71 protein-coding genes, 1 tRNA gene and 1 pseudogene (1 of these 73 only partly in view) are annotated in these 80,747 nt (G+C 67.0%); 38 read left to right on the top strand and 35 right to left on the bottom strand.

Annotated elements, in window-relative coordinates:
- Positions 1–193 (top strand): integrase core domain-containing protein (locus tag B7G54_RS23270; protein WP_085041208.1); only part of this gene is annotated, 193 nt, incomplete at its 5' end.
- A 224-nt stretch (positions 194–417) separates the two neighbouring features.
- A pseudogene (locus B7G54_RS39810) lies at positions 418–1,484 on the top strand (transposase).
- Positions 1,485–1,651: 167 nt separating this feature from the next.
- On the opposite strand, the gene B7G54_RS23260 reads toward B7G54_RS39810, so the two are convergent.
- The 3 genes from B7G54_RS23260 to B7G54_RS23250 form a co-directional block, all read right to left on the bottom strand.
- Positions 1,652–3,040, bottom strand: coding sequence for a hypothetical protein (locus B7G54_RS23260; protein WP_165765606.1), 1,389 nt, complete (start codon positions 3,038–3,040; stop codon positions 1,652–1,654).
- Positions 3,041–3,221: 181 nt separating this feature from the next.
- Entirely contained in the window at positions 3,222–4,316 is a 1,095-nt protein-coding gene (locus tag B7G54_RS23255) for a protein kinase domain-containing protein (RefSeq protein ID WP_085041206.1), read from the bottom strand.
- Positions 4,317–4,432: 116 nt separating this feature from the next.
- Positions 4,433–6,907: a metallophosphoesterase family protein gene (locus B7G54_RS23250; protein WP_085041205.1), complete on the bottom strand. Its 2,475-nt coding sequence runs from the start codon at positions 6,905–6,907 to the stop codon at positions 4,433–4,435.
- Positions 6,908–7,993: 1,086 nt separating this feature from the next.
- On the opposite strand from B7G54_RS23250, the gene B7G54_RS23245 reads away from it, so the two are divergent.
- Positions 7,994–8,070, top strand: a tRNA-Met gene (locus B7G54_RS23245).
- 212 nt (positions 8,071–8,282) lie between these two features.
- A complete protein-coding gene (locus B7G54_RS23240; protein ID WP_085041204.1) occupies positions 8,283–8,615 on the top strand; it encodes a hypothetical protein in 333 nt (110 codons plus the stop codon).
- 43 nt (positions 8,616–8,658) lie between these two features.
- On the opposite strand, the gene B7G54_RS23235 is transcribed toward B7G54_RS23240, so the two are convergent.
- Positions 8,659–9,399 carry an SDR family NAD(P)-dependent oxidoreductase gene (locus B7G54_RS23235; RefSeq protein WP_085041203.1) on the bottom strand — a complete coding sequence of 247 codons (741 nt, stop codon included), beginning with the start codon at positions 9,397–9,399 and terminating at the stop codon, positions 8,659–8,661.
- 115 nt (positions 9,400–9,514) lie between these two features.
- Between B7G54_RS23235 and B7G54_RS23230 the strand changes: the two genes are divergently transcribed.
- Positions 9,515–10,129 carry a TetR/AcrR family transcriptional regulator gene (locus tag B7G54_RS23230; protein ID WP_085041202.1) on the top strand — a complete coding sequence of 205 codons (615 nt, stop codon included), beginning with the start codon at positions 9,515–9,517 and terminating at the stop codon, positions 10,127–10,129.
- A gap of 39 nt (positions 10,130–10,168) precedes the next feature.
- On the opposite strand, the gene eco is transcribed toward B7G54_RS23230, so the two are convergent.
- The gene (gene eco, locus B7G54_RS23225) at positions 10,169–10,669 is read right to left on the bottom strand and encodes a serine protease inhibitor ecotin (RefSeq protein ID WP_085041201.1); all 501 of its coding nucleotides are present in this window, start codon (positions 10,667–10,669) and stop codon (positions 10,169–10,171) included.
- Positions 10,670–10,812: 143 nt separating this feature from the next.
- Between eco and B7G54_RS23220 the strand changes: the two genes are divergently transcribed.
- Entirely contained in the window at positions 10,813–11,130 is a 318-nt protein-coding gene (locus B7G54_RS23220) for a hypothetical protein (protein WP_085041200.1), read from the top strand.
- 166 nt (positions 11,131–11,296) lie between these two features.
- On the opposite strand, the gene B7G54_RS23215 is transcribed toward B7G54_RS23220, so the two are convergent.
- The gene (locus B7G54_RS23215) at positions 11,297–11,659 is read right to left on the bottom strand and encodes a hypothetical protein (RefSeq protein ID WP_085041219.1); all 363 of its coding nucleotides are present in this window, start codon (positions 11,657–11,659) and stop codon (positions 11,297–11,299) included.
- A gap of 156 nt (positions 11,660–11,815) precedes the next feature.
- Here B7G54_RS23215 and B7G54_RS23210 point away from each other — a divergent pair, with 156 nt between their 5' ends.
- Together B7G54_RS23210 and B7G54_RS23205 are read left to right on the top strand one after the other, a co-directional pair.
- Positions 11,816–12,196, top strand: a complete 381-nt coding sequence (locus B7G54_RS23210) for a DUF5594 family protein (RefSeq protein ID WP_085041199.1) — start codon at positions 11,816–11,818, stop codon at positions 12,194–12,196.
- A gap of 165 nt (positions 12,197–12,361) precedes the next feature.
- Complete coding sequence (locus tag B7G54_RS23205) at positions 12,362–13,729, top strand: MFS transporter (protein ID WP_085041198.1); 1,368 nt, start codon at positions 12,362–12,364, stop codon at positions 13,727–13,729.
- Between the two features lie 31 nt (positions 13,730–13,760).
- Here the strand turns inward: B7G54_RS23205 and B7G54_RS23200 are convergent, their stop codons facing one another.
- From B7G54_RS23200 to B7G54_RS23190, 3 genes are all read right to left on the bottom strand, one after another.
- Positions 13,761–14,354, bottom strand: coding sequence for an AAA family ATPase (locus B7G54_RS23200; RefSeq protein ID WP_085041218.1), 594 nt, complete (start codon positions 14,352–14,354; stop codon positions 13,761–13,763).
- Positions 14,347–15,768 carry an alpha,alpha-trehalose-phosphate synthase (UDP-forming) gene (gene otsA, locus B7G54_RS23195; protein ID WP_085041197.1) on the bottom strand — a complete coding sequence of 474 codons (1,422 nt, stop codon included), beginning with the start codon at positions 15,766–15,768 and terminating at the stop codon, positions 14,347–14,349. Before otsA ends, B7G54_RS23200 begins: the two co-directional genes overlap by 8 nt.
- 141 nt (positions 15,769–15,909) lie before the next feature.
- A complete protein-coding gene (locus tag B7G54_RS23190) occupies positions 15,910–16,107 on the bottom strand; it encodes a hypothetical protein (protein WP_085041196.1) in 198 nt (65 codons plus the stop codon).
- Between the two features lie 286 nt (positions 16,108–16,393).
- Here B7G54_RS23190 and B7G54_RS23185 point away from each other — a divergent pair, with 286 nt between their 5' ends.
- Together B7G54_RS23185 and B7G54_RS23180 are read left to right on the top strand one after the other, a co-directional pair.
- Positions 16,394–16,945 carry a hypothetical protein gene (locus B7G54_RS23185; protein ID WP_085041195.1) on the top strand — a complete coding sequence of 184 codons (552 nt, stop codon included), beginning with the start codon at positions 16,394–16,396 and terminating at the stop codon, positions 16,943–16,945.
- A complete protein-coding gene (locus tag B7G54_RS23180) occupies positions 16,942–17,436 on the top strand; it encodes a hypothetical protein (protein ID WP_085041194.1) in 495 nt (164 codons plus the stop codon). The genes B7G54_RS23185 and B7G54_RS23180 overlap by 4 nt, the downstream gene beginning before the upstream one ends.
- A gap of 51 nt (positions 17,437–17,487) precedes the next feature.
- Here B7G54_RS23180 and B7G54_RS23175 read toward each other — a convergent pair whose 3' ends face one another.
- The 3 genes from B7G54_RS23175 to B7G54_RS23165 are packed head-to-tail and all read right to left on the bottom strand — an operon-like array spanning position 17,488 to position 21,125.
- Positions 17,488–17,970, bottom strand: coding sequence for a tetratricopeptide repeat protein (locus B7G54_RS23175; RefSeq protein ID WP_085041193.1), 483 nt, complete (start codon positions 17,968–17,970; stop codon positions 17,488–17,490).
- Positions 17,971–18,007: 37 nt separating this feature from the next.
- Positions 18,008–19,345 (bottom strand): ABC transporter ATP-binding protein, encoded by a 1,338-nt coding sequence (locus B7G54_RS23170; protein WP_085041192.1) that lies wholly within the window; start codon positions 19,343–19,345, stop codon positions 18,008–18,010.
- Between the two features lie 22 nt (positions 19,346–19,367).
- On the bottom strand, positions 19,368–21,125 hold the full coding sequence (locus B7G54_RS23165; RefSeq protein WP_085041191.1) for an ABC transporter permease: 1,758 nt from the start codon (positions 21,123–21,125) through the stop codon (positions 19,368–19,370).
- Between the two features lie 507 nt (positions 21,126–21,632).
- On the opposite strand from B7G54_RS23165, the gene B7G54_RS23160 reads away from it, so the two are divergent.
- Positions 21,633–21,899, top strand: a complete 267-nt coding sequence (locus tag B7G54_RS23160; RefSeq protein WP_027786765.1) for a double-stranded DNA-specific endonuclease — start codon at positions 21,633–21,635, stop codon at positions 21,897–21,899.
- 42 nt (positions 21,900–21,941) lie between these two features.
- Here B7G54_RS23160 and B7G54_RS23155 read toward each other — a convergent pair whose 3' ends face one another.
- On the bottom strand, positions 21,942–23,258 hold the full coding sequence (locus B7G54_RS23155; protein ID WP_085041190.1) for an ATP-binding protein: 1,317 nt from the start codon (positions 23,256–23,258) through the stop codon (positions 21,942–21,944).
- On the bottom strand, positions 23,242–23,967 hold the full coding sequence (locus B7G54_RS23150) for a response regulator (protein WP_009693256.1): 726 nt from the start codon (positions 23,965–23,967) through the stop codon (positions 23,242–23,244). The genes B7G54_RS23155 and B7G54_RS23150 overlap by 17 nt, the downstream gene beginning before the upstream one ends.
- A 224-nt stretch (positions 23,968–24,191) precedes the next feature.
- On the opposite strand from B7G54_RS23150, the gene B7G54_RS23145 reads away from it, so the two are divergent.
- Positions 24,192–24,743 (top strand): Spy/CpxP family protein refolding chaperone, encoded by a 552-nt coding sequence (locus tag B7G54_RS23145; RefSeq protein ID WP_085041189.1) that lies wholly within the window; start codon positions 24,192–24,194, stop codon positions 24,741–24,743.
- 70 nt (positions 24,744–24,813) lie between these two features.
- On the opposite strand, the gene B7G54_RS23140 is transcribed toward B7G54_RS23145, so the two are convergent.
- Positions 24,814–25,509, bottom strand: a complete 696-nt coding sequence (locus B7G54_RS23140) for a pirin family protein (RefSeq protein WP_085041188.1) — start codon at positions 25,507–25,509, stop codon at positions 24,814–24,816.
- Between the two features lie 369 nt (positions 25,510–25,878).
- On the opposite strand from B7G54_RS23140, the gene B7G54_RS23135 reads away from it, so the two are divergent.
- From B7G54_RS23135 to B7G54_RS23120, 4 genes are all read left to right on the top strand, one after another.
- Positions 25,879–26,661, top strand: a complete 783-nt coding sequence (locus tag B7G54_RS23135) for an ABC transporter substrate-binding protein (RefSeq protein ID WP_165765605.1) — start codon at positions 25,879–25,881, stop codon at positions 26,659–26,661.
- Between the two features lie 235 nt (positions 26,662–26,896).
- Complete coding sequence (locus tag B7G54_RS23130; protein ID WP_021158491.1) at positions 26,897–27,586, top strand: ABC transporter permease; 690 nt, start codon at positions 26,897–26,899, stop codon at positions 27,584–27,586.
- Entirely contained in the window at positions 27,583–28,296 is a 714-nt protein-coding gene (locus B7G54_RS23125) for an ABC transporter permease (protein WP_059576621.1), read from the top strand. The genes B7G54_RS23130 and B7G54_RS23125 overlap by 4 nt, the downstream gene beginning before the upstream one ends.
- A gap of 16 nt (positions 28,297–28,312) precedes the next feature.
- On the top strand, positions 28,313–29,092 hold the full coding sequence (locus tag B7G54_RS23120) for an ABC transporter ATP-binding protein (RefSeq protein ID WP_085041186.1): 780 nt from the start codon (positions 28,313–28,315) through the stop codon (positions 29,090–29,092).
- 54 nt (positions 29,093–29,146) lie between these two features.
- Here the strand turns inward: B7G54_RS23120 and B7G54_RS23115 are convergent, their stop codons facing one another.
- A complete protein-coding gene (locus tag B7G54_RS23115) occupies positions 29,147–29,644 on the bottom strand; it encodes a GNAT family N-acetyltransferase (protein WP_085041185.1) in 498 nt (165 codons plus the stop codon).
- A 133-nt stretch (positions 29,645–29,777) separates the two neighbouring features.
- Between B7G54_RS23115 and B7G54_RS23110 the strand changes: the two genes are divergently transcribed.
- Complete coding sequence (locus tag B7G54_RS23110) at positions 29,778–30,704, top strand: LysR family transcriptional regulator (RefSeq protein WP_085041217.1); 927 nt, start codon at positions 29,778–29,780, stop codon at positions 30,702–30,704.
- A 567-nt stretch (positions 30,705–31,271) separates the two neighbouring features.
- A complete protein-coding gene (locus tag B7G54_RS23105) occupies positions 31,272–32,348 on the top strand; it encodes a porin (RefSeq protein ID WP_085041216.1) in 1,077 nt (358 codons plus the stop codon).
- Positions 32,349–32,490: 142 nt separating this feature from the next.
- Here the strand turns inward: B7G54_RS23105 and B7G54_RS23100 are convergent, their stop codons facing one another.
- Both B7G54_RS23100 and B7G54_RS23095 read right to left on the bottom strand, forming a co-directional pair.
- Complete coding sequence (locus B7G54_RS23100) at positions 32,491–32,829, bottom strand: P-II family nitrogen regulator (RefSeq protein WP_006398637.1); 339 nt, start codon at positions 32,827–32,829, stop codon at positions 32,491–32,493.
- An 83-nt stretch (positions 32,830–32,912) separates the two neighbouring features.
- Positions 32,913–34,619 carry an NAD+ synthase gene (locus tag B7G54_RS23095; protein ID WP_085041184.1) on the bottom strand — a complete coding sequence of 569 codons (1,707 nt, stop codon included), beginning with the start codon at positions 34,617–34,619 and terminating at the stop codon, positions 32,913–32,915.
- A gap of 110 nt (positions 34,620–34,729) precedes the next feature.
- Here B7G54_RS23095 and B7G54_RS23090 point away from each other — a divergent pair, with 110 nt between their 5' ends.
- Positions 34,730–35,908: a GNAT family N-acetyltransferase gene (locus B7G54_RS23090; RefSeq protein ID WP_085041183.1), complete on the top strand. Its 1,179-nt coding sequence runs from the start codon at positions 34,730–34,732 to the stop codon at positions 35,906–35,908.
- A gap of 65 nt (positions 35,909–35,973) precedes the next feature.
- Here the strand turns inward: B7G54_RS23090 and B7G54_RS23085 are convergent, their stop codons facing one another.
- Entirely contained in the window at positions 35,974–38,232 is a 2,259-nt protein-coding gene (locus B7G54_RS23085; protein WP_085041182.1) for a glycoside hydrolase family 3 C-terminal domain-containing protein, read from the bottom strand.
- Between the two features lie 142 nt (positions 38,233–38,374).
- Here B7G54_RS23085 and B7G54_RS23080 point away from each other — a divergent pair, with 142 nt between their 5' ends.
- Together B7G54_RS23080 and B7G54_RS40245 are read left to right on the top strand one after the other, a co-directional pair.
- Positions 38,375–39,409: a helix-turn-helix transcriptional regulator gene (locus B7G54_RS23080; RefSeq protein ID WP_085041181.1), complete on the top strand. Its 1,035-nt coding sequence runs from the start codon at positions 38,375–38,377 to the stop codon at positions 39,407–39,409.
- A gap of 49 nt (positions 39,410–39,458) precedes the next feature.
- Positions 39,459–40,346, top strand: a complete 888-nt coding sequence (locus B7G54_RS40245; protein WP_085041180.1) for a GIY-YIG nuclease family protein — start codon at positions 39,459–39,461, stop codon at positions 40,344–40,346.
- 54 nt (positions 40,347–40,400) lie between these two features.
- On the opposite strand, the gene ppa is transcribed toward B7G54_RS40245, so the two are convergent.
- Complete coding sequence (gene ppa, locus B7G54_RS23070) at positions 40,401–40,928, bottom strand: inorganic diphosphatase (protein ID WP_085041179.1); 528 nt, start codon at positions 40,926–40,928, stop codon at positions 40,401–40,403.
- Between the two features lie 372 nt (positions 40,929–41,300).
- Between ppa and B7G54_RS23065 the strand changes: the two genes are divergently transcribed.
- The 4 genes from B7G54_RS23065 (at position 41,301) to B7G54_RS23050 (ending at position 45,409) form a co-directional block, all read left to right on the top strand.
- Positions 41,301–42,740 carry an aldehyde dehydrogenase family protein gene (locus B7G54_RS23065; protein ID WP_085041178.1) on the top strand — a complete coding sequence of 480 codons (1,440 nt, stop codon included), beginning with the start codon at positions 41,301–41,303 and terminating at the stop codon, positions 42,738–42,740.
- 92 nt (positions 42,741–42,832) lie between these two features.
- Positions 42,833–43,591 (top strand): SDR family oxidoreductase, encoded by a 759-nt coding sequence (locus B7G54_RS23060; protein WP_085041177.1) that lies wholly within the window; start codon positions 42,833–42,835, stop codon positions 43,589–43,591.
- A gap of 98 nt (positions 43,592–43,689) precedes the next feature.
- Positions 43,690–44,994, top strand: a complete 1,305-nt coding sequence (locus tag B7G54_RS23055; RefSeq protein WP_085041176.1) for an MFS transporter — start codon at positions 43,690–43,692, stop codon at positions 44,992–44,994.
- A gap of 49 nt (positions 44,995–45,043) precedes the next feature.
- On the top strand, positions 45,044–45,409 hold the full coding sequence (locus B7G54_RS23050; RefSeq protein WP_085041175.1) for a DUF4180 domain-containing protein: 366 nt from the start codon (positions 45,044–45,046) through the stop codon (positions 45,407–45,409).
- A 114-nt stretch (positions 45,410–45,523) separates the two neighbouring features.
- Here B7G54_RS23050 and B7G54_RS23045 read toward each other — a convergent pair whose 3' ends face one another.
- Genes B7G54_RS23045 through hemC form a run of 3 tightly spaced genes read right to left on the bottom strand, consistent with a single transcriptional unit; the run spans position 45,524 to position 49,694 of the window.
- Positions 45,524–46,711 (bottom strand): heme biosynthesis protein HemY, encoded by a 1,188-nt coding sequence (locus tag B7G54_RS23045; RefSeq protein ID WP_085041174.1) that lies wholly within the window; start codon positions 46,709–46,711, stop codon positions 45,524–45,526.
- Between the two features lie 2 nt (positions 46,712–46,713).
- The gene (hemDX, locus tag B7G54_RS23040) at positions 46,714–48,693 is read right to left on the bottom strand and encodes a fused uroporphyrinogen-III synthase HemD/membrane protein HemX (RefSeq protein WP_085041173.1); all 1,980 of its coding nucleotides are present in this window, start codon (positions 48,691–48,693) and stop codon (positions 46,714–46,716) included.
- Entirely contained in the window at positions 48,693–49,694 is a 1,002-nt protein-coding gene (gene hemC / locus B7G54_RS23035; RefSeq protein WP_085041172.1) for a hydroxymethylbilane synthase, read from the bottom strand. Before hemC ends, hemDX begins: the two co-directional genes overlap by 1 nt.
- A gap of 207 nt (positions 49,695–49,901) precedes the next feature.
- Here hemC and ppc point away from each other — a divergent pair, with 207 nt between their 5' ends.
- A complete protein-coding gene (gene ppc / locus B7G54_RS23030; RefSeq protein ID WP_085041171.1) occupies positions 49,902–52,931 on the top strand; it encodes a phosphoenolpyruvate carboxylase in 3,030 nt (1,009 codons plus the stop codon).
- 129 nt (positions 52,932–53,060) lie between these two features.
- Here ppc and B7G54_RS23025 read toward each other — a convergent pair whose 3' ends face one another.
- Positions 53,061–53,813 carry a class I SAM-dependent methyltransferase gene (locus tag B7G54_RS23025; RefSeq protein ID WP_085041170.1) on the bottom strand — a complete coding sequence of 251 codons (753 nt, stop codon included), beginning with the start codon at positions 53,811–53,813 and terminating at the stop codon, positions 53,061–53,063.
- A gap of 266 nt (positions 53,814–54,079) precedes the next feature.
- Here B7G54_RS23025 and B7G54_RS23020 point away from each other — a divergent pair, with 266 nt between their 5' ends.
- The 3 genes from B7G54_RS23020 (at position 54,080) to B7G54_RS23010 (ending at position 57,201) form a co-directional block, all read left to right on the top strand.
- Positions 54,080–54,889 carry a helix-turn-helix transcriptional regulator gene (locus B7G54_RS23020; protein ID WP_085041169.1) on the top strand — a complete coding sequence of 270 codons (810 nt, stop codon included), beginning with the start codon at positions 54,080–54,082 and terminating at the stop codon, positions 54,887–54,889.
- A 136-nt stretch (positions 54,890–55,025) separates the two neighbouring features.
- Positions 55,026–56,435, top strand: coding sequence for an argininosuccinate lyase (gene argH, locus B7G54_RS23015; RefSeq protein WP_085041168.1), 1,410 nt, complete (start codon positions 55,026–55,028; stop codon positions 56,433–56,435).
- Between the two features lie 94 nt (positions 56,436–56,529).
- A complete protein-coding gene (locus B7G54_RS23010; protein WP_085041215.1) occupies positions 56,530–57,201 on the top strand; it encodes an HAD family hydrolase in 672 nt (223 codons plus the stop codon).
- A 97-nt stretch (positions 57,202–57,298) separates the two neighbouring features.
- On the opposite strand, the gene B7G54_RS23005 is transcribed toward B7G54_RS23010, so the two are convergent.
- The 5 genes from B7G54_RS23005 to apbC form a co-directional block, all read right to left on the bottom strand.
- The gene (locus tag B7G54_RS23005; RefSeq protein ID WP_085041167.1) at positions 57,299–58,126 is read right to left on the bottom strand and encodes a lysozyme inhibitor LprI family protein; all 828 of its coding nucleotides are present in this window, start codon (positions 58,124–58,126) and stop codon (positions 57,299–57,301) included.
- Positions 58,126–60,405 carry an arginine/lysine/ornithine decarboxylase gene (locus B7G54_RS23000; protein WP_085041166.1) on the bottom strand — a complete coding sequence of 760 codons (2,280 nt, stop codon included), beginning with the start codon at positions 60,403–60,405 and terminating at the stop codon, positions 58,126–58,128. Before B7G54_RS23000 ends, B7G54_RS23005 begins: the two co-directional genes overlap by 1 nt.
- 81 nt (positions 60,406–60,486) lie before the next feature.
- Positions 60,487–61,056: a dCTP deaminase gene (dcd, locus tag B7G54_RS22995; protein WP_006398615.1), complete on the bottom strand. Its 570-nt coding sequence runs from the start codon at positions 61,054–61,056 to the stop codon at positions 60,487–60,489.
- Positions 61,057–61,253: 197 nt separating this feature from the next.
- Positions 61,254–61,790 (bottom strand): superoxide dismutase [Cu-Zn], encoded by a 537-nt coding sequence (gene sodC, locus B7G54_RS22990; protein ID WP_085041165.1) that lies wholly within the window; start codon positions 61,788–61,790, stop codon positions 61,254–61,256.
- 133 nt (positions 61,791–61,923) lie between these two features.
- A complete protein-coding gene (gene apbC / locus B7G54_RS22985; protein WP_085041164.1) occupies positions 61,924–63,015 on the bottom strand; it encodes an iron-sulfur cluster carrier protein ApbC in 1,092 nt (363 codons plus the stop codon).
- Positions 63,016–63,366: 351 nt separating this feature from the next.
- Here apbC and B7G54_RS22980 point away from each other — a divergent pair, with 351 nt between their 5' ends.
- Positions 63,367–64,011, top strand: coding sequence for a YiaD family glycine zipper/OmpA-like lipoprotein (locus B7G54_RS22980; RefSeq protein WP_085041163.1), 645 nt, complete (start codon positions 63,367–63,369; stop codon positions 64,009–64,011).
- A gap of 377 nt (positions 64,012–64,388) precedes the next feature.
- Positions 64,389–66,545 (top strand): methionine--tRNA ligase, encoded by a 2,157-nt coding sequence (metG, locus tag B7G54_RS22970; RefSeq protein WP_085041162.1) that lies wholly within the window; start codon positions 64,389–64,391, stop codon positions 66,543–66,545.
- A 57-nt stretch (positions 66,546–66,602) separates the two neighbouring features.
- Here metG and B7G54_RS22965 read toward each other — a convergent pair whose 3' ends face one another.
- Together B7G54_RS22965 and B7G54_RS22960 are read right to left on the bottom strand one after the other, a co-directional pair.
- A complete protein-coding gene (locus B7G54_RS22965) occupies positions 66,603–70,685 on the bottom strand; it encodes a translocation/assembly module TamB domain-containing protein (protein WP_085041161.1) in 4,083 nt (1,360 codons plus the stop codon).
- 25 nt (positions 70,686–70,710) lie between these two features.
- Complete coding sequence (locus B7G54_RS22960) at positions 70,711–72,525, bottom strand: autotransporter assembly complex protein TamA (RefSeq protein ID WP_085041160.1); 1,815 nt, start codon at positions 72,523–72,525, stop codon at positions 70,711–70,713.
- Between the two features lie 266 nt (positions 72,526–72,791).
- Here B7G54_RS22960 and B7G54_RS22955 point away from each other — a divergent pair, with 266 nt between their 5' ends.
- The 4 genes from B7G54_RS22955 to panD all read left to right on the top strand — a co-directional run bounded on the left by B7G54_RS22955 (position 72,792) and on the right by panD (position 75,393).
- The gene (locus B7G54_RS22955) at positions 72,792–72,980 is read left to right on the top strand and encodes a DUF3460 family protein (RefSeq protein ID WP_034178757.1); all 189 of its coding nucleotides are present in this window, start codon (positions 72,792–72,794) and stop codon (positions 72,978–72,980) included.
- A 4-nt stretch (positions 72,981–72,984) separates the two neighbouring features.
- Positions 72,985–73,857: a segregation and condensation protein A gene (locus B7G54_RS22950; RefSeq protein WP_085041159.1), complete on the top strand. Its 873-nt coding sequence runs from the start codon at positions 72,985–72,987 to the stop codon at positions 73,855–73,857.
- Positions 73,858–74,122: 265 nt separating this feature from the next.
- Complete coding sequence (gene panC / locus B7G54_RS22945) at positions 74,123–74,962, top strand: pantoate--beta-alanine ligase (RefSeq protein ID WP_085041158.1); 840 nt, start codon at positions 74,123–74,125, stop codon at positions 74,960–74,962.
- A 44-nt stretch (positions 74,963–75,006) separates the two neighbouring features.
- Complete coding sequence (panD, locus tag B7G54_RS22940) at positions 75,007–75,393, top strand: aspartate 1-decarboxylase (RefSeq protein ID WP_039368025.1); 387 nt, start codon at positions 75,007–75,009, stop codon at positions 75,391–75,393.
- Positions 75,394–75,524: 131 nt separating this feature from the next.
- Here panD and B7G54_RS22935 read toward each other — a convergent pair whose 3' ends face one another.
- From B7G54_RS22935 to B7G54_RS22925, 4 genes are all read right to left on the bottom strand, one after another.
- Positions 75,525–76,175, bottom strand: a complete 651-nt coding sequence (locus tag B7G54_RS22935; RefSeq protein ID WP_085041157.1) for a ParA family protein — start codon at positions 76,173–76,175, stop codon at positions 75,525–75,527.
- Between the two features lie 136 nt (positions 76,176–76,311).
- A complete protein-coding gene (locus tag B7G54_RS22930) occupies positions 76,312–76,725 on the bottom strand; it encodes a DoxX family protein (protein ID WP_027786730.1) in 414 nt (137 codons plus the stop codon).
- Between the two features lie 149 nt (positions 76,726–76,874).
- Positions 76,875–77,021 carry a hypothetical protein gene (locus tag B7G54_RS39130; RefSeq protein WP_165765604.1) on the bottom strand — a complete coding sequence of 49 codons (147 nt, stop codon included), beginning with the start codon at positions 77,019–77,021 and terminating at the stop codon, positions 76,875–76,877.
- Positions 77,022–77,103: 82 nt separating this feature from the next.
- Positions 77,104–78,606 (bottom strand): cobyric acid synthase, encoded by a 1,503-nt coding sequence (locus B7G54_RS22925; RefSeq protein ID WP_085041214.1) that lies wholly within the window; start codon positions 78,604–78,606, stop codon positions 77,104–77,106.
- A gap of 74 nt (positions 78,607–78,680) precedes the next feature.
- Here B7G54_RS22925 and cobU point away from each other — a divergent pair, with 74 nt between their 5' ends.
- The 3 genes in view from cobU to cobD are tightly spaced (each overlapping or abutting the next) and all read left to right on the top strand, a layout consistent with a single transcriptional unit that may run on beyond the window.
- Entirely contained in the window at positions 78,681–79,235 is a 555-nt protein-coding gene (gene cobU / locus B7G54_RS22920; RefSeq protein WP_085041156.1) for a bifunctional adenosylcobinamide kinase/adenosylcobinamide-phosphate guanylyltransferase, read from the top strand.
- Positions 79,229–80,173 carry an adenosylcobinamide-phosphate synthase CbiB gene (gene cbiB / locus B7G54_RS22915; protein WP_085041155.1) on the top strand — a complete coding sequence of 315 codons (945 nt, stop codon included), beginning with the start codon at positions 79,229–79,231 and terminating at the stop codon, positions 80,171–80,173. The genes cobU and cbiB overlap by 7 nt, the downstream gene beginning before the upstream one ends.
- Positions 80,166–80,747, top strand: partial view of a threonine-phosphate decarboxylase CobD gene (gene cobD, locus B7G54_RS22910; RefSeq protein ID WP_085041154.1) — the 5' portion only. Its footprint extends 438 nt past the window's final position; 582 of the gene's 1,020 nt are visible here — the first part of the coding sequence; it begins with the start codon at positions 80,166–80,168; its stop codon lies beyond the right edge, outside the window. Before cbiB ends, cobD begins: the two co-directional genes overlap by 8 nt.

The raw sequence follows: 80,747 nt of genomic DNA, 5'->3' as shown, positions 1-80,747 counted from the left end.
CGGCAAGCTGCGCGACGAATTGCTGAATCGCGAATGGTTCCGCAGCCGGGCCGAGGCCAAGGTACTCATCGAACGCTGGCGACAGTTTTACAACGAGCGTCGGCCCCATAGCGCTCATCGCTATCAACCTCCTGCCACGGTCCGTCGAGCCTGGCTGGATTCCGATAATATCGACGCGAGACTCACTGCCTGATTGGTCACAAAATTCCGCCTCAGGTCACAGGGAGGATCGTCGGGGTTCGACCGTGAAGCGACGTTCGCTCTCGCGGTTCCCGGGAGGGCAAAGTGCGGCTCCGCACACGAGGCCGGCGTTCGATTACCAAGGATGAATGTTCGTTTCTCGACCATCGCGTACGGACCTATCCGTGATTTCGTGGGCGAGGCATATCATGACGTGTAAAAGCCATGGATATGCCGATGAAGAAGAAAAGGCAAAATGTAGCGCGTCAGGCAGCGGCCCGCCGGCCGCTGCCTGAACTGCCCAAGGAACTGCTGGATCAACTGGCCAAGGGGCCGATGACGCCGGCCGAAGTGCCGGACCTGATACTAGATTCAACAAGGCGGTCATCGAACGCGCGATGGGCGCGGAGATGAATCTTCTTCTGAGCCACTCGGCGGGCCGGTCCAAATCGCTCCGTCAGGCCAACGAGCGCAACGGCGCCGGCAGCAAGACGGTCATCACCGATCGCAGCTCGGTCCAGCTCGACATCCCCCGGGACCGTGACGACAGCTTCGAGCCGATCCCGACTCCTAAGCACGAGCGCCGCTTCACCGGCTTCGACGAACGCATCATCGCGATGTACGTGCGCGGCATGAGCGTGGGCGAGATTCAAGGGTTTCTGACCGAGCCCGACGGCACCGAAGTGTCGCCCGACTTCATCAGCTCGGTCACCGACGAGGTCATGGCCGCGGCACTGCGCTGGCAGAGCCGCCCGCTCGAAACGATGTATCCGGCGACGTTCTTCGATTCCCGATGCAAGTTCTTTGAGTTGCATGCCAATCACACCAGCCAGATTGCCGGACAGGCCCTGTCGTTCGTTACCGTGCTCTACGATATCGAACGCGAGGCTGCGGCATGGAATGTGACGATCGGCAGCGGCTTCGCCAACGCCAGGCCAAACCGGTATGCGACGCGCTCCGTGAATGGCTGGTGACGTAGCGCAAACCCGTTGCGGAGAGCTCGGCGATTGCGAAGGCGCTGGACGATAGGCTGAAACGTTGGGAAGCACTCGCGCGCTATCTCTATGACGGGAACGTACCGAGCGACAACAACTGGGGCGAAAACCAGATCCGTCCTTGGGCAGTCGTACGCTCCAATTGGCTGTTCGCGGGGTTGTTGCGCGCGAATCAGCGCGCGGCCGCTATCATGAACTGGATCCGCTCAACTGAACGCGCTCGATCCGCCAGCCTATCTGAAAGACGTCCTGACACGCCTGCCGACACACAATGCCAGCAACATCGACGCACTGCTGTCGCATCGCTGACAACCTCGCACTACCGCCGCCTAAACTTGCTCGTCAAGGTGAGTTGGCCGCTTACCGTCTTTCTCGAGGTCCGAAATCACCTTTTGGCACTTCATATAATCGGACCACCGATCAGGGCGACACCCGTAATGCGAGCGACGTTGGCGTAACGTACGCTCGAATGCGACCTATTCCTTAAACGCCTTTAGACTTTCGACAATAAGAATGTTATTCGCGGCGTCATGACGCCAAGTACGCGCGTTGAGGACCAGCGGAGTTTTCTCATAGGCTGGCTTGGGCAGCTGCCCCGGCTCAACCTTCTTGATGCTATCCAAGACGAGCCGTGCGTCCGGATAATGATATTTTTTCAGAATGCTCTCCGCCTCAGTCACTAGCACAACGGCATTAGGGGCACCGGCTCGCGTTGCCTCGACCGCCATATGACATAAAGCAAGTGCAGCAGTGTCACCCCCGCCTCGCACTTGCGCATACTCATTGGAAGCGGTGCGATACCAGCGTTCCCCCGCTTCAAACTCGCCATGTCGATAGCAGAGCATCCCAACGTTTGCTTTCGTATGAGGAGAGATACGCTTCTCCTGCTGCTCAACGCGAATTGCCTTCTTGAGCTCGCGCTCGCCCTCTTCGAGCTCGCCCGAAGCCATCAGCACGAACGCAAGATTGTTCCGCAGCCCGCTGTCGCTTCCTCTGAGACGCAGGCCTTCGGTGGCCCAGCGCTTACCTTCCTCGTAACGCCCGAGGATGCCGAGCAGGTAAGACGCTGCTTGCAGGGGACGCGTCGAGAAAGGCTCATCGCGATACCATGCCAATGCTTCATCGACGGCAGAATCGAAATCGCTGGTGCTGCTCCGTTCATAGTAGCGCGCCTCCGCAGCGAAGTCGTTTCGTAACCAAGCTTCCTCGGCACGGATCTCGGTTCTGGTTGTATCCATGAACCAGAGCGCCTGAGCCACAGCGTTATCGTTTGGGACTCTCAATCCCTTGTTCAGAAGTTTTCGAGATTCTCTCCAGGCTCCCTGCTTATATTCGACAACGCTCAATGCGCACGCAAGCTCGGTGGTATCAGCGGGAGCGAATCGCTCATCCTTAAGCATCTTCAACGCACGACCAGTGGACCTGCTGTCGTCCATGATCGTTTCGAACGTCACCAGCGACGCCATCAACCACGGATCGCGGGCAGTCTTCGGAGAGTTTGCCAGAAGATGCCGCGCCCGCTCCGGCTCAGAGCGATGCGCATAGAATCTCGCCGTGGAACGGAGCACGAATCGGTTGTGGGGTAGTAGGTACGAAGCAATCCGGAGGTGTTTTGCAGCCGAATCGTCGTCGCCTGAAATGGTAAACGCGCGAGCGAGGTCTACGTGACTGATACCGTCACGCGGATTCATACGCAGGCGATCCCTCAGGAAGCGGATATCTTCACCTGCGGTACGTGCCAAGACGGAAGCCTTCGCGCCAATCACGACCTCAGCAGCGCGTCGCAGAGGTGGCGGCGCCTCGCTCATCGGGAGCTCATTGATAAATTGGGCAGCGCCTGTCAACTCGCTTCGAAGCGCTTTCATAGGGCTATATGCGAGCAAGTCTGCGGCTAGGCCTACGCACCGGTTTGCTTCGAAGCGCATAGCCTTTTCTCGTACGGCGTGAAGCACCTCCGAGGGAAGTGGTTTCATCCTAGCGTCCGACTTCGGAAAGTCAGCGGCCAGGGTGTTCGAGGATGTCCTCCAGCGAGGCACAACCCGGCGCTCAGATGGTTTCGGCATTCCGCACCCTAGCTTGTCGGCGGCTCACCGTACAAATGTAACGAAGTCGATCGAAAAGCGATACGTACCGGTCAATGCCAAGCGCTCGTCCTGCTGAACGACGCGCGTCCGGATGCCCCCGGACGGTGGGATCCGGGTGGGTAAGTTCTGCGTATGCTTTGGCAAGTCTCTGAGACACTTCGGGTGGCAGTTGCTGAGCGACGTCAACCAGCACGAGCCCATGTGCGGTGATCAAATGCGGCAATGCGTCGGTGAAACGCGGGCTCGGATAGTCAAACGGGCTAATCTCAGCCGGGATGGTGTTGAGCAGCATCTCCGTCGCACCAGAGCCGCAGAAGAGCATGCCGATGAGGCTTCCAAGCAGGTATGCGTCGGCGCCCTCGCGCTGGTCGACGCTATCCTGCGGCGTGTGCTCGTACAGATATTCCGGAGGCGCGTAACACAGCTCACCCAAGAAAGGAATTTGCGCCGTATGCGGAAAGTCGTGTGTCCGCGAAAAGGCTCGGCCGAAATCCGTCAGCTTGAACATCTTGCTGTCGAAATCCAGGATATTTCCCGGTTTCACGTCTTGATGACAGATGCGCTTGCGGTGAAGCTGCGCGAGCGCCAGGGCAGTATGATGCAGGACCGAGAGCTTCCATTCAGGCATCTGCGCCTCGCCAAATGTCAACGAGTGTCGTACATCGCGTGCTGCTCGTTCTAGCGCGAAGAAGTACACGGTATGCTTACCACCGGGTATCTGGACATCGCACTGGCCAGAGTCGTACATGCGAACCACGTTCGACATGCGCGCATCCATACATGCTGCCAAGACCTGCTGCTCGAACTGATGCGCATGAACGAGGTGCGTAATTTGTTCGAGGGAGAGGCCGCGCAGCGCAGCTCCCTGCAGATCGAGGACCTTCACGAACGCCTCGACGCCGTCTTTCCTCGCCAAGAAACCGCGAGAGAAGTGACCATCCTTGACGTCCGTCGAAGTGCTTTGCAACTCGCTTGCGATCAGCCAGCCGTTGAGAGATGCGCCAATCAGGTTGTCCAGCGCCAAGTTCGGGCGCGTGGTCGACTCCAAACCGCTCATACTTTTTTCTTTGTAGTGTTGATGGCGAAAAAAAGCCGCCTATCGGCGGCTCGCAGCGACCTAGCGCGAAGGACGCCGCCTGTCGGTATTTTTTACCGATCCGCGATTTGCTTCCTTCACCGCTTTGTAAAAATCCTGTCGAAGTTGCTCGACGCCTTCCTTGGTCGGCGTGCTCGTCTTCGGGAGGAAGTACGGTGTCTTGGCTTTATCCATGGATGTTCCCCAGTTGCGTCTGGAATTATAGCGCTTTCCAGCAGTTTCAATATCTCCTGCGACGCAAAGCTCGACAGCTGGCCCAGCAGAGGATTCTCAGGCTCACCGGCCGGCGCCTCGAGCTTCGCCAGTTGGCCGCCCCAACCATCCACGCTCACGAGCAATACGCCGAACGGCTCGTTCGACTGGCGCCCATCACCGTCTTCCATTCGTAGCGGAAAGGCGTACGCCCCTCCCTCGAGCACGTCGCTGGCACACGACGCTACCATTCCGTCTCCACGTAGGTAGTGGGTAAAGCCATAATCGTCGCATGACGTTTTGTCGAAACCGGCGATCTGGTTCAACTTGAATGTCGCGCCCACCAGACCACGACCGTACCCGAATGACCATCGACGGCGCAGGTCCTCCCCTGCATAGGTACTTGCCACAATTTGCAGCTTTTTTTCCATGCCCTCGTACGAGAACACCGCCGCATGCACGACCGCATTTTGCTGTGTGTCAAAGACCTGACTGCCCGCAAAATCAGCGAGAAACGGCAGCCACTCTCGGATTCGGGCTTTTTGCTCGTCTGTTGCGTAGAGCAATCTCTCGCGCGCGGCACGTGACCGTCCCCGTAGGATTTCTGACGCTTCAGGCGGCGGTTCTGGCGGACGCCACGTGAGGCGATACCTGCCGTTCGGCTGGGGATGTAGGATCGTAACTGTCGCGGAGCTATCGCCTTGCACGAACGAGATATGCTCGTCGCATGGTCGCCAAGGCTGCCCCTTATCGATAGCGCGCGATAGCCGGATTTGCGACGGGTGGACGCCTCTCGAAAGGAACTTCAGGTGAAGCTGCAACTCACGCATCGCAAGCCCTTCCGGCACTGTCCAGATCATCTCCTCAACAGTTGCGTTGGGATCGTTATATAGTTCCTCGAACTGCCGCATATCCAACGCGAAGAGATTGCTACCCTGTACCTCCAGCTCCAAGTCCACAGGCATACGTGGTGCCAGAAGACTACCCTCGAAATCTATTGAGCAAACTACCTTCGATACCGAGCGCTCTCCTTCGCGGACCGTCATATGAGGCACCACCTCGGACAATGGCTCCACGGTCACTTCGCCTACGTGTCCCTCGTGGCACGACAGTTCGAACGTGCCCGGCACCTGAGACAGCGGCGCGTGCATGCTCTCCAGCCCATAAAAGCGGCGCTTTATAACGGCGCCGCCGAAGTCATCAATGACGGTCGTGAAGACCGCCCGCTGACAAACAACACCTTTGCGCCCGAGGTAGCTCTCAAAGCGCCGCCTCGCCATCTCCGATGACTCCGCAATGCAAAAGTTCTTCTTAAGCGCGAAGGTCTCCCCAGTCGGCTGCGCCGAATAGACAGAAACCGTTGCCTGATGCTCTTCGTTCACATGGATTACGTTGAACCCATGTCTGAATGCGCCAGCGCCGTTGCTCTCGGTCGGCGTGCTCGCCGATAGAATCGCGATCTGCGACTGGGTGCTGTAAGGTGTTTGAAACGACAGCTTCGAGAAATGCTGGTGATGCTTGTGACCGTGCAGCACGAGCGGAACGCCGTAAGATGCCAGCTCATGAAGGAATTTTCCCGCGTTGGTCATGATCATCATCGTTTCGTTGCCAGCATCGTATGGCAACGGAACCGGATGGTGGTGAACGGCCGCGATCCAGAAAACACCGAGCGACTCATCCGCTGCCTCAAAACGCCCCGCAACGTCGCGGAAAGCGCCGAGAGCACCACGCTTCACTTTCCCCGCAGCCCATCGAATGCCTTCGGACGCCGAGTCGAACGGGATCACACCAACGTTAAAGCCATCAAGAACCCGCGCGTGACTGATGAAAAGCTGCTCGCGCTCGCCCCGGCCAAGCTTGCTCGTGGTCACAAGGCGCAGGCACATCCCAATGGCGGCAACGCCCCATAACGCGGACTCAACGATCTTCGCAAGGAGCGGTGCGTTCGGAAAAGGAAACCACCACTGCGTTGCGACGGCGGCGAGCGCGAGCAACACCGTCGTAGGCAGCAGCCATTGAATCGGGAAAAGCCCTGAAATTCGCGTGTCGTGGTTGCCAGGCACGACAAAAATCTCAAGATGGTGCTTCCCCGTCTCCAGGCGTAAGCGGTCGCGAAGTTCGATGAGTCTTTCGCCGGCGCGCTTCACCGCAAGACGCCAAGGCGTGTTCACAACGTCGCCGGTTACGATGATGAGGTCGGGCCTGATGGAGACGGCCCGCCGTACAACGTCTTTCCAGAGAATATTGTCAAATCGATAACCGAAATGCAGGTCGGACACGTGCATCACGGTGGTCGGCACGTCGCCCGGCTTCTTGCCGTCGTTAGCGTTCGTGATCTTGTTTCGGTGCCAGGCGAACATGTGGATTTTTTCGGACCGTCCTGAAAATGATAGGCGAGATTCTGGCAAAGTCGGGCGAACTTTGGTAGTGGGCCGAACGTTGCGGAAACGTCTCGCATTCGACTGTGCAGGAAACCCACAAGCCAGTCTTCTCGCGGCAGCGCTGCCCTAGCCCAATACTCATCGCCTCTTGCGGTCCCGCGATAGCAGTCCGACATGTCGTCAATCTCAACTGACGCACCCACGCTCAATGGCTGGACGCCACATCGATATGCGCGTGGGATCTGCTGACGCCTGGCATGCGTCGCTCAGTCGTCAGAAGGTGTCGTTATGCTGGTCGAATGCCGCAAACGGCACACGGTGTTCTATGTATGGAGTGGGCAAGCGACATCCACGGAAATCCACGAAGAACCTTTGTCCGCCGTGAAGGGGAGCGGCGAGGGGAGTCTTTGCGCGCAACGTGCCAAAAAGGGCGATTCCGACAAAGGAGCGCTGAACGCGCCGCACAACTTCTTGGACGTATCTCCAACAATCTCTCCAAAATATTATGTGCTTTGGAGATACGCCTGGAGATATGTGCACCCTTGTAATATATGGCTGACAGGCCGAAATCGGAGCGTATCTCCAACTCTCCAGCCAATTTTTGCTCCGGTAACTCGGGGCGCGCCGTCGCGGCCGGACAGCATTCAAGTGCCAAGTGACGAATATGAGCGACCTTGTTCCCTTAGCGTACATTCGGCAAAGAGCCTCGGCATACTGACCAACAAGAGACGGAGCTGCCCTCCCTGGGCCAACGAAGTCAATGGCCCATATCGTGTTGGTACTTTTGTTGGTACAACTTTTACCCGCAAGCGCCATTTGCATACTCAGCATTGAGATATGGGTTCTGTCGGGGACCAGCCAAGCCTCATGGCTTCATCCACTTTCCCACGATCAAGTACCGCAACGACGGCGATGAAAAGCGCCTGACGTCAAGGCAGATCGGGAAGCATCAGCAGTCAACCCACACGCCAGATCGTCGCGCTCACCGAAGGTGAACCGCAGATTTCGTTCGACGCAAATCACTGATCGATTGACTCCCCGCACCAGCCCGAGTACACTACGCGCCGCGGGGTGGAGCAGTCTGGCAGCTCGTCGGGCTCATAACCCGAAGGTCGTAGGTTCAAATCCTACCCCCGCAACCAATACCGAAGCCCGCTCTGCGAAAGCAAGCGGGCTTTTTGCTTTCCGCCTGCGCTGCTGCGCGCGTACTGCCTGGCAGCATCGCATGCGGACCAAGGAACATTCAGCCTCCGGCATCGCCTGCGACACACGATCGCATCCTGTCCGATCACCGCGGCTCTGCACCAGACATTGCGTAGAATTCCGAACCTTTATCAGCATCCGGACTCCCGCAATGATTCGAGCGATCGCGGCACTCGTCGCGCTTTCAACGATGACCGGCACGGCAAACGCCGCCGATACCCTCACCGCGCCCGCGAAGCTTCGCTACGTCAGCCCCGGCATCGCCAACATCGCGAACGCAGCAGCACCGCGCCCGGAAAACCCCTCCCCCGACTCACGCTGCCGTGAACTGGCCGCCGGCATCGACGCCGTCACGCACGCCCCCGACCGAGGCCAGAAGGTCGTGCGCGGGATGGGCCCGGACGGCAAGCCGCGCAACGAACTGCGCGCTTACGACAAACGGGCCGACCTCGAAGCCGAGCATCAACGGCTCGGCTGCCGATAACACACGCACCACCGCCCGGTCGAATCACGCCGGGCGTGCGCATTCACGCGTTCGCACCGCCATCGATCGTCAACCCGGTCCCGTTGATCGACCGCCCTTCCGGTCCGACCACGAACGCGACGAGCGCCGCCACGTCGTCGGCCTTGCCGTACTGCGGAATCGCCATCCGCGAACGCTGCGCACTCGCATGTTCGCCGTCGGCCGGATTCATGTCGGTATCCGTCGACCCCGGATGCACGATATTGACCGTGATGCCGCGTGGGCCCAGATCGCGCGCGAGCCCCTGCGTCCAGCCGATCAGCGCAGCCTTGCTCGCCGCATAGAGGCTCATCCCCGCATCGGGCACGCGCGTGGCGAGACAGCTGCCGGTCGACACGATACGCCCGCCCTCCCCGAGATGCCGCGCCGCCGCCTGCGATGCGACGATCACCGCGCGCACGTTCACGTTCAGCGTCGCATCGATATCGTCGAGCGTGAGGTCGTCCAGCGCGCCGGCCCGGAAAATCCCCGCGTTGTTGACGAGGATGTCGAGACCACCGAACGCCTCGGCGGCACGATCGACCGCGTCGCGCACGGCGACCGGATCGGCGCTGTCGGCCTGGATCGCGACGGCGCGGCGGCCCAGCACCTCGATGCCCGCGACGACGGCCTGCGCCCGCTCGGCCGATTTCTCGTAGGTAATCGCGACGTCCGCGCCATCGGCCGCCAGCCGTTTCGCGATCGCCGCACCGATGCCGCGGCTGCCGCCCGTGACGAGTGCACGCTTGCCCTGAAGTCGGTTCATGTCGGTTCCTTTCCTCATTTATGTAACGACCAACACAGAATGTGGCAGGTTGCGCAGCACAGTCAATTGATTTAATTTATCGATCGATACAGATATCGACGAAGGAACGGAACCAATGGCTGAACGAGGCCGACCGAGGAGCTTCGACAAGGAAGCGGCGCTGGGCCGTGCGATGGAGGTGTTCTGGCGCCTCGGCTACGAAGGCGCATCGATGACCGACCTGACGGCCGCGATGGGCATCGCGTCGCCGAGCCTGTATGCGGCGTTCGGCAGCAAGGAAGCGTTGTTCCGGCAGGCGCTCGAGCACTACCGCGCAACGGAAGGACGGGAAATCTGGGGAGGCGTCGAGCAGGCCGGCAGCGCGCACGACGCCGTGCGGAACTACCTGATGGATACCGCACGCGTGTTCACGCGGCGGTCGAAGCCGGCCGGCTGCCTGGTCGTGCTGTCGGCGCTGCACCCGGCCGAGCGTTCCGATACGGTTCGGCAAACGCTGATCGCGATGCGCGAGCGCACGGTGGAGAATCTGCGCGAGCGCCTCAAACAAGGTGTCGCGACCGGCGAGATCGCGGCGCAAGCGAACCTCGACACGATCGCGCGGTATTACGTGACGGTCCAGCAGGGGATGTCGATCCAGGCGCGCGACGGTGCGAGCCGTCGCGATCTGGAGGCCGTCGCGCAAGCCGCACTGGCCGCGTGGCCGGCACTCGTCGGCACGGGCGGCGCGTAGCGGCAGGACGCCGCCGCCGCGCGCAGCCGCGCCCGCACGTTACTGCTTTGCCGCGTGCTGCACGTCCTTCGACGCATGCCACACGCGATAGCGCACCTCGAAGCCGTCCGGCACATAGACGACGAGCGGCAGGCGGCTGTTGTAGCGCAGCAGCTGGCCGTCGCCGCGCACCTGCACAAACCGTTGCTGCGGCGCCTGGCCCGGGCACGCCATCAGCGTCGATGCCGGCCCCTTCACGTCGGTGAGCTGGTAGTACGTATAGCCCCAGCCCTTCACGTCCTCGGCGGTCAGCTCGCCGCCGAACCACTGCTGGTTGCAGTCGGTCTGCAGCGTCTTGCCGATCATCAGCTCGACGCGCGCATCGCCTTCGTTCTCGAGCGCGGGCAGCGCGATCACGACACGCTGCTGGCCGGCCGCTGCCTGCGGAAACATCTTGATCGATTCGGCCGTCACGGCGGGCGCCGATGCAGGCGCGGCCACGCAGGCGGCGGCAGTCGTCACGCAGAAGGCGGCCAGCGCGGCCCGGATCGCGAATTTCATCGATGTACTCCTGAAAAACAAATGAGCCCCGGATGCTAACACTTTCGTCGCATGACCTTACGGTGCTGTAATTTGACGACACAATTGCAAACAGCTGGCAATCCCCTTGCGCGGTACTTATAGGGGAATCAACGGAGAACATCATGCTGAAGCTCATTGCTGCCGCCGGCGTCGCCACCCTGCTGGCCGGCTGCGTCGTAGCCCCGGACGCCGGATACGGCTACGGCCAGCCCTACTATTCCGATCCTGGCTACGCGTACGCCCCGTCGCCCGTGTACGGCACGGTCAATATCTGGGGCGGTGGCGGCGGACGCGACTGGGATCGCGGCCGGCGCGACTATCATCGCTGGGACGGCGACCGTGGCGATCGAGGCAATCGCGGCAACGGCTGGGGTCGCGGCGGCGGACACCGCGGCGACTGGAACGACGGCGGCGGAAACGGCGGCGGCCATCGCCACTGACGCGTATTTGCAACCGTTTGTATCCGCGCACGGCCCGCCGACGGCCGCACAAATGACAAAGGCCCTCGCATGAAGCGAGGGCCTTTTGTCGTCCGGTGCGGCGAAGCGGAAGTCGGCGGCGCGGGCCGTCCGGCACCGACCGCTCACGCGTCGCGCGTCCGCCCGCTTACCAACCGGCCGGCTGCGCGTAGCCGCCCGACACGGGTGCGCCGCACACATACGCACGCCGGTAGCGGTCGTAGCAATAGTTCGGGCCATCGTCCTGGTACTGCGCCTGCTGGTAGGTCGGATACGCAGGCTGCTGGTAAGCCGGCGCCTGGTAGTACGTCGGCGGCTGATAGGCCGGTGCCTGGTATACGGGCGCCTGATACGCGACGGGCGGATTCATCGCGGACGTCACGATCGCGCCCAGCACCGCGCCGCCGATCAATGCGCCGATGACGGCGCCACCGTCGCGGCCATGCGCGGACGCCGGGCCTGCCACGGCAAGCGAACCGGCGAGGACACACACTGCAGCAATTCTTTTCATGATGGACTCCCACGCGAAGTGGAACTGGATGCAATGCATTGTGGCGGCTTGCGGCCGTAATAGATGCAGCAAGTGGTAACGCGCGATTACCGCCATCACGCACACCGAAACGCGCCGTCGCCATGCTACGATTTTCGGCACACAGGAGACGCCGTCATGCAGCCCGAAACCGCCCGCCGTTTCGATACCGAATTCGCCCCGCGCATCGCGCAGGCGATCGCCGCCTTCTTCGCCGAACACGTGCTGACCGACGTCGTCCCGTATGGCGGCCACGGGCACCCGACGCGCGTGCAGATCCGCAGCGCGCCGCACGAGCATGTCAGCGGCTTCGAACATCCGCTGAACCTCGAGCTGACCTGGGACACCGACGAAATCGAGCGGCTGATGGAGCCGGACGGCCCGCAGCGCTTCGAGCACTACCTGGCCGCCCTGCCGAAAAAACTGGGCGCATGGCAGAGCGCGCGCGACATCGATCTCCTGTCGCGCACGCAGGCCGACCCGCTCGTGCGGCTCGGCGGCCTCGACTTCGAAGGCTGAGCGCCGGCGTCGCGCCATGCGGCCCGGTGATACACTCGACCGGCCCCGCGCCGGTGTCAATGCAGTCGCGCCGGCCGGGCCGCTCATCGCCGCCTCCACCCTTCCGCATGGTTGCGCACGCAACCGGCAACCGGGCGCGCGGACAACCACGCATTTGCTCCCGCCATGAACGCCGATACCGGCCTGCCGCTTCCGCAACGCTACTGGGCGATCGTCTGCGTCGCACTGGGCATCACGCTCGCCGTGCTCGACGGCGCCATCGCGAACGTCGCGCTGCCGACGATCGCGCGCGACCTGCATGCGTCCGACGCCGCGTCGATCTGGATCGTCAATGCATACCAGCTCGCGGTCACGATCACGCTGCTGCCGCTCGCGTCGCTCGGCGAGCGCATCGGCTATCGCCGCGTCTACATCGCGGGGCTCGCGCTGTTCACCGCGGCGTCGCTCGGCTGCGCGCTCGCCGGCTCGCTGCCGATGCTGGCCGTGATGCGCGTGATCCAGGGGTTCGGCGCGGCCGGCATCATGAGCGTCAACGCGGCGCTCGTGCGGATGATCTACCCGTCGTCGATGCTCGGGCGCGGGCTGTCGATCAACGCGATGGTGGTGGCGCTGTCGTCGGCGATCGGGCCGACGGTCGCGTCCGCGATCCTGTCGTTCGCATCGTGGCCGTGGCTGTTCGCGGTCAACGTGCCGATCGGCATCGCGGCGGTATTCGGCAGCCTGCGCGCGCTGCCGTCCAACCCGCTGCACGATGCGCCGTACGATTTCCCGAGCGCGCTGATGAACGCGTGCGTGTTCGGGCTGCTGATCACGGCCGTGGACGGGCTTGGCCACGGCGAAAGCCATGCGTACGTCGCGGCCGAGCTGGCCGTCGCGTTCGTCGTCGGCTACTTCTTCGTGAAGCGCCAGCTGTCGCAGCCGGCGCCGCTCTTGCCCGTCGACCTGATGCGCATCCCGATGTTCGCACTGTCGATCTATACGTCGATGGCGTCGTTCACGTCGCAGATGCTCGCGTTCGTCGCGCTGCCGTTCTGGCTGCAGAACTCGCTCGGCTTCTCGCAGGTCGAGACGGGCCTGTACATGACGCCGTGGCCGCTCGTGATCGTGTTCGCCGCGCCGCTCGCGGGCGTGCTGTCGGATCGCTATTCGGCCGGCATCCTCGGCGGGATCGGGCTCGCGCTGTTCGCGGCCGGGCTGCTGTCGCTCGCGACGATCGGCGCGCACCCGGGCACCGTCGACATCGTGTGGCGGATGGCGCTGTGCGGTGCGGGCTTCGGGTTGTTCCAGTCGCCGAACAACCGCGCGATGCTGTCTTCCGCGCCGCGCGAACGCAGCGGTGGCGCGGGCGGCATGCTGAGCACCGCACGGCTGACCGGGCAGACGCTTGGGGCCGCGCTCGTCGCATTGATTTTCGGGCTCGCGCCCGATCGCGGGCCGACGATTGCGCTCTATGTCGCCGCGGCATTCGCGGCGGTGGCTGCGGTCGTCAGCATGCTGCGCATCGCATCGCCGCGGCCGGACACGGCGACCTGACACGGCCGCTCGCCGCCCACAGATCCGCGCATCATGCCGCGTCGAGCGCGTCCATCACGAAGCGTACGCGCGCCTTCACGCTCTCGCGCGGCAGTTCGATCAGCCGGTAGCCATATGATGTGTAGCAATCGACCATCGCGTCGTAGGTCCGCACGGCTTCCGCGAAATCCTGCCGGCGTTCAGTGTCCTGCGCATAGATCTCGGGCCACGGCGGCGCGATGAACACGCGCCGGTGATAGCGGAAACGGCGGGCCGCCGCTTCGGCGTGCGCGGGGACCGGCAGGCCCGTCAGCCGCAGGTAGCCGACCACGTCCGGCACACCGCGGTCGAAAAACACCGGCCCGCGCGCATGCCGCGCGAGATGGTACGAACGCATCTCCCAGCTCAGCATCAACTCGGCGAACGCCGCCGGGTCGCGCCACGGCAGTGCGAGGCCGTCGATGGCCATCTGGTCGCGGATCACGCCGCGCCCGGCTTCCTGCGAGCGCGCAAAGCCGGCGCGTTCCAGCGCATCGAGCAGCGTGCTCTTGCCCGAACCCGGGCCGCCCGTCACGACGAAGAAGCGGCCGGCGGCGGCGTCCGTCTCTTCGTCCTCGGCACCGGTGCCCGGTGCGAACTCACGCATGCGCAACCCGCCGGCCGGCACGCTGCGTGACCGACGCAGCCGCCGCGACACTGCGCAAATCGGCGACGAACGTATCGCGCCAGACCGAAAGGTCGTTTTCACGGAGCCGCGCGAGGTTTTCCTCATGACGCGCCTGCCGCTCCGCGAGCGGCATCGACAGCGCACGTTCGAGCGCCTCGGCCATCTGCGACAGATCGTACGGATTGACGAGCAACGCGCCGGTCAGCTCGGCCGCCGCGCCCGCGAACTCCGACAGCACGAGCACGCCCGGATCGGCCGGATCCTGCGACGCGACGTATTCCTTCGCGACCAGATTCATCCCGTCGCGCAGCGGCGTCACGTAGCCGACCTGCGACATCCGGAAGAACGCCATCAGCAGGTTGCGCTCGTACTTGCGGTTCAGGTACTGGATCGGCGTCCAGTCGAGCTGCGAGAAGCGGCCGTTGATGCGGCCGGCCTCACCTTCGAGCGTTTCGCGGATCTGCTGATAGGTCTGCACGTCCGAACGCGTCGGCGGCGCGATCTGCAGCAACGACACGCGCCCCTGCCAGCCCGGCGCATTCGCGAGCATCCGCTCGAACGACTGGAAGCGCTCGACGAGCCCCTTCGAGTAATCGAGGCGGTCGACGCTCATCACCAGCTTGCGGTCGCCGAGCGCCTCGCGCAGCATCTTCACCGGCTTGCGCGTGCCGTACTGGACGGCCGCCTGCGCGATCGCGTCGGGATGCACGCCGATCGGATAGGCGGCGACCTTCACGACGCGACCGTGCGCATGCAGCATCCCGTCGTCGCTCGCCGCGCCGATTCCGCGCCGCTCGATGTAGTCGGTAAACGCCTGCTTGTCGGCCTCGGTCTGGAAGCCCGCCACGTCGTACGCGCACATGAACTTCACGAGCTCCTCGTGCGGCGGCACGAGGCGCAGCATGTCGGGCGACGGAAACGGAATGTGCAGGAAGAAGCCGATCGGATTCTTCACGCCGAGCTCGCGCAGGTAATGCGCGAACGGCAACAGGTGATAGTCGTGTACCCAGATCAGGTCGTCGGGGCGTAGCAACGCGGCGAGTTGCTTCGCGAGCATTGCGTTCACGCGCAGATAGCCCGCGTACTCCTGGCGATCGAAGCGCGCGAGATCGCCGCGGTAATGGAACACCGGCCACAGCGTCGCGTTCGAGAAGCCGCGGTAATACTGGTCGTAGTCGCGCCGGGTCAGCCCGACCGTCGCATAGGTGACGTTGCCGTCCCGCTGGATCGCGGGTTCGGTGTCGGGAGCGCCGACGATCTCGCCGTTCCAGCCGAACCAGACACCGCCGGTTTCCTTCAGCGCGTCCATCACGCCGACTGCCAGGCCGCCCGCGCTCGGGCGCGTGTCCTCGCCGGCGGCGACACGGTTCGATACCACGATCAATCTGCTCATGCGGCTTCCCCTCCTCGATTCGATTGGCTGGCGCGCGGCGCGCGCCAAGGCAGACACGGCTGCCCGAAGGCGGCCGTGCGGCGATTCAGACGTGAGCAATGCAGGTGTGAAAGACAGTGGCGGAATACGGCGGCAACGACATCAGGCGTCCTGCTCCTGGCCGAGATCCCGCTGATAGTCGAGCCCTTCCGGGCGGGCGCCGCCCTGATTGTGATCGCCGTCGGACGGCGTCTCGCCGGGCGAGCCGGCAGGCGGTGCCGACGGCACGTCGGTCTGCGGACGCGGGCGGTCTGCACCAGCGTCGGGCGGCCTGGGCGAAAACCGTTTCGAACGGCGCAAGGCTGGGTGTCTCATGTGCGGCGCGGCCCGAGGCCGTCGAAGAAACATTCCATAACTGAACAGTCTAGGTCGCTTCCTTGCACGCCAGAGTAACAATTACCTTCAATTTGTAACGTTTCGACCCCTCACCATTCATCTATCCGACAATATCGCCGCACGCGCGCGCGGCCTGCCGTCCGGCGATTTGTCAAAGCTTTGCATTTTTCCTATGACAATTGCGAAACAATGACGCGGCATGAGGGCGTGCACGCGTTGCCGCTCACCCAGACAGGACTTGCACTCAGGGATGAACATTCGTTTCGAATCGCCGCGTCGGGCCATGCCGGCGCGCATCGTGCTGGCCGCGATCGCCACGGCCGCACTGCTGTCCGGCTGCAACTCGCTGTACAGCGAGGGCGCGACAGCCGGCGCCGGTATCGCGGGCGCCGCGATCGCCTCCAAGGTCACCAACAACGCTGCCGTCGCGACGGGCATCGGCCTCGGCGCCGTGGCCGGCGCGCGTGCGGGTGTCCAGTACACGCAGCGCGTCGCACACCGTTACACACAGGAACAGATCGCGAAGGCCGCCGGCTCGCTCGACGTGGGCGGCGTCGCGCCGTGGTCGACGCACCACTCGTTCCCGATCGAGGACGACGAGCAGGGCCGCGTGACGGTCAGCCGGATGATCAGCATCGGCCCGCTCGACTGCAAGGAGATCGTGTTCGCGGTCGACACGCCCGCCAAGGCCGACAAGCCCGCGCAATCGGCGTTCTACGTCGCTACGATCTGCCGCGACGGCCCCGTGTGGAAATGGGCATCGGCCGAACCGGCAACCGAACGCTGGGGCGCGCTGCAATGAGCATCGCGCTCCGTATCGCGGCGATCGGCGCGCTGTGCGCGGCGACGGCCACGCTGTCCGGCTGCGGGTCGGTCGGCGCGGCGAGCGGCGCACTCGCCGGTGCGGCGACGGGCCTCGTCACCGCGAACCCGGCGGTCGGCGTCGGCGTCGGGATTGCCGTGCAGGCCGCGACCGACGAAGCCGTCAACCGCACGATGAAGCAACTCCATCAGAACCAGCAGGACGCGATCGCGAAGACGGCCGGCAGCCTCGCCGTCGGCGAAGTGAAGCCGTGGAAGGTAAAGAACACGCTGCCGCTGGAAAACGGCGAAGGCGAAGTGCGCGTCACGCGCGCGTACGCGTCCGCGCTCGCGATGTGCAAGGAATTCGCGTTCTCGGTGAAGGACGGCGACAAGGCCGACTGGTATTTCGCGAATGCGTGCCAGCAAGGTACGCACTGGAAGTGGGCGTCGGCGGAACCGGCGGTCGACCGGTGGGGGAATTTGCAGTAACGGCGCGATGCGCGGCGCCCTCGCCGTTCCGGGCGCTCGCGCCGGCAGTCGTTACATGCGTGCGCGGAGCTGCGCCACCCTGTCCTTGATCCTCGCGGACAACGCATCGTCCGGGGTGTAGGTCAGGCATCGCTCCAGATCGGCGATCGCGGCCCGGATATCGCCCAGTGTCTCGTAGGCACGGGCGCGGTTGAAATAGACGAAGGGCTGGTCGGGATTGAGCTTCAGCGCCTTGTCAAAGTAATCCAGCGACTGCTGGTAGCTGCCGGCTTCGAGGCAAATCGTCGCAAGCGTGCAATACGCCGACGGGTCCGTGTGCCCCAGCTCGATCGCCCGGTTCAGATCGCTCAACGCAAGATCCGTCTTCTTGACCATCGCGAAGGTTGTACCGCGATCGGCATACGTCGCCGCGTCTTCCGGTGCAATCTTCAGGATGTCGCCGTACAGCCCGAGCGCATCCTCGATGCGCCCCTGCGACACGAATCCACGTGCCTTCATGCGAATCGGTGAAAAATCGGGATGTTTGTCGGTCATTCGAATCCGCTCCGGAAACCTCGCGGCCCCATCGATTTCAGGACTCGACGTCCTCGAGACTGAAGATCTCGGTCTGGTCGTTGTACGAAAAGATCTCGCCGTAACGGCCCCAGTCGATCACCGCGTCGAGCGTCTCCTCGGCGGCACCGTCCGACAGGGAATCCTCCAGCTCCTGCTCGAAGCGCACGCGCGGCGCGCGATGGCCTGGGCGCTCGTTCAGCACCTTCTTGATCCGCGCAGCCAGCGGCACATGCTTCAGCAGATGATCCGCGAACATCAGCTTGCGCTCCTGCGTGCCGAATTCCGCGAACACGCGGCCCGGCGGCGTCAGGAACACGTCGCCTTCCCGCACGTCCGCGAAGCCGAGGTACTGCAGCACTTCGGCAATCGGGAACAGGTCGTCGACCTCGAGATGCAGCGAGCGCGCGATTTCCGGCATGTCCGCGCGGCCGTGGTACGGCGCCATCGCGAGCGTCTCGATCAGGCCGGCCATCAGGTTGGTCGACACCTGCGGCAGCCAGCTGCCGAGTTCGAGCCCCTTCTTCGTCGCCTCGCCGGTCTGGCGGGCCGTCATCTTCGCGTAGATGTCGTCGACGAGCTTGCGGAACGCCGGGTCGAGACGGTTGCGCGGATGCTTGAACGGCACCTTGATCTCGGCGATCACGCGGCCCGGGTTCGACGACAGCACGAGGATCCGGTCGCACATGAACACGGCTTCCTCGATGTTGTGCGTGACGATCAGCACCGACTTGATCGGCATGCGGCCCTGCGTCCACAGGTCGAGCAGGTCGGTACGCAGCGTCTCGGCCGTCAGCACGTCGAGCGCGGAGAACGGCTCATCCATCAGCAGGATCGTCGGATCGACGACGAGCGCGCGCGCAAAGCCGACGCGCTGGCGCATGCCGCCCGACAGCTCGCGCGGATACGCGTTTTCGAAGCCGTCGAGACCGATCAGGTCGATCGCGGCGAGCGCACGCTCGCGCCGCTCGCGCGCAGCGACACCGAGCGCCTCGAGGCCGGCTTCCACGTTCTGCAGCACGGTAAGCCACGGGAACAGCGCGAAGGTCTGGAACACCATCGCGACGCCTTCAGCCGGGCCGCGCAGCGGCTGGCCGAGGTAGGTCACTTCGCCGCCGGTCGGCTCGATCAGCCCGGCGATGATGCGCAGCAGCGTCGACTTGCCCGAGCCTGAACGGCCGAGCAGCCCGACGATCTCGCCTTCGCGCAGCGCCAGGTTCGCATCGTCGAGCACGAGCAGCTCGCCCTGCGTCTTGTTGAAGCCGCGGCAGACGTGATCGACGCGCAGGATTTCCTCACCGAGGCGCGGCGGCTGGTTCGTCTGGACGGGGGCGTTTACAGCATTCGGATTGTGCATCGCGTTTCGCTCTCAATCGGTCTCAGTCGAGCCGCAGCTTCGCTTCGGCGAAGGCATACAGCGGCCGCCACAGCAGGCGGTTGAACAGGGTGACGAACAGGGACATCACGGCGATGCCCAGGATGATCTTCGGAAAATCGCCGGCGGCGGTGGTCTGCGCGATATAGGCACCGAGGCCGTGCGCCTCGATCTTGGTATTGCCCCACTGCACCGCTTCCGACACGATGCTCGCGTTCCACGCGCCGCCCGATGCGGTGATCGCACCGGTCACGTAGTACGGGAAGATGCCGGGCAGGATCGCCTGCCGCCACCACTGCCAGCCGCGAATGCGGAAGTTCGTCGCCGCTTCGCGATAGTCGTTCGGGTAGGACGTTGCGCCGGCGATCACGTTGAAGAGGATATACCACTGCGTGCCGAGCACGATCAGCGGCGACAGCCAGATATCGGCGTTCAGGTGGAAGCGCGCGATCACGATCACGAACGCCGGGAACAGCAGGTTGGCCGGGAACGCGGCGAGGAACTGCGCGAGCGGCTGCAGCTTCTCGGCGAGCCGCGGGCGCAACCCGATCCACACGCCGACCGGCACCCAGATCACGGACGCGATCGCGATCAGCACGACCACGCGCAGCAGCGTGATGAGCCCGAGCACGAGCACGTGGCCAACCTCGGCCATCGTCACGCCGGTCGACACGAAGCTGACGACGCGCCACACGATATAAGCCGTGCCGACCAGCACCAGCGCCGACCACGCGATATCGACCGTGCGCGACGCCTTCTTCTCGACTTTCGGCAGCGTGAAGCGCATCGCGCCCGACAGCGGCAGGCGCAGCGGAATCCGCGCGGCCTTCGCGAAGAACCAGCCGGCCGGCACGAGCAGTTGATGAATCAGGCGGGTGCGGCGCACGAGGTCGAGCAGCCAGGACTGCGGCGCATCGCCCGATGCGGTGTTTTCCATCCGGAACTTGTCGGCCCACGCGATGAGCGGGCGGAACAGGAACTGGTCGTACGCGAGGATCACGACGGTCATCGTGAGGATCACCCAGCCGATCGCACCGAAGTTCTTGTCCGCGATCGCCTGCGCGAGATACGCACCGATCCCCGGCAGCGTGATGGTCTGGTTGCCGACGGTGATGGCCTCCGATGCGACGACGAAGAACCAGCCGCCCGACATCGACATCATCATGTTCCAGATCAGGCCCGGCATCGAGAACGGCACCTCGAGCTTCCAGAAGCGCTGCCACGACGTCAGGTGGAAACCGCGCGACACTTCGTCGAGGTCGCGCGGCACCGTGCGCAGCGACTGGTAGAAGCTGAACGTCATGTTCCACGCCTGGCTCGTGAAGATCGCGAAGATCGCCGCGAGCTCGGCGCCGAGCACACGGCTCGGGAACAGCGCGAGAAAGAACGTGACGGTAAACGAGATGAAGCCGAGCACCGGCACCGACTGCAGGATGTCGAGGATCGGAATCAGCACCATGCCCGCGCGGCGGCTCTTGGCCGCGAACGTGCCGTAGATCAGCGTGAACGCCAGCGATGCGACCATCGCGGCGAGCATCCGCAGCGTGGTGCGCAACGCGTATTCGGGCAGGTTCGACGGGTCGAGCGAGATCTTCTGCGTCTGCAGCACGCCGATCGGCGCCATCGTTTCGTGGAAACCGACGACCGCCATCGCGATCAGGCAGATGATCAGCGGAAACGCGATGAAATCCCACCGGTTCGGCAGGACGCGCCACGCGGACGCATTGGCGATCCGGTTCGGATTGAAGAATCCGACGTTCATCAGGCGCCCTCCCCGGTAAGGCCGAACGAAGCCGGCAGTCGATGTTGATTCATGGCAAAGCGCACGGGTGCGGTAATTCGATTGACTGACGATCGCGCGCGAGCGCGATGCGCCGTGCGTGCATGCGCTGCCGCGCCCGGACGAGTCGGCCCGCGACGGCACGACACTACACCAACCTGTATTTCAGGTACAACCGTCCGGGAACGGCGCAGGCGGCGCACGGATCGTGCCTGGCGCGTAGGCGGATGGCGGGTGCGCGGGTCAGCCGCCCGGCCGCAGTCCTTCGGCCGGCATGCAGGCCCGAATTATGCCGTGATCCGGGCCGCCCGGGAACCCGCAAGCCGCACGCTCGCGCAAACCATGTCGGGCGTCACCAGCCGGATACGACTAACCGGGTATGATCAGGGCTGGCCCTTGGGGTCTGTTGCGGCCGGTTCGATGGCGACGCAAGCGCGTTCCCGATGTCAACAGGCCCTGGGGATCGATCGACGAGCGGGAGGAAAGGGAATGGCAGGAAACTTGGTGATCGTCTGCCGCGATCAGGATGCCGACGCGTTCTACGAACTGATGCAGGAGTACGGGTCGTTCCAGACGCGGCTGTCGTCGACTGCGTGGTACCTGAACATGAACGTCGTGCCTGAATCGCTGCAGGAGGAAATCCTGGAGCGCCTCGGCCGGTATACGACCGTCTACATCTTCGAGGCCACCAGCGTGACCTACAACACCATCGACAGCAACGCGGCCGAGACGCTCGGCACGCTGTTCGGCGAATGACGTCGCGCGGCGCCAGCCCGGCCGGGCTGGCGCCGCAGCCGCTTATGCAGCCTGTGCGTGGGGTTCGTCCTTCGGTACGACCTCGAACGGGAACGTCATCGCGACGCGCAGGCCGCCTTCGGGGCGGTTGCCGATGTCGCACGCCCCGCCCAGCCTGAGTACGAGCCGCTCGACGATCGCGAGCCCGAGCCCGCTGTGGCCGTTCCCGCCGCGCGCGGGGTCGAGCCGCACGAACGGCCGCGTGGCCGCCGCGAGATCGCGCGGTGCGATCCCGCCGCCGCTGTCGCTGACCGACAGCACGTAGCCGGTCGGGGCGCGCGCCGTCTCGATGAGCACGGGCGGCGCACCGTACGCATGCGCGTTGTCCAGCAGGTTCGACAGGATGCGGTCGAGCGTCGCCGCCGGCAGCCGGAAACCCGGATCGGCGTCGAGCCGGGTCTGGACTGCCGGCGCGTTCGGCGCGACCGCGCGATAGCTGCGTGCGATCCGCTCGCACGCCTGATCGACCGGCACCGGCTCGCTGCGATCGGAGCCGCCGTGTGCAAACACCAGGAATTGATCGACGATGTGCGACATCGAATCGACGTCACGCACGACGCCGTCGCGCAACCGGACGTCGTCCATCATTTCCGCCCGCAGCCGCATCCGCGCAAGCGGCGTGCGCAGGTCATGCGCCACGCCCGCCAGCATCACCGCCCGGTCGCTCTCGGCCTGCGACACCTGTTCCACCATCTGATTGAAGCCATGCGTGAGCTGGCGCAGCTCGCGCGGGCCGCGCTCGCGCAGCGGCGGCACCGGCTGGCCGCGGCCGAAGCGCGCAACCGCGCGTGCCAGCGAACGCAGCGGCTGCTGCAGCTGCCAGGCCGCGAACAGTGCGGCGATCACGCCGGCCGAGAAGATCGTGCCGAGCCACAGCAGCATCCGGTCGAGCGAGCGCGGCGGCCGCAGCGGCTGCACCGGCACCACGATCCAGTTGCGGTCGGTCGGCTCCTTCACCCACAGCACCGGCGGATGGCCGGGTGCGCCAACCTCGACGCGCGTGCCGGGCGGCATGCGCTCGCTCACGTCGTCGCGGAACCGCTTGAGCGCTGCCGGCAGGTTCGACGGGTCGCTGTTCGGCACGTCGGCGCTGTCCGGCGTCACGAGCCGCACGCGCGACGGCAACGGCTGGTCGGGCGTGCGCTCGACGTGCTGGCGCACCGCGTCGACCAGGAACGCGGCCTCTTCCACCGCGTAGCGCGTCTGCATCTGGCTGCGCTCGAGCCGCATCGCGAAAAACCACGCGAAGTGCGACAGGAGCAGGACACCGACGACGAGCAGCGCGAGCCGCCCGAACAGCGAATCAATGGGTTTGCGCATGGGCCTCGCCGTCGGGCACGAACACATAGCCGCGCCCGCGGACCGTCTGGATGAAGCGCGGCGTCGACGGATCCGTTTCGAGGATGCGGCGCAGGCGCCACACCTGGACGTCGATGCCGCGGTCGGTACCGTCGTACTCGGGCCCGTGCAGCAGCTCGAGCAACCGCTCGCGCGTGAGCGTGCGCAGCGCATGGTTCACGAAGATCTTCAGCAGCGCGAATTCACTGCTCGACAGCGTGGCCGGCTTGCCGTCGACCGACAGCGTGCGCGCCTGGAAGTCGAGCACGAAGCGGCCGAACGCAAACGGCTCGCGCTGTTCGGGCGCCGCCGCCGACGGCGTCGCGCGGCGGCGGCGCAGCACGGCCTGCACGCGCGCGAGCAGCTCGCGCGGGTTGAACGGCTTGCCGAGGTAGTCGTCCGCGCCGAGCTCGAGCCCGACGATGCGGTCGACGTCGTCCGCACGCGCGGTCAGCATGATCACGGGGATGTCGTCGCCGGCCGCGCGCAACTGGCGCAGCGCGGTCAGGCCGTCGACGCCCGGCATCATCAGGTCCAGCACGATCAGGTCGGGCCGCTCGCGCTCAAGGCGCTTCTCGAGCGTCGCCGCGTCGTGCAGCACGGACACTTCCATCCCCTGGCGCACGAGATAGTCGCGCAGCAGGTCTCGGAGTTCTTGGTCGTCGTCGACGATGAGGATCTGGGTAGTCATGGCTCGAAGTTTACCGCGCGAGGGCGGAGTCAAAGAACGAAACAAAGGGACGAAAGGGTTACTGCGGGTTACCGCGCAAGGGAACTGTAATGCGCGGTAACCCGGCCACCACCCCACGTAACACCGGCCGGGGCCTGCATCGCTAACCTGCGTCTTACCGGATGCGGTACTCGGCTTTCCCGGTACCGCATCGCCGGACCCTTTGGATACAAGGAGTTTCTGAAATGTATAAGAAGACTTCCCGCGTGGCCATCGCGGCCGCCACCGTGCTCGCTCTCGCATTCGGCACCGCGCACGCCGCGCAGCCCAACGACATGCCGCCGGCGGGCGGCCCCGGCGCCCACCAGATGCACGGCGGGCACGACGGCGGCCCGTTCGGCGTGATCATGAAACTGCACGACCAGCTGAAGCTCAACGCGTCGCAGGAACAGCAATGGCAGGCGGCCGTCAACACGATGAAGCAGAATCATGATGCGATGCGCAAGAGCCACGAGCAGATGCGCGAGCAGTTCAAGGCGCAGCAGAACCAGCCGATCCTCGACCTGAGCGCGATGCATTCGGCACGCCAGCAGGCCGAGGCGCAGAACGCGCAACTGCGCGAGCAGACGTCCGCCGCGTGGCTCACGTTCTACAACGGGCTGAACGACCAGCAGAAGACCACGGTCAGCACGGCGCTCAAGCAGCAGTTCGCGAAGATGGAACAGCGCCACGAGAAGATGAAGGAGCGCTGGGAACAGCATCGCGCGGCCAAGGCCGCGTCGGCGCCGGCGCAGTAAGCCGGCGGGCCGCTCCGCGGAGCGGCGCCGAAGGGGACGCGGGCACCGGCCCGCGTCCCCTTTTTGCGTTTCAGGCGACGTCGAACAGCAGCACCTCGGCCGCCCGGCCGCGCGCGAACGCCACCGCGTCCACGCCGCCGATCCGCGCGCCGTCGCCCGCGGCCAGCGCGCAGCCGTTCACCTCGAGGTCGCCGCGCACCACGTGCACGTACGCGCGGCGCCCGGCCGGCAGGTCGAACGACGCCGCCTCGTCGCCGTCGATCAGCCCCGCGAAGATGCGTGCGTCCGCACGCATCGGCAGCGCACCGCCGCCACCGTCCGGCGCCGCGACGAGCCGCAGCCGCCCGCGTTTCTCGTCGTCGGCGAAGCGCGTCTGCACGTAGCCGGGCCGGCCGCCCGCCCCGGCCGGCACGAGCCAGATCCGCAGCAGGCGCAACGGCTGGTCGCACGACGCGTTGGTTTCGCTCAGCATGACGCCGGTGCCGGCGCTCACGCGCTGCACGCCGCCCGCACGCACGATCGCCCCGTTGCCGAGGCTGTCGCGGTGCGCGAGTGCGCCGTCGAGCACGTAGGTGACGATTTCCGCGTCGCGGTACGGCCGCATCCCGTAGCCGCGGGTTGGCGCGATGCATTCCTCGTTCAGTTCGCGCAACGCGCCGAAGACCGGCGGCCCGCTCCGGCCGGACGCGCCAGGAAAGCTGTGAAGGAATTCGTGCCAACCATGGCTGCGCTGGTCGCGATCGGCGGCGCGGCGGATCTGGAACATGGGACGGACACTCCACGAGATGCGTTGTTCTGGCATGCCGTCACTGTATGAGTGTGCCAATCGCGCCACAATCCACCGCCTGCGCACCGCATCGTTGCACCCGCAGATGCAATCAATGCAATGCCCATTGCGAATACGATGATTATCGCAACAGCCGGATCAATGCGTCGAAGAATCGACCGGTCGGCCCGGATTGCCGGTTTCCGGGTATCGCGTTCGGGTAAAATACCGCCCTTTTGGCGTTCGCCGTTCCGGCGGCCGCCATCGCCAGAGCGCCGATCGGCGAATTTTGGCCGTCTAGAATACGCCGCGGCGCCCGGCCCGACCGGCCGCGAGCGCTCCCGGAAAGTCAGCAACAGAAGGATGGAAATGAAGAAGGCCGCCCTGTGCGCCGCCCTCGCCCTCGTGGCGGGCAGCGCCTTCGCGAAGGAGTGGAAGACCGTGCGGATCGGCGTCGACGCCAGCTACCCGCCGTTCGAGTCGACCGCGCCGAGCGGCGAGATCGTCGGTTTCGACGTCGATCTCACCAAGGAAATCTGCAAGCGCATCAACGTGAAATGCGTATGGGTGGCGCAGGATCTCGACGGGATCATCCCGGCGCTGAAGGCGAAGAAGTACGACGTCATCGTGTCGTCGCTGACCGTCACGGACAAGCGCCGCGAACAGATCGACTTCTCCGACAAGGTATATGACGCGCCGGCGCGGATGATCGCGAAGACCGGCTCGCCGCTGCTGCCGACCGTCGCGTCGCTGAAGGGCAAGCGCGTGGGCGTCGAGCAGGGCTCGACGCAGGAAACCTACGCGAAGGCGTACTGGGAGCCGCAGGGCGTGACGATCATCCCTTACCAGAACCAGGACCAGGTCTACACCGATCTCGGCTCGGGCCGCCTCGACGCAACGCTGCAGGACGAGCTGCAGGCCGACTACGGCTTCCTGCGCACGCCGCGCGGCAAAGGCTTCGCGTTCGCCGGGCCGGAAGTGAAGGATCCGAAGACGATCGGCGACGGCACCGCGATCGGCCTGCGCAAGGACGATACCGACCTGAAGCTCAAGATCAACCAGGCGCTGGCCGACATGCACAAGGACGGCACGTACGACCGGCTGTCGCACAAGTATTTCGCGTTCAGCGTCTATTCGGCTTCGGCCCGCTGAGCGCCGACAAGAAGAAGCAGAAGCAACGGATGCGGGGGCGGCCCCGTGTCCGGGCAGTACAGGCAGTCGACCACGCGCCGCCCGCCCCCTCGCCCGCCGCTCACGCGACGGGCTGGCCCGGCACCGATGCCGGGGCGGACGGTCATGATACGCACCGGGCGTTCCGCGCAGCTTGGCGGGCGCGTCTTTCGCGGCGCACCGCGTGCGCCCTAAGGGACCACACCAGGGACCACATATGTTTCTACAAGGTTACGGCCCGCTGATCCTCGCTGGCACCTGGCAAACCGTCAAACTGGCGGTGCTTTCGCTTGCGCTGTCGTTCCTGCTCGGGCTGCTCGGCGCGGGCGCGAAGCTGTCGCGCAACCGCTTCACGAACGGCGTCGGCACCGTCTACACGACGCTGATCCGCGGCGTGCCCGACCTCGTGCTGATGCTGCTGCTGTTCTACAGCCTGCAGATCTGGCTGAACATGGCGACCGACGCGCTCGGCTGGGACCAGATCGACATCGACCCGTTCCTCGCCGGCGTGCTCGTGCTCGGCTTCATCTACGGCGCGTACTTCACCGAGACGTTCCGCGGCGCATTTCTGTCGGTGCCGCGCGGCCAGCTCGAGGCCGGCAGTGCGTACGGGATGACGAACTGGCAGGTGTTCACGCGGATCATGTTCCCGCAGATGATGCGTTTCGCGCTGCCGGGCATCGGCAACAACTGGCAGGTGCTCGTGAAGTCGACCGCGCTCGTGTCGATCATCGGCCTGGCTGACGTCGTGAAAGCATCGCAGGACGCCGGCAAGGGCACGCTGCGGTTCTTCTTCTTCACGCTGATCGCGGGCGCCGTCTACCTCGCGATCACGACGATCTCGAACTTCGTGCTGATGTGGCTCGAAAAGCGCTACTCGACCGGCGTCCGCAAGGCTGACCTATGATCGAACTCATCCAAGAATACTGGCGCAACTACCTCTACACCGACGGCTACCGCATCACCGGTGTCGCGATCACGCTGTGGCTGCTGGTCGTGTCGATCGGCCTCGGCTTCTGCCTGTCGGTGCCGCTCGCGGTTGCGCGCGTGTCGAAGAAGAAGTGGCTGTCGGGCGCCGTGTGGCTCTACACGTACGTGTTCCGCGGCACGCCGCTCTATGTGCAGCTGCTGCTCTGCTACACGGGCCTCTACAGCCTGCAGGCCGTGCGCGGCACGCCGATGCTCGACGCGTTCTTCCGCGACGGGATGCACTGCACGCTGCTTGCGTTCACGCTGAACACCTGCGCGTACACCACCGAGATCTTCGCGGGCGCGATCAAGGCGACGTCGTACGGCGAGATCGAAGCCGCACGCGCGTACGGGATGTCGCCGTTCACGATGTACCGCCGCGTGATCCTGCCGTCGGCGCTGCGCCGCGCGCTGCCGCTGTACAGCAACGAGGTGATCCTGATGCTGCACGCGACGACGGTCGCGTTCACGGCGACCGTGCCGGACATCCTGAAGATCGCCCGCGACGTGAACTCGGCGACCTACATGTCGTTCCATGCGTTCGGCATCGCCGCGCTGCTCTATCTCGTGATCTCGTTCACGCTCGTGTGGCTGTTCCGCCAGGCCGAGCGCCGCTGGCTCGCGTATCTGCGCCCGCAAGGCAAGTAAGTTTTCGCAGGACTATATGAATTCCCAGACTCAGAAGCTTTTCGTCGACGATCTGCACAAGCGGTACGGCGACAACGAGGTGCTCAAGGGCGTGTCGCTGAAGGCGAACTCGGGCGACGTGATCAGCGTGATCGGCTCGTCCGGCTCCGGCAAGAGCACGATGCTCCGCTGCATCAACTTCCTCGAGCAGCCGAATGCGGGCCGCATCGTCGTCGACGGCGAGGAAGTGCGCACGACGCCCGACAAGACGGGCGCGCTGCGCGCGGCCGATACGAAGCAGTTGCAGCGCGTGCGTACCAAGCTGTCGATGGTGTTCCAGCACTTCAATCTCTGGTCGCACATGAACGTGATCGAGAACGTGATGGAAGCGCCCGTGAACGTGCTCGGCATCCCGAAGAAGGAAGCCGAGGATCGTGCGCGCGCGTATCTCGAGAAAGTCGGTCTCGCGCCGCGCGTCGAGAAGCAGTATCCGTCGCACCTGTCGGGCGGCCAGCAGCAGCGCGTGGCGATTGCACGGGCGCTCGCGATGCATCCGGACGTGATGCTGTTCGACGAGCCGACGTCGGCGCTCGACCCGGAGCTGGTGGGCGAAGTGCTGAAGGTGATGCAGAAGCTTGCCGAGGAAGGCCGCACGATGATCGTCGTCACGCACGAGATGGGTTTCGCGCGCAACGTGTCGAACCACGTGATGTTCCTGCACCAGGGCCGCGTCGAGGAAGAAGGCGTGCCGTCCGAGGTGTTCGCCAACCCGAAGAGCGAACGCCTGCGCGGGTTCCTGTCCGGCAGCCTCAAGTAACGCTCGCCGCACGAACGGGCGCCCGCGGTTCGCCGCGCGGCGCCCGTTTTGCGTTTACGCGGCGCTCACCGGCACGCTGTCGGCGAACGCGCGCAATTCGTCGCCGGCGAGCCGGTAACGCACCCATTCGCTCTGCGGCGCCGCGCCGACGCTCTCGTAGAAGCGGATCGCCGGCTCGTTCCAGTCGAGCACGCTCCACTCGAAACGCCCGCACCCCGACTCGACCGCGATCCGCGCGAGCGCCTTCAGCAACCGCAGCCCGGCGCCCGCGCCGCGAAAACGCGGCGACACGTACAGATCCTCGAGATACAGCCCCTGCCGGGCGAGCCACGTCGAATACGAGAAGAAATACACGGCAAAGCCGGCCGGCTCGCCGTCGACCTCGCACATCAGCGCACGCGCCGGCGACTCCTCGCCGAACAGGCTGCGCTCGAGCGACGCGGGCGTCGCGACCACTTCGTGTTCCGCCTTCTCGTAGATGGCCAGTTCGGTAATGAAACGCAGGATCTGCGGCACGTCGGCGACGGTGGCGGAACGGATGTCGATTTGCACGGTATGAGCCCTCCTCCGGCCCGGACTTGAAACGGAAAACGGCGCCGCGCAGCCGCGCTGGCGCCGATCAGATCGTCATGCTACGTTCACGCAGCGCCTGCAGGAAGTGCAGTTTTTTCATCCGGACCTGAACATGATGCATCCCGATCTGCGCCGTCTCGACCTGAACCTGCTGCTCGTGTTCGACGCGCTGTACCGCCACCGGTCCGTCGCAGCGGCCGCGCACGAGCTCGCATTGAGCCCGTCCGCGCTGAGCCACGCGCTCGCGCGGCTGCGCGACGCGATCGGCGATGCACTGTTCGTACGCCTCGGCAACGAGATGCAGCCGACCGTGCGCGCCGACGATATCGCCACCTGGGCCGGCGATGCGCTCGACACAATGTCGAAGGGCCTCGCCCGCGCGCGCCGCTTCGATCCCGCGCAAAGCGACCGGACGTTCGTTTTCGCGGCGACCGACTACACGGCATTCGCCGTGCTGCCGGCGTTTCTCGCGCGCATCCAGCATGTCGCGCCACGGTTGCGGATCCGCGTCGTGCATTCCGACCGGAAGATCTCCGTCGACGAACTCGCGGCCGGCCGCATCGATTTCGCACTCGGCTACCACGAGGAATCGGCGGCCGACGCGCCGGGCATCGAGGACTTCGACTGGTTCTCCGACGACTACGTCGTGATCGCGAGCGCCACGCATCCGGACATCCGCCGGCGGCTGACGCTCGACCAGTACCTGGCGGCACGCCATGTGGTCGTCACGCCGTGGAACGAGTCGCGCGGCGTCGTCGACCATGTGCTCGACAAGCTCGGCCTCGCGCGGCAGGTCGCCGTGCAGTTGCCGACCGTGCTGGCCGCGCCGTTCGTGATCGCAGAATCCGCGCTGTTGATGACCGTGCCGAACCGCGCCGCGCAGGCGCTGCGGCACGCGGCGCCGATCCGCCTCTTTCCGGCGCCGTTCGGGATCCCGCGCTACACCGTGAAGGTCTACTCGCACGCGAAACATGCGCGCACCGATGCGCATCGCTGGATTCGCGCGCAGTTGCTCGACGCAAGGCCGGCCCCTGCCTGACCGAAGCGCGCCGGCACACCGCGCTGCACGTTGCCGGGCCGGCGCGACAGGCACCGGCCGGCGACGTCCGTGGGTCACTCAATCATTACGAAATACTTACCAATTTCTCCTGTTTGACGCTTACGCCCGCGTCTCCACAACGTCAATAGTGGCAATCCTTTATCCCTGTTTGCGAAAGCCGTGCCCCCCTTGTGTGACAAGGGTTTTCCGTTAATTGCAAACCCTTGGCGCACCGGTTGCGCACCGTGTTGCATGGCAATTTGGCTACAGGTGTTAGTCAAACAACGATTTCCATCGCCACAAAATTGTATTTTTGCTAAATTAGTAACCAAAGTAGCAAAACGAAGTTCGTGAAATGTAGTTTAGCTTCACGACACTACAAGGAGACCCGCAGGCCGATCCGGCTGCGCGGGACCGCTCAACGGTCTTTCCGTCCGCTTGCCCGCGTGCTGCGCTTACCGGCTCTGCATGAGGTCTCCCTGGTTATCCCGCTTTTGCCCGGCGCTCGTCGCTCCGGGCATCTCGTGCAGTTCTGGGTTGACTTTTTGACAGGGTATGGAGGAGACGATGAAGAAAGCTTTGGTCGCGGCCGCGCTGATGGCTGCTGGGGTGGTGACGGCGCACGCGCAGAGCAGCGTCACGCTGTATGGCCGCCTGGATGCCGGCCTCGAGTACATGAACGGCCTGCAAAACGGCCACCAAGTGCGCGCGGAAAGCGGCGACTGGGGCACGAGCCTGTGGGGCTTGAAGGGCAGCGAGGACATCGGCGGCGGCAACAAGATCCTGTTCCACCTCGAAGGCGCGTTCAACACGATGACCGGCGGCTTCAGCGGCTCGATCTGGGATCGTTTCGCGACGGTCGGTATCTCGAACGACCGCTACGGTACGCTGCTGTTGGGTCGCGAGCTCGCGATCGCCAACGGCGTGTGGGACTTCGACCCGTTCGGCCAGTCGGCCTGGTCGACGGCATCGCTGGTGCGCGGCCGCAACTGGAACAAGACCAGCAACAACGTGTCGTACCAGTCGCCGCAGTTCTACGGCCTCGACTTCTACGGCCAGTTCTCGTTCTCGAACTCGACCAGCTTCAACGGCAACACGACGGCCGGCCAGCCGGGCCGTGCGGCCGGCGCACAGGTCACCTATACGAATTCGCTGTTCCAGTTGCGCGGCATCTACGACGAAACGCGCGACAGCAACGGCCGCTTCTCGGACGTGTTCAACTACTCGCGTGAATACTTCGCGGGCGTGAACGTGTTCCTTGGCCAGTTCAAGGTTCAGGCCGCATACCAGGCTTCGCGCGCGGACGGCAGCGGCGGCCCGGCAGTGAACGCCGGCGTGACGGGCACCCAGCAGGTCTGGGGCGGCGTGACGTGGCAGGCAACGCCGGCAGCGGCACTGATCGCAGCCGTGTATCACGTGAACGCGAACCACGGCGGCGGCAACGCGAACATCTACACGGTCGGCGGCTCGTACAACATCTCGAAGCGCACGCTGTTCGACCTGCAGGTCGCCACGGTGCGCAACAGCAAGAACGCCAACTTCGGCCTGAACGCGAACGGCGCCGGTACGGCCGTGTCGACGGGCAACCCGAATCCGGGCGGCAGCCAGACCGGCGTCTACGCCGGTATCCAGCACCTGTTCTGATCGGGCGCCGTCAAAGAACGATTCGACAACACTTTCCACGCTGCTGCGAGAGGCGCGTATCGGTGCGGTACCCAACCGGGTATCCGCACCGTTTTTTATTTGGCGGGGCCGACTTGGCGCGGCCCTGTGACGAATGCGGCGCTCAGACGGCCGCTTCGTTCTCTTCGCCGGTGCGGATGCGGATCACGCGTTCGACGTCCGACACGAAGATCTTGCCGTCGCCGATCTTGCCGGTGCGTGCCGCACCGATCACCGCGTCGATCACCTGGTCGACCTGCGCTTCCGCGACGACCACCTCGATCTTCATCTTCGGCAGGAAGTCGACGACGTATTCGGCGCCGCGATACAGCTCGGTATGGCCCTTCTGGCGGCCAAAGCCCTTCACTTCCGTCACGGTCAGGCCCGTGAGACCCACTTCGGCGAGCGCTTCGCGGACTTCGTCCAGCTTGAACGGCTTGATGATGGCAGTGATGCGTTTCATGGTGGTTGTCCCCCAATGCTCGTTTGGATGAAAAATCGCGACCCCGATTGTAAGCCTGCGAGCCGCACGCGGCCCAGCACGGCTCAATCGAGACGTTCGGTAAAACGCGACGTGATCGGGTAGCGCCAGTCGCGCCCGAATGCGCGATGCGTGACGCGAATGCCGATCGGCGCCTGGCGGCGCTTGTATTCGTTGATCTTGATGAGCCGCGTCACGCGTTCGACGTCGGCCTGCGCATAACCGGCCGCGACGATCTCGGCGAGCGGGCGGTCTTCTTCCATGTACATCCGCATGATCGAGTCGAGCACATCGTACGGCGGCAGGCTGTCCTGGTCGGTCTGGTCCTCGCGCAGCTCGGCCGACGGCGCGCGCGTGAGGATCCGCTCGGGGATCACGTCGCGCAGCGCGTAGTCGGCCGTCTCGTTGCGATAGCGGCAGAGCCGGTACACGAGCGTCTTCGCGATGTCCTTGATCACCGCGAACCCGCCGGCCATGTCGCCGTACAGCGTGCAGTAGCCGACCGCCATCTCGCTCTTGTTGCCGGTCGTCAGCACGATCGAGCCGAACTTGTTCGACAGCGCCATCAGCAGCGTGCCGCGGATGCGCGCCTGGATGTTCTCCTCCGTCGCGTCTTCCGCACAGCCCGCGAACTCGCCCGCGAGCGATGCGCGGAAGGCATCGAACATCGGCGCAATCGCGATCTCGTCGTAGCGCACGCCGACGCGCCGCGCCATCTCCGCCGCGTCGGTGGTCGAGATGTCGGCGGTGTAGCGCGACGGCATCATCACCGCGCGCACGCGCTCGGGCCCGAGCGCGTCGCAGGCGACCGCGAGCACCAGCGCCGAATCGACGCCGCCCGACAGCCCGATCAGCACGCCGGGAAACCCGTTCTTGCCGATGTAGTCGCGCACGCCGGTCACGAGCGCGCGGTACACCTGCGCGTCCGTCGACAGTTCGGGCGCGATCGCGCCCGGCAGCGGCCGCGCGCCGTCGAATTCGACGATCGCGTGCCCTTCGTCGAACTGCGGCATCTTCGCGACGAGCGCGCCCTCGCCGTCGAGCACGAACGAACCGCCGTCGAACACGAGCTCGTCCTGGCCGCCGACGAGGTTCACGTACACCATCGGCAGCCCGGTCTCGCGGATCCGCGCGCGCAGGATGTCGAAGCGCACCGCTTCCTTGTTCATGTGGTACGGCGAGCCGTTCGGGATCAGCAGCACCTGCGCGCCGGCCGCCTTCGCGATCTGCGCGGCCGATGCATGCCACGCATCCTCGCAGATGATCACACCGTATCTCACGCCGTTCAGCTCGAACACGAACGGCTCGGCGTCCGTCGCGAAGTAGCGCTTCTCGTCGAACACCTCGGTGTTGGGCAGGTCCTGCTTGCGGTAGGTGCCGACGATCTCGCCGCCGACGATCAGCGACACCGCGTTGTAGGTATCGGTGGGCGGCACGCCGCGCTCGATCGGGCGGTTTGCATTACCATCGACGGCTGGCGCGTGCGCACCTTCGGCCGCGCCGCGCAGCGGATGGCCGACCAGCACCGCGAGCCCGTCGAACGCCTTCAACGCGTCGGCGAGCGCGCGGAGCGCGGCAGCCGCCGCCGCGTAGAACGCGGGCCGCAGCAGCAGGTCTTCCGGCGGATAGCCGGACAGCGCGAGTTCAGGCGCGACCATCAGCTGCGCACCATCGTTGTGCGCGGCACGTGCGGCCGCGACGATCCGTGCGACGTTGCCGGCGAAGTCGCCGACGGTTACGTTGATCTGGGCGAGAGCGAGTCGGGTCTTCATGGCGGGATCGGCGCAGCCCGGCGGCGCGCCCTGAACGGCTGACGAAATCGTCCCGGTGCGGGCCGCGCAGGCCCTCGCATCCGGCGACACTGAACGGTACGGATTCACGCTTGAAACACGAACGCATCGATTATCGCACGGGCATCCTGTCGTCCCCCACGGAGGTGCCGGCCGACGAATGGAACGCGCTGCTCGCCCGCGACGCGCAGCCGACGCCCTTCCTGCGCCACGAATTCCTCGACGCGCTGCACGTCGCGCGCTGCGCCGTCGACGATACCGGCTGGTCGCCGCACTTCGTCACGCTGACCGACCCGCGCACCGGCCGGCTCGCGGCCGCCGCGCCCGTCTATGCGAAGCAGCATTCGTACGGCGAATACGTGTTCGACTGGGCGTGGGCCGACGCGTACCAGCGCAACGACCTGCCCTACTACCCGAAGCTGCTGTGCGCGGTACCGTTCACGCCCGTGCAGGGCACTCGCCTGCTCGCGGCCGACGAAGACGCGCGCCGCCGGCTCGCGGCAACGCTGCTGGCCTTCGCCGAGCAAAGCGACGTGTCGTCGCTGCATGTGCTGTTCCCGACCGGCGACGAAGCGGCGCTCCTCGAATCGATGGGCATGATGCTGCGCGAAGGCGTGCAGTTCCACTGGCTCAACGACGGCTACCGCCACTTCGACGATTTCCTCGCCACGCTCGAGCAGAAGAAGCGCAAGAACATCCGCGCGGAGCGGCGCAAGGTGCACGATGCGGGCGTGACGTTCCGGCGGCTCACGGGCGACCAGATCACCGACGCCGACTGGCGCTTCTTCTCGCGCTGCTACCGGCAGACCTATCGCGAACACTATTCGAGCCCGTACCTGAACCTCGACTTCTTCCGCACGATCGGCGCGACGATGCCCGAGAACCTGCTGCTCGTGATCGCGGAAGCCGACGGCCGGCCGATCGCGAGTGCGCTCGCCGTCTACCGGCGCGGCGAAAACGGCGGCGGCACGCTGTACGGCCGCTACTGGGGCGCGGTCGAACACGTGCCCTGCCTGCATTTCGAAACGGCCTACTACCAGTTGCTCGAGTTCTGCATCGAGGCCGGGCTCGACACGTTCGAAGGCGGCGCGCAGGGCGAACACAAGCTCGCGCGCGGCTTCCTGCCGACCGTCACGCACTCCGCGCACTGGCTCGCGCACCCGGCGTTCTCGGACGCCGTCGCGCGCTTTCTCGAACGCGAGACCGAGCATATCCACGCGTACGTCGACGAACTGCGCGAACACGATCCGTTCCGGCGCAGCGCCGAGTAACGACAGCGCGCCGGCACGCGGCGAGCCCATGACCGGCCTCGCCGCGTGCCGCATGGCGTCCCGGCTCAGTGCGCGGCGAGCGTCACCGTCGTCGACAGCGCCTGCGGGTCGCGCGACGAAGCCGCCGCCGACAGCCCGTAGCTGCCCGCGCCGATCCGCCACGCATGCGCATTCGCATCCCAGATCGCGAAGCGCTGCGCCGGCACCGCAACGCTGACGGACCGCGCCTCGCCCGGCTGCAGCGCGACCTTGGTCCAGCCGACGAGCCGCTTCGGCGGCTCGCCGAGCGACGCGGGCAGTGCCGCGTAGATCTGCACCGTCTGCGCACCGGCCCGCGCGCCGGTGTTCTTCACCGTCACGCCGACCGTCACGTTGCCTGCTGCGTCGGCCTGCGCGGACATCGCCGACAACCCATACGTCGTGTACGACAGCCCGTAGCCGAACGGGAACAGCGGCTCGATCGCCTTCGCGTCGAACCAGCGATAGCCGTACGCGAGCCCTTCCGCGTAGACGACCTGCGACTTCGCCGGATCGATCGCCGGCTGCGGCAGGTCGGCCTCCTGCTTCGGGAACGTCAGCGGCAGACGGCCCGACGGGTTCGCATCGCCGAACAGCAGGTCGGCGATCGCCTGGCCGCCCTGCGCGCCCGGATACCACGCTTCGAGCACGCCATGCACGTTCGCGAGCCACGGCATCAGCACGGGGCTGCCGTTCTCGAGCACGACGATCACGCGCTTCGCCTTCGCCGCGACCGCGGCAATCAGCGCGTTCTGGTCGTATTGCTGGTTGTACGGATCGGCCTTCGCATCGGGCAGCGACAGGCTCGCGAGGTCGAGCCCTTCCGTCTGCCACTGCGTCGCGAACACGATCGCGACATCGGCCTGCGCGGCCGCGCTCGCCGCGGCATTCGCATCGGTCCCGTCGAGATAGCTGACCGACGCGTTCGGCGCCTTCGCGCGAATCGCCGCGAGCGGCGCGGACTTGTACCAGGTCGCACAGCCGCCGAACAGCGTGTCGGCCGGTTGCTGGCAGGTCGTCACCGCATTGCCGTCGATCGCCGGCACCGCGCCCGAGCCGCCGCCCGACAACACGCCCGCGTCCGCATGCCCGCCGATCACGACGACCGATTTCAGCGCGCCGGCCGCCAGCGGCAGCACGGGCTGCGCATCGCCGGGCGCGGCCGCGTTCTTCAGCAGCACTGCGGATTGCCGCGCGATCGCGAGCGCATCGGCATTGCCGGCCGCTTCGTCGATCGCGCCGCCCGGCTTCGGCGGCGCGTCCATCACGCCGATGCGGATCAGTGTGCGCAGCTTGCGCTGCACCATGTCGTTCAGCCGCGCGGCCGACACGCTGCCGGCCTGCAGCGCCGCGCGCAGCTTCGTGTTGAAGAACGAGCCGAGCGGCGCGTTGTTGTCGTCCGCCGCGCCCGGCTCCTCCTCGTCGAGCCCCGCCTGCACGGCCGCGACCGTCGAATGCGTGGCGCCCCAGTCCGACTGCACGACGCCCTTGAAGCCCCACTCGTTCTTCAGCACCGTCGTCAACAGATACGGGTTCTCGCACGCATACACGCCGTTCAGCTTGTTGTACGAGCACATCACGTTGCCCGGCTGGCCGTCCTTCACGCCGATCTCGAACGCGAGCAGTTCGGCCTCGCGCATGGTCCGCTCGTCGACGACCGAATCGATCGTCATCCGGTTGGTTTCCTGGTCGTTGAACGCGAAATGCTTGATCGTCGCGATCACCTTCTGCGCCTGCGTCGCCTGCGTGCGCGCAGCGCTCAGCGTGCCCGCCAGCACCGGATCCTCGCCCATGTATTCGAACGTGCGGCCGTTGCGCGGCTCGCGCGCAAGGTTCACGCCGCCGCCGAGCCCCTCCGCGAAGCCGAGCGCGCGCAATTCGAGCGCGATGCGCGTGCCGTAGGTGCCGGCGAGTGCCGGATCCCACGTCGCCGCGAGCGCAACCGGCGCGGGCAGCGCGGTCACGCGCGCGTTCTTCACGTTCACGCCGCCCGCCGAATCGGCGCTGCTGACGGCCGGAATGCCGAGCCGCGGCACGCCCGGGATGTAGCTCGCGCCATTCAGCGCGTCGGCCGGGAACGGGCCGCCCAGGTCGAGCGCCGGCATGCCCGTGCCGTGCACGAGCTGCAGCTTCTCGTCGGTCGTCAGTTGCGCGACGAGCGCGGCCGCGCGCTGGTCGGCCGCGGCATCGGGGTCGGCCGGCGCGGTCGGGCCCGTGTGGATGTCGTCGCCGCCGCACGATGCAAGCAGCACCGTGAGCGCGCACGCGGACGCAATCGTCGAACACCGGAACAGCGAAGTTTTCATTGATCCTCCTGAATCGATCTGTTGTACTTGTCGCCACACCTAGCGTCCGAGTCTAAAAATCGACCGGTCACCATGCTTGACCGGCAGGAGCAGCACTTGACCTCTCGCAGCGGGGACAAACCCGAAGGTCATGGAGAGAGACATGGAGCTACGACAGAAATCGGTATCCGTCCGGATCTACCGTCAGGCGCTCGACGACATGCGCCGCAACGGCTTCGACGTCGCGCCGCTGTATGCGACGCTCGGCATCGGCGCGGCCGATCTTGCCGACGACGCGCGCCGCATCCCCGGCGACCGGCACGTCGCCGCGATGCGGCTGATGAGCGAATGGCCGATGTCCTGGCATCGGCCGCCACCGCAGGTCGTGCCGTGGCTCGCGCCGTTCCCGGAGCTCGCGGGCATCACCTGCAACGCCGCGACGCTGCGCGATGCACTGCACGGCTACCTGCGCTACCGCGAACTGATCGGCAACGTCGACTGGGTATTCGCGCACGAAACCGGCGGCGCGATCGCACTCGAGTACGTGAACGAGGGCGACGGCCGGCCCGCCAGCAGCGCGTTCGCGAATTTCGCGATCCTCGCCGCGCTTGCGCGCCTGTACGATCCGCACGTGCAGGTCGACGAAGCCGCGTTCGAGGGGCGCGCGTTCGCGCCGGCGGCCGCGCTGCGCGACCTCCTCGGCGCGACGGTGTCGTTCGATGCAGCGCACAACCGCGTCGTGCTGCGCTCCGCGCGCTTCGACACGCCGTTCGAGCGCTACAACGCGCCGCTCGCGGACATCCAGCGTCATGCGGCCGACACCGCGCGCGAACGCGTGCGCGCTCGCTCGACGTTCGGCTCGTCGGTCGAGCAATGCGTGCGCGACTGGCTGCGCACCGCCGACGACGCCGACGTGCCGTCCGACACGCTGATGGAGCACGTCTGCGCGCGCTTCGCAATGTCGCGCTGGACGCTGCGCCGGCGGCTGCATCGCGAGGCCGTCGGGTTTCACGCGCTCGTCGCGCAGGCACGGCTCGGTGAAGCGCGCGACCTGCTGCTGAACACGCAACTGCCGATCGGCGAGATCGGCGTACGGGTCGGCTTCCGTTCGACCAGCGCGTTCACGCGCTTCTTCACGCGCGAACTCGGCGCGGCGCCGAGCCGCTTCCGCGACGGGCACGGCGATCGGTGGCGTTGACGTGCGCTTTTTCTGAGACACTGGCGGCTTCGCATCCCGCCGCCCTGCCATGTCCTGGTTTCTGTATCTGATCGAATGCGCCGACGACAGCGTCTACACGGGCATCACGACCGACGTTGCCGCGCGCTTCGACGAGCACGCATCCGGCAAGGGCGCGCGCTACACGCGCTCGCGCAAGCCGCGTGCGGTGCTCGCGTCGTTTCCGTTGCCCGACCGTTCGAGTGCGTCGCGCGCCGAATACTGGGTGAAGCGGCTCACGGCAGTGCAGAAGCGTGAACTGGCAGCCGGGTTGCGGACGCTGGAATCGGTGTTGCCCGCCGGCGTGACGATCGACGGGGCCGGCGATGCGGCGCAGCCGCCTGCACACGAACCAAGGAAGCCGAAGCCAGGGAAAACCGCCAACGCGCCGAAGGCGGTTGACGACACAAAGGCGGGAAAAACAACGAAGGGCGTGAAGGCTGCGACGCCGGCGAAGGCCGGGGAAGCCGTGCCAGTCGCGAAATCCGTCAGGAAACCGAAGGTCGGAAAAACCGCTCCGGGCGAGAAATCCGCAAACTCCGCCAGGTCCGCGAACAAGGCGAAAGCCGCACCGGATGCAAAGCACGCGAAGGTCGACGACGCGACGACCGCGAAGCCCCCATCGTCGCGCCGCGCATCGACGCAAAAGAACAAGCCCGCGATCCGCACGCTACCGAAACGAAAAGCACCGGCTGCCGACGGCAAACCCGGCCAGCGCGAGCGAAACGATAGCGCTCCCGCACCGGCACGTCGCCGCACATCGACCACGAAGGCCGCCGAATCCGGCCCGACCGCCCCGGCCCCCCGCCGCGGCGCGGCAGGCGCAGCTCGCGCGAAAGCCGCACCCAAGCCCGCCGCCCCGCCCGCGTCCCCCCGCACGAAAAAACCGCGCACAAGACAAAACCGCGCGGCCTCCTGAGGAGACACGCGCGGTTTGCGTTTCGCATGAACCGGCCGTTGGCCGGTACGCTGCTTACTTCTTGTAGTTCGCTGCGCCTTCGGTGATTTCCTTGTGCGCGGCTTCGATGCCGGCCCAGCCTTCGACCTTCACCCACTTGCCCTTCTCGAGCGCCTTGTATTGCTCGAAGAAGTGCTTGATCTGGTCCTTCAGGTACTCGGGCACGTCGTCGATCGACTTCAGGTTTGCCGTCATCGGGCAGACCTTGTCGTGCGGCACCGCGACCAGCTTCGCGTCGACGCCCGACTCGTCGGTCATCTGCAGCATGCCGAGCACGCGCGAACGCACGATCGAGCCGGCCAGCAGCGGGAACGGCGTGATCACCAGCACGTCGACCGGATCGCCGTCGCCCGACAGCGTCTGCGGGATGTAGCCGTAGTTCACCGGATAGCGCATGCCCGTGCCGATGAAACGGTCGACGACGAGAAGGCCCAGTTCCTTGTCCGCCTCGTACTTCACCGGATCGCTTTGCGCGGGAATCTCGATGATCACGTTGAAATCTTGCGGCAGGTCCTTGCCGGCCGGAACATGATTGAAGCTCATGAGCACTCTCTGTAGGTCGATGGGAATTCGGGACAGGGCGCCGCGGCCGATGCATCGCCGCAGGCGCCCCGCAAGGCAATGCGCCATTATAGCCAATCGACCGGTGGCGTCCGGATGACGATCGGCGCGATAATCGTTCCGGATGCCCGGGCGTGGAACCACCGGGCGCGTTACACGGAATCGGCGTCGGCGCTGAAGCGCCGGTACCGGTTGGCTGCGAAGCATGGGGCCTGGGTAAGCGCTGAAGCGCTAACTCGGGTCGACCGCGAAGCATGGGGCCTGGGTAAGCGCTGAAGCGCTAACTCGGGTCGACCGCGAAGCATGGGACCCGAGTAAGCGCTGAAGCGCTAACTCGGGTCGACAGGAGCTGGCATGGAAGAGGCGAAGCACTTCATCGCGGGCGAATGGACGTTGCCCGCGCAACTGGAAACCATCGCAGTCGTCGATCCGTCCGACGGCCAGCCGTTCGCAACGATCGCCCGCGGCACGGCGCCCGACATCGAACGCGCAGTCGCCGCGGCCCGCGACGCATTCGCGGGCCCGTGGGGCGCCGCGAGCGCCGCCGAGCGCGGCCGCGTGCTGATGCGGCTGTCGGCACGCGTGGCCGATTCCCTCGAGGAACTCGCCGCGATCGAGGCGCGCGACACCGGCAAGCCGATGAAGCAGGCACGTGCCGACGCAGCCGCGCTCGCGCGCTACTTCGAGTTCTACGCAGGCGCCGCCGACAAACTGCACGGCGAAACCCTCCCCTATCAAGCGGGCTACACGGTGCTGACGGTGCGCGAACCGCACGGCGTCACGGGCCACATCGTGCCGTGGAACTACCCGACGCAGATCTTCGGGCGCAGCGTCGGCGCCGCGCTCGCGGCCGGCAACGCATGCGTGGTGAAGCCGGCCGAAGATGCGTGCCTGTCGTTGCTGCGCGTCGCCGAACTGGCCGCCGAGGCCGGCTTGCCGGCCGGCGCGCTCAACATCGTCACCGGCTACGGCCATGAAGCCGGTGCCGCGCTGGCACGCCATTCCGGCATCGACCACATCTCGTTCACCGGTTCGCCGGCCACCGGCAAGCTGGTCACGCAGATGGCGGCCGAAAACCACGTACCCGTCACGCTCGAACTCGGCGGCAAGTCGCCGCAGATCGTGTTCGCCGACGCCGATCTCGAGGCGGCGCTGCCCGTGCTCGTGTCCGCGATCGTGCAGAACGGCGGGCAGACCTGCTCGGCCGGCAGCCGCGTGCTGATCGAGCGCGCGGTGTACGAGCCGCTCGTCGAGCGGCTCGCCACCGCGTTCAACGGGCTGCGCGTCGGCCCGAGCCGCGCCGACCTCGATTGCGGCCCGCTGATCAACGCGAAGCAGCAGCAGCGCGTGTGGGATTTCCTGTCCGATGCGCAGCACGACGGCATTCCGATGGCCGCGCATGGGCAGGTCGTCGCCGACGCGCCCGAAAGCGGCTTCTACCAGGCGCCCGCGCTGTTGCGCGACGTGCCGCCGTCGCACCGGCTCGCGCAGGAGGAAGTGTTCGGCCCCGTGCTCGCCGCGATGCGTTTCGTCGACGAAGACGAAGCCGTCGCGCTGGCGAACGGCACGCCGTACGGCCTCGTTGCGGGCATCTGGACGCGCGACGGCGCACGCCAGATGCGTCTCGCACGGCGCCTGCGGGCAGGCCAGGTGTTCATCAACAACTATGGTGCGGGCGGCGGCGTCGAGCTGCCGTTCGGCGGCGTCGGCCACTCGGGGCATGGCCGCGAGAAGGGCTTCGAGGCACTGTACGGCTTCACCACGCTGAAAACGATCGCGATCCGGCACGGCTGAACGCGCGGCAAGCGGCACTCGGCACGCGGCAGGCAGCGCCCGGCCGCGTGCCGAAGCACGACGACACTCATATCCAGCACAGGAGACACACCATGCGGTTGAGCGGCAAGACGGCAATCGTCACGGGCGCCGGCTCGGGGTTCGGCGAAGGCATCGCGAAGACGTATGCGCGCGAAGGCGCGAACGTCGTCGTCAACGACCTGAACGGCGCGGCGGCCGAGCGCGTCGCGAGCGAGATCGCGCTCGCGGGCGGCAAGGCAATCGCGGTGGCCGGCGACGTGTCGAAGCAGGATGACTGGCACGCGCTGCTGCAGGCCGCGCTCGACGATTTCCACGCGGTGCAGATCGTCGTGAACAACGCGGGCACCACGCACCGCAACAAGCCGGTGCTCGACGTGACGGAAGCCGAATTCGACCGCGTGTACGCGGTCAACATGAAGAGCCTGTTCTGGTGCGTTCAGACCTTCGTTCCGTACTTCCGCGAACAGGGCGGCGGCGTGTTCGTGAACGTCGCGTCGACGGCCGGCGTGCGGCCTCGCCCGGGCCTCGTCTGGTACAACAGCACGAAGGGCGCGATGATCACCGCAAGCAAGTCGCTCGCGGCCGAGCTCGGCGCCGATCGGATCCGCGTGAACTGCATCAACCCCGTGCTCGGCGAGACAGCGCTGATGACCGAGTTCATGGGCTGCGAAGATACGCCCGAGAACCGCAGCCGCTTCCTCGCGACAATCCCGCTCGGCCGCTTCTCGACGCCGCAGGACATCGCGAACGCGGCGCTGTACCTTGCATCCGACGAGGCCGAGTTCATCACGGGCGTCTGTCTCGAAGTCGACGGCGGGCGCTGCATCTGACCGCACCCGGCCGGCACGATAACCACGCATTGCTTCGCACGAAACCGGACCGGGCGCTGCTGCGTCTGCTCCGGCCAACTATAAGGACTGGAGACAACATGGCAACATCGACGCAGTCGCTGCCGGGCTCGTCCGGCGCATTCGAGGAAGCAACCTACCGCAAGGTGTCGTGGCGGCTCGTGCCGCTCCTGCTGCTGTGCTACGTGGTCGCGTATCTCGACCGCGTGAACGTCGGGTTCGCGAAGCTGCAGATGGCGAGCGACCTGAACCTCAGCGACACCGTCTACGGGCTCGGCGCCGGGATCTTCTTCTTCGGCTATTTCCTCTTCGAAGTGCCGAGCAATATCATCCTGCACAAGGTCGGCGCGCGCGTATGGATCGCGCGCATCATGGCGACGTGGGGCGTGATCTCGATCCTGACGATGTTCGTCACGACGCCCACGATGTTCTACGTGATGCGCTTCCTGCTCGGCGTCGCCGAAGCGGGCTTCTTCCCCGGCGTGATCCTCTACCTCACCTACTGGTATCCCGCGCACCGGCGCGGCCGGATGACGACGTTCTTCATGACGGCCGTCGCACTGTCCGGCGTGATCGGCGGGCCGCTCTCGGGCTTCATCCTGAAGGCGTTCGACGGCATGAGCGGGTGGCACGGCTGGCAATGGCTGTTCCTGCTCGAAGGTATCCCGTCGGTGCTGGTCGGCGTGGTCGTGTTCCTCAAGCTGGACGAGCGGATCGCGAAGGCGAACTGGCTGACCGACGACGAAAAGGCACTGCTCACGCGCAACGTCGATGCTGAAGAGGCAACCAAGGAAGACCTGCCGCTCGGCGCCGTGATGTCGAGCCCGCGCGTATGGCTGATGGCGCTGATCTATTTCTCGTTCGTGATGGGGCTCTACGGCGTCGGCTTCTGGCTGCCGACGATCATCAAGGCCACCGGCGTGACCGACACGTTCATGATCGGCCTGCTGTCGGCGATTCCGTATGCAGCGGCGGTAGTTGCGATGATCCTGATCGCGCGCAGTGCGGACAAGCACCGCGAACGCCGCTGGCACGTCGCGATTCCGGCCGCGATCGGCGCACTCGGGCTCGTGCTGTCGGTGATCTGGGCGCACCAGACCGCGCTCGCGATGCTCGGCCTCACGCTCGCGACGATCGGCATCCTGACGACGCTGCCGCTGTTCTGGAGCCTGCCGACCGCATTCCTCGGCGGCACGGCGGCCGCGGCCGGCATCGCGATGATCAACTCGATCGGCAACCTTGCCGGCTTCCTGAGCCCGTACATGATGGGCTGGCTCAAGCAGGCAACGGGCGCCAACGATTCAGGCATGTACATGCTCGCCGGGTTCCTCGTGCTCGGCGGACTGCTCGCGCTGTCGGTGCCGAAACGGCTGGTCGACAAGTAAGGCGCGGCAACGGATGAGCGTCATTCCCCCTTCGCAGGAGCAGACCTCGATGGATCATCGCGTCGTCCAGGCAGCCGGCAACTGCGTGCTCGTCCGTGCCCCTTCCGCCACCGTTGTGCATCGGGAAAGCGACGCGCTCGACCTCGTCGCGCTCGCGCACGAGCATGAAGCCGACTGGATCGCCGTCCCCGCCGATGCGCTGCACGACGACTTCTACCGGCTCGAAAGCGGCCTCGCGGGCGCCGTCCTGCAGAAGCTCGTCAACTACGGCGTCAGGCTGGGCGTCGTCGGCGACATCGAGCGCTGGCTCGCGCGCAGCGAAGCGTTCCGCGCACTCGTACGCGAATCCAATCGCGGGCAATCGGTGTGGTTCGTCGCCAGCGAGGACGACCTGCTGCGCAAGCTCGGCGCATGACGTGTCGTCCAGGCCCATCCTGGACGAAAAAAAGCCCCGAAGGCCTTCCGGCATTCGGGGCTTTTTTGCGCGGGTTGCGCGCGCCGCCTGCGGCAGGCGGCCACACCGCCCGCATCAGACCACGGTGATCGCGAGCGCGCTTTCGCGGTAGTGCTTCGCGGCCTTGTCGGTTTCGCCGAGATGCTCGAACAGGCGCGCGAGCGCGCGATGCGCACGCACTTTCAGCGCCTCGTTGTCGGCGAGCTTCAGTGCCGATTCGAGGAACGACTGCGCCTTGCCCCACAGTTGCTGCTGCTGGCACAGGCGGCCGAGCGCGAACAGCAGGTCGGCATCCTCCGGGTGATCCTTCTTCCACCCTTCCGCCTTCTGGATCAGCGGCAGCGCATCGGCGCCGGCCGTGTCCGGGTAACGGCGCAGCAGGCGGGCATCCCAGTTGTGCGCGAGCGCGTCCTCGACGATGCGGCGCGCTTCGTTGCGGCGCTCGAGCGAGACGAGCAGATCGGCCGCAAGATCGGCGAGACGCGGCGACTGGCGCTCGACCGGCGACAGCGACTGCCACACCTCGAGCAGCGCGTCCGGGTCGTGCCGGCGTTCGCGCAGCAGGTTTTCCGCAGCCTGCTGGCGCAACCGCACGGCCGCGGCCGGATGCAGCGCCTCGCGCTTCTCGAGCGCCTTCGCAAGCTTCAGCACCTCGGCCCAGTTCTTCAACTGCTGCTGCGCGCGCAGCGCGACCTGCTGCGCGTGGATACGCTTGCCGCCCGCCTGCAGGTCGGCCAGCGCGGCGAGCGCGCCGTCGGCATCGCGCGCGTCGGCGCGCATGTCGGCCGCGGCGAGCAGCCGTGCGTCCTGCCATTCCGGCGCGTCGACCTTCGACAGCCAGTCGTCGCGGCGCGTGTATTCGTGCATCCGGTGCGCAGCGGTAGCCGCGACAAGGCTCGCCGCGCCCTGGTTCGCATCGACCGACAGCGCTTCACGCGCGGCCTTCTCGGCGCGCGAGAAGCGGCCCGCGTACAGGTTCGCGATCGCGTCGCGCAACGACGCCTGCGCCTTCTCGTTGCGCGAACGCGCCCGATACGCGGCGACCCGCTGCGGCATGCGCCAGATGTTGCGCACGATGCGCAGCAGCGCATACACGACGATGAACAGCACGACGACGGCAATCACGAACAGGTTCAGCGACACGTCGACCCGGTACGGCGGATAGACGAGCAGCACCTGCCCCGCGTCGAAACGGCCGACGGTGGCGAGTGCAGCGGCGATCGCGAACAGGATCGCGAGCCAGACGATTCCTCGAAGCGTCATCGTTACCCCCGGCTCTTGAACTGCTGAACGGCGTTCAGGCTCGTGTTCAGGTTCGGCACCGCGACCGTCAGCGATGCGCCATCAACCTGCTTGAGCAGATCCTCGACGGTCTGCGTGTCCTTCGATGCCTGGTCGAAATACTTCCCGAGCGACGCCTGCGCAGCGTGCAGGTCGGCCTTCATCGCGCTGTCGTTGCGCGCGAGCAGCGACAGGCGCGCGGTCAGCAGGCGCAGCTTCACGTTCTCGCGCACGAAGTAGCCCTGGTCGGGCGACGCAAGCATCGCGTCCGCGTTGTCGATCCGGCGCACCTGCACGAGCCCCTTCAACTGCTGGCCGAGACCGGCCGAGAAGTCATGCCACCACACCTTCCAGCGCGGCTCGCCGGCCACGGCCACGGCCGAGGCCGACGACGCGGCGGCCGGCGCGGCCTTCGGCGCTTCGTGCGAGACGATCGCCTCGCCGGACAGCGGCAGCGCGTCGATCTTCGCGATCGCGTCGTCGAGCTTGATCGCGAGGCCCGTGAGATCGGCGGCCGGCGCGGCCTTCAGCTTCTCGATGTCCAGCGCGAGCGCCTTGCGCACCGTGACGGCCTGCGCGCTCTGCGAGGTCGCGAGGCGCGCGTCGGCGTTCTGCAGCGCGATCAGCGCGAGCTGCGTGTTGCCGGTCAGTTGAAGCTGCTGGCTCGCGCTCGACAGCATCTGGTCGACTTCCTCGAGCATCCACGCATCGCGGTTGCGCGACAGGTCCTGGTATTGCTGCTGCAGCGCCTGCTGCGCGCTCTGCGCGTCGGCAAGCTTGCCGTCGAGCTGCGCGAGCTGCGTGTCGACCTGGTGCGTGCTTGCGAGCGCCTGCTCGGTCTTCATGCGCGTTTCGGCCGTCTGCGCATCGAGCGCCTTCTGGCGCGCGACGAACGTGCCGTCGAGCCGGTCGATCTTGCGGTTCAGCGCGTAGCCGCCGACGCCCGCCGCGCAGCCGAGCACGACGACGACGAACCACAGCACCGCGCTGCCGCCGCGGCGCGCGGGCGGTTCGGGCGCCATGTAGGCGGGACGGGACGGCGGTGCGGATGCAGCGGCCGGCTGGGAAGCGACGCTTTTGGAATCGTTGGTATCTGTCATGCGTTTAGTCACCGGTGCGGCTGTCGCCGGTTGGACGGCCTCGTCGGCCATCGTTCGAAACGCGCGGACGATGCGCTCATCGCCCGCGCCGGTCAGCGTAATCCTATCAAAACCCAATGCACGCGCGGTCTGCTCGATCCGCGGATGCGGCGTCACGAGCGGCGCATGCTTCAGCGCGACGATCTCGGCATCGTTCAGGTGCGCCCGCGCGAGTTCGTGCAGGTTGCGCACGCCTTCCGAGCTCGTGACGAGCCACGCATGCGGTTCGCCGTCGAGCAGCGCATGCACGCGCTCCCACGCGCCGACGCGCGGCTCGGGCACGACGCGCCGGTACGCGGCGACGAGCGTGACGTCCGCGCCGGCCTCGCGCAGCCGGTCGGCGAGCCATTCGCGCCCGCCGTCGCCACGCACGATCAGCACGCGCTTGGCCGCGAGCGCCTGCGCGCCGCCGAACGCGGCCTCGATGCACGCAAACAGGCTTTCCGAATCGTAATGGGGCACGCCACCGTCGGCCGGCGCCTGCGGCGCGATCACGCGATATGCGGGCGTCGCGATGCCGTGACGCTCGAGCGCCGCGACGCTGCCGGGCCCGACCACGCCGACCGGCAGCGCGTTCGGCCAGATCGCGCCGTACTGCGCAAGCGCGCGGTCGATCGCGTTCGGCGACACGAAAATCACCAGCGCGTAGTCGGCAAGCGCCGCGAACGCCGCGTCGAGCGGCGCCGGATCGTCGACCGGCGCAATGTCGATCAGCGGGAATTCGAGCACGTCGCAGCCGGCCTCGGCCAGTTGCGACGCGAGCGCATCGGACTGGCCGTCCGGACGCGTCAGGACAGCGGTGAACGCGCGCGCGCCGCCCGCCATCAGGCGTCGCCCTTGCCGGCCTGCGAGCTCGCGAGCAGTGCCTGGACGATGTCGAGCGCGCCTTGCGCCTCGAGCTCGTCGGATACCGCGCGGCCGAGCGCGAGCGCATCGGCGACGGTCATCACGGCGCCGCACTCCTCGGCCGTCAGCACGCGCTTGCCGTCGGTCGTCGACACGCGGCCCGTCAGGTACAGTTCGCCCGCGCGCCACACCGCGTGCGCGGCGAGCGGCACCTCGCAGCTGCCGCCGAGCGCGCGCGACACCATCCGCTCGGCCTCGACCGCGAGCGCGGTCTGCGGGTCGTGCAGCGGCGCGAGCCACGCGGCGACGTCGTCGCGGTGCGATGCGATCTCGATGCCGAGCGCGCCCTGGCCGGCCGCGGGCGGGCTGGCTTCGACGTCGAGCAGCGTGCGAATGCGCGCTTCGAGGCCGAGGCGTTTCAGGCCGGCGGCCGCGAGAATGATCGCCGCGTAATCGCCGCGGTCGAGCTTCGACAGGCGCGTATCGAGGTTGCCGCGCAGCGGCAGCACGTCCAGATGCGGGTAACGCGAGCGCAGCATCGCCTCGCGGCGCAGGCTCGACGTGCCGACCACGGCGCCGGCCGGCAGCGCGTCGAGCGACGCGTAGTCGTTCGACACGAATGCATCGCGCGGATCCTCGCGCTCCATGATCGCGGCGAGCGAGAAGCCGTCGGGCAGCGCCATCGGCACGTCCTTCAGCGAATGCACGGCAAGATCGGCGCGGCCGTCGGCCAGCGCGGCCTCCAGTTCCTTCACGAACAAGCCCTTGCCGCCGACCTTCGACAGCGTGCGATCGAGAATCTGGTCGCCGCGGGTCGTCATCCCGAGGATTTTCACGTCACAAGCTGGATATAATTTGCGCAGCGCATCACGCACATGTTCGGCTTGCCACATCGCCAGGCGGCTCTCGCGCGAAGCAATCGTCAACGTCGCGGGCGGCTGTGCCTGTTGCGGCCCGGCCGCAGGGGTCTCGGAATTCATTGCTGGAACATCGAAGGACGGGATTGAAGATCGAACAATGGTAGCACGCACGCCCCGGCCCGCCCGGGCCTGGAGCCAGCGTCCGGCCTGCCGCCGAGCGGGCCGCGGCGCCGATGTGCGGATGTGCCGCACGTAGCTGGTTGCTTGACCGCAGTTTCGCAGTTTCCGCAGTTCCTTTTGACTCGAGCTTTCCCAAGGAAACCCATCGTGAAGTCTTCCGGATCGGCGCGTACGGCGCGCCGCAATGCTGCCCTGTCCTCCTCCGACGCCTCGACGGACACCGTCGCCACCGCCGCCGCGAACGGCCGTGCGAAAACGGCAACGAAACCGAAAGACCCGATACGTCAGACAAAACGCGCGACGAAAGCCGCCGGTTCGGCTACCCGCACCGCGGCCCGTCCGGCGGGCGCGCCGAAGTCCGGCACACGCACGCGCGAAGACAAGGACGGCCCGCTGTTCGACGACATCCGCTTCCTCGGCCGCCTGCTCGGCGACGTCGTGCGCGAGCAGGAAGGCGACACCGTGTTCGACGTCGTCGAGACGATTCGCCAGACCGCGGTCAAGTTCCGCCGCGAGGACGACAGCGAAGCCGCGCTGACGCTCGAGAAGAAGCTGCGCAAGCTGACGCCGGAGCAGACGGTGAGCGTCGTGCGCGCGTTCAGCTATTTCTCGCATCTCGCGAACATCGCGGAAGACCGCCACCACAACCGCCGCCGCCGCATCCACGCGCTGGCCGGCTCGGCATCGCAGCCCGGCACGGTCGCGTACGCGCTGGAACAGCTGAAGACGACCGGCAACGCGTCGAAGCGACTGCTGCAGCGCTTCTTCGACGATGCGCTGATCGTGCCGGTGCTGACCGCACACCCGACCGAAGTGCAGCGCAAGAGCATCCTCGACGCGCAGCACGACATCGCGCGCCTGCTCGCCGAACGCGACCAGGAGCTGACGAGCCGTGAGCGCCAGTACAACGAATCGATGCTGCGCGCCCGCGTGACCGCGCTGTGGCAAACCCGCATGCTGCGCGACTCGCGCCTGACGGTCGGCGACGAGATCGAGAACGCGCTGTCGTACTACCGCGCGACGTTCCTCGACGAGCTGCCCGCGCTGTACGGCGACATCGAGGCGGCGCTCGCCGAGCACGGCCTGTCCGCGCGCGTACCCGCGTTCTTCCAGATGGGCAGCTGGATCGGCGGCGACCGCGACGGCAACCCGAACGTAACCGCGTCGACGCTCGACGAGGCGATCAACCGCCAGGCCGCGGTGATCCTCGAGCACTATCTGGAACAGGTGCACAAGCTCGGCGCCGAACTGTCGGTGTCGAACCTGCTCGTCGGCGCGAACGACGCCGTGAAGGCGCTCGCGGCAGCCTCCCCCGACCAGTCGCCGCACCGCGTCGACGAGCCGTATCGCCGCGCGCTGATCGGCATCTACACGCGCCTCGCCGCAAGCGCGCGCGTGCGCCTCGGCGAAGGCACGGTGCCGGTGCGCAGCGCGGGCCGCGGCGCGCCGCCCGTGCGCGCGATCCCGTATGCGGATTCCGAAGCGTTCGTCGCGGATCTCAAGGTGCTGACCGCGTCGCTCGACGAACACCACGGCACGTCGCTCGCCGCGCCGCGCCTCGCACCGCTCGTGCGCGCGGCCGAAGTGTTCGGCTTCCATCTCGCGAGCATCGACCTGCGCCAGAGCTCCGACATCCACGAAGCCGTGGTCGCCGAACTGTTCGCACGCGCGGGCGTCGAGGCCGACTACGCGGCGCTCGCCGAGGAAGACAAGCTGCGCGTGCTGCTCGCCGCCCTTGCCGACCCGCGTCCGCTGCGCTTGCCGTACTTCGAATACTCGGCGCTCGCGCAGAGCGAGCTCGGCGTGTTCGAGAAGGCGCGCGAAGTCCGCGCGCAATTCGGCGCACGCGCGGTGCGCAACTACATCATTTCGCATACGGAAACCGTCAGCGACCTCGTCGAGGTACTGCTGCTGCAGAAGGAGACGGGCCTGCTCGAAGGCGCGCTCGGCGTGCCCGGCGGCGATGCGCGGAACAGCCTGATGGTGATCCCGCTGTTCGAGACGATCCCCGACCTGCGCGACGCCGCGCGCATCATGCGCGAATACTTCTCACTGCCGGGCATCGACGCGCTGATCGCGCACCAGGGCGCCGAGCAGGAAGTGATGCTCGGCTATTCGGACAGCAACAAGGACGGTGGTTTCCTCACGTCGAACTGGGAGCTGTATCGCGCGGAACTCGCGCTGGTCGACCTGTTCCGCGACCGCAAGATCACGCTGCGGCTGTTTCACGGCCGCGGCGGCACGGTCGGCCGCGGCGGCGGCCCGACCTACCAGGCAATCCTGTCGCAGCCGCCGGGCACCGTGAACGGCCAGATTCGCCTGACCGAACAGGGCGAGGTGATCGCGAGCAAGTTCGCGAACCCGGAGATTGGCCGCCGCAACCTCGAAACGGTCGTTGCCGCCACGCTCGAGGCGACGCTCCTGCCGCAGAACAACGCGCCCGCGCAGCTGCCGGCGTTCGAGGCGGCGATGCAGACGCTGTCCGATTCGGCGATGGCCGCGTACCGTGCGCTCGTCTATGAAACCCCGGGCTTCACCGACTATTTCTTCTCGTCGACGCCGATCACCGAGATCGCCGAGCTGAACATCGGCAGCCGCCCGGCTTCGCGCAAGCTGCAGGATCCGAAGCAGCGCAAGATCGAGGACCTGCGCGCAATTCCGTGGGGCTTCTCGTGGGGCCAGTGCCGGCTGCTGCTGACGGGCTGGTACGGTTTCGGCAGTGCGGTGAGTGCGTATCTCGACGGCGCGCAGGACGACGCCGAACGCACGAAGCGCGTCGCGCTGCTGAAAAAGATGAACAAGACCTGGCCGTTCTTCGCGAACCTGCTGTCGAACATGGACATGGTGCTCGCGAAGACCGACCTCGCGGTCGCGTCGCGCTATGCGCAGCTCGTCGCCGACCGCAAGCTGCGCAAGCACGTGTTCGAGCGGATCGTCGCGGAATGGGAGCGTACGTCGCAGGCGCTGGCGGAAATCACCGGGCACGAAGGCCGCCTCGCGACCAACCCGCTGCTCGCACGCTCGATCACGAACCGCTTCCCGTATCTCGATCCGCTGAACCACCTGCAGGTCGAGCTGATCAAGCGCCACCGTGCGGGTGACACGAACGCGCGGCTGCGCCGCGGGATTCACCTGACGATCAACGGGATCGCGGCCGGCCTGCGCAACACGGGCTGATCCGCATGCGGCGCGGGGTGATTCCGCGCCGGCCGGCATCGTGAAAGCCGCGATACGCCACCGTGCCCACGGTGCGTATCGCGGCTTTTTTTTCATGCGCGGGCAAAACCGTGCCGGCGCGCCGCGCGTTCAGTGCGCGTCGATCAGCAGCGCGTCGTGTTCGAACGAGCCGTCGTGCTGCACCGCGTAGTAGCCGCGCACTTCGTCCGGCGCATGCGCCCACAGCGCACGAATGCCGGTGACGCTGTCGGCCGGCGTGCGGATGCGCGCGACCCACGTATCGAAGTCGATCGACAGCCGCCAGCGGCTGTGCACGTGCGCGTCGAAGCCGGCTTCGCGGAACATCGCGAGCCATTCGTCCGCACGGTAGTCGCGCACGTGGGACGCGTCGCGCAGCACTTCCGCGGCCTGCAGGTACGTATCGAGGAGCGGATGGTCGTTGCCGGCGATGTCGATCATCAGCACGCGGCCGCCCGGTTTCAGCACGCGGCGCACCTCCGCGAGCGCCGCGCGCATGTCGTGCCAGTGGTGCGCACTCATCCGGCTCACGACCCAGTCGAACGTCGCCGTGTCGAACGGCAGGTGCTCGGCCGGGCCCTGTTGCGTACGGATATTTGCGAGCCCGCGCTCGCGCGCGGCGGCGTCGACGGTCGCGAGCATCTGCGCGGCGAGATCGTAGGCGACCACGTCGCGCACGTGCGGTGCGACCGCGAAGCTCGCATGCCCGGCGCCGCAGCCGAGATCGAGCACCGCGGCATCGGGCGTCGGGCGCACCGCGTCGGCGAGCGTCTGCAGATCGGCCCCCGTCGCGTGAACCGTGCTCGTCAGATAGGCGGCGGCCGTCGTGCCGAATGCGTCGGCGACCTGGTCGTGGTGTTTCATCGTTCGCTCCTTTATGCGATCGACCGCAGTTGGCGCTTTGGCGCTTACTGCGGCCCCATGCCTTGCGTAGCCGACCAGTGCAACAAGCACCTCGCACCTGTTCCGGCTTCTTGCAATGCGTTTTGTGGGACGCCCGCTGCCCTGCCAGCGCGCGAGCCGCTACAATAGGCCTGCGTTTGTACCAGTACAAGTTAAGCAGTTATTCTGGTATTCGATACACCTGTCTGATCGTTACCGCGTCCCCGCTTCCATTTCGCCGTTTCCGCATGAACCACCCGTCCTCCGTCCCCGTCCCGCCGCTCGACGCCACGCCCGCCCGCGCACTCGGCGAATTCATCCGCGCCCACCGCGAGCGGCTGTCGCCGCAGGCCGTCGGCCTGCCGCCCGGCCCGCGCCGCCGCACACCGGGGCTGCGGCGCGAGGAAGTCGCGCAGCTGTGCGGCGTCAGCCCGACCTGGTACACGTGGATCGAACAGGGCCGCCCCGTGTCCGCGTCGGCCGACGCGCTCGCGCGGATCGCCGTCGCGCTGCAACTGTCGAAGGCCGAGCGCGCATACCTGTTCGAGCTGGCCGCGCAGCGCGACCCTGCCGAGCCCGACGTCGCGGGCGGCGACCTGCCGCCCACGCTCGCCGCGACCGTCGCGGCAATCGCAACGCCGGCGTACGTGCTCGACCGGCAATGGAACGCGCTCGCCTGGAACCCGCCGGCCGCCGCGCTCTTTTCCGGCTGGCTCGACGGCGAGCACGACCGCAACCTGCTGCGCTTCACGTTCATGTCGCCGGCCGCACGCACGCTGATCGTCGACTGGGAAACCCGCGCCCGGCGGCTCGCGGCCGAATTCCGCGCCGATTCGATCCGTCACCTGGCCGACGCGCCCACACGTGCGCTGATCGACGCGCTGACCGCCGGCAGCGATGCCTTTGCGCAGTACTGGGCATCGCAGGACGTGTTCGAACGCGAAGGCGGGCTGCGCGAATTCGACCATCCGGCCGACGGCCGCCTCGTGTACCAGCAGATCACGCTGAAGCCCGCGCACCGCGAGGACCTGAAGCTGGTCGTGCTGGTGCGCGACTGAGCGGGCCGGCCCGCGCCGGCCGCGGCCAGCGGGCCGCCGCGAACGGCTGCGCGCCGCGGCGGGCAGGCCCGCGAATGTTAGAATCGCAGGATTCCTCGGCGGCGCACGCCGCTCAATCTCCCTTCGAAGAATCGCCATGACGTCCCAACTGCACAAAAAGGGCGAGGCCTGGTCGGCCCGCTTCTCGGAACCGATGTCCGAGCTGGTCAAGCGCTACACGTCGTCGGTATTTTTCGACAAGCGCCTCGCGCTCGTCGACATCGCCGGCTCGCTCGCACACGCGAACATGCTCGCCGCGCAGAAGATCATCAGCGCCGACGACCTGGCCGCGATCGAACGCGGCATGGCGCAGATCAAGGGCGAGATCGAGCGCGGCGAATTCGAATGGCAGCTCGACCTGGAAGACGTCCACCTGAACATCGAGGCGCGCCTGACTGCGCTGATCGGCGATGCCGGCAAGCGCCTGCACACGGGCCGCTCGCGCAACGACCAGGTCGCGACCGACATCCGCCTGTGGCTGCGCGGCGAGATCGACCGCATCGGCGGCCTGCTGAACGACCTGCGCGGCGCGCTGCTCGACCTCGCGGAACAGAACGCCGACACGATCATGCCGGGCTTCACGCACTTGCAGGTCGCCCAGCCCGTCACGTTCGGCCACCACCTGCTCGCGTACGTCGAGATGTTCTCGCGCGACGCGGAGCGCATGCGCGACTGCCGCACCCGCGTGAACCGCCTGCCGCTCGGCGCGGCCGCGCTCGCGGGCACGAGCTACCCGATCGACCGCCACGCGGTCGCGAAGACGCTCGGCTTCGACGGCATCTGCACGAACTCGCTCGACGCGGTGTCGGATCGCGACTTCGCGATCGAATTCACGGCCGCCTCGGCGCTCGTGATGACGCACGTGTCGCGCTTCTCCGAAGAACTCGTGCTGTGGATGAGCCCGCGCGTCGGCTTCATCGACATCGCCGACCGCTTCTGCACCGGCAGCTCGATCATGCCGCAGAAGAAGAACCCGGACGTGCCCGAACTCGCACGCGGCAAAACCGGCCGCGTGAACGGCCATCTGATGGCGCTGCTGACGCTGATGAAGGGCCAGCCGCTCGCGTACAACAAGGACAACCAGGAAGACAAGGAACCGCTGTTCGACACGGTCGACACCGTCGCCGACACGCTGCGGATCTTCGCCGAGATGGTTGCCGGCATCACCGTGAAGCCGGACGCGATGCGTGCGGCCGCGCTGCAGGGCTTCTCGACTGCCACCGACCTCGCCGACTACCTGGTGAAGCGCGGCCTGCCGTTCCGCGATGCGCACGAAGCCGTCGCGCACGCCGTGAAGATCTGCGACGACCGCGGCATCGACCTGGCCGACCTGACGCTCGACGAAATGAAGCAGGATCTGCCGAACGTCGCGCACCTGATCGGCGAAGACGTGTTCGGCTACCTGACGCTCGAGGGTTCGGTCGCCAGCCGCAACCACCCGGGCGGCACCGCGCCCGATCAGGTGCGTGCGGCGGTCAAGGCTGCCCGCGCCGCACTCGGCCAGTAAGCCCGCTGTTCCGGACGGACGCCTTCGGCGTCCGTTTTTCATTCGGGCGGCCGTCGCGCCGCCCATCGCCTTCCCCGCCTTCCGAATGCCGCCGATGACCTTTTCCGCCGCACTCTTCGACATGGACGGCCTGCTCGTCGATTCCGAGCGAACCATCATGAACACGTGGATCGACGTGTCGAATGCGCACGGCGTCACGCTGACCACCGCCGACTACCTGCAGATCGTCGGCCGCTCGTTCGCCGAAGGCCAGGTCATCCTGGCACGGCTGATCGGCAACCCCGATACGTTCGACGCAGTACGCACCCGCGTGCGCGAGCAGCTCGCGGCGCCCGAACCGCATCCGAAATTTCCGCTGAAGCCCGGTGCGTTCGCGCTGCTCGACGCACTCGCGCAGGCCGGCATTCCGTGCGCGGTCGCGTCGTCGTCCGCGGGCGACGTGATCCGCACACGGCTCGACGCGGTCGGCGTGCTGCCGTTCTTTCGCGCGATCGCCGGCGGCGACGAAGTCGCGCGCGGCAAGCCCGACCCGGCCGTCTACCGGCTCGCGGCCGAACGCCTCGGCGTGCAGGCACACACTTGCGTCGCATTCGAGGACAGCGACTTCGGCGCGCAGTCGGCCGCCGCCGCAGGCGCATCGGTCGTCACCGTGCCCGACCTGAAGGCGCCGACGCCCGAAATCGTCGCGCTGAGCCTGCACGTGCTTGCATCGCTCGACGATGCGGTCGCGCTCGTGCCGTCGTGGTTCGGCCTGCAGCGCCCGTAGCCACCCGCACGATCAGCACGCTGCTGCCGAATGCAAAACGGGCACCTTCGGGTGCCCGTTTTGCTGTCTCGCCGAACAACCGGCATCGCCATTGCGCTTATTTGTTGCCGGCCGTCTCCGACAGCCGCTTCATCGTCGCGATGCGCGCGCCGATCAGGTCGACGCGGCCGTCCTCGCCGACGAGCGGCGCCGTCGCATCGCGGAACCCGACCCACGCGCGCTGCGCGCGTACGAGCGTCGCGGCCGAGTGCGCGGGCATCTTGCGGCGCAGCTTCTGGTAATAGCGGTTCAGGTCGAACAGTGCGTGCTCGCACGCGGCGTCCTGCTCGCACGGTCGCACACGGCGCACGGCCGGATCGCGCGGCGTGTTCGACGGCTTGCCGTTCGGCTTGGCCGCGCCCTGGTCGGCGCTCGCGCCACCCTGCGCGCCGCTCGTGGCCGCCACCGGCACCGCGGCGGGTAGCGGCGCATAGCGATCGGCCGCGCCGCGCAGCGCCAGCGCGCGGTCGCGCACGGGCTGCAGCTGCAGGTCGGCACTCGACATCGCGTACGACGTGCCGCGCGTGGTGTCGTACACCGCCTTCAGCAGCTGCACTTCGTCCTTGCGCCACGTGAGCCAATGGCGCTGGCTGTCCTGCCAGCCGCGCTTCGCGTCGGCCGGCGCATCCTTCAACAGGCGCTGGTACGCGCCGTCCATCACGGCCTGCCACTGCTGCTGCGCTTCGCCCATGCACTGGATCTGGCCGGCCGGCGAAGACCGGTCGCGCCGCGCGAGGCATTGCCGCATCGCGACGTCGATCGGGTCGGCCGCCGCGACTTCCGCGTGCGCGACACCCACGCCCGCCAGCCCCGCCGCCCCTGCCGCCCAGACGACGAGCGCGGCCAGCGCCGCGCGCATCGCCTGGATTCGTCCGTGCGTCGCCATCAGTCGCGCACGCAGTCGACGAAGTACTCGACGCGGCCGTTCACCTCTTCCGCGACGAGGCCGTGGATGTCGGTGTGGAAGCCCGGGAAGCGTTCGTTGAAGTCGCGCGCGAACCGCAGGTAGTTCACGATCGTCTTGTTGAAGCGCTCGCCCGGGATCAGCAGCGGAATGCCCGGCGGGTACGGCGTGAGCAGGATGCTCGTCACGCGGCCTTCGAGCTCGTCGAGCGGCACGCGGTCGATCTTGCGGTGCGCGAGCTTCGCGAACGCGTCCGACGGCTTCATCGCCGGCTCCATGTCCGACAGGTACATCTCCGTCGTCAGGCGGGCGATGTCGTTCGCACGGTACACGTCGTGGATCTGCGTGCACAGGTCGCGCAGGCCGACGCGCTCGTAGCGCGGATGCTGCGCGACGAATTCCGGCAGCACGCGCCACAGCGGCTGGTTGTTGTCGTAGTCGTCCTTGAACTGCTGCAGCTCGGTCACCATCGAGTTCCAGCGGCCCTTCGTGATGCCGATCGTGAACATGATGAAGAACGAGTACAAGCCGGTCTTCTCGACGATGATCCCGTGCTCGGCCAGGTACTTCGTGACGATCGCGGCCGGAATGCCCGTCTCGCCGAACTCGCCGTCGACGTCGAGCCCCGGCGTGATGATCGTCGCCTTGATCGGGTCGAGCATGTTGAAGCCTTCCGCGAGCGGGCCGAAGCCGTGCCAGTGGTCGTTCGGCTTCAGCATCCAGTCTTCGCGCGAACCGATGCCCTCTTCGGACAGGTCGTCCGGGCCCCACACGCTGAAGAACCAGTCGTCGCCATATTCGGCGTCGACCTTGCGCATCGCGCGGCGGAAGTCGATCGCCTCGGCGATCGATTCCTCGACGAGCGCGGTGCCGCCCGGCGGCTCCATCATCGCGGCCGCGACGTCGCACGACGCGATGATCGCGTACTGCGGGCTCGTCGACGTGTGCATCAGGTACGCCTCGTTGAAGCGGTGCTTGTCGAACGTGCGGTTCTCCGAATCCTGCACGACGATCTGCGATGCCTGCGAGATGCCCGCGAGCAGCTTGTGCGTCGAGTGCGTCGCGAACACGAGCGCACCCGTGCGCGGACGGCCATCGCCGATCGCGTGCATGTCGCGGTAGAAGTCGTGGAACGTCGCGTGCGGCAGCCAGGCTTCGTCGAAGTGCAGCGTATCGAGCAGGTCGCCGAGCAGATCCTTGATCATCTCGACGTTGTAGACCACGCCGTCGTACGTGCTCTGCGTGATCGTCAGGATGCGCGGCTTCATCTCCGGATTCTGGCGCATTGCCTCGCGCGCAAACGGGTTCGCCTCGATCTTCTTGCGAATGTTCTCCGGCTTGAATTCGTCGCGCGGAATCGGCCCGATGATGCCGAAGTGGTTGCGCGTCGGCGTGAGGAACACCGGAATCGCGCCCGTCATCGTGATCGCGTGCAGGATCGACTTGTGGCAGTTGCGGTCGACCAGCACGATGTCGCCCGGCGCAACCGTCGCGTGCCAGACGATCTTGTTCGACGTCGACGTGCCGTTGGTCACGAAGAACAGGTGATCCGCGCTGAAGATGCGCGCCGCGTTGCGCTCGGACGCCGCCACCGGGCCCGTGTGGTCGAGCAGCTGGCCGAGTTCGTCCACCGCGTTGCAGACGTCCGCGCGCAGCATGTTCTCGCCGAAGAACTGGTGGAACATCTGGCCGAGCGGGTTCTTCAGGAACGCGACGCCGCCCGAGTGGCCCGGGCAGTGCCACGAGTACGAGCCTTCGTCCGCATACTTCACCAGCTCCTTGAAGAACGGCGGCGCGAGCGAGTCGAGATAGACCTTCGCCTCGCGGATGATGTGGCGCGCGACGAACTCCGGCGTGTCCTCGAACATGTGGATGAAGCCGTGCAGTTCGCGCAGGATGTCGTTCGGCAGGTGGCGCGACGTGCGCGTCTCGCCGTACAGGAAGATCGGGATGTCCGCGTTGCGGCGGCGCACTTCGGTGACGAACGCGCGCAACTCGATGATCGCGGTCGCGAGTTCGGGCAGCTCGCCGTCCGAGCCCGTTTCGCCGAGCATGAGTTCGTCGTCGTCGATCGACAGGATGAAGCACGACGCGCGGCTCGACTGCTGCGCGAACGACGTCAGATCGCCGTAGCTCGTGAGGCCGAGGACTTCGACGCCCTCCTTCTCGATCGCTTCGGCCAACGCCCGGATGCCGGAGCCCGAGATGTTCTCGGAGCGGAAATCTTCGTCGATGATGACGACGGGAAAACGAAACTTCATGGGCGATTCTCCAAAAAGAACGACCGCGGCGCGTCACGCGCAGCGGTCACCCGGAAACCGGTGAGACGATATGCAACCAGATCAGGTTTTCGGCAGCGTGACACCGCGCTGACCCTGATACTTGCCGCCGCGATCGGCGTACGACACGTCGCACACTTCGTCGCTCTCGAAGAAGAGCACCTGCGCGACGCCTTCGTTCGCGTAGATCTTCGCGGGCAACGGCGTGGTGTTCGAGAATTCCAGCGTGACGTAGCCTTCCCACTCGGGTTCGAACGGCGTCACGTTGACGATGATCCCGCAGCGCGCATAGGTCGACTTGCCGAGGCAGACCGTCAGCACGGTGCGCGGGATGCGGAAATATTCGACGGTGCGGGCCAGCGCGAACGAGTTCGGCGGGATGATGCATACGTCGCCCTTGAAATCGACAAACGAGCCCTCGTCGAAGTTCTTCGGATCGACGATCGTCGAGTTGATGTTCGTGAAGATCTTGAATTCATCCGCGCAGCGGATGTCGTAGCCGTAGCTCGACGTTCCGTAGCTGACGATCCGGCGGCCGTCCTCGGACGCACGCACCTGATCGGGCACGAACGGCTCGATCATCTTGTGCTCTTCGGCCATGCGCCGAATCCATTTGTCGGACTTGATGCTCATGCCAGCCTCCGCAGGGCCGTCCCAAGAAGGCTGGCCGTCCCCTCGGGGGACAGCAAACGAAGTGAGCGTTGGGGTCGTTGCATATTCGGGGCGCCAGGAAACGCTGCGTGACGGGAAACGGAGGCCGCCGATTCAGGACGGCGGCCGGGGAAAGGCCGACATTTTACGCGATCATCGGCCCGCGCACGCGGCGGCCGTCAACGGATCACGCCGCAGGCGAGCGCGGGCCCCGCGCCATGCTGCGGAAACGCGGGATCGCTTGCCTCGCGGTGTACCAGCGCCGCGCGGTTCATCGCCGAGCGCACACCATCGAGGGCCAGATCGGGCGCGACGATGAAGCCGGCCGCAACGCCGTTCGCATCCGCATGGATGTTGCCGAGATCGCCGGCGACGCGAGCGCCCGCGCGCAGGCGGTCGGCGGCCGGCGCGAACACCTGGCCGGCGCTCGAGCCGTCGCCCGCGTTGCAGTCGCCGCGTTCGTGCACCTGTAGCGCGTGATCGCTGTTCGGCGGCAGGCCGGCCAGGTTGTAGGTGACCTGTACGCCGTCCGGACGCTCGACGAACGTCACCGCGCCGCGCGCCTGCGAGCCGACCGTCGGCTGCAGCTGTGCGTCGGCCCGTTTTTCGTGCGACGAGGAAAAGGAGGTGCAGCCGGCCAGCAGGCCCAGCGCGGCGGCGGCCAGCAGCGCGCACTGCACGCGGCCGGCGTGCACGCCGTGATGTCGTTGTTTCATTCGATCCTCATGCCGGCTGGCAGCCGTTTGACACGACGGCCGCGCCGGGCGGGTAAAGGGACCCGGGAAAAGTCGCCATGATACCGCGCCTCGCGGCGCCGTAAACAGCCTGAGGCCCCGCCCCGCAAGGGTTTTACGTATTTTGAACAACGATCGACGGGAACTTCGACGTCATGTCGCGCGATCGCTCGGCAATCGCCAGCGCGACCCCGCGCGCGATGTCGCGGTAGCGACGCGCCAGCGCGCCTTCGGCATCGGCCACGACCGTCGGCGTGCCGCTGTCGGCGCGCTCGCGGATCGCGATGTCGAGCGGCAGGCTGCCGAGCACGTTCACATCGTAGTCCTTCGCCATCCGCTCGGCCCCGCCGGCACCGAAGATGTGCTCCTCGTGGCCGCAGTTCGAGCAGATGTGGATGCTCATGTTCTCGACGATGCCGAGGATCGGAATCCCGACCTTCTCGAACATCTTCAGGCCCTTCTTCGCGTCGAGCAGCGCGATGTCCTGCGGCGTCGTGACGATCACCGCGCCCGTGACGGGCACGCGCTGCGCGAGCGTGAGCTGGATGTCGCCCGTGCCGGGCGGCATGTCGACGATCAGGTAGTCGAGCTCGCGCCAGTTGGTCTGGCGCAGCAACTGCTCGAGCGCGGAGGTCGCCATCGGGCCGCGCCACACCATCGGGTTGTCTTCCTCGATCAGGAAGCCGATCGAGTTCGCCTGCAGCCCATGGCCGATGAGCGGGTTCATCGACTGGTTGTCGGGCGACTCGGGACGCTGGCCGTGGATGCCGAGCATCGTCGGCAGCGACGGGCCGTAGATGTCGGCGTCGAGGATGCCCACCGACGCGCCTTCCGCGGCAAGCGCGAGCGCGAGGTTGACGGCCGTCGTGCTCTTGCCGACGCCGCCCTTGCCCGACGCGACCGCCACGATGTTCTTCACGTTCGGCAGCAGTTTCACGCCACGCTGCACCGTGTGCGCGACGATCTCCTGCGACACGGCGATGCGCGCGTCGCGCACGCCGGCCACGGCCTGGAGCGCTGCGGTGACGCGTGCGCGCACGTCGTCGTGCTGGCTGCGTGCGGGATAACCGAGCACCACGTCGAGCGCCACGACGTCGCCGTCGATCGCGACGTTGCGCACGCCCTTGTTCGCCGCATACGGACGGCCGGTATTGGGGTCGACGACAGCCGCCAAAGCGGTGTCGACTTGTGCCCGGTCAATGCTCATCGAAACTCCGTGAAAACGTTTTTCTCGCGCGCAAACGTCAAAAAATATCAAATTACGCTGCGAAAATCGGGAAAAGTGAAAGAATCTGTTGCACGCCATTGCGCGAACGCGCGACCCGGCGCACTCTTCGCGTGCGGCATGCTATGGGGCCAAATCGGCCACTAACCGCCTATATTGTAGAGGCTGACGCGTCGCCCTGTCCGAACAGCCACGCTGACGGACAGGACATGCGGCCACCTCGGCGGCTGCCGCGAGCGCAGGCCTGCCCTCCTTTATCGGGCGGCCCGCGCAGGGAGCCGTAACTATCGTTGTCGTCGTTGTCGACTCGTTCAACCAAGAGAGGAATCCAAGATGAACATGAAAATCGCGACCCGCTTGTCCGTCTTCGCATTGGCCGGCGCACTGCTGGCAGGCTGCGCTACGCAGCAAGGCAACAACACGGCCGTCGGTACCGGCACGGGTGCGGCGCTGGGCGCAGGCATCGGCGCGCTGGCGGGCGGCGGCAAGGGCGCGGCGATCGGCGCGGGCGTCGGCGCACTGGTCGGCGGCGTGACGGGTTACAACTGGCAGGCGATCAAGAACAAGCTCGCGCCGTCGGCAGCGCAGACGGGTACGCAAGTGACCGAGCAGCCGGACGGCTCGCTGAAGCTGAACGTGCCGAGCGCGGTGACGTTCGCGACGAACCAGTACGCGATCACGCCGGCCTTCACGCCGCTGCTGAACGACCTGGCGACGACGCTGAACCAGAACCCGCAAGTGACGGCATCGATCGTCGGCTACACGGACAGCACGGGCTCCGCCCAGCTGAACCAGACGCTGTCGCAGAACCGCGCGCAAAGCGTCGTGAACGCACTGGCGCAGCGCGGCGTGAACGCCGGCCGCCTGTCGGCGCAAGGCATGGGTGCATCGAACCCGATCGCGGACAACGCGACCGAAGCCGGCCGCGCACAGAATCGCCGCGTCGAAATCTACCTGCGCGCAGCGCAGGCGCAGTAAGCGCACGACGAGGGGAAAGCGCGGGCCCGCTGCCCGCGCAGCCCCGCCGGACAAGGTTTCCGGCGGGCTCGGTAACAAATCGAAAAAAATTTTCGAACTTCTGCCGCAGGCCGTGGTCAGTATTTACGGTACGCGGCTGGTGTTGCCGGCGCGTCACCATTCTCCTCTTGTCGTTGTTGCTCCGGGGCCGTATCCGCCCCGGTTTTTTTTGCCCGCAGAATTCGTGTTGCGTCGCAGCACATCTCCACCGGGCACGCCGCTTGCGCGGCCCCGCCCGTTCCCGCGCCCGGCCAAGGGCGCCTGCCCGCGTCGCTGGCGCGCGCCCCTGCTAGAATCGCAGTTTCCCGTCGTTTTTCCGCTGTTCCTCTACAGACCCTATGTCCGCATCCGACCTCACTTCCGTGCAGGCTGCGGCGCCGCAAGGCGGCCGCCAGATCCTCGTTACGTCCGCACTGCCCTATGCCAACGGGCAGATCCACATCGGCCACCTGGTCGAGTACATCCAGACCGACATCTGGGTGCGGGCGCTGCGAATGCATGGCCATGAGGTCTACTACATCGGCGCCGACGACACGCACGGCACGCCGATCATGCTGCGCGCGGAGAAGGAAGGCTTGACCCCGAAGCAGTTGATCGACCGCGTGTGGACCGAGCACAAGCGCGATTTCGACAGCTTCGGCGTGTCGTTCGACAACTTCTACTCGACCGATTCGGACGAGAACCGCGTGCTGAGCGAGAAGATCTACGTCGCGCTGCAGGACGCCGGCTTCATCGCCGAGCGCGAAATCGAGCAGGCGTACGATCCCGTCAAGGAAATGTTCCTGCCGGATCGCTTCATCAAGGGCGAGTGCCCGAAGTGCCACGCGAAGGATCAATACGGCGACAACTGCGAAGTGTGCGGCTCGACCTACCTGCCGACCGAACTGCTGAACCCGTATTCGGTCGTGTCGGGCGCGACGCCGGTGCGCAAGACGTCGAAGCACTACTTCTTCCGCCTGTCCGATCCGCGCTGCGAAACGTTCCTGCGCGAATGGGTGAGCGGCCTCGCGCAGCCGGAAGCGACCAACAAGATGCGCGAATGGCTCGGCGACGCCGGCGAGGCCAAGCTCGCCGACTGGGACATCTCGCGTGACGCGCCGTACTTCGGCTTCGAGATCCCGGGCGCGCCCGGCAAGTATTTCTATGTGTGGCTCGACGCGCCGGTCGGCTACTACGCGAGCTTCAAGAACCTGTGCGACCGCAACGGCGTCGATTTCGACGCGTGGGTGCGCCCGGGCTCGACCACCGAGCAGTATCACTTCATCGGCAAGGACATCCTGTACTTCCACACGCTGTTCTGGCCCGCGATGCTCGAGTTCTCGGGCCACCGCACGCCGACCAACGTGTTCGCGCACGGCTTCCTGACGGTCGACGGCGCGAAGATGTCGAAGTCGCGCGGCACCTTCATCACCGCGCAGAGCTACATCGACACGGGCCTGAACCCCGAATGGCTGCGCTACTACTTCGCCGCGAAGCTGAACGCGACGATGGAAGACATCGACCTGAACCTCGACGACTTCCAGGCGCGCGTGAACAGCGACCTCGTCGGCAAGTACGTGAACATCGCGAGCCGCGCGGCAGGCTTCCTGATCAAGCGCTTCGACGGCCGCGTGCAGGACAGCGCGATGAACCATCCGCTCGTCGCGAAGCTGCGCGACGCGATCCCGCAGATCGCCGCGCACTACGAAGCACGCGAGTACAGCCGCGCGCTGCGCCACACGATGGAGCTCGCGGACGAAGTGAACGCGTACGTCGATGGCGCGAAGCCGTGGGACCTCGCGAAGGATCCGGCCAACGCGGTCGCGCTGCACGAAACCTGCAGCGTGAGCCTCGAGTCTTTCCGCCTGCTGTCGCTCGCGCTGAAGCCGGTGATGCCGCGCGTGGCCGAGGCCGTCGAGTCGTTCTTCGGGATCGCGCCGCTCGCATGGGCCGATGCCGCGAAGCCGCTGTCGTCGGAACAGCCGATCAAGGCGTACCAGCACCTGATGACGCGCGTCGACCCGAAGCAGGTCGAAGCGCTGCTCGCCGCGAACCGCGATTCGCTGCAGGCCGAAGCCACCGGCGCGGCCGCCGCGAGCGCCAATGCCGCGAAGGATGCGAAGAACAACGCCAAGGCGAACGCGAAGCAGGCTGTCGTGAACGGCGCCGACGACGCACCCATCTCGATCGACGATTTCGCGAAGATCGACCTGCGCATCGCGAAGATCGTCGCGTGCCAGGCCGTCGAGGGCTCGGACAAGCTGCTGCAGCTCACGCTCGACGTCGGCGAGGAAAAGACCCGCAACGTGTTCTCTGGCATCAAGTCCGCGTACCAGCCCGAGCAGCTCGTCGGCAAGCTGACCGTGATGGTCGCGAACCTCGCGCCGCGCAAGATGAAGTTCGGCCTGTCCGAAGGGATGGTGCTTGCCGCGTCGGCTACCGACGAGAAGGCCGAGCCGGGCCTCTACATCCTCGAGCCGCACAGCGGCGCGAAACCCGGCATGCGCGTGAAGTAAGCCAGGCGCGCCGCCGCTTGCACAAAAAAGCCTCGCACGATTCGTGCGAGGCTTTTTTCATGGCTGCTCGCCGCGCCGTGCGCGCCCGCCGTCACTGCTGAACCACCGGTCGAAGCGCCGCGTATAGTTCAGGTCGACGCCCTGGAACGTGCCGCCGTATGCGGACACCGACCAGAAGCGCGTCAGGTTGATCGTCGCCTTGAACGCGTTGGCAGCCGATTGCAGGCCCTGCTCGAAGCCGAGCACGAAGCGCTCGTTGATCGCCTTCGACACCAGCACGACCTGCGGGTCGGTCAGGCCGACTTCGCTGCGGCCGACCGAGACCTCGTCGAGACCGAAGGTCTGCGCGACGCGCTTGCCGGTCACGCTGCCGAGCAGCCCGAGCGCCGCCGTCATCGCACCCTGCTGGCCGACGTTGTTGCCCTGGTCGGTGCCGTGCCCGAACAGCAGCCACGACAGCTTTTCGTTGTCCGTGACGTTCGGCTCCGACACGAGCTTGACCGTCAGCGACTGGATCGTGCCCGTCACCTGCACGCCGGCCTCGACCTCCTGGTTGCGCCGCATCGCGAGGATGTTGACGCCCGGGTTCGACACGGGACCGTTGAACGTGAAGAAGCCGTTCTCGACGGCGAGCTTGCGCCCGAACGACGTATACGTCGACCCCTCGGTCACGCGAACGTTGCCAACCGCGCGCAGCGGCACGCCCGGCGCACTCATCACGGTGATCGTGCCGCGCAGCCCGAGATCCGCGCCGTGGCCCTTGAAGCGGAAGTTGTTGCCGAGGCCGATGTCGATGTTCGCGCGCGGCGCGAGCGACGGCGCCGGCTTGTCCTCGACCGGTTTCGGCTTCGCGACCGCGGTGCCGGTCGGCGTCTCGCCGCGCACCGTGCCGCCCGGCTGCATGATCACCACATCGTCCGACAGGTGCGGCGCCGACTCCTCGGGCAGGTCGAACAGCGCGCGGTCGACGACGAACTTGCCGTCGATCGACAGCGCGCCGCGCGGCCCGTCGTTCGCGACGGTCGCCTTGCCCGACAGCGACAGCTTGCGATCCGGCGCCGCGAACAGTTCGAGCTTGTCCGCGACGATGCTCGCGGTCAGGTCGGGCGCTTCGCCGTCGAGGCGCACGCGGCCGAGTGCACGCAGCGTGCCGTCGCCGCCGTGAAATTCGACCTGCTGGAATTCGACGAGGTTCTCCGACAGCTTGATGCGCACGATGCCGTCCTTCAGCTGCACGCCCTGGTCGATGAGCGTCGCGGACAAATCGTCGCCCGTCAGCATCCCCGACAGGTTCGGCTTCACCGGCGTGCCCGCGACCGTCAGCTTCAGCGCCGCGCGCCCGCCGAGCAGGTAGCTCGGCCCGAACAGGTTGCCGGTCGTCTTCAGCGACGGGAGGTCGGCGTCGATGCGGCCCGACAGCGGGCCGTCGTCGACCACGCCGAACATGCCGTCGCGCAGCGCGAACGGCACGATGACGTTCGCATCGAGCGTGCCGATCCGGCTCGCCTTCGCGAGCGCCGTCACGTTGAGCCGGTTGCCGGGCGCGAAGCTTGCGCGCGCGGACAGGTCGGTCAGCCCCAGCGACGCGATGCCGCGCCCGCTCTCGATCGTCACGTCGCCGCCGCGACGCTTCACCTGCACGTAGCCCGACGCGTTCGCCCCAAGCGAGAAATCCCAGTCGGCGTCGAGCACGACGTCGGTCCGCACCGGCGGCCGCTGGCCCGTCAGCGCCTGGCGGACCTCGAGGAAACGCGCGACCGACGCACCGCTCACGGAGCCCGCCGAGCGCATCTGGCCGTGATCGAACACGAACGACTTCAGGTCGATCGCCGCGCCTTCGAGCGTGACCCGCGTCGCGCCGAGCGTCACGCGGCCGGCGCCGGCCGACACGGTCAGCGGCGACTGCAGTGCGACGGCCGGTGTGCCGCGGTTCGCGAGACGCGTGACGGTGCCGTCCCAGCGCATCCCGTCGCGGCTCTCGACCACGCCGCCGTTCGCCGCGAGCGTCAAGTCGATCACGCGGCCGCCGGCCATCCCGAGTGCCGACGCGTCGAGCGTGTGCTTCGCGCGCGTGCCGTCGAGGTTCGCGCGCAGCGATTTCAGCTTCAGCGAGCCGAGCGCGATGTCGGACGCGTCGGCCGTGAACACGAGCGCGCCGTGCGCGCCGTCGCGGATGTCCGCGCGACCCTGCGCGGCACCGATCCGGTTCGAGCCGACGACGACGTGCTCGGCCTTGTAGGTGGCCGTCACGTTCGGGTGCGCGAAGCTGCCGGTCAGGTCGCCCTGCGCCTGCACCAGCCCTTCCACGCCGAAGCCGAGCCGGTCGAGTTGCGGCGCATCGACGACGAAGCGCAACCGGTCGCCGGGCGCACCGAAGCTGCCGCGCAGGTCGACATGATTGCCCGCGATCGACAGGTTCGCGTTGCTCGGCAAAATGCGCGAGCCGGCGAGCTGCACGACGCCGGCGCCGGTCAGCGGCACACCGTCGTACAGGCTGTCGCCGAGCTTGAAGGTCGCTTTCGTCGACACCTGCGGCGCGAACGCGCCCGATGCCGTCAGCGTGCCCGATACGCGCGTCTCGCCGCGCCGGGCCGGCGCCTTCGCAGCCTTGGCGGGCGCCTTGCCGCCCGCCGCCTTCGGCGCGCTCATCGCGGCGAGCAGCAGCGGATCGAATGCGGTCAGCGTCGCCTTGGCGTCGTAGCTCGAATGCGCATCGTGGCGGAACACGCCCGTCAGGTCGATTCGGCCCTTGCCCGCCGTCACGCGCGCGTCGGTCAGCACGGTCTGCTGCGGCGTCAACGCAACCTTCGCGCGCGCGCCGAGCGCGAGCTTCGGATCGTTCAGGTTGAAGTCGACGGTCGTCACGTCGCCGGCGAGCGTCACGCCGAGCGGGCCACCCAGGCGCATCGGCCGCAGCTCGGCGACGAACGCATTCAGGTCGAGGTTCGCGACCTTCAGGTCGAAGCGGCCCTTGCCGCCCGTCAGCGTGCCGTTGCCCGTCACGCTGCCATCGCGGATCAGCTTCAGCGCAAGCGCGTCGATCCGCTGCGCATGCGCGTCGAGATGCACGTTCGCGTGCGCGTCGATCACCGGCAGCAGATGGTCGCCGAGCGTGCCGGGCTTCGCGTTGACGATCGACACCGGGCCCGTCACCGCGAACCCCTTCGCGGGCTCGGCCCCGGCCGGCGCGGTCGCGGGCGCGAGTTCCGCGCGCACCGCGAGATCGGCGGCCGGCGCGCCGGGCGCGAGCGCCTGCGGGTTCACGTGATCGAACGCGAGCGACGCGCGCGTGAGCGGCACCGCGCCGAACGGCGCGGCCTCGACGTGCGCGCGCCCGTTCAGCTTCATCCCGCTCGCGTCGACGTCGGCGACGAGCGCCTCGAGCGAGCCCGACACGCGCGCGCGCGCATCGACCGGCTCGTCCGACAGCTTGCCCGCATAAGTGGCTTCGCCCGTCAGCGCGAACGGCTTCACGCCGTCGAGCTTCGCGCGCGCGGTCAGCGCGCCGTACGGCGTATCAATGCCGTCGAGCACGAGTTCATGGTGACGGCCGTCGCTGCGGCCGTTCAGCGCGATATGGTCGAGCTGCGTCGTCGAACCGCCGTCGTGGATCGCAAGGCGATCGATGCGCAGGTCGTCGATACGCAACTGCAGCGGCAGGCTCAGGTCCTGCGGCGTCTTACTCGGCGTCGACGGCCCGGGCGCGATCCGCACGTCGATCGTGCCGGCGCGCAGATAGGCGATGGACAGCCGCCACGGCGCGCGGGTCAGCGCCCAGCGGCCGTCGAGCCGGTCGATGCGGATTTCGGTGCCGGTGCCGTCGGGGCTCGTCCAGGCAAATCCGCGCAACCGCACGCCGGTCGCGAGCGAGCCGCCGTCGAGCGTGCCCGCGAGCCGCGTGCCGAGCACACGCTCGGCTACCTGCCACGCGAGCCGCGTGCCGTGCTCGGTCGTCACCGCGGCCAGCACGAGCCCGGCCGCCAGCACGACGAGCAGCACGACCGTCGCGAGCGTCCACGCGACGAACCGCCCGATTCGCGCGACGGGCCCGCGGCGCGGCGCACGCGGCGGCGCGTCGGGCACGCCGTCTGGCGAGTCCGGATCGTGAGGCGGCGGCGTGTCGTTCGGGTCCTTCGTCATGCGGTTCGTCGATGAAGCAGTACGGTCAGAAAGCGATGCCGAGCGTCAGGTACGGGCGCACGCTATGGTTGCGCAACCCGTACGCGACGTCGACGTTGATCGGGCCGACGGGGCTGCGCCAGCGCGCGCCGATGCCGACACCCGGATAGAACACACGCTCGCCCCACGCATCGGTGGCAGTACCGATGTCGAAGAACGTCGCGGCGCCCCAGTCGCGGTTGAACCAGTGCTGGTATTCGGCGGTGCCCGTCATCAGGTACTTGGTCGGCAGCACGGAGCCGTCGACGCTGTTGCCGATGCTCTGGTAGCCATAGCCGCGCACCGAGTTCGAGCCGCCCGCGCGGAACAGCAGCGACGCCGGCACGCCGGTCGAGCTGCCGCTCGTGAACACACCGCCGAGTTCCGCACGGAACACGAACAGGTCGCGCTTGCCGATCGGCAGGTACTGCTGGCCGCGCGCGTAGCCGCGGATGAAGGTCTGGTCGGTCGCCACGCCCTTGATCGCGAAGCCGGCCTCTGCATGGATCAGGTTGCCCGAGCGCGGGAACAGGGGATCGTCGACATTGCGGCGCGTCCACGCCCATTGCGGCACGAGCGCGCGGCTCGTGGTCGGCCCCGCGCCGTTCTGGTCGAGCCGGTCCTGGTAGTACATCAGCGAATACGCATAGTCGATGAACTGGCCGGTGCGCGTGCGCTGCACGCCGACCCGCGCGCTGTAGATGCGCGTGTCCGACACGTTGGTGTTCGTGTACGACGCGAGCACGCTGTTGGTCCAGCCCTTCTCGCCCGGCGGCATCGACAGCTGAACCTGGCCGTATTGCTGGATCTGGTCGAGCCGGCCCGATACGGTCAGCGGCCACGCGGCGCCGAACGTGTCGAGATACGTATAGGAGCCCTGCACGTGCGGCCCGGTATCGGTGGCAAAGCCGACGCCGCCGCGGATGTTGTTGTACGGAAACTCGCTGACCTTCACGTGCACGGGCGTGCGCTCGGGCTTCGCCGTATCGTCGCCGACGTCGATCGCGACGCTCGCGTAGTACGGCGTGTTCTGCAACTGCCGCTGCAATTCGGTGATCCGCCGCACGTCGTAGATCTCGCCTTCCGACAGCGGATTGACGTTCGTGACGATCTTTTCCGGGTAGCGCCGCACGCCGTCGACATCGACCTTGCCGATCGTAAACGTCGGCCCGCTGTCGAACGTGACCGCGAGCGTCGCGCGCTGCGTGCTCGGGTCGATGCGTGCCTCCGACGACGCGATCTTCGCGCCGAGATAGCGGCGCGACTGCAGTTGCCTGAGCGCCGCGCCCTTCGCGCCGTCCCAGTCGGACTGCGTGAACGGATCGCCCGGCTTCAGCGAAAACGCGAAACGGGTCGCGGCTTCCTGCTTCGGATCCTCGGTGTCGACGGGCCCCTTGAACGTCAGGTCGACGGTCGACACGACCGTCTGCTTCCCCGGATCGACCGCGATGCGCACGTCGCGCTTGCCGTCGCGCGTGCGCACGTCGGTGCGCACGACCGGCGAGAAATAGCCGGCCGTCGCGGTCAGGTCGCGCACCTGCTGCGGCGTGGCGGTGACGAGGAAGTCGAACTGGTCGTCGCTGATGTCGTCGCGCTTCGCGAAGCGCGCGATATCGAGATGCGACTTGAGCAGCTTGCGTACCGAGCGCGGCGCGTCGATGTCGACGTCGTACTTCGCGTGGGCCGGCAGCGCGAAGAACGCAGCAAGGCAACCCGCGAGGGTTGCCCGCGCGGCGCGGGCCGCGGCGCCGGCGCGATTGCATTCCACGCGCGGGCCCGCGTCATGTGCCGTATGTGCTTGCTGGTTCGACTGCCCCGCCAAATATGACCTCGCCCTCGGTTATCACGGTTTTGTGGAAAACCCTGTATTTGACCACAGGGTGCTGGCGTCAAAGCTTAATGTTTGTAAACCGCCGCGCGAGCGTGCGTGCCCGCAACGCCATGCCTGACGGCGCGCTTGTGGGCGCCGACTGCACGCCTGCACGCGGATTCGACGCGCGATTGCCGCCGGCTGTTCCCGCGATGCGGTAAAATCCCGCCATCGTGAATCCGGCGCATCGTGCGCCGCCCGAAACGGAAAACCCAGCCATGCCGTACCAGTCCGATGTCACGCAGTTCCTGAACCAGCTCAAGCAGCAGAAGCCGACGCTCGAGGAAGAGCAGCGCAAGGGCCGCTCCCTGCTGTGGGACAAGCAGCCGATCGACCTCGAAGAGCGTGCCGATCAGCAGGAATCGCGCGTGAAGCAAACGTCGTACGTCTACTACCAGAACTTCTGACGACGTGAGCGCCGCCGACGAGGCCGGCACCGCCCGGCAGGACGACGCGATCGCCGCGCCCGCGGGCGCCGATTCGACGCCCGACACGGTCGACGGAGTCGCGGCATTCGCTCGCCTGTACGGCGAGCCGCTCTTCAAGCTGCCGCAGGATCTCTACATCCCGCCCGATGCGCTCGAGATCTTCCTCGAGACGTTCGAAGGCCCGCTCGACCTGCTGCTCTACCTGATCCGCAAGCAGAACTTCAACGTGCTCGACATCCCGATGGCGCAGGTCACCGCGCAATATCTCGGCTATGTCGACCAGATCCGCACGTCGAACCTCGAGCTCGCCGCCGAGTACCTGCTGATGGCCGCGATGCTGATCGAGATCAAGTCGCGGATGCTGCTGCCGGTCAAGAAGGCCGACACCGGCGAGGAAGCCGAGGATCCACGCGCCGAACTCGTGCGCCGCCTGCTCGAATACGAGCAGATGAAGCTCGCCGCGCAGCGGCTCGACCAGTTGCCGCAGCTCGGCCGCGACTTCCTGCGCGCCGAGGTCTACATCGAGCAGAGCGTCACGCCGCGCTTCCCCGACGTGAATTCGGACGACCTGCGGGCGGCATGGGCCGACGTGCTCAAGCGCGCGAAGCTCGTCCAGCACCACAAGATCTCCCGCGAGGAGCTGTCGGTGCGTGAACACATGAGCCTGATCCTGCGCCGGCTGCAGAACGCGCGCTTCATGGAGTTCGCCGAGCTGTTCGACACCTCGCGCGGCGTGCCGGTCGTCGTCGTGAATTTCATCGCGATGCTCGAACTCGCGCGCGAATCGCTCCTCGAGATCACGCAGGCCGAGCCGTTCGCGCCGATCTACGTGCGTCTCGCGTACCTGCCCGCGTAACCCCCGCGCCCGCCCTTCCCGCTTTCCCGATTCATCCCGGCACACTCGCCGCTCCACCGCAGCCCGACGCGGCCGCGCGGGCCGTTGCCGGCGCGCCCGATTAAAAAGTGAACGATCGTTCTTTTTTCGATGCGTTTGGCGGCCAAATCCTCTACAATCCGCCGACGCCCGATGCGCCGCCCGCGCGCCGGCGTTCTCCGCTTCGACCCCGACGCCGCTGCTGCGGCGCCAACGCGCGCCAGCGCGAGGAACCCGCTACCCGATCATGAAAGTCATCAGCTCGATCCATGAACTGCGCGACCAGCTGCGCGGACAGAACCGCACGGCGTTCGTGCCGACGATGGGCAACCTGCACGAAGGGCACCTGTCGCTGATGCGCCTCGCGCGCCAGCACGGCGACCCGGTCGTGGCGAGCATCTTCGTCAACCGGCTGCAGTTCGGCCCGAACGAGGATTTCGACAAGTATCCGCGCACGCTCCAGGACGATATCGAGAAGCTGCAGAAGGAAAACGTCTACGTGCTGTTCGCGCCGACCGAGCGCGACATGTACCCGGAACCGCAGGAATACCGCGTGCTGCCGCCGGACGACCTCGGCGGGATCCTCGAAGGTGAATTCCGGCCCGGCTTCTTCACCGGCGTGTGCACGGTCGTGGCGAAGCTGATGGCGTGCGTGCAGCCGCGCGTCGCCGTGTTCGGCAAGAAGGACTACCAGCAGTTGATGATCGTGCGCCGCATGTGCCAGCAGCTCGCGCTGCCGGTCGATATCATCGCCGCCGAAACCGTGCGCGACGAAGACGGGCTCGCCCTGTCGTCGCGCAATCGCTACCTGTCGGCCGACGAGCGGAAGGAAGCCCCCGAACTCGCGAAGACACTGCAGCGCATGCGCGAAAGCGTGCTCGGCGGCGAGCGCGACCTCGGCAAGCTCGAAGAATCGGCCCGCACGCATCTGTCCGGCCGCGGCTGGGCGCCCGACTACATCTCGATCCGCCGCCGCGCGAACCTGATCGCGCCGAATGCGGCCGAGCTCGAAGCCGGCGAACCGCTCGTCGTCGTCGCAGCCGCGAAGCTCGGCGCGACGCGCCTCATCGATAACCTGGAAATCTGACGGGCCGCCCGCCCGCGCCTCTCACGACGCATCACGGAGACACCATGCAGCGCCATATGCTCAAATCGAAGATCCACCGCGCGGCCGTCACGCACTGCGAGCTGCACTACGAGGGCTCGTGCGCGATCGACGAAGACCTGCTCGAAGCATCGGGCATCATCGAAAACGAACGGATCGACATCTGGAACATCAACAACGGCGAGCGCTTCTCGACGTACGCGATCAAGGGTGAGCGCGGCAGCGGGATGATCTCGCTGAACGGCTCGGCCGCGCGTCGCGCGCAGCTCGGCGACCTCGTGATCATCGCGGCATTCGCGATGGTCGACGAAGCCGAACTGCAGGCCGGCTGGAAGCCGAAGCTCGTGTTCATCGACGACGGCAACAAGATCAAGGGCCACCGTGATCACGTGCCGACGCAGAACTGGACCTGACCTGACCGGCCACCCGCGCGCCCTGGCGCGCGGGAGCGGCTGCGCCGCTTGCGGTCGAAGGGCCGGATTCCGTGCTCGACGGAATCCGGCCCTTTCTCATTTCATCGCGCACCGGCCCGGCGGCCCTGCGATCAGGACGCCTTGGCGGCCTTCGGCTCGCGGCGCTCCGCCCATGCGACGATCGGCCGCCACTGTTCGAGATCCTTCTCGACCCGGCTTTTCGCGACGTCCCACAGCGTGAGGCCATGCGCGGCGATCTGCACGTAGTTCTGCGTGTCGCGCACGTAGCCGAGCACCGGCAGGCCGAGCCCTTCGACGAACCGGTGAAGCTGGTCCGACGAGCGCGTGCGCGCATCGACCCGCATCCCGACGATCCCGACCTCGACGCTGCCCTTGCGCACCGCCTTCTCGCCGGCGAGGCGCTCCAGAAACTGCTGCGTGGCCAGGATATCGAACATCGACGGCTGCAGCGGCACGATCACCCTGTCGGCCAGTTGCAGCGCGACGTTGAGCCGGTTGCCGTGCAGGCCGGCCGGTGTATCGATCACCGCATATTCGAGGCCGCGCGGCGGCTTCGTCGGCGCGTCCGGATCGAGCTCCCATGACTCGATCGCCGGCAATCCGGCCGGTCGCAGGTCGAGCCAAGCATGCGCGGACTGCTGCCGGTCCAGGTCGGCGAGCGCGACCCACGCGCCCTGCGCCGCGAAATAGCCGGCAAGATTGGTGGACAGCGTGCTCTTCCCCACGCCGCCCTTCGGATTCGCCACCACGATCACCGTCATGAATTCCCCCGAAAAGGCCGCGCGGCGCCCGCCGCATGGCAGGCGCCGCTCGATTGCGGATACAGGGAGCGATGATATCGGCAAACGGGGTGTCACCGGAACGGGTTGCGCCGCACCGTGTGGGCTTACTTATCCCTTACGCACGCTGAACCGCGGCCTCCCGTGCGCCGAGCGCGAACGCGCCGCCGCCCAGCAGCGCCTGCACGGCAAGCGTGACGGCCCAGAACGCCGGATATTCCCAGCCGCCGTTCGGTGACGCGAAGCTCCAGCCGTTCGGCAGATGCGCGGCGGTCGCGCCGAGCATGAACGGCAGCAGCACGAGCGCGGCAACGCGCACACGGAAGCCTGCGAGCAGCGCGAGGCCGCCGGCCAGTTCGACGAACGTCGTCAGGTACGCGAGCCAGCCCGGCAGGCCGATCGACGCAAAGAACTGCGCGGTGCCGGGCAGCGTGAAGACGAACACCTTCTGTGCGACGTGCGCGAGGTAAAGCACGCCGAGGGCGACGCGCAGCAGTGTCGCGGCGAAATCGTTGAGGCGATTGGGGTTCATGGCGAATTCCTTCGTGAGTGGTATGAATGGATTGCACTCTATTCGAATCAATTCGGCCGATAAACGCGCCAATTCGCTTTAACTGATTCCGTACGGGAATGAATTGGGTCGTAAAAAGGGGCATGACCGATCATGCCCCGCACACTATCTCAATAACCGTAACCGCTCTTCCCTTGTGTGGCGTCGCCGGAACCGGGCTGGCTGCCGCTTGATCCGTACGAATCGCACGCATGCGCAACCGCCGACGCGCCCAGCAGCGCCGCGAGCAGCACGCTCCACCACCATCGAGCCTTCATCGCCGCACTCCTCCAGGCGGACATCCGCCCTCCTCTGTTGTATGCGATCGGGCGGAAAAAGCGAGGGCCGGTAGCCGGCGCGTCAACGAAACTCCGCGTACAGCGCGTCGAGGTCGAGATGGTCGGCGAACGTGTCGGCCAGCCGCTCGAGCGATGCCTCGCGCAGCGCCGGATAGTCGATGCGTGCCGCGCCGTCGAGCCCGGCCCACGCAAGCAGCGCCGTGCACGCGTCGGGCGAGTCGAACAGCCCGTGCACATAGGTTGCGAGAATCCGGCCATCGGCGGAAACGGCGCCGTCCGGGCGCGTGCCGCCCAGCGCATCGTCGGCCGCCAGCGTCAGCGCGGGCGCGGCGAGCGCAGGCCCGCGCGTGTCGCCCATGTGGATCTCGTAGCCGCGCACGGCCGCCTCGCCCGGCAACGCGAGATGCCCGGCAACGTTCTTCAGCGTCTTGTCGGGCTGCAGCGTCGTGTCGAAATCGAGCAGATCGAGCCCCGGCATGCTGCCGGGTGCGCCTTCGAGGCCCAGCGGATCGTCGAGCGTGCGGCCGAGCATCTGCATCCCGCCGCAGATGCCGATCACCTTGCCGCCGTAGCGCAGGTGGCGACGGATCAGCGTGTCCCAGCCCGCCTCGCGCAGCCACGCGAGGTCGCGCTGCACGCTCTTCGAACCGGGCAGGATCAGCAGGTCGGCGTCCGGCACGGGGCCGCTCTTCCAGTACGTGAATTCCACCTGCGGATGCGCGCGCAGCGGATCGAAATCGGTGTGGTTGCTGATGCGCGGCAGCGCCGGCACGACGACGCGCAGCACGCCGGCGTCGCCGCGTGAGGCGGCGCTGCGCGCCTGTGCGGGCAGCATGTCCTCGGCATCGAGCAGCAACCCGTGCAGGTACGGCAGCACGCCGAACACGGGCTTGCCCGTCTGCGCGCGCAGCCAGTCGAGCCCCGGTTCGAGCAGCTTGAAATCGCCGCGGAAGCGGTTGATCACGAAGCCGCGCACGCGCGCGCGCTCGCTGTCCGACAGGCACGCGAGCGTACCGACCAGGTGCGCGAATACGCCGCCGCGGTCGATGTCGGCGACGAGCACGACCGGGCAGTCGACACGTTCGGCAAAACCCATGTTCGCGATGTCGCCGTCGCGCAGGTTGATCTCGGCCGGGCTGCCGGCGCCCTCGACGATCACCGTGTCGTAGCCGGCGCGCAGGCGCGCGTACGACTCGAGCACGGCATCGAACGCGACCGGCTTGTAGTCGTGATACGCGCGCGCATTGAGGTTCATGCGCGCCTGGCCGTGAATGATCACCTGCGCGCCGCGGTCGCTCGTCGGCTTCAGCAGCACGGGGTTGAAATCCGTATGCGGCGCGACGCCCGCGGCCAGTGCCTGCAGCGCCTGCGCGCGGCCGATCTCGCCGCCGTCGGCCGTCACCGCGCTGTTGAGCGCCATGTTCTGCGGCTTGAACGGCGCAACGCGCGCGCCGGCGCGGCGCGCCAGCCGGCACAGGCCCGCGACGAGCGTGCTCTTGCCCGCGTCGGACGTCGTGCCCTGGATCATCAGCGTGCCGCGCGGCCGCGGCTCGGGTGCATTCATCGTGTAAAAGTCGTCGCGAAGCAAAGGCCGCATTATCCCCCGCGCCGGTATGCCCGCGCCGTTACAATCACGCGATGATTCCGCACGACCTCACCTTCGTCCTCGGCGGCGCGCGCTCGGGCAAGAGCGCGCACGCCGAGCGGCTCGCCGCCGACAGCGGCCGCCCCGTCACCTACATCGCGACCGCCACTGCCGCCGATGCCGAATTCGCGCAGCGCATCGCGCACCATCGCGCGCGCCGGCCGGCCGACTGGGGTTTCGCCGACGCGCCCGTCGACCTCGCGGGCACGCTCGCGCGGCTCGACGATCCGCACGCGTGCCTGCTCGTCGATTGCCTGACGCTGTGGCTGACGAACCTGCTGTGCCCGGCCGACGGCGAATCGCTCGACGATGCGCAGTACGCGGCGCAGGTCGACCGGCTCGAGCACGCGTTGCGCAGCGCACGCGCGAAGGTGATCGTCGTCAGCAACGAGATCGGGCTCGGCGTCGTGCCGCTCGGATCGCTCACGCGCCGCTACGTCGACGAACTCGGGCGCCTGAACCAGCGCGTCGCCGCGCTCGCGACGCGCGTGACGCTGCTCGTCGCCGGGCTGCCGCTCGACCTCAAGGCGGGAGCGCCGTCATGCTGATGCTGTCGCTGCCCGTCGTCGCGATGTTCGCGGTCGCGGCCGCGATCGTCGACCGCGCGCTCGGCGAACCGGCCGGCTGGCACCCGCTCGTCGCGTTCGGCCGCCTCGCCGCGCGCATCGAAGGCGCGCTGAACACGGGCCGGCACGGCCGCGTAGCCGGCGTCGCCGCGTGGATCGCGGCGGTCGTGCCGCCGGTCGCCGTCGCGGCATGGCTCGCGGCCGTGCTGCCGTGGCCGCTCGCGGCCGCGCTGCACATCGCGCTGCTGTGGTTCGCGCTCGGCGCGAAAAGCCTCGCCGACCACGTCGCGCCGATCGCCGCCGCACTGCTGCGGCGTGACCTCGGCGCCGCCCGCACGCTGACCGCCCGCATCGTGTCGCGCGACACGAGCGACGCGGACGAAGGCGCGCTGTCGCGTGCGGCCGTCGAGTCCGCACTCGAGAACGGCAACGACGCGATCTTCGGCGCGCTGTTCTGGTTCGTCGTCGCGGGCGGCCCCGGCGCGCTGCTGTTCCGGCTCGCGAACACGCTCGACGCGATGTGGGGCTACCGCACCCCACGCTTCCTGACCTTCGGCTGGGCCGCCGCGCGCCTCGACGACGCGCTCAACTGGATTCCCGCGCGCCTCACGGCCGCGAGCTACGCGCTGCTCGGCGATACGGCCGCCGCATGGCGCTGCTGGCGCACGCAGGCCCGCCACTGGGACAGCCCGAACGCGGGCCCGGTGATGGCCGCCGGCGCCGGCAGCCTGAACGTGCAGCTCGGCGGCCCGGCCGTCTATCACGGCGAGATCGAGGATCGTCCGGCGCTCGGCACCGGCGCAACGGCAACCGCCGTCCACATCGTCGCCGCGCTGTCGCTCGTCACGCGCACGCTTGCCCTGTGGCTCGCGCTGCTGGTCACGAGCGGCGCACTCGTCATGGCCACCCATCATGTCTGACACCCGCATCGTGCACGGCGGAAACCTGCATGAAGCCGCACGCCGCCACGGCATTCCATACGACACGTGGCTCGACCTGTCGACCGGCATCAATCCGGTCGGCTATCCGGTACCGCCCGTGCCGGCCGACGCATGGCGCCGGCTGCCCGACGACGGCGACGGCCTCGCCGCCTGCGCCGCGCAGTACTACCACGCGCCCGGTCCCGCGCACGTGCTGCCGGTTGCCGGCAGCCAGGCTGCAATCCGTGCGTTGCCCGCGTTGCTGCCGGCCGGCGACGCCGGCGTCGCGGCGCTCGCATACGGCGAATACGCGCCCGCGTTCGCGCGTCACGGCCATCGCGTCGTCGCGCTCGATATCGGCACGGATACGTTGCCTGCCACGTTGCGTCACATCATCGTCGGGAATCCGAACAATCCGACCGCCGAGTTCGTACCGGCCGAGCGCCTGCTCGGCTGGCACGCGCAACTGGCGGCGCGCGGCGGCACGCTGATCGTCGACGAGGCATTCGCCGATACCGGTGCGACGCAGTCGCTCGCGCAGCACGTCGATCGCCCGGGGCTCGTCGTGCTGCGT

This window comes from Burkholderia puraquae (genome assembly GCF_002099195.1).
Lineage (GTDB): Bacteria > Pseudomonadota > Gammaproteobacteria > Burkholderiales > Burkholderiaceae > Burkholderia > Burkholderia puraquae.
Note: the sequence above shows the minus strand (reverse complement) of the source record. Positions and strands in the feature narration are given on the sequence as shown.

Coding starts and splice junctions, on each gene's coding strand:
- B7G54_RS23260 (WP_165765606.1), bottom strand. CDS start 3,040: ATGAAAGCGCTTCGAAGCGAGTTGACAGGCGCTGCCCAATTTATCAAT.
- B7G54_RS23255 (WP_085041206.1), bottom strand. CDS start 4,316: ATGAGCGGTTTGGAGTCGACCACGCGCCCGAACTTGGCGCTGGACAAC.
- B7G54_RS23250 (WP_085041205.1), bottom strand. CDS start 6,907: ATGTTCGCCTGGCACCGAAACAAGATCACGAACGCTAACGACGGCAAG.
- B7G54_RS23240 (WP_085041204.1), top strand. CDS start 8,283: ATGATTCGAGCGATCGCGGCACTCGTCGCGCTTTCAACGATGACCGGC.
- B7G54_RS23235 (WP_085041203.1), bottom strand. CDS start 9,399: ATGAACCGACTTCAGGGCAAGCGTGCACTCGTCACGGGCGGCAGCCGC.
- B7G54_RS23230 (WP_085041202.1), top strand. CDS start 9,515: ATGGCTGAACGAGGCCGACCGAGGAGCTTCGACAAGGAAGCGGCGCTG.
- eco (WP_085041201.1), bottom strand. CDS start 10,669: ATGAAATTCGCGATCCGGGCCGCGCTGGCCGCCTTCTGCGTGACGACT.
- B7G54_RS23220 (WP_085041200.1), top strand. CDS start 10,813: ATGCTGAAGCTCATTGCTGCCGCCGGCGTCGCCACCCTGCTGGCCGGC.
- B7G54_RS23215 (WP_085041219.1), bottom strand. CDS start 11,659: ATGAAAAGAATTGCTGCAGTGTGTGTCCTCGCCGGTTCGCTTGCCGTG.
- B7G54_RS23210 (WP_085041199.1), top strand. CDS start 11,816: ATGCAGCCCGAAACCGCCCGCCGTTTCGATACCGAATTCGCCCCGCGC.
- B7G54_RS23205 (WP_085041198.1), top strand. CDS start 12,362: ATGAACGCCGATACCGGCCTGCCGCTTCCGCAACGCTACTGGGCGATC.
- B7G54_RS23200 (WP_085041218.1), bottom strand. CDS start 14,354: ATGCGTGAGTTCGCACCGGGCACCGGTGCCGAGGACGAAGAGACGGAC.
- otsA (WP_085041197.1), bottom strand. CDS start 15,768: ATGAGCAGATTGATCGTGGTATCGAACCGTGTCGCCGCCGGCGAGGAC.
- B7G54_RS23185 (WP_085041195.1), top strand. CDS start 16,394: ATGAACATTCGTTTCGAATCGCCGCGTCGGGCCATGCCGGCGCGCATC.
- B7G54_RS23180 (WP_085041194.1), top strand. CDS start 16,942: ATGAGCATCGCGCTCCGTATCGCGGCGATCGGCGCGCTGTGCGCGGCG.
- B7G54_RS23175 (WP_085041193.1), bottom strand. CDS start 17,970: ATGACCGACAAACATCCCGATTTTTCACCGATTCGCATGAAGGCACGT.
- B7G54_RS23170 (WP_085041192.1), bottom strand. CDS start 19,345: ATGCACAATCCGAATGCTGTAAACGCCCCCGTCCAGACGAACCAGCCG.
- B7G54_RS23165 (WP_085041191.1), bottom strand. CDS start 21,125: ATGAACGTCGGATTCTTCAATCCGAACCGGATCGCCAATGCGTCCGCG.
- B7G54_RS23160 (WP_027786765.1), top strand. CDS start 21,633: ATGGCAGGAAACTTGGTGATCGTCTGCCGCGATCAGGATGCCGACGCG.
- B7G54_RS23155 (WP_085041190.1), bottom strand. CDS start 23,258: ATGCGCAAACCCATTGATTCGCTGTTCGGGCGGCTCGCGCTGCTCGTC.
- B7G54_RS23150 (WP_009693256.1), bottom strand. CDS start 23,967: ATGACTACCCAGATCCTCATCGTCGACGACGACCAAGAACTCCGAGAC.
- B7G54_RS23145 (WP_085041189.1), top strand. CDS start 24,192: ATGTATAAGAAGACTTCCCGCGTGGCCATCGCGGCCGCCACCGTGCTC.
- B7G54_RS23140 (WP_085041188.1), bottom strand. CDS start 25,509: ATGTTCCAGATCCGCCGCGCCGCCGATCGCGACCAGCGCAGCCATGGT.
- B7G54_RS23135 (WP_165765605.1), top strand. CDS start 25,879: ATGAAGAAGGCCGCCCTGTGCGCCGCCCTCGCCCTCGTGGCGGGCAGC.
- B7G54_RS23130 (WP_021158491.1), top strand. CDS start 26,897: ATGTTTCTACAAGGTTACGGCCCGCTGATCCTCGCTGGCACCTGGCAA.
- B7G54_RS23125 (WP_059576621.1), top strand. CDS start 27,583: ATGATCGAACTCATCCAAGAATACTGGCGCAACTACCTCTACACCGAC.
- B7G54_RS23120 (WP_085041186.1), top strand. CDS start 28,313: ATGAATTCCCAGACTCAGAAGCTTTTCGTCGACGATCTGCACAAGCGG.
- B7G54_RS23110 (WP_085041217.1), top strand. CDS start 29,778: ATGATGCATCCCGATCTGCGCCGTCTCGACCTGAACCTGCTGCTCGTG.
- B7G54_RS23105 (WP_085041216.1), top strand. CDS start 31,272: ATGAAGAAAGCTTTGGTCGCGGCCGCGCTGATGGCTGCTGGGGTGGTG.
- B7G54_RS23100 (WP_006398637.1), bottom strand. CDS start 32,829: ATGAAACGCATCACTGCCATCATCAAGCCGTTCAAGCTGGACGAAGTC.
- B7G54_RS23095 (WP_085041184.1), bottom strand. CDS start 34,619: ATGAAGACCCGACTCGCTCTCGCCCAGATCAACGTAACCGTCGGCGAC.
- B7G54_RS23085 (WP_085041182.1), bottom strand. CDS start 38,232: ATGAAAACTTCGCTGTTCCGGTGTTCGACGATTGCGTCCGCGTGCGCG.
- B7G54_RS23080 (WP_085041181.1), top strand. CDS start 38,375: ATGGAGCTACGACAGAAATCGGTATCCGTCCGGATCTACCGTCAGGCG.
- B7G54_RS40245 (WP_085041180.1), top strand. CDS start 39,459: ATGTCCTGGTTTCTGTATCTGATCGAATGCGCCGACGACAGCGTCTAC.
- ppa (WP_085041179.1), bottom strand. CDS start 40,928: ATGAGCTTCAATCATGTTCCGGCCGGCAAGGACCTGCCGCAAGATTTC.
- B7G54_RS23065 (WP_085041178.1), top strand. CDS start 41,301: ATGGAAGAGGCGAAGCACTTCATCGCGGGCGAATGGACGTTGCCCGCG.
- B7G54_RS23060 (WP_085041177.1), top strand. CDS start 42,833: ATGCGGTTGAGCGGCAAGACGGCAATCGTCACGGGCGCCGGCTCGGGG.
- B7G54_RS23055 (WP_085041176.1), top strand. CDS start 43,690: ATGGCAACATCGACGCAGTCGCTGCCGGGCTCGTCCGGCGCATTCGAG.
- B7G54_RS23050 (WP_085041175.1), top strand. CDS start 45,044: ATGGATCATCGCGTCGTCCAGGCAGCCGGCAACTGCGTGCTCGTCCGT.
- B7G54_RS23045 (WP_085041174.1), bottom strand. CDS start 46,711: ATGACGCTTCGAGGAATCGTCTGGCTCGCGATCCTGTTCGCGATCGCC.
- hemDX (WP_085041173.1), bottom strand. CDS start 48,693: ATGGCGGGCGGCGCGCGCGCGTTCACCGCTGTCCTGACGCGTCCGGAC.
- hemC (WP_085041172.1), bottom strand. CDS start 49,694: ATGAATTCCGAGACCCCTGCGGCCGGGCCGCAACAGGCACAGCCGCCC.
- B7G54_RS23025 (WP_085041170.1), bottom strand. CDS start 53,813: ATGAAACACCACGACCAGGTCGCCGACGCATTCGGCACGACGGCCGCC.
- B7G54_RS23020 (WP_085041169.1), top strand. CDS start 54,080: ATGAACCACCCGTCCTCCGTCCCCGTCCCGCCGCTCGACGCCACGCCC.
- argH (WP_085041168.1), top strand. CDS start 55,026: ATGACGTCCCAACTGCACAAAAAGGGCGAGGCCTGGTCGGCCCGCTTC.
- B7G54_RS23010 (WP_085041215.1), top strand. CDS start 56,530: ATGACCTTTTCCGCCGCACTCTTCGACATGGACGGCCTGCTCGTCGAT.
- B7G54_RS23005 (WP_085041167.1), bottom strand. CDS start 58,126: ATGGCGACGCACGGACGAATCCAGGCGATGCGCGCGGCGCTGGCCGCG.
- B7G54_RS23000 (WP_085041166.1), bottom strand. CDS start 60,405: ATGAAGTTTCGTTTTCCCGTCGTCATCATCGACGAAGATTTCCGCTCC.
- dcd (WP_006398615.1), bottom strand. CDS start 61,056: ATGAGCATCAAGTCCGACAAATGGATTCGGCGCATGGCCGAAGAGCAC.
- sodC (WP_085041165.1), bottom strand. CDS start 61,790: ATGAAACAACGACATCACGGCGTGCACGCCGGCCGCGTGCAGTGCGCG.
- apbC (WP_085041164.1), bottom strand. CDS start 63,015: ATGAGCATTGACCGGGCACAAGTCGACACCGCTTTGGCGGCTGTCGTC.
- B7G54_RS22980 (WP_085041163.1), top strand. CDS start 63,367: ATGAACATGAAAATCGCGACCCGCTTGTCCGTCTTCGCATTGGCCGGC.
- metG (WP_085041162.1), top strand. CDS start 64,389: ATGTCCGCATCCGACCTCACTTCCGTGCAGGCTGCGGCGCCGCAAGGC.
- B7G54_RS22965 (WP_085041161.1), bottom strand. CDS start 70,685: ATGACGAAGGACCCGAACGACACGCCGCCGCCTCACGATCCGGACTCG.
- B7G54_RS22955 (WP_034178757.1), top strand. CDS start 72,792: ATGCCGTACCAGTCCGATGTCACGCAGTTCCTGAACCAGCTCAAGCAG.
- panC (WP_085041158.1), top strand. CDS start 74,123: ATGAAAGTCATCAGCTCGATCCATGAACTGCGCGACCAGCTGCGCGGA.
- panD (WP_039368025.1), top strand. CDS start 75,007: ATGCAGCGCCATATGCTCAAATCGAAGATCCACCGCGCGGCCGTCACG.
- B7G54_RS22935 (WP_085041157.1), bottom strand. CDS start 76,175: ATGACGGTGATCGTGGTGGCGAATCCGAAGGGCGGCGTGGGGAAGAGC.
- B7G54_RS22930 (WP_027786730.1), bottom strand. CDS start 76,725: ATGAACCCCAATCGCCTCAACGATTTCGCCGCGACACTGCTGCGCGTC.
- B7G54_RS39130 (WP_165765604.1), bottom strand. CDS start 77,021: ATGAAGGCTCGATGGTGGTGGAGCGTGCTGCTCGCGGCGCTGCTGGGC.
- B7G54_RS22925 (WP_085041214.1), bottom strand. CDS start 78,606: ATGAATGCACCCGAGCCGCGGCCGCGCGGCACGCTGATGATCCAGGGC.
- cobU (WP_085041156.1), top strand. CDS start 78,681: ATGATTCCGCACGACCTCACCTTCGTCCTCGGCGGCGCGCGCTCGGGC.
- cbiB (WP_085041155.1), top strand. CDS start 79,229: ATGCTGATGCTGTCGCTGCCCGTCGTCGCGATGTTCGCGGTCGCGGCC.